At 63.9% G+C, this 115,343-nt stretch carries 105 protein-coding genes (1 of these 105 cut by a window edge); 30 read left to right on the plus strand and 75 right to left on the minus strand.

The genetic code is table 11. The features are described 5' to 3' along the window. Positions 1-234, plus strand: partial view of a DUF3043 domain-containing protein gene (locus tag AC20117_RS18845; RefSeq protein WP_074702331.1) — the final stretch only. 360 nt of this gene lie to the left of the window's left edge; 234 of the gene's 594 nt are visible here — the last part of the coding sequence; its start codon lies beyond the left edge, outside the window; it ends in the stop codon at positions 232-234. 70 nt (positions 235-304) lie between these two features. On the opposite strand, the gene AC20117_RS18850 is transcribed toward AC20117_RS18845, so the two are convergent. After that, positions 305-1,384 (minus strand): quinone-dependent dihydroorotate dehydrogenase, encoded by a 1,080-nt coding sequence (locus tag AC20117_RS18850; protein WP_074702329.1) that lies wholly within the window; start codon positions 1,382-1,384, stop codon positions 305-307. Between the two features lie 85 nt (positions 1,385-1,469). On the opposite strand from AC20117_RS18850, the gene AC20117_RS18855 reads away from it, so the two are divergent. After that, positions 1,470-2,537 (plus strand): alpha/beta hydrolase, encoded by a 1,068-nt coding sequence (locus AC20117_RS18855; protein WP_074702328.1) that lies wholly within the window; start codon positions 1,470-1,472, stop codon positions 2,535-2,537. On the opposite strand, the gene AC20117_RS18860 is transcribed toward AC20117_RS18855, so the two are convergent. The 3 genes from AC20117_RS18860 to leuA all read right to left on the minus strand — a co-directional run bounded on the left by AC20117_RS18860 (position 2,534) and on the right by leuA (position 5,936). After that, the gene (locus AC20117_RS18860; protein ID WP_236777372.1) at positions 2,534-3,337 is read right to left on the minus strand and encodes an isoprenyl transferase; all 804 of its coding nucleotides are present in this window, start codon (positions 3,335-3,337) and stop codon (positions 2,534-2,536) included. The two genes, AC20117_RS18855 and AC20117_RS18860, sit on opposite strands and share 4 nt — an antisense overlap. Further along, positions 3,334-4,086, minus strand: coding sequence for a DNA repair protein RecO (recO, locus tag AC20117_RS18865; protein ID WP_074702323.1), 753 nt, complete (start codon positions 4,084-4,086; stop codon positions 3,334-3,336). Before recO ends, AC20117_RS18860 begins: the two co-directional genes overlap by 4 nt. A gap of 95 nt (positions 4,087-4,181) precedes the next feature. After that, positions 4,182-5,936, minus strand: a complete 1,755-nt coding sequence (gene leuA / locus AC20117_RS18870; protein ID WP_074702321.1) for a 2-isopropylmalate synthase — start codon at positions 5,934-5,936, stop codon at positions 4,182-4,184. A 178-nt stretch (positions 5,937-6,114) separates the two neighbouring features. Here leuA and AC20117_RS18875 point away from each other — a divergent pair, with 178 nt between their 5' ends. Then, the gene (locus tag AC20117_RS18875; RefSeq protein WP_418202226.1) at positions 6,115-8,088 is read left to right on the plus strand and encodes a M13 family metallopeptidase; all 1,974 of its coding nucleotides are present in this window, start codon (positions 6,115-6,117) and stop codon (positions 8,086-8,088) included. 93 nt (positions 8,089-8,181) lie between these two features. On the opposite strand, the gene AC20117_RS18880 is transcribed toward AC20117_RS18875, so the two are convergent. The 5 genes from AC20117_RS18880 to AC20117_RS18900 all read right to left on the minus strand — a co-directional run bounded on the left by AC20117_RS18880 (position 8,182) and on the right by AC20117_RS18900 (position 13,682). Continuing rightward, positions 8,182-9,648: an LCP family protein gene (locus tag AC20117_RS18880; protein WP_236777373.1), complete on the minus strand. Its 1,467-nt coding sequence runs from the start codon at positions 9,646-9,648 to the stop codon at positions 8,182-8,184. 214 nt (positions 9,649-9,862) lie between these two features. After that, entirely contained in the window at positions 9,863-10,831 is a 969-nt protein-coding gene (gene era / locus AC20117_RS18885; RefSeq protein WP_074702315.1) for a GTPase Era, read from the minus strand. Continuing rightward, positions 10,828-12,147 carry a hemolysin family protein gene (locus AC20117_RS18890; RefSeq protein ID WP_083340010.1) on the minus strand — a complete coding sequence of 440 codons (1,320 nt, stop codon included), beginning with the start codon at positions 12,145-12,147 and terminating at the stop codon, positions 10,828-10,830. The genes era and AC20117_RS18890 overlap by 4 nt, the downstream gene beginning before the upstream one ends. A gap of 20 nt (positions 12,148-12,167) precedes the next feature. Continuing rightward, positions 12,168-12,641, minus strand: a complete 474-nt coding sequence (gene ybeY, locus AC20117_RS18895) for an rRNA maturation RNase YbeY (protein ID WP_074702311.1) — start codon at positions 12,639-12,641, stop codon at positions 12,168-12,170. Between the two features lie 3 nt (positions 12,642-12,644). Next, positions 12,645-13,682 carry a PhoH family protein gene (locus AC20117_RS18900; protein WP_074702309.1) on the minus strand — a complete coding sequence of 346 codons (1,038 nt, stop codon included), beginning with the start codon at positions 13,680-13,682 and terminating at the stop codon, positions 12,645-12,647. 371 nt (positions 13,683-14,053) lie between these two features. Between AC20117_RS18900 and AC20117_RS18905 the strand changes: the two genes are divergently transcribed. Next, positions 14,054-14,938: a Gmad2 immunoglobulin-like domain-containing protein gene (locus AC20117_RS18905; protein WP_074702307.1), complete on the plus strand. Its 885-nt coding sequence runs from the start codon at positions 14,054-14,056 to the stop codon at positions 14,936-14,938. Positions 14,939-14,953: 15 nt separating this feature from the next. Here AC20117_RS18905 and AC20117_RS18910 read toward each other — a convergent pair whose 3' ends face one another. The 3 genes from AC20117_RS18910 to hrcA all read right to left on the minus strand — a co-directional run bounded on the left by AC20117_RS18910 (position 14,954) and on the right by hrcA (position 17,946). Next, on the minus strand, positions 14,954-15,724 hold the full coding sequence (locus AC20117_RS18910) for a 16S rRNA (uracil(1498)-N(3))-methyltransferase (RefSeq protein ID WP_074702305.1): 771 nt from the start codon (positions 15,722-15,724) through the stop codon (positions 14,954-14,956). A gap of 2 nt (positions 15,725-15,726) precedes the next feature. After that, positions 15,727-16,854: a molecular chaperone DnaJ gene (dnaJ, locus tag AC20117_RS18915; protein WP_074702303.1), complete on the minus strand. Its 1,128-nt coding sequence runs from the start codon at positions 16,852-16,854 to the stop codon at positions 15,727-15,729. 78 nt (positions 16,855-16,932) lie between these two features. Beyond that, positions 16,933-17,946: a heat-inducible transcriptional repressor HrcA gene (gene hrcA, locus AC20117_RS18920; protein ID WP_074702301.1), complete on the minus strand. Its 1,014-nt coding sequence runs from the start codon at positions 17,944-17,946 to the stop codon at positions 16,933-16,935. A gap of 181 nt (positions 17,947-18,127) precedes the next feature. Here hrcA and AC20117_RS18925 point away from each other — a divergent pair, with 181 nt between their 5' ends. Both AC20117_RS18925 and AC20117_RS18930 read left to right on the plus strand, forming a co-directional pair. Then, entirely contained in the window at positions 18,128-18,970 is an 843-nt protein-coding gene (locus AC20117_RS18925) for a DUF3097 domain-containing protein (RefSeq protein ID WP_074702299.1), read from the plus strand. Positions 18,971-19,107: 137 nt separating this feature from the next. Next, positions 19,108-19,530 (plus strand): DUF4870 domain-containing protein, encoded by a 423-nt coding sequence (locus AC20117_RS18930; RefSeq protein WP_074702298.1) that lies wholly within the window; start codon positions 19,108-19,110, stop codon positions 19,528-19,530. A gap of 48 nt (positions 19,531-19,578) precedes the next feature. Here the strand turns inward: AC20117_RS18930 and hemW are convergent, their stop codons facing one another. After that, positions 19,579-20,808: a radical SAM family heme chaperone HemW gene (gene hemW, locus AC20117_RS18935; RefSeq protein ID WP_074702296.1), complete on the minus strand. Its 1,230-nt coding sequence runs from the start codon at positions 20,806-20,808 to the stop codon at positions 19,579-19,581. Between the two features lie 38 nt (positions 20,809-20,846). Next, positions 20,847-22,700 (minus strand): translation elongation factor 4, encoded by a 1,854-nt coding sequence (gene lepA / locus AC20117_RS18940; RefSeq protein WP_074702295.1) that lies wholly within the window; start codon positions 22,698-22,700, stop codon positions 20,847-20,849. Between the two features lie 328 nt (positions 22,701-23,028). On the opposite strand from lepA, the gene AC20117_RS24385 reads away from it, so the two are divergent. Both AC20117_RS24385 and rpsT read left to right on the plus strand, forming a co-directional pair. Further along, entirely contained in the window at positions 23,029-23,394 is a 366-nt protein-coding gene (locus AC20117_RS24385) for a type II toxin-antitoxin system PemK/MazF family toxin (RefSeq protein WP_418202227.1), read from the plus strand. Positions 23,395-23,580: 186 nt separating this feature from the next. Next, positions 23,581-23,841, plus strand: coding sequence for a 30S ribosomal protein S20 (gene rpsT / locus AC20117_RS18950; protein WP_074702292.1), 261 nt, complete (start codon positions 23,581-23,583; stop codon positions 23,839-23,841). A gap of 90 nt (positions 23,842-23,931) precedes the next feature. Here the strand turns inward: rpsT and holA are convergent, their stop codons facing one another. The 6 genes from holA to glpK form a co-directional block, all read right to left on the minus strand. Further along, the gene (gene holA / locus AC20117_RS18955; protein ID WP_074702290.1) at positions 23,932-24,939 is read right to left on the minus strand and encodes a DNA polymerase III subunit delta; all 1,008 of its coding nucleotides are present in this window, start codon (positions 24,937-24,939) and stop codon (positions 23,932-23,934) included. Between the two features lie 69 nt (positions 24,940-25,008). After that, positions 25,009-27,483, minus strand: a complete 2,475-nt coding sequence (locus tag AC20117_RS18960) for a ComEC/Rec2 family competence protein (RefSeq protein WP_158300487.1) — start codon at positions 27,481-27,483, stop codon at positions 25,009-25,011. A gap of 245 nt (positions 27,484-27,728) precedes the next feature. Beyond that, positions 27,729-28,514 carry a ComEA family DNA-binding protein gene (locus AC20117_RS18965; protein ID WP_074702287.1) on the minus strand — a complete coding sequence of 262 codons (786 nt, stop codon included), beginning with the start codon at positions 28,512-28,514 and terminating at the stop codon, positions 27,729-27,731. 86 nt (positions 28,515-28,600) lie between these two features. Next, positions 28,601-29,554 carry a DegV family protein gene (locus AC20117_RS18970; protein WP_074702286.1) on the minus strand — a complete coding sequence of 318 codons (954 nt, stop codon included), beginning with the start codon at positions 29,552-29,554 and terminating at the stop codon, positions 28,601-28,603. Positions 29,555-29,566: 12 nt separating this feature from the next. Further along, positions 29,567-32,008: a leucine--tRNA ligase gene (leuS, locus tag AC20117_RS18975; protein WP_236777611.1), complete on the minus strand. Its 2,442-nt coding sequence runs from the start codon at positions 32,006-32,008 to the stop codon at positions 29,567-29,569. 256 nt (positions 32,009-32,264) lie between these two features. Next, positions 32,265-33,779, minus strand: a complete 1,515-nt coding sequence (glpK, locus tag AC20117_RS18980; RefSeq protein ID WP_074702282.1) for a glycerol kinase GlpK — start codon at positions 33,777-33,779, stop codon at positions 32,265-32,267. Positions 33,780-33,945: 166 nt separating this feature from the next. Here glpK and AC20117_RS18985 point away from each other — a divergent pair, with 166 nt between their 5' ends. Genes AC20117_RS18985 through AC20117_RS18995 form a run of 3 tightly spaced genes read left to right on the plus strand, consistent with a single transcriptional unit; the run spans position 33,946 to position 36,749 of the window. After that, positions 33,946-34,785: an aldo/keto reductase gene (locus AC20117_RS18985; protein ID WP_074702280.1), complete on the plus strand. Its 840-nt coding sequence runs from the start codon at positions 33,946-33,948 to the stop codon at positions 34,783-34,785. A 3-nt stretch (positions 34,786-34,788) separates the two neighbouring features. Beyond that, a complete protein-coding gene (locus AC20117_RS18990) occupies positions 34,789-35,670 on the plus strand; it encodes an alpha/beta fold hydrolase (protein ID WP_074702279.1) in 882 nt (293 codons plus the stop codon). Beyond that, positions 35,667-36,749, plus strand: coding sequence for a glycosyltransferase family 4 protein (locus AC20117_RS18995; RefSeq protein ID WP_074702277.1), 1,083 nt, complete (start codon positions 35,667-35,669; stop codon positions 36,747-36,749). The genes AC20117_RS18990 and AC20117_RS18995 overlap by 4 nt, the downstream gene beginning before the upstream one ends. Here AC20117_RS18995 and AC20117_RS23400 read toward each other — a convergent pair. The 25 genes from AC20117_RS23400 to rpsD form a co-directional block, all read right to left on the minus strand. Further along, positions 36,746-38,872 carry a primosomal protein N' gene (locus AC20117_RS23400; protein WP_074702275.1) on the minus strand — a complete coding sequence of 709 codons (2,127 nt, stop codon included), beginning with the start codon at positions 38,870-38,872 and terminating at the stop codon, positions 36,746-36,748. The two genes, AC20117_RS18995 and AC20117_RS23400, sit on opposite strands and share 4 nt — an antisense overlap. A gap of 7 nt (positions 38,873-38,879) precedes the next feature. Next, positions 38,880-40,085, minus strand: a complete 1,206-nt coding sequence (metK, locus tag AC20117_RS19005; protein WP_139003468.1) for a methionine adenosyltransferase — start codon at positions 40,083-40,085, stop codon at positions 38,880-38,882. Between the two features lie 66 nt (positions 40,086-40,151). Next, positions 40,152-41,378 (minus strand): bifunctional phosphopantothenoylcysteine decarboxylase/phosphopantothenate--cysteine ligase CoaBC, encoded by a 1,227-nt coding sequence (coaBC, locus tag AC20117_RS19010; protein ID WP_074702271.1) that lies wholly within the window; start codon positions 41,376-41,378, stop codon positions 40,152-40,154. A gap of 36 nt (positions 41,379-41,414) precedes the next feature. Further along, the gene (rpoZ, locus tag AC20117_RS19015; protein WP_074702270.1) at positions 41,415-41,678 is read right to left on the minus strand and encodes a DNA-directed RNA polymerase subunit omega; all 264 of its coding nucleotides are present in this window, start codon (positions 41,676-41,678) and stop codon (positions 41,415-41,417) included. Positions 41,679-41,726: 48 nt separating this feature from the next. After that, positions 41,727-42,299 carry a guanylate kinase gene (gene gmk, locus AC20117_RS19020; RefSeq protein WP_074703408.1) on the minus strand — a complete coding sequence of 191 codons (573 nt, stop codon included), beginning with the start codon at positions 42,297-42,299 and terminating at the stop codon, positions 41,727-41,729. A 21-nt stretch (positions 42,300-42,320) separates the two neighbouring features. Continuing rightward, positions 42,321-42,638, minus strand: a complete 318-nt coding sequence (gene mihF, locus AC20117_RS19025; RefSeq protein ID WP_074702268.1) for an integration host factor, actinobacterial type — start codon at positions 42,636-42,638, stop codon at positions 42,321-42,323. Positions 42,639-42,758: 120 nt separating this feature from the next. Continuing rightward, the gene (pyrF, locus tag AC20117_RS19030) at positions 42,759-43,622 is read right to left on the minus strand and encodes an orotidine-5'-phosphate decarboxylase (RefSeq protein ID WP_074702266.1); all 864 of its coding nucleotides are present in this window, start codon (positions 43,620-43,622) and stop codon (positions 42,759-42,761) included. Beyond that, complete coding sequence (gene carB, locus AC20117_RS19035; RefSeq protein WP_074702265.1) at positions 43,615-46,914, minus strand: carbamoyl-phosphate synthase large subunit; 3,300 nt, start codon at positions 46,912-46,914, stop codon at positions 43,615-43,617. The genes pyrF and carB overlap by 8 nt, the downstream gene beginning before the upstream one ends. Next, on the minus strand, positions 46,914-48,176 hold the full coding sequence (gene carA / locus AC20117_RS19040; protein WP_074702263.1) for a glutamine-hydrolyzing carbamoyl-phosphate synthase small subunit: 1,263 nt from the start codon (positions 48,174-48,176) through the stop codon (positions 46,914-46,916). Before carA ends, carB begins: the two co-directional genes overlap by 1 nt. Positions 48,177-48,184: 8 nt before the next feature. Next, positions 48,185-48,691: a PH-like domain-containing protein gene (locus AC20117_RS19045; RefSeq protein WP_074702262.1), complete on the minus strand. Its 507-nt coding sequence runs from the start codon at positions 48,689-48,691 to the stop codon at positions 48,185-48,187. Positions 48,692-48,696: 5 nt separating this feature from the next. Then, on the minus strand, positions 48,697-50,031 hold the full coding sequence (locus AC20117_RS19050; protein ID WP_074702260.1) for a dihydroorotase: 1,335 nt from the start codon (positions 50,029-50,031) through the stop codon (positions 48,697-48,699). After that, the gene (locus AC20117_RS19055; protein ID WP_074702259.1) at positions 50,028-51,026 is read right to left on the minus strand and encodes an aspartate carbamoyltransferase catalytic subunit; all 999 of its coding nucleotides are present in this window, start codon (positions 51,024-51,026) and stop codon (positions 50,028-50,030) included. The genes AC20117_RS19050 and AC20117_RS19055 overlap by 4 nt, the downstream gene beginning before the upstream one ends. Continuing rightward, the gene (pyrR, locus tag AC20117_RS19060) at positions 51,023-51,616 is read right to left on the minus strand and encodes a bifunctional pyr operon transcriptional regulator/uracil phosphoribosyltransferase PyrR (protein ID WP_074702257.1); all 594 of its coding nucleotides are present in this window, start codon (positions 51,614-51,616) and stop codon (positions 51,023-51,025) included. Before pyrR ends, AC20117_RS19055 begins: the two co-directional genes overlap by 4 nt. Positions 51,617-51,782: 166 nt before the next feature. Next, positions 51,783-52,205 (minus strand): transcription antitermination factor NusB, encoded by a 423-nt coding sequence (nusB, locus tag AC20117_RS19065; RefSeq protein WP_074702256.1) that lies wholly within the window; start codon positions 52,203-52,205, stop codon positions 51,783-51,785. Further along, complete coding sequence (efp, locus tag AC20117_RS19070) at positions 52,205-52,768, minus strand: elongation factor P (RefSeq protein WP_074702254.1); 564 nt, start codon at positions 52,766-52,768, stop codon at positions 52,205-52,207. Before efp ends, nusB begins: the two co-directional genes overlap by 1 nt. Before the next feature lie 72 nt (positions 52,769-52,840). Further along, the gene (gene aroB, locus AC20117_RS19075; protein ID WP_074703406.1) at positions 52,841-53,929 is read right to left on the minus strand and encodes a 3-dehydroquinate synthase; all 1,089 of its coding nucleotides are present in this window, start codon (positions 53,927-53,929) and stop codon (positions 52,841-52,843) included. A gap of 8 nt (positions 53,930-53,937) precedes the next feature. Further along, entirely contained in the window at positions 53,938-54,462 is a 525-nt protein-coding gene (locus AC20117_RS19080; protein WP_236777374.1) for a shikimate kinase, read from the minus strand. Positions 54,463-54,479: 17 nt separating this feature from the next. Further along, entirely contained in the window at positions 54,480-55,679 is a 1,200-nt protein-coding gene (aroC, locus tag AC20117_RS19085) for a chorismate synthase (protein WP_074702253.1), read from the minus strand. Between the two features lie 32 nt (positions 55,680-55,711). Then, the gene (locus tag AC20117_RS19090; RefSeq protein ID WP_074702251.1) at positions 55,712-56,587 is read right to left on the minus strand and encodes a shikimate dehydrogenase; all 876 of its coding nucleotides are present in this window, start codon (positions 56,585-56,587) and stop codon (positions 55,712-55,714) included. 26 nt (positions 56,588-56,613) lie between these two features. Beyond that, positions 56,614-57,840 (minus strand): endolytic transglycosylase MltG, encoded by a 1,227-nt coding sequence (gene mltG, locus AC20117_RS19095; protein ID WP_074702250.1) that lies wholly within the window; start codon positions 57,838-57,840, stop codon positions 56,614-56,616. Beyond that, positions 57,837-58,412 carry a Holliday junction resolvase RuvX gene (gene ruvX, locus AC20117_RS19100; protein WP_074702248.1) on the minus strand — a complete coding sequence of 192 codons (576 nt, stop codon included), beginning with the start codon at positions 58,410-58,412 and terminating at the stop codon, positions 57,837-57,839. The genes mltG and ruvX overlap by 4 nt, the downstream gene beginning before the upstream one ends. A gap of 9 nt (positions 58,413-58,421) precedes the next feature. Next, entirely contained in the window at positions 58,422-61,103 is a 2,682-nt protein-coding gene (alaS, locus tag AC20117_RS19105; protein WP_074702247.1) for an alanine--tRNA ligase, read from the minus strand. Between the two features lie 74 nt (positions 61,104-61,177). After that, complete coding sequence (locus AC20117_RS19110) at positions 61,178-61,411, minus strand: hypothetical protein (RefSeq protein WP_170837969.1); 234 nt, start codon at positions 61,409-61,411, stop codon at positions 61,178-61,180. Between the two features lie 18 nt (positions 61,412-61,429). Then, the gene (locus AC20117_RS19115; protein WP_074702245.1) at positions 61,430-61,819 is read right to left on the minus strand and encodes a DUF948 domain-containing protein; all 390 of its coding nucleotides are present in this window, start codon (positions 61,817-61,819) and stop codon (positions 61,430-61,432) included. 224 nt (positions 61,820-62,043) lie between these two features. Continuing rightward, a complete protein-coding gene (gene rpsD / locus AC20117_RS19120) occupies positions 62,044-62,670 on the minus strand; it encodes a 30S ribosomal protein S4 (RefSeq protein WP_074703404.1) in 627 nt (208 codons plus the stop codon). A gap of 241 nt (positions 62,671-62,911) precedes the next feature. Between rpsD and dtd the strand changes: the two genes are divergently transcribed. Further along, positions 62,912-63,364: a D-aminoacyl-tRNA deacylase gene (gene dtd, locus AC20117_RS19125; RefSeq protein ID WP_074702243.1), complete on the plus strand. Its 453-nt coding sequence runs from the start codon at positions 62,912-62,914 to the stop codon at positions 63,362-63,364. A 30-nt stretch (positions 63,365-63,394) separates the two neighbouring features. On the opposite strand, the gene AC20117_RS19130 is transcribed toward dtd, so the two are convergent. Further along, positions 63,395-64,816, minus strand: a complete 1,422-nt coding sequence (locus AC20117_RS19130) for a replication-associated recombination protein A (RefSeq protein ID WP_074702241.1) — start codon at positions 64,814-64,816, stop codon at positions 63,395-63,397. 19 nt (positions 64,817-64,835) lie between these two features. Between AC20117_RS19130 and AC20117_RS19135 the strand changes: the two genes are divergently transcribed. Then, complete coding sequence (locus tag AC20117_RS19135; protein ID WP_074702239.1) at positions 64,836-65,513, plus strand: acVLRF1 family peptidyl-tRNA hydrolase; 678 nt, start codon at positions 64,836-64,838, stop codon at positions 65,511-65,513. 61 nt (positions 65,514-65,574) lie between these two features. Here AC20117_RS19135 and aspS read toward each other — a convergent pair whose 3' ends face one another. Further along, complete coding sequence (aspS, locus tag AC20117_RS19140) at positions 65,575-67,413, minus strand: aspartate--tRNA ligase (RefSeq protein WP_074702237.1); 1,839 nt, start codon at positions 67,411-67,413, stop codon at positions 65,575-65,577. 204 nt (positions 67,414-67,617) lie between these two features. On the opposite strand from aspS, the gene AC20117_RS19145 reads away from it, so the two are divergent. Then, positions 67,618-68,871 carry an APC family permease gene (locus AC20117_RS19145; RefSeq protein ID WP_257790774.1) on the plus strand — a complete coding sequence of 418 codons (1,254 nt, stop codon included), beginning with the start codon at positions 67,618-67,620 and terminating at the stop codon, positions 68,869-68,871. Positions 68,872-68,908: 37 nt separating this feature from the next. On the opposite strand, the gene hisS is transcribed toward AC20117_RS19145, so the two are convergent. Beyond that, complete coding sequence (hisS, locus tag AC20117_RS19150) at positions 68,909-70,252, minus strand: histidine--tRNA ligase (protein ID WP_074702233.1); 1,344 nt, start codon at positions 70,250-70,252, stop codon at positions 68,909-68,911. Positions 70,253-70,438: 186 nt separating this feature from the next. Between hisS and AC20117_RS19155 the strand changes: the two genes are divergently transcribed. The 3 genes from AC20117_RS19155 to AC20117_RS19165 all read left to right on the plus strand — a co-directional run bounded on the left by AC20117_RS19155 (position 70,439) and on the right by AC20117_RS19165 (position 73,529). Then, positions 70,439-71,245, plus strand: a complete 807-nt coding sequence (locus AC20117_RS19155) for a peptidylprolyl isomerase (protein WP_170837968.1) — start codon at positions 70,439-70,441, stop codon at positions 71,243-71,245. 68 nt (positions 71,246-71,313) lie between these two features. After that, on the plus strand, positions 71,314-72,753 hold the full coding sequence (locus AC20117_RS19160) for a DUF349 domain-containing protein (RefSeq protein ID WP_101632647.1): 1,440 nt from the start codon (positions 71,314-71,316) through the stop codon (positions 72,751-72,753). Between the two features lie 131 nt (positions 72,754-72,884). Continuing rightward, positions 72,885-73,529 (plus strand): type IV toxin-antitoxin system AbiEi family antitoxin, encoded by a 645-nt coding sequence (locus AC20117_RS19165; protein ID WP_083339854.1) that lies wholly within the window; start codon positions 72,885-72,887, stop codon positions 73,527-73,529. On the opposite strand, the gene AC20117_RS19170 is transcribed toward AC20117_RS19165, so the two are convergent. The 9 genes from AC20117_RS19170 to pdxT form a co-directional block, all read right to left on the minus strand. Then, positions 73,526-75,745, minus strand: coding sequence for a RelA/SpoT family protein (locus AC20117_RS19170; protein ID WP_101632648.1), 2,220 nt, complete (start codon positions 75,743-75,745; stop codon positions 73,526-73,528). The two genes, AC20117_RS19165 and AC20117_RS19170, sit on opposite strands and share 4 nt — an antisense overlap. Positions 75,746-76,073: 328 nt before the next feature. Continuing rightward, positions 76,074-77,081: a protein translocase subunit SecF gene (gene secF, locus AC20117_RS19175; protein ID WP_074702231.1), complete on the minus strand. Its 1,008-nt coding sequence runs from the start codon at positions 77,079-77,081 to the stop codon at positions 76,074-76,076. Beyond that, positions 77,081-78,814 carry a protein translocase subunit SecD gene (gene secD, locus AC20117_RS19180; RefSeq protein ID WP_074702229.1) on the minus strand — a complete coding sequence of 578 codons (1,734 nt, stop codon included), beginning with the start codon at positions 78,812-78,814 and terminating at the stop codon, positions 77,081-77,083. Before secD ends, secF begins: the two co-directional genes overlap by 1 nt. 108 nt (positions 78,815-78,922) lie before the next feature. Further along, complete coding sequence (gene yajC / locus AC20117_RS19185; protein ID WP_418202228.1) at positions 78,923-79,372, minus strand: preprotein translocase subunit YajC; 450 nt, start codon at positions 79,370-79,372, stop codon at positions 78,923-78,925. Between the two features lie 144 nt (positions 79,373-79,516). Next, positions 79,517-80,599 (minus strand): Holliday junction branch migration DNA helicase RuvB, encoded by a 1,083-nt coding sequence (gene ruvB, locus AC20117_RS19190; RefSeq protein ID WP_074702227.1) that lies wholly within the window; start codon positions 80,597-80,599, stop codon positions 79,517-79,519. Beyond that, positions 80,599-81,237, minus strand: coding sequence for a Holliday junction branch migration protein RuvA (ruvA, locus tag AC20117_RS19195; RefSeq protein WP_074703399.1), 639 nt, complete (start codon positions 81,235-81,237; stop codon positions 80,599-80,601). The genes ruvB and ruvA overlap by 1 nt, the downstream gene beginning before the upstream one ends. Positions 81,238-81,364: 127 nt before the next feature. Continuing rightward, complete coding sequence (ruvC, locus tag AC20117_RS19200) at positions 81,365-81,946, minus strand: crossover junction endodeoxyribonuclease RuvC (protein WP_074702225.1); 582 nt, start codon at positions 81,944-81,946, stop codon at positions 81,365-81,367. 7 nt (positions 81,947-81,953) lie between these two features. Beyond that, positions 81,954-82,715 carry a YebC/PmpR family DNA-binding transcriptional regulator gene (locus AC20117_RS19205; protein ID WP_074702223.1) on the minus strand — a complete coding sequence of 254 codons (762 nt, stop codon included), beginning with the start codon at positions 82,713-82,715 and terminating at the stop codon, positions 81,954-81,956. 2 nt (positions 82,716-82,717) lie between these two features. Further along, a complete protein-coding gene (pdxT, locus tag AC20117_RS19210) occupies positions 82,718-83,383 on the minus strand; it encodes a pyridoxal 5'-phosphate synthase glutaminase subunit PdxT (RefSeq protein WP_236777375.1) in 666 nt (221 codons plus the stop codon). Between the two features lie 145 nt (positions 83,384-83,528). On the opposite strand from pdxT, the gene AC20117_RS19215 reads away from it, so the two are divergent. Together AC20117_RS19215 and AC20117_RS19220 are read left to right on the plus strand one after the other, a co-directional pair. Then, positions 83,529-84,803 carry a Mur ligase family protein gene (locus AC20117_RS19215; protein WP_074702221.1) on the plus strand — a complete coding sequence of 425 codons (1,275 nt, stop codon included), beginning with the start codon at positions 83,529-83,531 and terminating at the stop codon, positions 84,801-84,803. Further along, positions 84,804-85,526: a type 1 glutamine amidotransferase gene (locus AC20117_RS19220; RefSeq protein ID WP_074702220.1), complete on the plus strand. Its 723-nt coding sequence runs from the start codon at positions 84,804-84,806 to the stop codon at positions 85,524-85,526. Positions 85,527-85,560: 34 nt separating this feature from the next. On the opposite strand, the gene AC20117_RS19225 is transcribed toward AC20117_RS19220, so the two are convergent. Then, positions 85,561-86,577, minus strand: coding sequence for a CapA family protein (locus AC20117_RS19225; protein WP_236777376.1), 1,017 nt, complete (start codon positions 86,575-86,577; stop codon positions 85,561-85,563). Positions 86,578-87,005: 428 nt separating this feature from the next. Here AC20117_RS19225 and AC20117_RS19230 point away from each other — a divergent pair, with 428 nt between their 5' ends. Next, positions 87,006-89,036, plus strand: coding sequence for a M3 family metallopeptidase (locus tag AC20117_RS19230; RefSeq protein WP_074702217.1), 2,031 nt, complete (start codon positions 87,006-87,008; stop codon positions 89,034-89,036). Positions 89,037-89,094: 58 nt separating this feature from the next. Further along, entirely contained in the window at positions 89,095-90,078 is a 984-nt protein-coding gene (locus AC20117_RS19235) for an acyl-CoA thioesterase (RefSeq protein WP_074702215.1), read from the plus strand. A 135-nt stretch (positions 90,079-90,213) separates the two neighbouring features. Here AC20117_RS19235 and pdxS read toward each other — a convergent pair whose 3' ends face one another. The 6 genes from pdxS to AC20117_RS19265 form a co-directional block, all read right to left on the minus strand. Continuing rightward, positions 90,214-91,062 carry a pyridoxal 5'-phosphate synthase lyase subunit PdxS gene (gene pdxS / locus AC20117_RS19240; RefSeq protein ID WP_205834774.1) on the minus strand — a complete coding sequence of 283 codons (849 nt, stop codon included), beginning with the start codon at positions 91,060-91,062 and terminating at the stop codon, positions 90,214-90,216. Between the two features lie 174 nt (positions 91,063-91,236). Beyond that, positions 91,237-91,848 carry a phosphatidylinositol phosphate synthase gene (gene pgsA, locus AC20117_RS19245; protein WP_074702212.1) on the minus strand — a complete coding sequence of 204 codons (612 nt, stop codon included), beginning with the start codon at positions 91,846-91,848 and terminating at the stop codon, positions 91,237-91,239. A gap of 8 nt (positions 91,849-91,856) precedes the next feature. Continuing rightward, positions 91,857-92,435 carry an HIT family protein gene (locus tag AC20117_RS19250; RefSeq protein WP_074702211.1) on the minus strand — a complete coding sequence of 193 codons (579 nt, stop codon included), beginning with the start codon at positions 92,433-92,435 and terminating at the stop codon, positions 91,857-91,859. Next, on the minus strand, positions 92,432-94,450 hold the full coding sequence (thrS, locus tag AC20117_RS19255) for a threonine--tRNA ligase (protein ID WP_074702209.1): 2,019 nt from the start codon (positions 94,448-94,450) through the stop codon (positions 92,432-92,434). Before thrS ends, AC20117_RS19250 begins: the two co-directional genes overlap by 4 nt. Positions 94,451-94,523: 73 nt before the next feature. Continuing rightward, positions 94,524-98,009, minus strand: coding sequence for a DNA polymerase III subunit alpha (locus AC20117_RS19260; protein WP_074702208.1), 3,486 nt, complete (start codon positions 98,007-98,009; stop codon positions 94,524-94,526). 42 nt (positions 98,010-98,051) lie between these two features. Continuing rightward, positions 98,052-98,366 (minus strand): DUF6504 family protein, encoded by a 315-nt coding sequence (locus AC20117_RS19265; protein ID WP_074702206.1) that lies wholly within the window; start codon positions 98,364-98,366, stop codon positions 98,052-98,054. 268 nt (positions 98,367-98,634) lie between these two features. On the opposite strand from AC20117_RS19265, the gene AC20117_RS19275 reads away from it, so the two are divergent. Further along, positions 98,635-100,818 carry an FG-GAP-like repeat-containing protein gene (locus AC20117_RS19275; RefSeq protein ID WP_083339852.1) on the plus strand — a complete coding sequence of 728 codons (2,184 nt, stop codon included), beginning with the start codon at positions 98,635-98,637 and terminating at the stop codon, positions 100,816-100,818. Positions 100,819-100,937: 119 nt separating this feature from the next. Further along, positions 100,938-101,381 carry a VOC family protein gene (locus AC20117_RS19280; RefSeq protein ID WP_074702202.1) on the plus strand — a complete coding sequence of 148 codons (444 nt, stop codon included), beginning with the start codon at positions 100,938-100,940 and terminating at the stop codon, positions 101,379-101,381. Here the strand turns inward: AC20117_RS19280 and AC20117_RS19285 are convergent. Continuing rightward, the gene (locus AC20117_RS19285) at positions 101,378-102,133 is read right to left on the minus strand and encodes an SOS response-associated peptidase (protein WP_074702200.1); all 756 of its coding nucleotides are present in this window, start codon (positions 102,131-102,133) and stop codon (positions 101,378-101,380) included. The two genes, AC20117_RS19280 and AC20117_RS19285, sit on opposite strands and share 4 nt — an antisense overlap. A 94-nt stretch (positions 102,134-102,227) precedes the next feature. Between AC20117_RS19285 and AC20117_RS19290 the strand changes: the two genes are divergently transcribed. The 3 genes from AC20117_RS19290 (at position 102,228) to AC20117_RS19300 (ending at position 104,446) form a co-directional block, all read left to right on the plus strand. After that, positions 102,228-102,485 carry a mycoredoxin gene (locus AC20117_RS19290; protein WP_074703397.1) on the plus strand — a complete coding sequence of 86 codons (258 nt, stop codon included), beginning with the start codon at positions 102,228-102,230 and terminating at the stop codon, positions 102,483-102,485. A 246-nt stretch (positions 102,486-102,731) separates the two neighbouring features. Beyond that, complete coding sequence (locus AC20117_RS19295) at positions 102,732-103,820, plus strand: S-(hydroxymethyl)mycothiol dehydrogenase (protein WP_074702199.1); 1,089 nt, start codon at positions 102,732-102,734, stop codon at positions 103,818-103,820. Continuing rightward, complete coding sequence (locus AC20117_RS19300; protein ID WP_101632649.1) at positions 103,817-104,446, plus strand: MBL fold metallo-hydrolase; 630 nt, start codon at positions 103,817-103,819, stop codon at positions 104,444-104,446. The genes AC20117_RS19295 and AC20117_RS19300 overlap by 4 nt, the downstream gene beginning before the upstream one ends. 75 nt (positions 104,447-104,521) lie before the next feature. Here the strand turns inward: AC20117_RS19300 and AC20117_RS19305 are convergent, their stop codons facing one another. The 3 genes from AC20117_RS19305 to AC20117_RS19315 form a co-directional block, all read right to left on the minus strand. Beyond that, positions 104,522-104,983 carry a DUF4262 domain-containing protein gene (locus AC20117_RS19305; RefSeq protein ID WP_074702197.1) on the minus strand — a complete coding sequence of 154 codons (462 nt, stop codon included), beginning with the start codon at positions 104,981-104,983 and terminating at the stop codon, positions 104,522-104,524. An 82-nt stretch (positions 104,984-105,065) separates the two neighbouring features. Further along, positions 105,066-105,845, minus strand: coding sequence for a lipoate--protein ligase family protein (locus AC20117_RS19310; protein WP_074703396.1), 780 nt, complete (start codon positions 105,843-105,845; stop codon positions 105,066-105,068). A gap of 46 nt (positions 105,846-105,891) precedes the next feature. Then, positions 105,892-106,176, minus strand: a complete 285-nt coding sequence (locus AC20117_RS19315) for a DUF427 domain-containing protein (RefSeq protein WP_074703395.1) — start codon at positions 106,174-106,176, stop codon at positions 105,892-105,894. A gap of 168 nt (positions 106,177-106,344) precedes the next feature. Here AC20117_RS19315 and AC20117_RS19320 point away from each other — a divergent pair, with 168 nt between their 5' ends. Beyond that, the gene (locus tag AC20117_RS19320) at positions 106,345-106,941 is read left to right on the plus strand and encodes a uridine kinase family protein (RefSeq protein ID WP_074702196.1); all 597 of its coding nucleotides are present in this window, start codon (positions 106,345-106,347) and stop codon (positions 106,939-106,941) included. Here AC20117_RS19320 and AC20117_RS19325 read toward each other — a convergent pair. The 3 genes from AC20117_RS19325 to AC20117_RS19335 form a co-directional block, all read right to left on the minus strand. Continuing rightward, the gene (locus tag AC20117_RS19325; protein WP_074702194.1) at positions 106,938-108,047 is read right to left on the minus strand and encodes a class I SAM-dependent methyltransferase; all 1,110 of its coding nucleotides are present in this window, start codon (positions 108,045-108,047) and stop codon (positions 106,938-106,940) included. The two genes, AC20117_RS19320 and AC20117_RS19325, sit on opposite strands and share 4 nt — an antisense overlap. Positions 108,048-108,064: 17 nt before the next feature. Then, entirely contained in the window at positions 108,065-108,460 is a 396-nt protein-coding gene (locus tag AC20117_RS23980) for a hypothetical protein (RefSeq protein WP_074702193.1), read from the minus strand. 146 nt (positions 108,461-108,606) lie between these two features. Further along, entirely contained in the window at positions 108,607-110,229 is a 1,623-nt protein-coding gene (locus AC20117_RS19335; protein ID WP_074702191.1) for a LuxR family transcriptional regulator, read from the minus strand. A gap of 106 nt (positions 110,230-110,335) precedes the next feature. Here AC20117_RS19335 and AC20117_RS19340 point away from each other — a divergent pair, with 106 nt between their 5' ends. Continuing rightward, complete coding sequence (locus AC20117_RS19340; protein WP_074702190.1) at positions 110,336-110,773, plus strand: VOC family protein; 438 nt, start codon at positions 110,336-110,338, stop codon at positions 110,771-110,773. Positions 110,774-110,867: 94 nt separating this feature from the next. Beyond that, positions 110,868-111,227 carry an iron chaperone gene (locus AC20117_RS19345; RefSeq protein WP_074702188.1) on the plus strand — a complete coding sequence of 120 codons (360 nt, stop codon included), beginning with the start codon at positions 110,868-110,870 and terminating at the stop codon, positions 111,225-111,227. Positions 111,228-111,272: 45 nt separating this feature from the next. Here the strand turns inward: AC20117_RS19345 and AC20117_RS19350 are convergent, their stop codons facing one another. The 3 genes from AC20117_RS19350 to AC20117_RS19360 all read right to left on the minus strand — a co-directional run bounded on the left by AC20117_RS19350 (position 111,273) and on the right by AC20117_RS19360 (position 113,934). Then, positions 111,273-112,454 (minus strand): epoxide hydrolase family protein, encoded by a 1,182-nt coding sequence (locus AC20117_RS19350; RefSeq protein ID WP_074702187.1) that lies wholly within the window; start codon positions 112,452-112,454, stop codon positions 111,273-111,275. A gap of 104 nt (positions 112,455-112,558) precedes the next feature. Continuing rightward, complete coding sequence (locus AC20117_RS19355) at positions 112,559-113,122, minus strand: dihydrofolate reductase family protein (protein WP_074702185.1); 564 nt, start codon at positions 113,120-113,122, stop codon at positions 112,559-112,561. Between the two features lie 209 nt (positions 113,123-113,331). Beyond that, a complete protein-coding gene (locus AC20117_RS19360) occupies positions 113,332-113,934 on the minus strand; it encodes a dihydrofolate reductase family protein (protein WP_074702184.1) in 603 nt (200 codons plus the stop codon). Positions 113,935-114,201: 267 nt separating this feature from the next. On the opposite strand from AC20117_RS19360, the gene AC20117_RS19365 reads away from it, so the two are divergent. Next, on the plus strand, positions 114,202-114,801 hold the full coding sequence (locus AC20117_RS19365) for a class I SAM-dependent methyltransferase (RefSeq protein WP_074702182.1): 600 nt from the start codon (positions 114,202-114,204) through the stop codon (positions 114,799-114,801). Positions 114,802-114,923: 122 nt separating this feature from the next. Here the strand turns inward: AC20117_RS19365 and AC20117_RS19370 are convergent, their stop codons facing one another. Further along, positions 114,924-115,340: a hypothetical protein gene (locus AC20117_RS19370; RefSeq protein WP_074702181.1), complete on the minus strand. Its 417-nt coding sequence runs from the start codon at positions 115,338-115,340 to the stop codon at positions 114,924-114,926. Positions 115,341-115,343 lie beyond the last annotated feature (3 nt).

Consider the following 115,343-nt stretch of genomic DNA (forward strand, 5'->3'; position numbering starts at 1 on the left):
AGCTTCATCCGCGACCTGAACGTCCAGGCGATCATTCTGGTCGGTTTCTGGATTCTGCTTGCCTGCGTGGCGATTGATGCCTTCATCCTGGGACGCCAGCTCAAGAAGCGGTTGGTCGCTAAGTTCGGAGAGTCGGAACGCGGCGCCGTTTGGTACGGCGTGATGCGCGGACTGCAGTTGCGCCGGATGCGTCTGCCCAAGCCGCAGGTCAAGCGCGGCCAGTACCCCTCCTAAGCAACCCCAGTTAAACCATCGGGGGCCGGATCATGACGATCCGGCCCCCGATGGTTTAACCGCTCCAAAGTCAGACAGCGGCCGCCTTACGGCTGCGTGCCAGGTCGCGGTTGATGCGGGCGGCCCAGAACGGACCTTCATAAAGAAACGCGGTGTAGCCCTGGACCAGGCTGGCGCCGGCGTCCAGCCGCTCCTGCACATCTTCTGCCGTTTCGACTCCGCCGACGGCTACTAGCGTCAGCGAATCCCCGACGGCCGTACGCAGCCGTCGCAGCACTTCCAGGGAACGCTGCTTGAGCGGAGCGCCGGAAAGGCCGCCGGCGCCACAGGAGGCGACCTTGTCGGCGTCGGATTTCAAGCCCTCGCGCGAAATCGTGGTATTGGTGGCAATAATGCCGTCCAGTTTCAGCTCGAGAGCCAGGCGCGCCACGTCATCGATGTCTTCGTCGCTAAGATCGGGAGCGATCTTGACCAGCAGCGGCACATGCCTGCGTGCCACGGAATCAGCGGTCTCCCCTACCGCCTTCAGCAGCGGCCGCAAAGTATCAACGCTCTGCAGCAGCCGCAGCCCCGGGGTGTTGGGCGAACTGACGTTGACCACCAGATAATCGGCGTTGGGCGCGAGCAGACGGGTGCTCTTCAGATAATCCTCCACCGCGTCATCGAGTTCCACCGTCTTGGTTTTGCCGATATTGACGCCGATCACAGGACGGCTGGCGCCCAGGCGGTGCTGCAGCGACCGCTGTGCCGCGGAAATGCGCGGTCCAACTGCCGCTGCGCCGTCGTTGTTGAAGCCCATGCGGTTGATCACGGCCCGGTCCTCAACCAGCCGGAAGAGCCTCGGGCGAGGGTTGCCCGGCTGGGCCGAGCCTGTGATGGTGCCGACTTCAACGCAGCCGAAGCCCAGGTCGAACAGCGCTTCGATGCCGTGGCCTTCCTTATCAAAGCCCGCGGCCAGGCCGAAGGGCGACGGGAACGACAGGCCCAACGCCTGGGTCCGCAGCGAAGCATCGGGCGCGGTCAGGCGCCGCAGCAGGGAGCCGCCACCGGCCTTGTGGGCCAGACGGATCAGCCGGAAGCCGATGGTGTGGGCACGCTCGGGATCCATCCAGGAAAAGGCGGCACGAAAGAACAGGGGGTACAGGCGCATGATCCTAGTTTTACGGTAATTGCCCCGGCAACCAAACCAGCCGGGTGAAAGGCTTAGCATGAGTGCAAGAAGTGGAAGGAGCCGCATGCCAACGGTCTGGACCGAGGACATTCTCGGCGCGGGTTTTGAATCGGCGACTTTGGAGGTGCCGGCCGCTGACGGCGGCAGCCGGCGCGCAACGCTTGTCCGGCACTTGCCCGAGGCATCGGGCATACAGCCCGGTCCGCAGGCCGTGCTTTACCTGCACGGTTGGAGCGACTACTTCTTCAATGCCGAACTCGCCGCTTTCTGGCACCGGCAAGGCATTTCCTTCTACGCGCTGGACGTCCACAACCACGGGCGCAATCTGCGCACCGCTGAGCAGGAGGAGAACGACGACGGCGCTCCCGCCCCCGAAGATGCGGATCCCGGCGCCAGGACCATCGGCGCGGGCGACCTGGCCGGCTATGCCAGCGACCTTGCCGACTACGACGACGAAATAGCAGCCGCCATGGATGCGGTGCGGGAGGACACCGCGTCCCGGCTGGACCGGGAGCCTGGCGTGGTGAAGACCATCCTGATGGGCCATTCCACCGGCGGCCTGGTGGCAGCGTTGTGGACGGACCGCAATCCGGGCGCCGTGCATGCCCTGGTACTGAACAGCCCCTGGCTGGAAATGCACCGGAGTTCACTGGTACGCCGGGCTGCCGCCACCGTCATCGATCCGATTTCACGGATCAGGCCGGAAGCCGAAATCAGGCTCCCGGCCCGCGGTTTCTACTGGCGCAGCATCAGCAGCGAGGCGGAGGGCGAATGGGATCTGGACCCGAAGATGCGTCCGCAGTATGCATTTCCCGTCCGGGCCGGTTGGCTTAGCGCCATCTGGCAGGGACAGGCCGCCGTGGACAAGGGCCTCAGCATTGGCGTGCCCATCCTCGTGCTGACATCTGCCCGGAGCGTTTACGGCCCCTTATGGCATGAGGAAATGAAGTCCGCAGATGCCGTCCTTGATGTCGAGACGATGGCCGCCAGCGCCGTCAAGCTCGGTTCGAGCGTGACAGTCGAGCGGATCGATTCGGCCCTGCACGACGTTTTCCTCTCCAAATCCGAGGTCCGGGCAGACGCGTACCGCCGGCTTGAACGGTGGATCAAAGCCTACGTGCTGGGCAGCTAGCGCGCCGTCTGTCCCGCGGGCTTCGCCGCGTCCACTGCGCCACCGTAGCGGCGGTCCCGGCGGGCATAAATCTCGACAGCCTCCCAAAGCGTCCTCCGGTCCACGTCCGGCCACAGGGTGTCCATAAAGACCATTTCGGCGTAAGCGGATTGCCAGAGCATGAAATTGGAGAACCGCTGCTCGCCGGAAGTGCGCAGGAACAGATCCACATCGGGCAGGTCCGGTTCGTCCAAGTACCGCCCGATAGTCTTCTCCGAGACCGACGACGCCTTCAGCCGGCCGGCAGCAACGTCGGCCGCAATGGCTTTGGCTGCATCGGCGATTTCGGCGCGGCCACCATAGTTCACACACATGTTCAACGTGCAGGTACTGTTGCCGATTGTCTGCTGTTCGGCCACCTCGAGTTCGTTGACGACGGACTGCCAGAGCCGCGGCCGCCGGCCGGACCAGCGGATGCGGACGCCCCACTCGTCGAGCTGGTCCCGCTGGCGGCGCAGCACGTCTTTACTGAACCCCATCAGGAAACGGACTTCGTCCGGGGAGCGCTTCCAGTTCTCCGTCGAAAAAGCATAGACGCTGACGTACTTCACACCGATCTCGATGGCGCCCGCCAAGACGTCGAGCAGTGCTGCTTCACCCGCCCGGTGGCCTTCCGTGCGGGGCAGTCCCCGTTGGTTCGCCCAGCGGCCGTTTCCATCCATCACGATCGCCACGTGTTCGGGTACGAATGTTGCCGGGACCGCCGGCGGCGTGGCGCCCGACGGGTGCGGATCGGGCCTGCGCGGGGTTTTGGGACTCACACTCTCTCCACGTGTTTGAGGGATTTCAGGGATCGTTCCAGGTGCCATTGCAAATAGGCGGCGACCAGCCCAGCCGCCTCGTTCCTGGCCCCGGTAACGGAGCTGTCTGCCGCTGGCCAGTCGGCGCTTAGCAAAGCGGCCAGCAACGTCATCGTAGCCGGGGCGGGCGACGCCGAACCCGGAGGCCGGCAGCCATGGCACACCGCACCGCCCAGCGGCGCCGAAAAGGCACTGTGCGGTCCTGGCTCTCCGCAACGCGCGCAGTCAGTAAAACTCGGAGCCCAACCAGCCGTGGCGAGGGCCCGCAGCAAGTAAGAATCCAGGATCAGTTCGGGTGCATGGACGTTGCGGCTGAGCGCCGACAACGCCCCGATGACGAGCGCATAGTGCGCGGAGGTGGACTCGCCGTCGATATCGGTCAATTTCTCGGCAGTCTCGCAGATAACGGCTGCCGAAGTGTACTTTCGATAGTCGGCGGCAATGTCCCGGCCGTACGGTCCCAGCATCTGGGCCTGCGTCACGATGTCGAGATTCCGTCCCTTCACCAATTGCAGGTCCGTCACCATGAAAGGCTCCAGCATCGCACCGAATTTGCTGCTCGTGCGGCGCACCCCCTTGGCAACCGCCCGGACCTGGCCATGACGTTTGGTGAGGAGGATAATGATGCGGTCTGCCTCGCCGAGCTTGTGCGTACGCAGGATCACGCCTTCGTCCCGATAGGTGCGGGAGGCAAAGGATCTGTTGGACACGTAGCTATTGTCCCACCGGCGGACCCGGCTCCGCACAACAGCGCGGAGCCGGGTCGGCCCGGCGAACCTGTTGCATCATTCTCGGCTGGCGCGTGTCAGCTTGCGACGGCGGGGGAAGTAGCCGCGGCGTCGCGCACAGCGCGGTTCACCGCCGAGATCACGGCCTTCAGCGAAGCCATCGTAGTATTCGTGTCGATACCGACGCCCCACAGCACGCGTTCCCCCACGGCACATTCCACATAGGCCGCGGCCCGTGCATTGCCGCCTTCGGAGAGCGCATGTTCGGTGTAGTCCAGGACCCGCACGTCCACACCGTCCTGGCCGAAGATGTCCAGCAGGGCCGCGATCGGGCCGTTTCCTTCCCCGCTGCGGCGATGCTGCACGCCGTCGATGACCATCGTCGCCGTCAGGTGCGTCGAGCCGTCCTCGGCCGTGTCCGTCTTGACCGACCCGAGCGAGTACCGGCCCCAGACGCGCTCCGGTGTCGGCAGGTATTCGTCGTTGAAGATCTCCCACAGCTGCGCCCCGCTCACTTCGCCGCCGACAGTATCGGTGCGCCGCTGGATGACGCCGGAGAATTCGATCTGGGCACGCCGGGGCAGGTCCAGGCTGTGTTCGTTCTTGAGGAGGTACGCCACTCCGCCCTTACCCGACTGGGAGTTGACGCGGATGACTGCCTCGTAGCTGCGGCCCAGGTCCTTCGGATCAACCGGCAGGTAGGGAACGGCCCAGGGGATCTCGTCAACCGTCTTTTCGACGGCAGCGGCATCCTTCTCCATGGCTTCGAAGCCCTTCTTGATGGCGTCCTGGTGGGAGCCGGAGAACGCCGTGAAGACGAGGTCGCCGCCGTAGGGCGAACGTTCGGGCACCGGCAACTGATTGCAGTACTCCACCGTGCGGCGGATCTCGTCGATATTCGAGAAGTCGATCATCGGGTCGATGCCCTGGCTGAACAGGTTCAGGCCGAGTGTCACCAGATCCACGTTGCCGGTCCGCTCTCCGTTGCCGAACAGGCAGCCTTCGATGCGATCCGCACCGGCCAGGTAACCCAGTTCGGCGGCGGCCACGCCCGTCCCCCGGTCATTGTGCGGGTGCAGCGAAAGAATGACGTTTTCGCGGTTGTTCAGGTTCCGGGACATCCATTCGATGGAATCGGCGTAAACGTTGGGGGTGGCCATTTCGACAGTGGCCGGCAGATTCAGGATGACATTGCGGTCCGGCGACATTTCGAAAACATCGGTGACGGCGTTGCAGATCCGTGCCGCGAACTCGAGCTCGGTGCCCGTGTAGGACTCCGGCGAGTACTCGTAGGTCACCTCGGTGCCCTTCAGGCCCTCTTCGTACTTCCGGCACAGCCGTGCGCCCTGCAAAGCAATATCGACGATGCCGTCCATGTCCTGGTTGAAGACCACGCGGCGCTGCAAGACGGAAGTGGAGTTGTAGAGGTGGACGATGGCGCGGTCTGCGCCTTCCAGGGACTGGTACGTCCGCTCGATCAGGTGTTCGCGGGACTGGGTCAGCACCTGGATGGTCACGTCGTCCGGGATCCGGTCGCCCTCGATCAACTGGCGGACAAAGTCGAAGTCGAGCTGGGAGGCGGAGGGGAATCCTACTTCGATTTCCTTGTAACCCATGCGCACCAGCAGGTCAAACATCTTGTGCTTGCGTTCGGGGCTCATCGGGTCGATCAGGGCCTGGTTGCCATCGCGCAGGTCCACGGCGCACCAACGCGGGGCGGTGGTGATCAGCTTGTCCGGCCAGGTGCGGTCCGGCAGTTCAACGGTGATCTGGTCCTGGAAGGGAACGTACTTATGGATGGGCATTCCGGAGGGCTTCTGTGCGTTACGCATGTTCGTTGGCCTTTTCTTCAGAGTTCTTTTTGAGATTTTGGCCGGGCAACACGAACTCCGCAGCGAGGGTTCGGCCTGTCAAACAGAAGTTCGCGTGGCCTCGCCGCGGCAGCTAAGAAGAAGCAGATCTGCGCGCACAATTTCACATTAGCACGGTGCGTAGGATGAAGGGGAAACCGTGTCAGCGGTCCGTTACGAAAGGAAGTTTGCCTTGGTCCACTCCGGCATTGCCCTGACCCACGTTGATCCCGCGGTCCGTCCGCAGGACGACCTATTCCGGCACGTTAACGGGAAATGGCTCTCGGAGACAGTCATCCGGGCGGACCGGCCATTGGAAGGTTCGTTCACCGCCCTGCGGGACGCCTCGGAAGCCGCCGTGCGCGAGATTGTGGAAGAGTCCGCGGCCAGCCCTGATCCGCAGTCACCGGCCGGCAAGATCGGCCTGCTCTATTCCGGATTTATGGATACCGACACCATTGAGTCGAAGAAGTTCGCGCCGGTCCAACCGCAACTCGACGCTATAGACGCCGTCTCGGACCGGGACGGGCTGCTGGCACTACTGCCGGAATTCACCCGCAACGGCGCCGCCTTCCCGCTGGCATTCTTCGTTAACAACGACGCCGGTGATCCCACCCGCTATCTCGTCTACCTCTATCAGTCGGGATTGGGGCTGCCGGACGAGGCCTACTACCGCGACGCGGATTTTGCCGACATCCGTACCGCTTACCACGCCTACGCCGTCCGTTTGCTGCAACTGGCCGGGTTCGATGCCGGCGAAGCGGACGAGGCGATCTCGCTTGAGCACAAGCTGGCGGCCGGGCACATGGACAAGGTCTCCTGCCGGGATCCGCAAAAGACATACAACCCTCGCACCGTAGGCGAGCTCTCCGAATCCCTGCCTTGGATCCGGCCGTGGCTTGCCGGCCTGGGCGCGGAGGGCAAGGACGTGAGCGAGGTCGTGGTCTGCCAGCCGGATTTCGTGAAGACCCTTGGCAGCCTGCTCGAAGATGAGCCCCTGGAAGTCTGGAAATCCTGGTTCCGGCTGCAGGCACTGACCGCGGCGGCACCCTACCTGCACGCGGAAGCGGTAGACACCCACTTCAGTTTCTACGGCAAGACGCTGAGCGGCATTCCGGAACTGAAGGAGCGCTGGAGGCGGGGTGTGGCGTTTGTGGAAGGCGCTCTAGGAGAAGCCATCGGCCGCGAATACGTGGACCGGCATTTCCCACCAGCGCACAAGCAGCGGATGGAAGAACTGGTCGGGAATCTGATCGAGGCGTACCAGCAAAGCATCACCTCGCTGTCCTGGCTCAGTGCCGAGACGATTGAGCGCGCCCTGGAGAAGCTTGCGGCCTTCCGGACGAAAATTGGCTACCCGACCAAATGGATCGACTACTCCGGATTCGCGGCCGGCAAGGACGTGTGGCAGAACGTGCTGGAGGCGAATGCCTTCGAAGTCCGCCGCAACCTGGCCAAACTGGAAGGCCCGATCGACGCGGAAGAGTGGCATATGACACCACAGACGGTCAATGCATACTACATGCCGACGATGAACGAGATCGTGTTCCCGGCGGCCATCCTCCAGCCGCCGTTCTTCGATGCGGATGCAGACATGGCGGCCAACTACGGGGCAATCGGCGCCGTCATCGGCCACGAAATCGGCCACGGGTTCGACGACATGGGTTCGCAGTACGACGGTACTGGCGCGCTGCGCAACTGGTGGACTGACGGTGACCGGAAAGCTTTTGAGCAGCTCACTTCCCGTCTGGTGGACCAGTTCTCGGTCCTGAGCCCCGAAGAAGCCCCCGGCAGTACCGTCAACGGCGAACTGACACTGGGCGAAAACATCGGTGATCTCGGTGGTCTGATCATTGCCTTCAAGGCGTACCGGCTGAGCCTTAACGGGGAGCCGACGCCCGAGATTGACGGTCTCTCCGGTGACCAGAGGTTCTTCTATTCGTGGGCTGAATGCTGGCGCCAGAAGATCAGGCCGGAAGAATCAGTACGGCGGTTGACCATCGATCCGCATTCACCGAACGAATTCCGTTGCAACCAGATCGTGCGCAACATGGTGGAGTTCCATGACGCCTTCTCGGTCAGCGAGGGCGACGGGCTATGGCTGGCTCCATCGGAGCGGGTACGGATCTGGTAACCCCTGTGTCTCGTTAAATGCTGTGGGACCTGCCTTCCGGCAGGTCCCACAGCATTTAATATGCGTTGGTGCAATAGCCGCTTGCACCTACATCTAGAAACCGCCGGAGCCCTGACAGGTAACCTGGTCGGCAGTCTGTCCGGTGAAGTTGCCGCTCACTCCCCCGGTCGGATCCAGTTTTTCACCGGTGGTGAAGTCCTTCCCGACAGAAACGGTGACGCCGTAACGGGTCTCGGACGACAGGACGTTGGCCTTGGGCACGTTCAGCTCCTCCGCCAGGGCACGCGCTACGTCCTCGAAGCCGGCTGAATAGAAGATCTGGGTGGCTGGGCTGGTGCTCTCGGCCCCTGCCACGGTCTCAGCCGGAGCGCTAAGCAGATATCCCAGCAACTGCAGCTGTTCAACGACCTCCTCGCTGCGGCCTTCGGCGCCGGATCCATTGAGGACCTGCACAGGCTGCACCGATGGGTCGAACGAGAGCGTCTCTTCCGGTTCAGGCTCGGCCGTCTCCGACGGCTCTTCGGTCTCCTCTGGCGCCTCGGTGGGCGAAGCGGAAGGCTCGGGCTTGGAACCAGCGGTTACGTCGCCGTCGTTCCTCAGAATTTCGAACAGCTTCTGGCCTTCTACTTCGTCCATGACCAGGCGGTTCGGATTCGGCTCATACAGCGACGTAGGCAGCGAGACGAAAGCGACTTTGCCCAGGTCGACATTCTTGAGGCGGTCTGCCAGGGCCAGCAGCTTGGTGATTTCGGTCAGGCCTTCGTCGACCGTGAGGTTCCTTGCCACGGCGTCGGCGATGTTGTAGAGCCGGGGTACGTTCGTAAGTGTGCCCTCGGACATGATCTTACGGGCCATCGAGGCCAGAAAGCTCTGCTGTGCGCGAATGCGGCCGCGGTCTCCGCCGTCTCCGAACGCGTGGCGCGTCCGCAGGAACGCCAGCGCTTGCTCGCCCTGCACGGAACTAACGCCGGCGGGCAGCACCAGGTTGGAATAGGTGTCGTTGATCGGCTCATTGACGCAAACTTCGACGCCGCCGATGACTTCGGAGAGCTCCTTGACGGCGTTGAAGTCCGCCATCATGAAATGGTCTATTTCCATCCCGGTCAGCTCATTGACGGCCGCCACCGTGCAGCCGGGGCCGCCATAGCTCAAGGCGGTGTTCAGCTGGGCGAACTCTTGTGCGGGATACACCTGCCCGGTTTGGGGATCTTCGCAGGTGGGAATGTCGGTCAGCAAGTCCCGCGGCAGGCTGACCACGGTCACCCGCTCCCGGTCCGCGGAAAGGTTCATCAGCATCATGACATCGGAGTTGCCTTTGCCGTCCGACGAGGGATCCTTGCCGTAGGCGCCGCCCGTATTGTCGCGGGAATCGGTGCCGAGAATGAGGATCTGGACCGGGTCGGTGCTCAGATCCACCGGCAGGCCGGTTGCACCGGTGCCCAGGTTCAGCGGTTCGGCGGTAAGGCTTGCGCGCAGGCCCATGACCTTGACAACGACGACGCCGATTCCTGCGATCAAAGCGCAGGCCAGAACCACCGCAACGATTTTCAGCCAACCCATGCGCTTGGAGGAGCGCAGATGCCGGGCGGTATCGCGCCGTGGCTGGGGCGCTTGCCCCCCACGCACAGGCTGGCCCGGAGCACCGCCTTCTTGGAACAGTGGATCATCACTGGAACTGCCGCGACGACCCACGGATGTTCCCCCTCACTACGATTAAGTCAATAGATTTCTACATATTTTACGGGCAGACGTGGTGGAAAGTTCCCTGCGACTGCTAGAAGCCGAGCCGTACCAGCTGTTTCGGGTCCCGTTGCCAGTCCTTGGCGATTTTCACATGAAGATCAAGGTATACCCGAGTACCCAGCAGTGCCTCGATGCCACGCCGTGCCTTGGTGCCGACATCCCGCAGCCGTGCGCCGCCCTTGCCGATGATGATGGCTTTCTGGCTTGAACGTTCGACGAAAAGATTGACCCGGACGTCCAGCAACGGATTGTCCTCACTGCGCCCCTCGCGCGGAACGATCTCTTCCACCACCACGGCCAAAGAGTGCGGCAGCTCGTCCCGCACGCCCTCCAAAGCGGCCTCGCGGATCAGCTCGGCGACCATGACGGCCTCCGGCTCATCAGTCAACTCACCGCTCGGATACAGCGGAGGGGACAGCGGCATGCGCGAAATCAGCACATCGGTAACCGTGCCGACCTGAAAACCATCGGCTGCCGAGACGGGAACGACATCGGCAAAACCATCCGGAAAGACCTCGGCCCCCAGCGCGGTGACGGCCAGCAGCTGCTCCGCCAACGCAGCCCGGTCCACCAGATCGGTCTTGGTGACCAGCGCGATGACCGGTTTGTTCGCCAGCGCGGCCAGCTGGTTGGCGATGAAGCGGTCCCCGGGACCGATTTTTTCATTTGCGGGGAGGCAGAAGCCAATCGCATCTACCTCGGAGAGCGTGTCGGCAACCAGATCATTCAGACGCTGTCCCAGGAGCGTCCGCGGTCGGTGCAGGCCCGGGGTATCCACCAGCACCAGCTGGGCATCCTCGCGGTGTACGATACCGCGGATGGTGTGCCGGGTTGTCTGCGGCTTGGCCGAGGTGATGGCCACTTTCTGTCCGACCAATGCGTTGGTCAATGTCGACTTGCCGGCGTTCGGCCGCCCCACGAGCGAGACAAAACCGGCACGGTAGTTCTCCGGCCAGCCTTCGGTCGCCATGGCAACTACTTTGCCTTTGTTTGGACTCATCGTTCTGTCTCCGATTCCGCACCTGCGGGTGCCTGGCTGGCGGCAGCGGCGCCGTTGTCGGCAGCCGCTGAATTCTCTTGGTCTGTGGGCGGTTGGAACCATACAAGGACATGCGAGACGCGGTTCCGCCTGCCCTCAAGCCTTTCGGCATACAGGTGGAGACCATCGATCTCCACCTGGCTGCCGACGATGGGGACCCGTCCCAGGGTTTTGGCCAGCAAACCGCCGACCGTGTCGACTTCCTCGTCGTCCAGATCCAGATCGAAGAGTTCGCCGACGTCGTCAATGCTGGTGCGTGCGCTGATCAAGTATCGCCCGTCCGGCTGCGGCTCGATTTCGGGACTCTCGGAATCATACTCGTCGACAATTTCGCCGACGATTTCCTCAATCAAGTCTTCCAAAGTGACCAGACCGGCAGTGCCCCCGTATTCGTCGATGACGATGGCCACATGGGTGGACTCACGCTGCAGCTCCTTGAGCAGGTCGCTGACCGCCTTGGACTCCGGCACATACCGCACATCACGGGAAGCCTCATCAACCATGGTCGACGTCGCCGAGCCGGGCCTCGAATGTAGCCGGGCGGCTACGTCCTTCAAATAGAGGATACCGCGCACTTGATCCGCATTCTCGCCGATGACCGGAATGCGTGAATAGCCCGAACGCAAGAACAAGGACATCGCCTGCTGCAGCGTCGAACCGGAATCGATAGTGAGCATGTCGGTGCGCGGCACCATCACTGCGCGGACCTTTGTATCGCCGAGATCGAAGACCGAGTGGATGAGTTCCGCTTCCGCGTCTTCGATCATTTCCGCTTCGCTGGCACGGTCCACAAGGTCGCGGAACTCCTCCTCCGAGAAGAAGGCGGCATCTGCCCGCGGGGCGTTCGGCGCGATTGCGCTGCCCAGGCGCACCAGCCAGCCGGGTACCGGTCCGAGAATCCCGCACAGAAAGCGTATGGCGGGAGCCGTTGCCTTAACAACGGCAGGAGCGTGGAGGCGGCCAAACTGGCGGGGCGAAACACCCACCAGCACGAATCCCACCGCCGCCATGGTCACTGTGGCGAGCAGCCCCGCCAGCCAGATGTTGTCCAGCAGGTCGTGGAAAACCAGGGCGACCGCTACGGCGCCCGCCATTTCAAACCAGACGCGCCAGAACCGCAGGGCGTGGATGTGGGCTACCGGCGCTTGGAGCACCATAGCCAACGTCCGTACGCGCCCGTTGGCCAGAAGCTGTTCGGCTTCCTGCCGCGGTAGATAGGTAAACGCTGCCTCAGCGGCCGTAAGTACTGCCGCGAAGAGCGTGAAGGCCAGCGCCATGCCGGCCAGGGAACCAATGATCAACGCGTGGTCTCCGTGGGCGCTTCCTTGCCTAGGAACGCAGCCAGCAGTTGGCGTTGGAGGGAGAACATTTCCTGCTCCTCCTCCGGCTCGGCGTGGTCGTAGCCGAGCAGGTGAAGAAGGCCATGCGTGGCCAGCAGCAGCATCTCGTCGCCAATACTGTGGCCGGCCTTTTTGGCCTGCTCATCCGCGACTTGTGGGCAGATGACTATGTCGCCAAGGACCCCGGCGGGACTGGGCTGCGCCGCCGTGCCCGGCCGTAGCTCGTCCATGGGAAAGGACAGCACATCCGTGGGCCCCGGTTCGTCCATCCACTCAATGTGGAGCCGCTCCATGGCGTCCGTGTCGACCAGGATGATGGAGAGTTCGGCTTCCGGGTGCACATAAAGGCTTTCGAGCACAAAGCGGCCGAGGCGGGCCAAGCCGGCTTCGTCGGCGTCGTACTCTGTTTCGTTGTTGACTTCGATTGCCACGTGCTAGCTCTCCTGTTCCGTCCGCCGCCGCCGGGCTGTCGAGGGCTTGCGGCGCTCGTCGTCCCAGCGGCCGTAGGCGGTGACGATGTCGCTGACCAGCCGGTGCCGAACCACATCCGAGGCCTCCAGCATGGAGAAATTGACGTCATCCACGCCCTGCAGGATCTCGCTGACGATCTTGAGTCCGGAGCTCGTGCCGCCCGGAAGGTCGATCTGCGTGACATCTCCTGTTACTACCATTTTCGAGCCGAAGCCGAGCCGGGTCAGGAACATCTTCATCTGTTCCGGTGTGGTGTTCTGCGCTTCGTCCAGAATGATGAACGCGTCATTGAGGGTCCGTCCGCGCATGTAGGCCAAAGGGGCGACCTCAATGGTGCCCGCTGCCATCAAACGTGGAATGGAATCCGGATCCATCATGTCGTGCAGGGCATCGTAGAGCGGACGCAGGTAGGGGTCGATCTTGTCACTGAGCGTGCCGGGCAGGAAGCCAAGCCGCTCCCCTGCTTCAACGGCCGGACGCGTCAGGATGATCCTGTTGACTTCCTTGTGCTGCAGGGCCTGGACCGCTTTGGCCATGGCCAGATACGTCTTGCCCGTTCCGGCCGGGCCGATGCCGAAGACAACCGTGTTGTTGTCGATGGCGTCCACGTAGTTCTTCTGATTCAGCGTCTTCGGGCGGATGGTCCTTCCACGCGAGGAAAGAATGTTCAGCGTCAGCACTTCGGCGGGCCTGGCAACTGATTGCTCGCTGAGCATGCGCAGCAGCTGCGCGACGACCTCCGGCGAAACGCGCGTGTCATTCGCGGCCAGCGTGCGGATCTCCTCCAGCAGGCGTTCCGTACGGTCGACGGCGGCAGGCGGACCGGAGATGGAGAGTTCGTTGCCGCGTACATGCAGATTCACGTCGCTGAACTCGGATTCTATGAGCCGGAGCACCTCATCCTGGGCTCCGAGTGCCTTGACCATATGTTCCGACGATTCAAAGTGGATGGAACGGTTACTGGATCCGAGCGGATCCACATCCAGACGTGTTTCCGACATAAAGCGGCCGGCAGGCCTTCCATCTCCCCTTAGCTAGTAGGACTGTTGTGTGGGATTGCTGTACATCTCAATGCTACGGCAACGGCCGGATGTCGTTCCCGAAATCCATGCATGACCGGTAGATATCGATCCTGTCTCAATCGTGCATCAGTCCGGTTGAGAGACGGGCCAACCGCGCGTTTGGATGCGGTCAGTATGCCAAGCTGGTTTTTCAGGTACCGACAGGTGCGCCATCAGACTTCCAATCGCGTTCGGGACGCAGCCATGAGTTGAGGAGGAATCCGGTCATTTCCACAGAGCAGCACCACCGGCCGCACCACGCAGCCCCGCGCCGATTCCGCGCGTGGCTGGCAGTGTTGACCCTTGGCTCCATGGTCATGATTGGTTGTACGCCTTCCGGAAACGGACCCAACGGCCAGACTTCCATGCCGGCCGGCAGCGGCCAGCCGACTATCCAGAGCAGTCCCCTGGTGACCAGCGCCCCGGTTGAAACATTGCAAAGTACCGCTCTGTCCCCGGTCTACTGGCTGGGCACGAATGCCGACACCGTGTTCCTCTACCGCGAGTTCCGCGAAGCGGAGGACCTCGGTGATCCGATCACTAGTGCCGTCAGCGCGCTCACCAAGCTGCAGCCGCTGGACCCGGACTATTTCAATCCCTGGCAGCCAGCGTCCAAGGTCGGTGCCTCCATCACCAATGGATCCGTCATTACGCTGGACATCTCCTCCGACGCCTTTAAGTCCGATGTGGACGCTGGAATTGCGGAACGAGCTGTGCAGCAGTTGGTCTACACTGCCACCGCGGCAGCTGCTAATGCGGGTTTGAGTACGGCGGAAAACCCGCTCGACGTCGTCATCCTGGTTGACGGACACTCCGGCTACAAGGCATTCGGCCATGTGGAGCTCGGCGAGCCGATGTCCCGCGACGCTAAACTCAGTGCACCGATCTGGGTCATAGATCCGCAGCACGGGGCTGCCACTGAAGGACGGGTGGAAGTCTATGGGCGCGGTGTTGCCTTTGAGTCCCAGTTGTCCTGGCGCATTTCGCGGCTGGAGTCGGCGGAAGACACCGGTGAAGGAAACATCGTCGAAGAGGGTACGGTGCAGGTTGACTCAGCTGCGGGTGAAACCGGTGAGTTCCGGTTCAGCCAGGATCTGGATCCTGGAACATACCGGGTTACGGTCTTCCACCAGGACATGAGCGGCCGAACCGAAGAGCCTCAGAATGCGGACAGCAAGGTTTTCACGGTCAGGTAGGCGGGCGGACCACGTTCAGTTCCAGCGGCCCAGCCGCTCGCTGAGCAGCGCGACGGCGGCCGGCCCGGCAGTTGAGGATCTGAGCACATGCGGGGCCAGGATCACCGGCACCGCCCCCGCCTCACGCATCTGCTCAACCTCGCGGGGACTCATGCCGCCCTCGGGCCCAACGATCATGAGAATGCCCTGCTCCAGGTCTGCTTCCGATTCCAACCCACTTCTTTGAACCGCTTCAGCCAGCGACAGCCGGGCCTCCTCATGGAGGATCAGCGCCAACCGGCTCTCGCCGATACGCGCACAGAGCGATTTCAAGTCGACCAGCGGCGCCACGTCAGGAACGGTGGCGCGGCGCGCTTGCTTCGCGGCGGACCTGACCGTCGATTCCCACTTCGCCATCCCCTTGGCAGCCTTGGCGTCGCGCCAGCGGACAATGCTCCGTTCGGCCTGCCAGGGAACTACCTCGTCCACGCCCAATTCCGTGGCAGCTTCGATCGCAAGTTCGTCACGGTCGCCCTTGGCCAACGCCTGGACGAGCGTCAACCGGAAGGGTGCCGGCGGCTCCGGGGCAACGGTCTCGACGGAGACGGTGAGGCTCTCCGTCCCCGTCGAGACGACTGTTCCGGAAAGCCGCATGCCCCGCCCGTCCACGACGTCCACGCTCTCGCCGGGGCTCAGGCGTTTAACGGCCACAGCATGCCTGGCTTCGGCACCGGTCAGGACAAATTCCTCACCGGATGCCACTGCCGCCAGCGCTCCAGGTTCGGTGAAGAATACTGGATTAGTCACTATTAGAGATTGCCGAGCTTGTCCCGCAGGCGGGCAAACACGCCGCTGCCGCTGCCTGCAAGCTTGCCCTCGGTGAACTGCTCGTCGCGCGATGCTGCGAGCTGGCGCAGCAGTTCCTCCTGCTCGGAATCGAGTCTGGTTGGCGTTTCCACGTGCACATGGACCTTCAGATCGCCGCGGCCGTAGCCCCGCAGATGCGTCACGCCAAGCCCCTTGAGGGTGATGACCTCGCCGGCCTGGGTACCGGGCTTGATGTTCAGCGACTGCGTCCCGTCGAACGTGTCCATGTCCACATCGGTACCGAGGGCCGCAGCCGTCATGGGTACCGCCATCGTCACATGAAGGTCGTCGCCCTCGCGGATGAAGTTCTTGTCCGGGGCAACACGAATCTCAACGTAGAGGTCGCCCTGGGGGCCGCCTGCCGTCCCTGATTCGCCCTGCCCGGCCAGCTGGATCCGGGTGCCTGTTCCGACACCCGCGGGAATTTTGATGGTCAGCGAACGGCGGCTGCGGATGCGGCCCTCGCCATTACATTCGTTGCACGGGTCGGGAATGACCGTGCCGAAGCCCTGGCAGCTTCCGCAGGGAGCGGCGGTCATAACCTGCCCCAGAATGGAGCGCACGGCACGCTGTACCTGGCCCGAACCGCCGCAGATGTCGCAGGTCCTCGGACTGGTGCCGGGACGGCAGCAGCTGCCGTCGCAGGTGGGGCAAACGACGGCGGTGTCCACTTCGATCTTCTTGTTGACGCCGAACACGGCATCCTTGAGATCGATGCGGACATTGATCAATGCGTCCTGGCCGCGGCGCGTGCGCGAAGGCGGTCCAGCCGTGCCCTGCCCACCGAAGAAGGTTTCGAAAATGTCCTGGAAGGCGAACCCAGCACCCGAATAGCCGCCGCCGAAGCCGCTGTCCGTGCCGTTCTCATTGCCTGTGGTGTCATATACCCGCCGCTTCTGCGGATCCGACAGCACCTCGTAGGCATGGCTGACCTGCTTGAACTGTTCCGCAGCCTCCGGCCCGGTGTTCACATCAGGATGGAGCTTGCGGGCCAGTTTCCGATAGGCCTTCTTGATTTCCTCAGCAGTGGCATCGCGGCTGACACCGAGTACGTCGTAGTGGTTGCTCACCTTGTATTACTTCTCTTCCTGGGAATCGGTTGCGGACAGCGGCTCCCGCTGCCCATGTGCTGCTGGTTGGCCGGCTGCCTATCCGGCAAGAATGCGTGACAAATAGCGGGCTACGGCCCGCACGGCGGCCATAGTCGTCGGATAATCCATCCGGGTTGGACCGAGGATGCCCAGCTTGGCGGAGGAACCCGGACCATAGCCGGTTGCGACCACGGATGTTTCCGCCAGCGAGCCGTACGGGTTCTCATGCCCAATGCGTACGGAAATTCCGCGGGCGTCCTGCTGCATCTCCGACAGCAGGCGAAGCAGGACCACCTGTTCCTCGAGTGCTTCGAGAATGGGGCCGATACTCAATGGGAAATCCATCGTGGAACGGGCCAGGTTTGCTGTACCCGCCATGAGGATACGCTCTTCCTGTGTGGCTGCAGCAAGACTTTCCAAGGCCGCTGAAAGCGGTGGCACAATAGCCTCCGTGCCCGGCCTGGCATCTTTCAGACCATTCCGGAGCAGCCCGCCCACCGAGTCCAGGGGGTGCCCGGCCAATTCGGAGAGATAGGCCGACCGGAGATCGGATAACTCTTCATCCGTTACGGGATCCGGCAGGGAAATGACACGCTGCTCAACTTTCCCGTTATCAGCAATCAGGACGACGAGGACCTGTTGCGGTGCGAGCAGGACAAACTCAATGTGCCTGGTGCAGGCCCGTCCCAACCGCGGATACTGGATCACTGCTACCTGATTGGTCAGCTGCGATAACAACCTCACGGTGCGGTCCATGACATCGTCCAGGTCGCCCGCGCTTTCGAGCAGCGCTTGAATGGCACGGCGCTCAGCGGACGAGAGCGGCTTCACATCCGAAATCCGGTCCACGAAGAGCCGATAGCCCTTGTCCGTGGGAATACGGCCGGCGCTAGTGTGCGGAGCGACGATCAGGCCTTCTTCTTCCAGAGCAGCCATATCGTTGCGGATAGTGGCCGAGGAAACGCCTAAATGGTGGCGATCAACGAGTGCTTTGGACCCCACCGGTTCACGTGAATGCACGTAATCTTCCACGATAGCGCGCAGCACCTCAAGCCGACGGCCTTCGCTCACTGGGCACCTCCTGATTTCGTACGGCTGCAGTAGACATGCCGGTTAGCACTCAACACGTCCAAGTGCTAAGTCTAATACCTTTGGCACGTTGTTAGCATTGTCAGGTTGCCATGCACCTATCGGCGGCTCCGCTGATCGACTGCAGCTACCCGAAAGCTGCATGACCGAAGGACTACAACCAATGAGCAGCTACGGCTGGGGACCACAGGATCTATCCGCTCCGAAGCCGCGTCAGCTTCGCAAAGTCGGGGCCGACCCGGGACTGGTACTGGAGGATGTCGAAAGCGGCTGGGTAGGCGCGGTAGTGCGCGTGGAGAAGTCCGGCGGAGTCCATCTCGTGTCGCTGGAGGACAGGCGGGGCAAGAAACGTTCCTTTCCCTTGGGCTTCGGCTTTCTGCTGGAGGGTGAACCCGTGGAGGTTGTTCCTGCCATGGCTGCGGCCGCCGTCGTACGTCCGCAGCGGACGGCGTCGGGGTCCGTCCGGGTAGAAGGACTTCGCGCGCAGGTTGCCAAGGCCAGCCGGATCTGGGTCGAAGGCAAGCACGATGCGGAGCTCGTCGAGAAGGTGTGGGGCCACGATCTTCGGGTCGAAGGGATAGTCGTCGAGCCGCTCCACGGTGTCGATGACCTAGCTTCGGCGGTAACCGCGTTCAATCCGGGGCCGCAGCGAAAGCTGGGCATTCTGGTAGACCATCTGCTGCCCGACACCAAGGAGTGGCGTATTGCCCAGGCCGCCATGGCAGTTCCGTCTGCGCGCAACAACGTGCTGATTGTCGGCCACCCGTACGTGGACGTGTGGCAGGCCATTAAGCCGGCCGTCATCGGACTGGAAAAATGGCCGGTGGTTCCGCGCGGAACCGATTGGAAAACCGGAATCCTCGACGGCCTTGGGTGGCCCAACAAAACCCAGATCGACATCGCGGACGGGTGGAAGCGCCTGCTTGGCAGCGTTAACACCTACGCGGACTTGGAACCGTCCCTGCTGGGACGCGTTGAAGAAGTCATCGATTTCCTCACGGCCTGAGGAATGCGCATGGCGGCAACCCCATTCTGCGCCGGAAGATTGACCCCAGTCCGCTGTTTACCGATCATTGCGGCTAATCTTAGTTTCGTAGGTAAATAGCCATTAGAACGACAACGAATTCTCCTGAGGTAGGTCCTGTGTCAGACAACCCCGCGCGCAAGAAGCAACCGGATCGTCAACCGGCTCCGCGGACGCAGTATGAAAGCGCCTCTTCCTCAGCCCTGCCGCTGACACCGTCCGAAGACCGTCAGTGGGCCACTCTGGCTCATTTCGGCGGCATCCTGGGCTGCTTCCCTTCGCTGGTCATCTACCTGATCTTCAAGGACCGCGGGCCCTTCACCGCCCAGGAGTCGAAGGAAGCGCTGAACTTCACGCTTCCGCCAACCATCGTCGCTGTTATTGCCAACATCCTGATTCTGGTGCCTGTGATCAGCGGCTTCTTTGCCGTCATTGCAGCGGCAATCTGGGTCTTCCTCACGGTGTTCTCCGTGATGGCGGGTATCGCAGTCAACCGCGGCCGTCCCTACCGCTACTCGTTGAATCTGCGCCTGCTCCACTAGGCCGGCAGGCGGAGGCGCACCGGATGGGGCTAATCCAACCTGGGTCTGTCAGTCTTCCAGCAGGCGGCGGACCACGGCGTCGGCCAGCAGCCTGCCCTGCAGGGTCAGCCGAACGGTGCCGGCGAAAGCTGCGGGTCCGTCCACCAGCCCGTCTGCGATTAGACCGGCTACCGCTTTCCGTCCATTTGGACCCAGTTCCTGTGTCCGCAGACCGTCGATGATGCGGGTCTGGAGCATCACATGTTCCAGTTGGCGGGTGGCTGCGTCAAGGGTTTCCCGTCCCGCCGCTGGCGAGACTCCCGTTGACAGACGTTGGCCGTAGGCAGCCGGATGCTTCACGTTCCACCAGCGGACCCCGCCCATGTGGGAGTGGGCCCCGGGGCCGGCACCCCACCAGTCGTCGCCACGCCAGTAAGAGAGATTGTGCCGGCATCGGTCGGCTTCGGTGCGGGCCCAGTTGCTGACCTCGTACCAACCGTAGCCTGCAGCCGCCAACCGCCCCTCGGCGAGTTCATATTTGGTGGCGTGATCGTCGTCGTCAATTCCGGGTACTTCGCCGCGGCGGATCTGGGCGGCAAGCTTGGTGCCCTCCTCCACAATCAGGGCATAGGCCGAAATATGATCCGGTCCGCAGGCGATGGCAGCGTCCAGGCTGGCTTCCCAGTCGGCAACCGACTCCCCCGGGGTGCCATAGATCAGGTCCAGGCTGACGTGCAGCCCGGCTTCGCGCGCCCAGCGGACCGCCTGCGGAACGCGTTCCGGATTGTGGGTACGGTCAAGCACCTTGAGTACGTGGGGCACTGCGGACTGCATCCCGAACGAAACCCGGGTGAATCCCGCCGCAGCAAGGATCTGCAGCGACTCCGGCGTGACGGAGTCCGGATTGGCCTCCGTGGTGACTTCGGCCTCCGGTGCCAGGCCCCACAATTCAGTCGCCCGGCCCAGAATGGCCGCCAAGTCCGACGCCGGCAGCAAAGTAGGAGTACCACCGCCGAAAAAGACCGTCGACAGCGGGCGCCGGGGCAGCCCGGATGCGGGCAGCACCTTGGCCGCCAGCTCGAGTTCGGCGTTGAGGGTACCGGCGTATTCATCCTGCGACGCACCTGAGCCGAGCTCCTTGGCAGTGTACGTATTGAAGTCGCAGTACCCGCAACGCACCGAGCAGAATGGAATGTGGACGTAGAGACAGAAGTCCCTGTCCTGTGCGCCGGCAGCGGCCTGTGGCGGCAGCAAGCCATCGGCCGGTGCCGGGTCTCCCAGCGGCAGGACGCTAGGCACAGGTGACCGCCGTCGTCGTTGTCTTGATCACTTCGGTTTTACTTCTTGCTCTTGTCTTTCGATTCGTCCGAAGACAGCGCTGCGATGAAGGCCTCCTGGGGAACTTCCACCCGGCCGACCATCTTCATGCGCTTCTTGCCTTCCTTCTGCTTCTCCAGCAGCTTGCGCTTACGGCTGATGTCGCCGCCGTAACACTTGGCCAGCACGTCCTTGCGGATGGCACGGATATTCTCTCGGGCGATGATGCGCGAGCCGATGGCTGCCTGGATGGGCACCTCGAACTGCTGGCGAGGGATGAGCTCGCGCAGCTTGCCCGTCATCATGACGCCGTAGCTGTAGGCCTTGTCCTTGTGCGTGATGGCGCTGAACGCGTCCACCTGTTCGCCCTGCAGCAGGATGTCCACCTTGACCAGATCCGCGACTTGTTCGCCGTCGGCCTTCCAATCGAGGGAGGCATAGCCGCGGGTCTTGGACTTGAGCAGGTCGAAGAAGTCGAAGACGATTTCGGCCAACGGCAGCCGGTAGCGAAGCTCCACCCGGTCTTCCGAGAGGTAATCCATGCCCTTCATATCGCCGCGTCGGCCCTGGCAAAGCTCCATGATGGCGCCAACAAACTCGTTGGGAGCCAAAATGGTGGCCGAAACCATCGGCTCCCGGACCTCGGAGACTTTACCGTCCGGATATTCGCTCGGGTTGGTGACCGTAATGACCTTCTTGTCTTCGAGGGTCACCTCATAAACCACGTTGGGCGCGGTGGAGATCAGGTCCAGATTGAAGTCGCGCTCCAGGCGCTCACGCGTGATTTCCAGGTGGAGCAGGCCGAGGAAGCCCACGCGGAAGCCGAAGCCGAGAGCGGCCGAGGTTTCCGGTTCGTAAATCAGCGCCGCATCGTTGAGCTTGAGCTTGTCCAGTGCGTCGCGGAGCACAGGATAATCTGCTCCGTCGATCGGGTAGAGTCCGGAGAAGACCATAGGTTTCGGATCCGCATAGCCGCCGAGGGATTCCGGGGCCGGGTTGTTCAGGGTGGTGACCGTGTCGCCGACCTTGGACTGGCGCACGTCCTTCACGCCGGTGATCAGGTAGCCGACTTCGCCAACGCCAAGACCCTTGGACGGTACCGGTTCCGGAGAGCTGACACCGATTTCCAGCAGTTCGTGGCTGGCTCTGGTGGACATCATCTGGATGCGTTCGCGGGGCTTGAGTTCCCCGTCGACCACGCGGACGTAGGTCACCACGCCGCGGTAGGTGTCATAGACCGAGTCGAAAATCATGGCACGGGCGGGGGCATCGGGATTGCCGACAGGTGCGGGGAGGTCGCGGACAATTTTGTCCAGCAGGGCCTCAACGCCCATACCGGTCTTACCGGAGACCTTCAGCACATCCTCGGGATCGCCGCCGATCAGGTTGGCCAGCTCCAGGGCATACTTCTCAGGCTGTGCCGCGGGCAGGTCGATTTTGTTCAGCACCGGGATGATGGTCAGATCGTTCTCCATCGCCAGATACAGGTTCGCCAGCGTCTGGGCTTCAATGCCCTGCGCCGCGTCGACGAGCAGAACAGCGCCCTCGCAGGCAGCCAGGGACCGAGACACCTCATAGGTGAAGTCCACGTGCCCCGGTGTGTCGATCATGTTCAGCGCGTAGGTCTTGCCGTCGACTTCCCATGGCAGACGGACGGCCTGGGACTTGATGGTGATGCCGCGTTCGCGCTCGATGTCCATCCGGTCCAGGTACTGGGCCTTCATGTCCCGCTGCTCAACTACGCCGGTTAACTGCAGCATCCGGTCCGCCAGGGTGGACTTCCCGTGGTCGATGTGGGCGATGATGCAGAAGTTCCTGATGATCGCCGGATCTGTGGCGGCAGGCACCGGTGCGGTGCGGGCCATGGGTGACACAGCGGTTTCCTAACTCTCTAACGGGGCTTCGATGATGGCTCTTCGATAGATACCAAGTTAACAGTCTCCCATGAGATAGGCCCTGTTTCTTCCCGGCAGGTACGGATTCGCCCGGTAGTTTTGGTGCATGGCTTTCAACGTGAACACTATTAGCCGACTGCTCCGCGGTGCCGCAAAAGTCGTCCGAGCGGTCAAGCGCACGTCAACATCCAGGCCACCGGCTGCAGGGCGAGGGCGGGCCCCTTACAGCTGGCCGGGCCGCACCACGCAATATGGCCACGGAGAACTGAGCGCCCCTTACCCCGGCGACTTCCGCGGCAGGGCTTCCGTGACCTACTCCCCCAGCCCAGACGGCGAACCAGATCCTGGCGAAATTGTCTGGACCTGGGTTCCTTACGAAGAGGACCACAGCAAGGGCAAAGACCGGCCGGTGCTGCTGATAGGCCGTAACGGCCACTGGCTGCTGGCATTGATGATGACCAGCAAGGACCGGAACAACGGAACAAGCAGCCATGAGGACTACGTAGATATAGGGGATGGATCCTGGGACGCCCGGGGACGGCCCAGCGAGGTAAAACTAGACCGCGTACTGCAGTTGGATCCGCGGGATATCCGGCGCGAGGGGGCTGTCCTGGGCGAACGCGAGTTCTCCCAGGTGGCGACAGCGTTGAGACGGACGCACGGTTGGAATTAGTGTTCGGCGCGCCGCCTCCGCCGGGGACGCAGCCCCGGACGCTTTTCTGCTAACATTTATAGCTGTGTGTCCGCGCAGGTCGACGGGCACCTCAGGCCGGCTGCCATTACGGTATCCCCACGCCGCTCAGTCAATGGCCGGTCTGACTGCCCTCACCGACCAGTCCGCAACAAAGAGAGTTTATACGTGGCTAATATCAAGTCCCAGAAGAAGCGCATCCTGACCAACGAGAAGGCCCGCCAGCGCAATATCGCTGTCCGGTCCGAGCTGAAGACTGCCATCCGCGCAGTCGGCAGCGCCATTGAGTCCTCCGACAAGGACGGTGCAACCGCTGCTCTGGCTACCGCCAGCCGCAAGCTGGACAAGGCAGTCAGCAAGGGCGTTATTCACAAGAACAACGCTGCTAACCGCAAGTCCGCTATCTCCAAGAAGGTCAACGCCCTCTAGGAAGCAGCTTCAAAGCTCACCGGCAATATAGCCGATGACATGAAGGCCCCCGCCGATTCGGCGGGGGCCTTCAGCATTAACGGTAGGCAGTCAGTGGCCAACGCTCGCTGCGATGACGGTAACGGCACGCTCGACGGCATATTCGGGATCCCGGGCTGCGCCCTTCACCTGGGCATCTGTTTCCGCAAGCATTTGAATGCAGGCAGCCAGCGCAGCCGAATCCCAATTCCTGGCGTCCTTACGTGCTTGGTCGAACTGCCACGGGGCCAAGCCGGCGTCTTTAGCGCTGACTGATGCTCCCTTTACTTTGGCGATCTGCCGGAGTTTCATAGCCAGGACAGCGACTATCGGCACCGGATCCACGCCCGTGGCCAATGCATGACGGAGCGTGGACAGGGCAACAGCCCCCCTGCCCGAGACGGCGGCATCAGCCACCTTGAACCCCGTGGCTTCCACCCGGCCACCGTAGTACTTTTCGACCGTCTCTTCCGTGACCGTACCCTGAACGTCCGAGATCAGTTGAGCGCACGCCGCCGCAAGATCCGGGAGGGACGCACCGACGGCCGAGACCAGGGCTTGACCGGCCGCCGGATCAAGTCCGCGCCGGGCGGCTTTGAACTCCCGCCGGACAAAGTCCAGTTTGTCGGAGTCCTTCTTCATCGCCTGGCAGTCGACCACCGGTGCCCCGCTGGCCTTGATAGCGTCCAGTAATTTCTTGCCCCGGACGCCGCCCGAATGGTGCAGCACCAGGGTCACGTCCTCCGCCGGCGCCTGCAGATATACCAAGGCGTCGGCCAGAAATTCGTCGTTCATCTGCGCAACTCCGTCCACTTCAACGAGCTTTGACTCGCCGAAGAGGCTGGGGCTGGCAATCATAGTCAATTGGCCGGACGCATAGGATGCGGCTTCCAGCGTGGTGAGTTCGACGTCCGGGTGTATTCCCCGGGTCAGCGAACGAATACGGTCTCTGGCCCGGTGTGCCAGATATTCTTCCGGCCCACTGATGAGTACGACCGGAGCCGGTTCAACTTCGCGCCAGGAAACAGTTCGGCCGGCAGTCTTGCTGCCTGCGGCCGGACGGGCCGGGGGTGGATTCACAGGTCAGGTCCTCCTAGTATCAGAGTCAACATTGTCACGGGCAGCCGATTTTCCCAAGCCGGAATCCGCTCATTCCGCCGGGCGCACGGCCAGGCTGCCGTCGGCGAGATCGACGACGATGGTACCGATTTGATCCGTCCGGAAAACGGGTATCCGGAGCCGCTCCAGCGCCGAGAGAATCTCGGGCGCAGGATGGCCATAGTCATTGTCACTGCCGACGGAAATGACCGCCGCTCTCGGCTGCACCTGGTCCAGGATCGCTGTCCCACCGTTTCGGGCGCCATGATGGCTGATCTTGAGGATGTCCACGCTGCCCGGCTCAAGAGCCAAGCCCCGGAGCAGATCTGCCGCAGCCTCCTCTTCCAGATCGCCGGTCAGCAGTATCCGCAGAACCCCGCCGTCGGCGCCAGGGACTGTGACCAGCATGACAATACTCGAATCATTCTCCGAAGCACCGCTCCGTGCAGCCGTCGGCCAGAGAATTTGCCACGAAGCGCTGCCCGTCCTGCCGGACTGCCCAGCCTCGCCAAGCTCAGAATCCAATCCGTGTTCGGCCAGTGTGTCCTCGACCAGGTCGGGCAACTCCTTCTTCGAACTTCCTACGATTACCCGGGCCACCTTACGTCCGTCCAGCACGCCGTCCAGGCCACCGTAATGGTCCAGGTGCATATGCGTGAGAACCAAAAGCCCGACGCTCTCCACTCCGAGCGAATCCAGACATGAATCCATGGCGCCTGGTTCAGGACCGGCATCAATGATCATGGCCTGTCCTGTACCTGTGCGGATCACCAGCCCGTCTCCTTGGCCGACGTTGCAGACCACAGCATCCCAGCGGTCCGGCAGCGGGGCCGCGCCCGTGCTGGAGACCAGCCAGCCCAACAACCCACCGACGACGGCGGCCGAGCAAAACGCAGCCCCCACCCGCTGTTTCCCGGTCCATCGCGCTACCGCAAGCCGCCTGGTTACCCTCCCCGGGCTGGCCTCCTGGTCCGTGTCTACACGGGTCCCGTGGTTTGCGGACGCAGGCAGTTCAGGGGTGTACCGCCGGTCGGAGCCACGGCCGTGGCCGGTCGCCTGCTCGACCCTGAACCACAGAGAGGAAATACCGTCCCGACCCTGCGCAGCCAGCCACAAAAGGGCGAGAAGACCGACGGCGGAAGCGGCGGCCAGGACCGCTCCGGCCGGTCCGCCAAGCCACGGAAGAGTGGCCAGTGGCAGTCCGGAGAAGGTCCGGGCGATCTGCGCGACCCAGAGGGTGAGAAAGCCGGTCGCGTGGACGAGCCAGCCGCCGGGTAGTGGCGCCCATGGGAGCAGCGCGAGGGAAACCATGCCGCCGATGGTGACGAAGGGAACCACCGGGGCCGCGAGGATGTTGGCCGGTATTGAGAACATGGCCAATTCCGGTTGGAGCTGGACAAGGACGGGTGTGCAGAACAGCTGGGCAGCCAGCGGAATCGCCATCGCATCGGCGAGCAGCTTCGGCATGAAGTATTGCAGCCATCGCGAGCATGTGCTGCCGAGCAGCACCAGCCCCAAGGTAGCCAGCACCGAGAGAATGAAACTGTATTCGCCGGCCAGCCATGGATTCGCCAGCAGGAGGACGATGACGGCCAGAGCGAGAAAGGACAGCGAGGCCCGACGCCGGCCAGACACCAGTGCAGCCACGCCTATCGCTCCCATGACGGCGGCTCGCAGGACGCTCGGCTCTGGTCGCACCAGCAGCACAAATCCGGCCAGCGCAACGATGCCCAGTGCTGAACTGAGCCAGCGGGGTGCTCTGCAGGCTGTCGCCAGCAGGTAGACGAATCCAAGCAGGTAACTGCAGTTTGCTCCACTGACCGCCATGAGATGCGTCAGGCCGGTACGGCGCATGGCCTCCTCCAAATCGTCGGTCTGCTGTTCTCTGTCGCCGAACACCATTCCTGGCAGCAGTCCGCGCGCATCCGGCGGCAGACTCCGGGTGTGTTCGACGAATAAGCTCCGGAGCGTGTTGACCGCCTCAGCAGCCGCCGGCGTCGATGTCACAGCGGGGGCCGTTGAGGCACTCAGCATGGCAGTTTCCGACGACCCTGGTTCCATCGGTGCCAGGGTTCCAGCGGCGTGCAAACGATCCCCGTAGCGGACTGTCTGCCATGTCTGGTTACCGATGACAAGCACCGGAGTTGCAGCCTCGAATTTCCGTCCCCCATGGGATGCCTCGGTGATTTCGGCGGTGACGAGATACCGTGGACCGGAGCCGAACATCGACGGCTTCGTCGAGCGCGAGGCGTCCGAGAGGGCCGTTAGTTCGGCTGTGACGTACGCTCCGGCCTCGATGGCGGGCCCAATCGGCCCGCTGACCCGTTCCGTTTGTTTGACGCCGATGACCAGTGCCAGCAACCCGGCAATGCATACCAGCAGGAACAGTGTGCCACTGACCGCCGGCAGAGACTTCCGCCGACGTCGGCGTAGCCCGGCCAGCAGGAGAACTGTCACCGTGCCCAAGCCCACGCCTGCGCAGGTCAAGGCCACGGCGGCCGGTAGCCGCAGCAAAATAAGCGACACCAGCCAGCAGGTTGCCGCCGCAGCGGCTAATCTTAGATCGAGCCGGACCGCGCTGGGGCCGTTTTCTCCAACTCCCGGTCGCAGTCCTTTAGCCGCGGCGGCACCACTTGCAGCCTCTCCCCGGAACAACCACGCTTTCAAGCTTCGTTTTCGTGTGGGGCCTGCGTCGCTGGTGGCCTCCTTGACCGTTTCGCCAGCCATTTCGCGTGCGGCCCGCGCATAGTGCTGCCAGGGCGGTGCCGGGCTCATACGGTGACCAAGTCCACGAGGCTTGCGAGCATGACTTCGCCGATGCCCGGCACTGCATCCAGGTCTTCGGGCCGGCCGAAGCTTCCATGCTGCTCGCGGAAGTCGATGATCCGTTGAGCCAGAACGGGCCCGACCCGGGGCAGCGTCTCAAGTTCTTCCAGCGAGGCGGTGTTGAGATTGATCTTGGCTGCGGGCTGGTCTTCTGCTCCAACGGCACCGCCCTCGGGACCCCCTGCGGTCCCGTTGCTGCCGGAGGCGGACTGGTGCTCGGGGGAGGAAACGAAGACCTGTTGACCATCCGTGAGCGGCGCAGCCAGGTTCAGGGATGCCAGTTCGGCGTCCTCGCTGGCACCTCCCGCGGCTTCCAGTGCTTCAAATACCCGCGCCGACGCCGGTAGGCGGACAATCCCCGGACGCCCGACGGCGCCAGCGACATGGACAATGATCTGCGCTGCGTTCCCTGGATCGGCCGCCGCCCCTGCAGAATCAGCTTCCTCGTTTGCCGCGGCCGAGGGCAATGGCTCGGCGGCCTGCTCCGCGCCCTGCCCTTCTCCACTCGGTCCGGCCACCGGTGCGGAACTCGTGACGGGTAGAGAGAGCAGTACATCGCTCTCTTCTCTGTGCGTATCTGCCGTCAGGAGCAGCACCAAAGCGTAGCCGAAGGCCAGGCCTGCAGCAATCAGCGCTGCGCCAAGTGCCACCCGCAGACGCGGGCGCCGGGCAGATATTTTGAGGCCGTGGCTGGCTTCTGTGGCGGCTGTTCCCCAGCGGTGGCGGCCCATGGGACTACGCTATGGAGGAAATCACCGGCCGGGCAGGACGCTCCTGCACCTTGTGGACAGGAGCGTCCCGGCCCACACTGTGGAGATCAGGACACCGGCTCGGGCATGGCGGGTCCTATGACGACGGCAAGGACACCCAGTCCGGCATGCGCGGCCAGCACCGACGGTACTGCGGTGACCAGGATTTCATCACCGACATGGGGACTGAGCTCTTCGGCCAGCGACCTGGCCTCTGCCTCATTGCCAAAATAATGGACAGCCAGTTGTGGTGAATACTCGAGTTCCTCGATTCGCCGGACCACCAGCTGCTGCATCCGGACCAGCGCCTTGGAAGCGGTCCGGATTTTTTCCACCTCCGCGATGGCACCGTCGCGGATGGTGAGAATGGGTTTGATGGCCAGCAGCGACCCGAAGAACCCGGCGGCCGGATTGATCCGCCCGCCCCGGCGCAGCTGGTCCAGACTGGGAACATAGAAGAGGACGTCGGCCGCTGCCGCCGCTTCCCGGGCCCGTTCCGCCACCGCGGATACCTCCGCACCGTCCTGCGCCGCCAGCACCGCGGCGACAACGGCAAAGCCCTCCGCCATCGCCACCGACCGGGTGTCGACGATCTCCACCGGGATATCGACCTCTGCCGCAGCCAGCGCCGCGGCTTCCACGGTACCGGACAGGGATCCCGAGAGGTGGATGGAGACAATAGCGTCGAAGCCCTGCCGCTGCAGTTCCTCGTAGGTCCGGGTGAAGAGGCCTGGCGACGGCCTGGAGGTCTTGACTTCCTTGCCTTCAGCCAGCCCGATGGTCAGCACGGCGGGGACATCGTCCACGCCCTCGCCATAGATCTGGCCGGAAATCATCACCGGCATCGGGACGATCCGCAGCCAGTCCGCGGTTTCCGGTTCGGCTGCCCACTCCACCGGCAGCGAGGCTGCCGAATCCGTCACGACGGCGACGCGGGGCCCTCCGGACGCCTCGTCCGGCTTGCGGCCAGCCTGGTGCAGCAGTTGCCGTGACCGCTGCACCAGCTCCTCAAGCCATGACATTGTCAGCCGTCCTTAGGCCGGGACGATATTGACCAGTTTGGGTGCCCGGACGATGACCGTGCGGACGCTGCGTCCGTCGAGCGTTTTGACCACCTGTTCCGATGCCAAGGCCTTGGCCTTGAGCTCCTCTTCGCTGATGTCAGGGGCAACTTCCAGCCGGTCCCGGACTTTGCCCTGGACCTGGACGACGGCGGTAACCGTGGCCTGGACCAGCAGCTGCTCGTCGACCGCCGGCCAGCTGGCTGCTGCAACCGAGGGCTCGTGCCCGAGCGCTGCCCAGAGGTCCTCTGCCGTGTACGGAGCGAAGAGGCTCAGCACAATGGCAACCGCTTCCGTAGCTTCCCGGACGGCGGGATCGGCGCCGCCGACACCGCTGTCGATCGCCTTGCGGGTGGCATTGACCAGCTCCATGAGGCGGGCGATGACCACATTGAACTTATGGTTGTCCAGCAGTTCGGCGGCGTCGGCGATGGTCCGGTGGGTCACCGAGCGCAGCGCGCGGTCGCCGTCGGCCGGATCGGCGCCGACGGGGGAAGTCACGTCCTGGCCCAACCGCCAAGCACGGGCCAGGAATTTAGCCGAACCCGACGGGGAAACGTCGGCCCAGTCGACGTCGTCCTCCGGCGGTGAGGCGAAAATCATGGTCAGGCGGATGGCGTCGACACCGAACTTATCGAGCTGTTCGCCGAGGTCCACACCGTTGCCCAGAGACTTGCTCATGGCCTTGCCGCCGTTGAGGACCTGGCCCTGGTTCAGCAGGGAGCTGAACGGCTCGTCAAAGTCCACCAGCCCGAGATCCTTGAGCACCTTGGTGAAGAACCGGCTGTACAGCAGGTGCAGGATGGCGTGCTCGACGCCGCCCACGTACTGTCCGACCGGCAGCCACTTGTTGACCGCTTCGACGTCGAAGGGCCCTTCGGTGTAGTCCGGCGACGCGAAGCGAAGGTAGTACCAGGAGGAATCCACGAAGGTATCCATGGTGTCCGTATCCCGGGTGGCGGCGCGTCCGCAGTTCGGGCAGTCAACATTGACCCAGTCCGCGGCGGCGGCCAGGGGCGATGTGCCCTTGGGTGAGAGTGCTTCGCCGCGCAGGTCTTCGGGCAGCCGCACCGGAAGCTGGTTGTCCGGAACCGGAACTTCGCCGCATTCGGCGCAGTGGATGATGGGGATGGGCGCGCCCCAGAAGCGCTGGCGGCTGAGCAGCCAATCGCGGAGCCGGTAGTTGACCGTCTTCTCGCCGGTGCCCGCCGCCTCGACAATGTCGATGGCCTTGGCAATGCCCTCTTCCTTGGACAGGCCGTTAAGCTCGCCCGAGTTGATCAGGCTGCCTTCGCCCGTGGTGGCGGTCCCGCTGACCGCGGGATCTTCCTCACCGGTGTCCAGAACCGCCCGCACGGGCAGGTCGAAGGTCTTGGCGAAGTCCAGGTCGCGCTGGTCATGTGCGGGAACAGCCATGATCGCACCGGTGCCGTAGTCCGCCAGCACGTAGTCGGCCGCCCAGACCGGCAGTTTCTCGCCGTTCAAGGGGTTGATGGCATAACGGCCGAGGAAGACGCCGGTCTTCTCCCGGTCGGTGGACTGGCGTTCGATATCGGAGAGAGCCTTGACCTTTTCGCGGTAGTCCATCAGCGCATCGTGCTGTTCGGGCGTGACAAGGTCCAGGGCCAGATGGGCATCCGCGGCAACGACGAAGAACGTCGCGCCGTGCAACGTGTCCGGGCGGGTCGTGAAGACGGTGACGTCCTTGGCATCCCGGCCGTCCGCGGGCTCGATCTTGAAGTTGACGTGGGCACCTTCGGACCGGCCGATCCAGTTGCGCTGCATGGCCAGCACACGCTCAGGCCAATGGCCCTTCAGCTCGTCCATGTCATCCAGCAGCCGGTCGGCGTACTCCGTGATCTTGAAGTACCACTGGTTCAGGCTCTTCTTGGTGACCGGCGTACCGCATCGTTCACAGGCACCGTTGACAACCTGTTCGTTGGCCAGCACCGTCAGGTCCTTCGGGCACCAGTTGACCGGCGAGTTCTTCCGGTAGGCCAATCCGCGCTCGTAGAACCGCAGGAACAGCCACTGCGTCCAGCGGTAGTAGTCCGCGTCGGAAGTGTGCAGCCGCCGGGACCAGTCGGCGCTGATGGCGTAGCGCTTGAAGGAGGCCGCCTGTGTCTCGATGTTGGCGTACGTCCATTCGGAGGGGTGCGCGTTGCGCTTGATAGCCGCATTTTCCGCCGGCAGGCCGAAGGAATCCCAGCCGATCGGGTGCAGGACGTCGTAGCCCTTCAGCCGCAGGTAGCGCGCGACGACGTCGCCCATGGCGAACGCCTCGGCGTGGCCCATGTGAAGGTCACCCGAGGGATAGGGGAACATATCCAGCACGTAACGGCGTTCCTTCGAGCCGTCGTCAACGGCCTTGAAGACGCCGAGCTCTTCCCAGACGGCAGGCCATTTGGCCTCCATGGCGGAAAAACTGTACTCGTTCGGTTCGGTACCAGACTGCGTACTCACGTTGACTTGTCCTCGTCCTCTTGGTTGCTACGGCGCACTCCCGGTGGTTGCCGCTTAGACACACAAAAGCCCCTCGACACGGGAGGGGCGGCCGCACGTTACGGAAGTGTTCCGTAGGTGCGGCTAGCTAAGCAGAAGTGCGGACATGGAATTACTTTACCGCAGATCAGCCGGAGGCTTCCCTTGGCACCGCCCGGCCGGATCAGGTTCAGCGCACGTCCTCATCCACCCAGTCAAAAGTGCGGGTTACCGCCTTCTTCCATAACCGCAGCTGCCGGTCCCGCTCGGAGGAGTCCAGCTGCGGTTTCCAGCGGCGGTCCTCGGCCCAGTTCGACCGCAGTTCGGCAAGGTCCTGCCAGAACCCTGTGGCCAGCCCGGCTGCGTAGGCCGCGCCCAATGCCGTGGTTTCGGCGACCTTGGGCCGGATGACCGGGACACCGAGAATGTCTGCCTGGAACTGCATCAACGCATCGTTGGCTACCATCCCGCCGTCGACCTTCAATTCCGCAAGCGGAACGGCCGCATCCGCGTTGACCGCTTCCAGTACCTCACGGGTCTGGAACGCGGTGGCCTCCAGGGCGGCCCTGGCGATGTGTGCCTTCGTGACGAACCGCGTCAGCCCCACCAGGGCCCCGCGCGCATCGGCACGCCAGTAGGGAGCAAAGAGACCGGAAAATGCCGGCACGAAGTACGCGCCGCCGCTGTCGGGTACGGAGGAGGCCAGCTCCTCAACTTCCGCGGCCGAACCGATGATGCCCAGGTTGTCCCGCAGCCACTGAACCAGGGACCCAGCAACAGCTATCGAGCCTTCAAGGGCGTAACACGGCGCGCCGTCGCCAATCTTGTAGGCCACTGTGGTCAGCAGGCCGTTTGCGGATTCGACGATATCGCTGCCGGTATTGACGATGACAAAACAGCCGGTGCCGTAAGTGTTCTTGGCATCCCCGGCGTCGAAAGCTGCCTGCCCGAAAGTCGCCGCCTGCTGGTCGCCAAGAATCCCCGCAACGGGGACGTGCCGCAGCAGCTGGGAGCCATGGACCGTTCCGTACACCTCGGCCGAAGACTTGATTTCCGGGAGCAGAGAAGCCGGCACACCGAACGCTTCGAGGATGGACTGGTCCCAGGCAAGCGTCTTCAAGTCCATGAACAGCGTCCGGGAGGCGTTCGTGACGTCCGTGACGTGGACTCCGCCGTCCGTTCCTCCCGTCAGGTTCCACAGCACCCAACTGTCGGTGGTGCCGAAAAGGAGGTCGCCGGCGTCGGCCTTGGTCCGGGCGCCCTCCACATTGTCCAGAATCCATTTCAGCTTCGTTCCGGCGAAGTACGGCGAAAGCGGCAGCCCGGTAGCTGCTTTGAACCGGTCGGCGCCGCCGTCAGCGGCCAAGGCGTCGCAGATGGGCTGGGTGCGCACATCCTGCCACACGATGGCGTTGTAAACCGGTTTGCCGGTGTTCCGGTCCCACACCACGGTCGTTTCGCGCTGGTTGGTGATGCCAACGGCGGCAATATTGTGGCGGGTCAGATTGGCACGGGCCAGCGCGTTGCCGATGACCTCGCGGACGTTGTCCCAGATTTCCACGGCATCATGTTCCACCCAGCCTGGCTGTGGAAAAATCTGCCGGTGTTCCTTCTGGCCGGTCGAAACCATTTGTCCGGCCCGGTCGAAAATGATGGCCCGTGAGGACGTGGTCCCCTGGTCGATCGCCAGAATGTAGTCGGACAAAGCGGGACCTCTTCCCTCGGACAGGACGCGGTGCCGGGAGGGCAGCACCGATTGGGCTCGAACCTAGCCCTGCTGCTGGTGGAGGTCAATTCCTACCAGGCCGATGCGTCTCTTTTACGGCCGTGGTTGGCCGCCGATGCCGGCATTGCTCGGTAGAGTCTTGTATATGGGAACGGCAGATAAAACGGCGCTGAACAACGGCGTCCTGATGGACCAGCTGGGCTTCGGCCTGTACAAAGTTCCGCCGCAGGACGCCGCCGGATTGTGCTATCAAGCATTGGAATCCGGCTACCGGCATTTCGACACTGCCGCCCTGTACGCCAATGAGGCCGGAGTCGGTGAGGCACTCCGCCGGTTCCTTGCCGAGGAACCGGAATTCAGCCGCGACGACATTTTCGTCACCAGCAAACTATGGAATGACAGCCACGGCTACGACGCGGCAATGCGTGCCTTCGACGCATCGCTGGCCATGCTTGGGCTCGACTACCTCGACCTGTATCTGATCCATTGGCCGCAGCCGGAACGGGCACTGTATGTGGAAACTTACCGCGCCCTGGAACGCCTCTACCATGAGGGACGTGTTCGGGCCATTGGCGTTTCCAACTTCCAACCGGCCCATCTTGAAGAATTGTTGAAAAACTGCGACGTGGTGCCGGCGGTCAATCAGATCGAATTGCATCCGTGGCTCCAGCAGGAGCAGCTGCGGGAGTTGCACGCTGCCCACGGAATCCGGACAGTCGCCTGGAGCCCGCTGGGGCGGGGGAAAGTGCTGTCGGACCCGGTGGTCGCGGAACTGGCTCAGGAGCTGGGCAGGACTCCGGCCCAGATAGTGCTGCGTTGGCACCTGCAGCTGGGCAATGTGGCCATCCCGAAGGCTAGCTCACAGCAGCGGATCCAGGAGAACTTCAGGGTATGGGACTTCTCGCTCGAGCCCGCAGCCATGCAGCGGCTCCGCGGACTCGAGCGGAACGGCCGCATCGGCTCCCACCCAGACAAGGTGAACTAGACCGTGCCTGCCACCAAAGACCGTGCCGTCCGCCGTGCCCTCGATCTCGACTCGGGCGAAGTAGCCTACTGGGAGTACCCGGCCCAGACCCCGAATGGTAAATCCGACATTCTGGTCGTGCACGGCTTCCGTGGCGACCACCATGGCCTGGAACTGGTCGCCCAGTCGCTCCCCGGGCAGCGGATCATCTCCCCCGATCTGCCCGGCTTCGGCGCCTCCGCACCATTCTCGGGGCGCCTGCACAGCGTGGAAAGCTACGCGCACTTCGTGGCGGACTTTGCAGCTGCGCTGGAGCTGGGGCCGGACACCGTCATTCTCGGCCATTCGTTCGGCTCGATTATTGTCAGCCATCTGCTGGCGGGGCAACCGGGTTCGTTCCGGGCAGCCGTGCTGATCAATCCGATCAGCGAACCGGCCCTCAAGGGCCCGAAGGCGGTGGCTTCACGGCTCGCGGAGTTCTACTATTTCCTCGCGGCGAAGCTGCCCGAAAAGCCAGGAATGCGCCTGCTTCAGCACCCGGTGATTGTCCGGGTTATGAGCATCATGATGGCCAAGACCAGGGACCGGCAGCTGCGCCGGTACATCCATGGACAGCACGATGCCTACTTCAGCGCCTTCGCCAACCGGGACGTGGTCCTCGAGGCGTTCCGGGCCTCCATTTCCCACGACGTCCTTGAGGTCGCGCCGCGGCTGGAGCTGCCGGTGCTCCTGATCGCCGGCCGGAAGGACGATCTGGGCTCCGTGGACAGCCAGCAGCAGCTGGCGGCGCAGCTGCCGGACAGCCACTTGGAAATGATCGACGGCGTGGGCCACCTCATCCACTACGAGGCGCCTGATGTTGCGGCCGCCATGATCAGCGAGTTCCTCGAGGGGCTGGAGCGGTGAAGCTTGTCATCGACGCCCGTTATACCCGCACCGACCAGCTGGACGGCATCAGCCGCTACGGCTCCAATCTGATCTCGGCTGCCTCCAAACTGACCGAGGTGCTGATGCTCATCAACGACGAACGGCAGCTGCAGTTCCTGCCCGCCGATGTCCCGTGGGTCAAGATCAACAGTCCCCTCTCCCCTGCCGAGCTCCTCGTGGCGCGCCGGATTAATAAACTGGGCGCCGACGTCGTTTTTTGTCCCATGCAGACCATGGGCAGCTTCGGCAGGCGCTACGGCCTGATTCTGACCATCCACGACCTGATCTATTACCGGCACCCCAGGCCGCCGGGATTTTTGCCGCTGCCGGTCAGGCTGCTGTGGCGCGCTTACCACAAGGCCTACTGGCCGCAGCGCCTGCTGCTCAACCGCGCCGACGCCGTTGCGACCATCAGCCGGACCACCCGGTCGCTGCTGCAGCAGACCCGGCTCACCCGGCGCGATGTCCGGATCGTATCCAATGCCGCCCAGCCGCTGGGATCACCGCGGGATCCGTCGGCGGCCGTGGGCAAGGACCTGCTCTACATGGGTTCCTACATGCCCTACAAGAACGTGGAGACACTCATCGATGCGATGGCGCTGCTTCCCGGCTACCGGCTGCATCTGCTCAGCCCCATCCAAGGGCCGAGGCGCGAAGAGCTGGCGGGCCGTGCGGCGGATGCAGCACAGCTGGTGTTCCACAACGGGATTTCCGACGGCGATTACCTGCGCCTCCTGCACCAGGCCTCGGCGCTGGTCACGCTGTCCAGGGACGAAGGCTACGGGTTGCCGCTGATCGAGGCCATGGCCGCGGGGACACCCGTCATCGCCAGCGACATTCCCATCTTCCGGGAGGTCGCCGAAAACGTGGCGCTGCATGTGGATCCGGACGATCCTGAAGCCTTCGCCGCCGCCGTCCGGGAACTGGAGGATCCGGAACGGCGTCGTCGTGCATCGGCCGAGGGGGTGCTCCGCGCCGCGGAGTATGACTGGGACAGCTCGGCAGCGCAGCTGATCGCGGCGGCCGAAGAGGTGCTGGCCAGGCGCCGGGCCCGTTAGAGCAGATCCAGGCCGTCGCAGCGGACCTGGACTGGTTCCGCCAACCGCTTGGCGGAGACGGCCGCCTTTCTGGCCCGGAGGGCTCCGGTCACGGTATTCCCCTGCTGGTAGCTGAAGAACAACAGCAGACGGTGGTGTCCGGCCGGGGCACCGTAATTCTCCAGCTCTGTGGGTCCCACCGTACGGACGTCGCCGGGGAGTTCCAGCCCGGACATAAACGTCTCGATTCCGGCGGTCGAACCGGTAATGGCGGCGATCCTGAGCGCGGGAGGCAGCTGCAGTTCACGGCGCAACGCGAGCTCCCGTGAAGCGGCCCCGGCTGGGTCCCAACGCACCAGCTGCCCGACGACCGCGTCATGGTCGGCCGTGATCACCACTGTCCCGCCCTCCGCTGCCGGACGGACCAGCGATGCGGCCGTGAACCAGCGGCGCAGGGCATCTTCGGGAGCGCGCAGGGACTCACGGCTCAGCAGCGAGTTCCCGTCGAGCAGCAGAGCCGCCGCATATCCGCCGGCGACCGCCGGCTCCGCCCCGGGCGTCGCTACTACCACCGCTTTGCTGGCCTTGACCGTGGCCTTCACATGGTCACCCGCTGAAGAGATGACTGTGGCCCCGGGAAAGGCACGGCCAAGCTCCTCTGCTGTTCGCGAGGCCCCGATGACCAGTGCCCGCAGTCTGCCCGAACCGCAAACGCCACAGCGCCAGTGGGCGGCGAGCCGGCCGCACCACCGGCAGGTCAGCGCTGTTCCGTGACCGGCTTGTCCCAGCGGTCCCTGGCATTCCGTGCAGCGGGCCGGTGTGCGGCAGTCCTGGCAGGCCATGGCCGGCGAGAAGCCTGTACGCGCGACCTGCACCAGGACAGGCCCGTGTTCAAGTCCTTCCCTGGCTGCCCGCCACGCCGCCTGTGGAAGCCTGGCATGGCGGAGCAGCGGATCGCGTTCCTGCTGGAACGTATCGGCGGTGTTGACTACCCGGGGCGTGAGGGCACGCAACGCCGGCCGGTCAGCCTGCAGCGGCTGGGCCCAGCCGGTTTCAACAAGCCGCTGGCTCTCCGTGCTGCGGGCAATCCCGGCCAGCAAGGCGGCGCAGCCGGTTTGCTCCGCGCGCAGCAGCAGGACCTCGCGCGTGTGCTGGTAGGGGGCGCGTTGTTCGACGTACAGATCATCGCCGTCGTCCCAGATCGCAACCAGGCCCAGCTCACGGACGGGGGCGTAGGCTGCGGACCGGGTGCCGATCGCGACCTTGACGGTACCGTGCAGCAGCTTCAGGTAGTTCCGGTAGCGCGGGGTCGGACCGTCATCGGCGCTCAGCCGCACGAACGCCTCGGCGCCGATCGTCGCCTCGAGCGCCTCGCCCAGCAGGTCAAGATCCTTGGCATCGGGGACCACCACCAGTGCACCGCGTCCGCTGGTCAGCGTCGCCGCCACGGCCGCTGCCAGCTGGCGAGTCCATGATGCCGGCCCGTAGGACTTATGGCTCGAAAGTACCGCCCGGGGCGACTCTCCGGCGGCCAGATGGGCCAGAAACGCCGCAGCACTGCGGTAGCCGGCAAAGCATAACGCCGGGTCCGCAGCATCCGCTGGCGTACTGACGGCGCCGGCTTCCAGACCCGGCTCGTCCGCCTGCTCCTGCTCCTCCCCCGGCGGCGCCCCGGGCAGGAGCCGGCCCGCTGCCGCGAACTCCTTGTCTACTTTGGCCACCCGCGGTGGGATAGCAGCGCGGATGACGTCGCTGAGCGTGCCGGCGTACCGCCTGGCCAGCGCTCCCGCCAGCTCCAGCAGCTCCGGGGTCAGGACAGGCTGGGCGGAAACCACCTTCGCCAGCGGGCTGAGCCGGACGCCCTCGGCGGCTTCGGACTTGCGCCCGGTGATGTAGCCGCTGATCTCCTGCCCGCCGAAACGGGCTTTGATGCGTGCCCCCGGGACAGCCTCCGCGGCGGCCTCTTGCGGAACAAGATAGTCGAAGACGCGGTCCAGATGCGGCACCGCGGACTCGATCAGTACCTCGGCCACCGGGTTCTCGCCGGCCGGTACCGTCGCGCCGCGAGGTTTGGCAGGCGAGGCGAATCCCTGCAGCAGCGACAGCTGGACGGCCTCGTCCCGTGGGGTTGATCCGTCTGTCACGCTGGAATCAGGCGTTGAAGTAACTGCGCAGCGCCTCGGCCCGGTCCGTGCGTTCCCAGGTGAAGTCTTCCTGCTCGCGGCCGAAATGCCCGTGCGCCGCAGTCTGCAGGTAAATGGGACGCTTGAGCTGCAGGTCGTTGATGATGCCCAGCGGCCGCAGGTCGAAGACTTCCTGGACGGCGTCGGCGATGCGCAGCGGATCCACGGTCTCGGTGCCGAACGTCTCCACATAAATCCCGACCGGCCGTGCCATTCCAATGGCGTAGGCGATCTGGATTTCGGCCCGGCGGGCCAGGCCGGCAGCCACGACGTTCTTGGCCACCCAGCGCATGGCGTAGGCTGCCGAGCGGTCCACCTTGGACGGATCCTTGCCGCTGAACGCGCCGCCGCCATGGCGGGCCATTCCACCGTAGGTGTCCACAATGATCTTGCGTCCGGTCAGTCCGGCATCCCCCACCGGGCCGCCGATGACGAACTCTCCGCCCGGATTCAGAATATGGCGGACGTCGGAAACGTCCAGGTTCGAGTTCGCCAGCACCGGTTCAATGACGTACTTGGACAGGTCCGCCCGCAGGTGGTCGAGATCCACGCCGGCTTCGTGCTGGCTCGAGATAACCACGGTGTCAACGGAAACCGGCTTATCGCCGTCGTACCCTACGGTGACCTGCGTCTTGCCGTCAGGCCGCAGGTACGGCAGCGTGGCGTCCTTGCGGACTTCCGTCAGCTTCTCGGAAAGCCGGTGCGCCAACCAGATCGGTGCCGGCATGAACACCTCGGTCTCGTCGCTGGCATAGCCGAACATGATGCCCTGGTCGCCGGCGCCCTGGGCGTCATAGTCGTCCTGCTGCGTACCCTCGCGGCCTTCCAGTGAATTGAACACGCCGGACGCGATGTCCGTCGACTGTTGGCCGATGGACACGGAGACACCGCAGCGGGCGCCGTCGAAGCCCTTGTCGGAAGAGTTGTAGCCGATGTTCAGGATGGTCTCGCGGACGATCTGCGGGATCTCAACGTAGCCCTGGGTCGTCACTTCGCCGGCCACGTGGACCAACCCCGTTGTGGCGAGTGTCTCCACGGCGACACGCGAGTCCGGATCTTCGCGGAGCAGCGCATCGAGAATGGCGTCCGAGATCTGGTCGCAGATCTTGTCCGGGTGCCCTTCCGTGACGGACTCGGAGGTAAAAAGCCGCAGGGGGGAAGCAGAAGAAGTCACAGACATACCTTACTTGGTCTTAAGCCGCAGCTGCCGCGCCTGTCAACAGGCGCGGGGGCGGAATGGTCAGGAGACGAGCTCCGCGGCGACCCGTTCGATGATGGTCCGAGCCACGGTGTCCTTGCTGCCGGTCGCCACCTGCGGGTCAGCGCCGGAATTATCAAGAATGCTGATGGCGGTCTGGTCCTGGCCGAACACCAGATCCCGGCCCACCTGGTTCAGCACCAGCAGGTCGCAGCCCTTGCGGGCCAGCTTCTGGCGTGCATAGCCCAACACGTCGCTGCTGCTGTCCCCGGTTTCAGCGGCAAAGCCGACGATCAGTGCCGGACCCGTTCCGCTGTCGCGCCGGACCTGCACAATTTCCTGCAGGATGTCCGGGTTGCGCACCAGGGTGATGACCGGATCCGCGGCGTCGTCGCGCTTCTTGATCTTGGTTTCGGCTGCCTCCGCGGGACGGAAGTCAGCAACGGCGGCAGCCATAATAACGACGTCGGCACGCGCCGACGCTTCAAGCGTCGCCGTCCGCAACTGCAGGGCAGTCTCCACCCGCGTAGTCTTGACGCCCTCAGGCGGGGCAACATCCATGTGGGCAGCGACAAGCTCGACCTCGGCGCCGGCAGCTGCCGCGGCCCGTGCCAACGCTACGCCTTGCTTTCCCGACGAGCGGTTGCCCAGGAAGCGTACCGGATCCAGCGGTTCGCGGGTTCCGCCGGAGGTGATGACCACACGCTTGCCCAGCAGCATGGTGGTGCCTGCGGCCGGCCGGCTTTCGTCGAGCTGCGCAAGGGCGAAGTCGAAGATTTCCTCCGGCTCCGGCAACCGGCCCGGTCCGGTGTCCTTGCCGGTCAGCCTGCCGACGGCCGGATCCATGACGAGGGTTCCGCGGCCGCGCAAGGTGGCGATATTTGTCTGCGTTGCCGGATGCTGCCACATTTCGGTGTGCATGGCCGGCACGAAAACTACCGGTCCCCGGGCCATCAGCAGCGTATTGGTGAGCAGGTCATCGGCAAGGCCAGCGGCGGCACGGGCAAGAACGTCCGCGGTGGCAGGAGCCACCACCACCAGGTCAGCATCCTGGCCCAGCCGCACATGGTTCACGGTGTCCACCGCGTCGAAGACGGTGGTAGACACCGGCTGGCCGGAGAGTGCTTCCCAGGTCGCGCGTCCGACGAACTTCTCGGCGGCCTCGGTCGGAACCACGGTGACCTGGTGTCCGGCTTCCTTAAACAGCCGGAGCAGGGATGCGGACTTGTAGGCGGCGATCCCGCCGCCTACGCCTAAAATGATCCGCATTCCTGCTCCGTTACCGTGTTAAGTTGTTGGCTGTTGCTACTCTGCAGCCGGTTCGATCGGCTTGGAAACCAGCAGGCCCTCGTTGATCTCGCGCAGGGCGATGGACAGCGGCTTCTCGTTCAGCTTGGTGTCCACCAGCGGGCCAACATACTCGAACAGGCCCTCATGCAGCTGCGAGTAGTAAGCGTTGATCTGGCGGGCGCGCTTTGCGCCGTAGATCACCAGGGCATACTTCGAGTCCGTCGTCTCCAGCAGGGAGTCGATCGGCGGATTAATGATGCCTTCGAGGTTAGTCGACACTTATTCTCCAAAAATTCTGTAGGTATCTGCTTCGCTGACGGTCACGGTCTAACGTGGGTTCGGCACAAGCCCCATCAGCGAAACAAGCTCTTCTGCCGCCCGCCGGACATCGTCATTTACGACGGTGTGGTCAAATTCGGATTCGGCAGCAAGTTCCAGTTTAGCGGTTTCCAGCCGCTGCTGCTGTTCCTCCGGCGTTTCTGTGCCGCGGCCCACCAGACGGCGGACCATTTCGTCCCAGCTGGGCGGCGCCAGGAAGACGAAATTCGCCTCGGGCATGCTGTCCTTCACCTGGCGGGCGCCCTGCAAGTCAATCTCCAGGAGGACCGATTTCCCCTCCGCCATCGCCTGCTCCACGGTATGCCGGATGGTTCCGTAGCGGTTGCGCCCGTGGACCACAGCCCATTCGAGCATGGCGCCATCGGCCACCAGCCGGTCGAACTCCTCGGCGGATACGAAATAATAGTGGACCCCGTCTACCTCGCCGGGGCGCGGTGCCCGCGTGGTTGCGGATACCGACAGCCAGACCTGCGGGTAATGGTCGCGGATGAAGGTGGAGACGGTTCCCTTGCCGACGGCGGTGGGACCGGCCAGGACGGTGAGGCGGGGTTTATCAGACATGCTTTCCATCTGTTGCAGGATCTATTGTGATTCCAGAAGTTCGATCAGGGCCTTGCGCTGGTGCACGCCCAGACCCCGGACCCGCCGGGTGGGGGCGATTCCGATGCTTTCCATTATGGCCGCGGCGCGGACCTTGCCGATGCCCGGCAGCGCCTCGAGCAATTCGACAACCCGAAGCCTGCCGATCGATTCAACGTTCTTCGCCGTATCGATGACCTCGGCCACGCTGACCCGGCCGTCTTTGAGCCTGGCCTTGATCTCGGCACGCTCGGCTCTGGCCGCGGTGGCCTTGTTTCGGGCTGCAGTGCGTTCAGTGTCCGACAGCGGTTTCAGGCTCACAGGCTTCTCCACATCGTATCGCTGGCCGCAGCCGCGGCTAGGAAGTAATCAGCTTGCACTGAACCTATCCGCTAGCGCCCGGGAAAATCAATCCTCCCCGGAGCCCGATCCCTGTAGAGCTCAGTCCGCCAGCATTTCCAGCGTGCTCTCGACCGCCGAACGCAGGCCCTGCGGGTCCGGTCCGGCCCTGAGGATTTCCCGGCTCGAAGTCGCCAGCACATTGCCGTAGGCCCGGCCGAAGGTGCGGCGCAGGTCCGCGCCGGTGGCACCCTGGGCACCGAGACCGGGCGCCAGGACCGGTCCGTTGAGCGCGGCCAGATCCAGGCCCAGCTGCGCAGGCGCGTCGGCAACCGTGGCACCCACTACGAGGCCGACGGACCCCAGCGTGCCGTCGCGGTCCGCGGCCGCATTGTCAGCTGACGCGGCCTCCACAATCCGGCGGGCAACGGAATCCGCGCCGCCGGCATGCTGGACGCTGGCACCTTCGGGATTCGACGTCAGGGCCAGCACGAACACGCCGCGCCCCGTCCCGGCAGCCAGATCAAGGGCCGGCCGCAACGACTCGTAGCCCAGGTACGGGCTCAGCGTCACGGCGTCCGCGGCAAGCGGCGAGCCGTCCGCAAGCCAAGCGTGGGCGTACGCGGCCATGGTCGAGCCGATATCGCCGCGTTTAGCGTCGGCAATAGTCAGCACCTCGGCCGCCGCTGCGGCGGCGAGAAGCTTCTCAAGGGCCGCAAGGCCGCGCGAACCGTGGCGCTCGAAGAGCGCCACCTGCGGCTTGAGCGCGGCAACGCCCTCCCCCACCGCCTCCAGCACGGTGAGGGAAAAGCGTTCCAGCCCATCGGCGTCGTCGTTCAATCCCCAGGATTCCAGCAAGGCCGGATGCGGATCGATGCCCACGCACAGCTGTCCGTGTTTCTGCATGGCGGACCGCAGCCGCGTCCCGAAGGACGCGGCAGATCCGGCAGCGGCGGCGTCAGGCATCGACGGCGGCCTTCAGCTTCAGGGCGTGCTCCTGCAGGCTGGTGACGTCCCACTCGTACTGGCGCATGGCTTCGATGGCCTGGATCGCCGCGCCGAATTCGGACACGGTGGTGATGACCGGGGTGCCTACGGAGGTTGCGGCGGCGCGGATCTCGTAGCCGTCGCCGCGTGCCTGTCCGCCCGAGGGGGTGTTCAGGATCAGGCCGATGGCACCTTCGGTAATCAGATCCACAATGGTGCCTTCGCCGTCGGGGCCGCGGCCTTCGGCGACCTTGCGCACGGTGGTGGACTGGATGCCGTTGCGCCGCAGCACTTCGGCGGTACCTCCCGTGGAGAGGATTTCGAAGCCCAGATCTACCAGCAGCTTCACCGGCATGATGATGGAACGCTTGTCCCGGTTGGCCACGGAAACGAACACCTTGCCGGACGTGGGCAGGGCACTGTTGGCGGCGGCCTGGGACTTGGCGAAGGCAGTGTCGAAGTACTTGTCGATACCCATCACTTCGCCCGTGGAACGCATTTCCGGGCCGAGCAGCGAGTCCACAACCGTGCCCTCGGGAGTGCGGAAGCGGTTGAAGGGCAGCACGGCTTCCTTCACGGCCACCGGTGCATCCAGCGGCAGGGTGGAGCCGTCCCCCGTCTCCGGCAGCATCTTGTAAGCGGTGCGCAGCTGGTGGATAGTCACGCCGGTGCCGATCAGCGCGGCGGCCTTGGCCAGCTGGACGCCGGTGGCCTTGGACACGAACGGCACGGTGCGGGAGGCACGCGGATTTGCCTCGATGACATACAGCACGTCCGAGGCGAGGGCGAACTGGATGTTGATCAGGCCGCGCACGCCGACACCCTGGGCGATCGCGAAGGTAGCCTCGCGGACCCGTTCGATAACGGAGGTGCCGAGCGTGATCGGCGGCAGCACGCAGGCCGAGTCGCCGGAGTGGATGCCGGCTTCCTCGATGTGCTCCATGATTCCGCCCAGGTACATGTCCTTGCCGTCGTACAGCGCGTCGACGTCGATCTCAATGGCGTCTTCGAGGAAACGGTCTACCAGGACCGGGTGGTCCGGGGTAATTTCCGTGGCGTTGGCGATGTAGCGCGAGAGGTTGGGCTCGTCGTAGACAATCTCCATGCCGCGGCCGCCCAATACGTAGGACGGGCGGACCAGCACCGGATAGCCGATTTCGTCGGCGATCTTCTTGGCTTCCTCGAAGGAGACTGCGGTCCCGTTCTTCGGGGCTACCAGACCGGCCGCGTCGAGCACCCGCTGGAAGGCACCGCGGTGCTCGGCCAGGTCGATCGCTTCGGGCGACGTGCCCAGGATGGGGATGCCCGCATCGGCCAGCGCCTGCGCCAGCTTGAGCGGCGTCTGGCCGCCGAGCTGGACGAAGACGCCCATTACACCGCCGGTGCGCTCTTCGGCCGCAATGACCTCCAGCACGTCTTCGAGCGTCAGCGGCTCGAAGTAGAGACGGTTGGAGATGTCGTAGTCCGTGGAGACCGTTTCCGGGTTGCAGTTGATCATGACCGTCTCGTAGCCGGCGTTGCGCAGAGCCATGGTCGCATGCACGCAGCTGTAGTCGAACTCGATGCCCTGGCCGATCCGGTTCGGGCCCGAGCCGAGGATGATCACGGACGGCTTGGCGTGCAGCTCGACCTCGTCCTCCTCGTCGTAGGAGGAGTAGTGGTACGGCGTGTAGGCGGCAAATTCCGCTGCGCAGGTGTCCACGGTCTTGAACACCGGGCGGATGCCCAGGGCGTGCCGCACGCCGCGCACTACCGCCTCGGCGGTGTTGGTCAGCTTGCCGATCTGCTCGTCCGAGAAGCCGTGCCGCTTGGCGAGGCGCAGGATCTCCTCGGTCAGGGCCGGCGCGTTGCGGATCTCGGCGGCGATCTCGTTGATCAGCTGCAGCTGGTCCAGGAACCACGGGTCGATGCCGGTGGCTTCGTACAGCTGTTCCACGGTGGCGCCGCCCAGCAGGGCGCGCTGGACCTGCGACAGCCGCTCGGTCGTGCCGGTTTTGGCCTTTTCCAGCAGTTCCGGAACCTCGAAGTCATTGACCGGATCGAAGGTCAGCTGCGCGTCCTTCTGCTCCAGGGAACGCAGAGCCTTCTGCAGCGCTTCGGTGAAGTTCCGGCCCAACGCCATGGCCTCGCCGACGGACTTCATGGTGGTGGTCAGCGTCGGATCGGCCGCGGGGAACTTCTCGAAGGCAAAACGCGGGACCTTGACCACAACGTAGTCCAGCGTCGGCTCGAACGAAGCCGGCGTCTTCTGGGTGATGTCGTTGGGAATTTCGTCCAGCGTGTAGCCCAGGGAGAGCTTGGTGGCGATCTTGGCGATCGCGAAGCCGGTTGCCTTCGACGCCAGCGCCGAGGAGCGCGAAACGCGCGGGTTCATCTCGATAACGACGACGCGGCCGGTATCCGGCTCGATCGCGAACTGGATGTTGCAGCCGCCGGTATCGACGCCGACCTCGCGGATCACGGCAATCGAGATGTCGCGCAGCCGCTGGTATTCGCGGTCCGTCAGAGTCAACGCGGGGGCCACGGTGATGGAGTCCCCGGTGTGCACGCCGACCGGATCGAAGTTCTCGATGGAGCAGACGACAACCACGTTGTCGTTCTTGTCCCGCATCATCTCGAGCTCGTATTCCTTCCAGCCCAGGATGCTCTCTTCGAGCAGGACCTCGCTGGTGGGGCTGTACTGGATGCCGGCACCGGCAATGCGGCGCAGGTCCTCCGCGTTGTAGGCCATGCCGGAACCGAGACCACCCATGGTGAAGGACGGCCGGACCACCATCGGATAGCCCAGCTCATCGGCTGCCTTGAAGGCTTCGTCCATGGAGTGCACGATGATGGACTTGGCTGACTCGGCGCCGCAGCGTTCGACGACGCCCTTGAACTTTTCGCGGTCCTCGCCGAGTTCGATGGCTTCGATGTTGGCACCGATGAGTTCGACGTTGTACTTGTCCAGGACGCCGTTCTTGTCCAGCGCGATGGCCGTGTTCAGCGCGGTCTGGCCGCCCAGGGTCGGCAGCACGGCATCCGGGCGCTCCTTGGCGATGATCTTCTCCACAACCTCGGGAGTGATCGGCTCGACGTAGGTGGCGTCGGCGAACTCGGGGTCCGTCATGATCGTGGCCGGGTTGGAGTTCACCAGGATGACCCGCAGGCCTTCCTCCTTGAGTACCCGCAGGGCCTGCGTGCCGGAGTAGTCGAATTCGGCGGCCTGTCCGATGACAATGGGGCCGGAGCCGATAACCAGGACGCTTTTGAGGTCTGTTCTCTTAGGCATTAGTTTTCTTCCTTGGCGTCGCTGGCGACGGCGACAGTCGTATCGGTGTCTGCAATGGTTGCTTTGGAGACGTCGGCAGCATCCGTAGTGCCGGGATTCTTCTTTTCGTCCGCCATCAGATCAATGAAGCGGTCGAAGAGGTAGGCCGAGTCGTGCGGGCCGGCCGCGGCTTCGGGGTGGTACTGGACCGAGAAGGCAGGGATGTCCAGGCAGGCCAGGCCCTCGACGACGTCGTCGTTCAGGCTGACGTGGCTGACCTCGACCCGGCCGAAACGCTCTTCCGGCGCCCGGGTGACCCCATCGGTGGGAGCGTCGACGGCGAAACCGTGGTTCTGGGAGGTGATCTCCACTTTTCCGGTGCGGCGGTCCATTACCGGCTGGTTGATGCCGCGGTGGCCGTAGCGCAGTTTGTAGGTGCCGAAGCCCAGGGCCCGGCCCAGTATCTGGTTGCCGAAGCAGATGCCGAAAAACGGCATACGGGCGTCCAGGACATCCCGCAGCATGCCCACCTGGGTGTCAGCGGTGGCAGGGTCGCCGGGGCCATTGGACATGAACACGCCGTCGGGATCCACTGCCTGGATGTCTGCCAAGGTCGCGGTGGCGGGCAGCACGTGGACCCGGACGCCGCGTTCGGCGAAACGCTGCGGAGTCATGGATTTGATGCCCAGGTCCAGTGCGGCGATGCTGAAGCGCGGTTCGCCCTCCCAGCCGTGGTCTGCCGGCTCAACCACATAGGCAGCGTCGATGCTGACCTCCTCGGCCAGCCGGGCACCTTCCATCGGAGCCTGTCCGTTGACCTCGGCCAGCAGTTCCGGCATGGGCCGGGCGGCTTCCTGGCCGGAGAAGATTCCGGCCTTCATGGCGCCGCGTTCGCGCAGGTGCCGCGTGATGGCCCGGGTGTCGACGCCCTGGATGCCGACGATGCCCTGTTCGATCAGTTCCTCGTCCAGACTGCGCTCGGAGCGCCAGTTGGACGGCCTGCGGGCGGCGTCGCGGACAATGTAGCCGGCAACCCAGATCCTGCGGGACTCCGCGTCCTCGCGGTTGACGCCGGTGTTCCCGATGTGCGGAGCGGTCTGCACCACCAGCTGGCGGGCGTAGGACGGGTCCGTGATGGTTTCCTGGTAACCGGTCATGCCGGTGGCGAAAACCGCCTCTCCCAACGCTGTACCCTGGGCACCGTAGCTGCGTCCACGGAAGGTGCGGCCGTCTTCAAGAACCAGCAGAGCTGCATTCGAGGAAGTTGTTTGATGATCTGTCACTGTAGTTCCTAGTCTTCGTCAGGTGCAGCAGTAGGTAGGTAAGAGTTCAGGTGGGCCAGGAGCGGCTTTTTCTCCTCGGCGTGGCGGTTGCGGAACGCGGTGTCCACGTCCTTGCCGCCCAGGTTCCAGGTGATCACGGCCAGTCCGTCTTTCTCCACGAACTTCCCGATCATCCCGCTTTCGGACCGTACGGCCCTGATGCTTCCGGCCGGAATGTAGACATCCGTGGCACCGCGTCGTTCGAACAGCAGTCCGTGGTCGTAGAGGCGCAGCAGGGCGCCGGAGCGGATTCCCAGGCCATGGACCGCGAGGCGGTCCAGCCAGTCCCCCGCCGTCGTGGTCACGACGTACTGCCCGTCATACGCCGCGCAAGGATTATCGACGTCGTCCGGAATTTCGGGCAGCGGGGCGATGTCCTGCTGCCGCTTGAGCCTGCTGCGCCAGCCAACAAAAACCAGCGCCAGCAGGACGATGATCAGGCTCAGTGTGAGGAGCCCGGGGCCAAGGTATTCCACTGACGCTACTCCCCCTCTGCGGTCCGCGGGGTGTTGAGGCTCCCGTCCAGAACGGTGGGGTGGCCCTGGTAAAAGGTCGCCACCACGCGGCCCGGCAGCTCCCGGCCGGCGAACGGCGAGTTGCGTCCCATGGTCGCCATCTTGTTCGGCTCAACCGTCCAGCGTGCCGCCGGGTCGATCAGCGTGATGTTGGCTGCAGAGCCGGCTTCCAGCGGCTGGCCCTGGTCCTGCAGCCGGCCGATCCGTGCCGGCACCAGGGAGGTAATCCGGGCGAAGTCGTCCCAGCCGATCAGGCCCGACTCGATCATGGTGTGCTGGACCACGGACAGCGCGGTCTCAAGACCGGTCATGCCCATCGCGGCCTGCGCCCACTCGCATTCCTTGGCCTCGCTGGGATGCGGGGCGTGGTCGGTGCCGATGATGTCGATGGTCCCGTCGGCCAGTCCCGCCCGCAAGGCCTGCACGTCTTCATCGGTGCGCAGCGGCGGGTTCACCTTGTAGACCGGGTCGTAGCTGCGGACCAGTTCGTCCGTGAGCCACAGGTGGTGCGGGGTGACCTCGGCCGTAACCTTGATGCCGCGCTGCTTCGCCCAACGGATGATCTCGACGGAACCGGCGGTGGAGACGTGGCAGACGTGCAGCCGGGAGTCCACGTGCTGGGCCAGGAGCACATCGCGGGCAATGATGCTTTCCTCGGCGACGGCGGGCCAGCCGGTCATGCCGAGCACGGCAGAGACATCGCCCTCGTTCATCTGGGCCCCGTCCGTCAGCCGGGGTTCCTGGGCGTGCTGGGCGATAACGCCGTCGAACGCCTTGACGTATTCCAGCGCCCGGCGCATCAGTACCGGATCGTGGACACAGATGCCGTCGTCGGAGAAGACCCGGACGCGGGCGCGCGAATCGGCCATCGCCCCGAGTTCGGCCAGCCGTTCACCGGCCAGTCCGATGGTCACGGCTCCGACCGGACGGACATCTGTCCAGCCGGCCTTGCGGCCCAGGGTGTAGACCTGCTCGACGACGCCGGCAGTGTCCGCTACGGGCGAGCTGTTCGCCATCGCGTGGACGGCGGTGAAACCACCAAGGGCCGCGGCGCGACTGCCGGTCTCCACGGTCTCGGCGTCCTCACGTCCGGGTTCGCGCAGGTGGGTGTGCAGGTCCACCATGCCCGGCACAGCCACGAGGCCTTCGGCGTCGATCACGGTGGCACCGGCGGCGCTGAGCCCGGTGCCGGTTTCGGTGATGACCCCGTTGCGGATCAGCAGGTCGGTCGCGGCTCCGCTGCCGATTGCGGCTCCCTTGACCAGAAAGGCCGTAGCTTCATGTGGTGCTGTAGCGGTCATCGCTGGGCCTCCTGGATAGTTGCGGGTGCGGTGTGGGTCTCGCCGGAGAGGAGCAGATAGAGGGTGGCCATGCGTACTGAGACGCCGTTGCGAACCTGCTGCAGGACCGTGGAGCGGGGCGAGTCCGCTGCGGCTGCGGATATTTCCAGTCCGCGGTTCATCGGACCCGGGTGCATGATGATCGTGCCCTTGAGTCCGTGGGAATCCAGCGCTTTGAGCCGGCTGTCGTCGAATCCCCAGCGCCGCGAGTATTCCCGGGTGGACGGGAAGAACGCGGCGTTCATGCGTTCGCCCTGAAGCCGCAGCATCATGACGGCGTCCGGGCCGGTTGCCAGGGTCTCGTCCAGGTCGTAGCTGACGGTGCAGGGCCACTTCGCGACGCCTACTGGAAGCAACGTGGGCGGAGCGACCATCGTGACATCGGCCCCCAGGGTGCGCAGCAGCCAGAGGTTGGACCGCGCCACCCGGGAGTGCAGCACATCGCCGACGATGGCCACCTTCATGCCGGACAAATCCGTGCCGAGGGAGGCCGTTCCGTTGATGCGCGCCCAGTTGCGGCGCATAGTGAACGCGTCCAGCAGCGCCTGGGTGGGATGTTCGTGCGTGCCGTCGCCCGCGTTGACCACGGCAGAGTCGATCCAGCCCGATGCCGCCAGCCTTGCCGGTGCGCCGGAGGCCCAGTGCCGGATAACGACGGCGTCGGCCCCCATCGCTTCGAGCGTCTGCGCGGTGTCCTTGAGCGACTCGCCCTTGGACACGGAGGAGCCCTTGGCGGCGAAGTTGATCACGTCCGCCGACAGCCGTTTGGCGGCCGCCTCGAAGGAGATCCGCGTACGCGTCGAGTCCTCGAAGAAGAGGTTGACTACGGTACGGCCGCGCAGGACGGGAAGTTTCTTGACCTCGCGGTCGGACACGGCGGCCATTTCTTCGGCGGTATCCAGAATCCGTACGGCGTCGTCCTTGCCGAGGTCTTCGGTCGAGAGCAAATGCCTCATGCGGTGCGGTCCTCGATCACTACTTCGTTGACAGGCCGGCCGTCCACGGTGTCCGTCTCGGCCAGATGCACCCGCACCTTTTCGGCCGAAGACGTCGGCAGGTTTTTACCCACGTGGTCCGCGCGGATGGGCAGTTCGCGGTGGCCGCGGTCCACCAGGACCGCGAGGCGGACGATGCGAGGGCGGCCCAGGTCGACGAGCGCGTCGAGGGCGGCGCGGATGGTCCGGCCCGAATAGAGCACATCGTCGACGAGCACCACGACTTTATCGTCGATGCCGGTAGCGGGAAGCTGGGTGGGCAGCGGAGCCCTGGTCGGCTGGCGCTTGAGATCATCACGGAACATTGTGACGTCCAGCTGGCCGGCAATGTCCTCGGCTTTCACACCGGGATCGGTGGCCGCAATCTTGGCGGCAAGGCGTCGGGCCAGCGGATAACCGCGGCGCGGAATGCCCAGCAGAACAAGATCCTTGGATCCCTTGTTCGCCTCGAGAATCTCATGGGCTATACGAGTGAGGGCGCGGTCGATGTCCGCTTCGGCAAGAACTACACGGGCTGCTTGCGGCGATGGCGCCGCGGCTGACGTGCTCATATTGTTGCCTCCTCCTTCCCCGCCTCACAGGACGGATTTAAAGGCTGGTTGCGTAGTCAAAACTATCACAGGGCCGGGGGCGGACAGCCCAAAAACACCCGAAGGTGGCCCCCATCACGGGGACCACCTTCGAAGCTGGATCAGGACTGCCGGCAGCTGCCGCCGATCACGCCAGCAGGGTCGGCTTCAGTTGCTGCAGCCGACCGAGAAGACCGTTAACGAACGACGGCGATTCATCCGTTGAGAGCGTCTTGGCCAGTTCGACTGCCTCGCTGACTGCCACCCCGTCCGGAATATCATCGTTGTACAGCAGCTCCCAGGCGCCCACCCGCAGGATAATGCGGTCCACGCTGGGCATCCGTTCCAGCGCCCAGCCTTGGGAGTAGGTGGTCAGGAACTCGTCGATCTGGCCCTGCATGGCTACGACACCCTCCACGATGTCCACCGTGTAAGGGTTGATGACCTGATCCGTTTTTTCGCGGCGGTCGCGAAGCGCGTCGAACGCCGAAACGGAGCGCTGCTCCGCTTCAAACAGAACATCGACGGCGCGGCGGCGGGCTTTGCCACGTGCGGAAGTGGGTGCACTCACTAGTCGTTAACACGTCCCAGGTAATCGCCGCTGCGGGTATCGACCTTGACCCGGGTGCCGGTTTCCAAGAACAGCGGAACCTGGATCTGGTAACCGGTTTCGACTGTCGCCGGCTTGGTGCCGCCGGTGGAGCGGTCGCCCTGCAGGCCCGGCTCGGTGTAGGTGATTTCCATGGTCACGGAGGCCGGCAATTCGATGTACAGCGGCGTGCCGTCGTGCATCGCAATGTTGACCTTGATGTTTTCCAGCAGGAAGTTCTCGTCATCGCCGACAACGGGGCCCGGCACGGTGACCTGGTCATAATCCTGCACGTCCATGAAGACGAAGTCGTCGCCGTCCTTGTACAGGTAGGTGTAGTCGCGGCGGTCAACCGTAGCGGTCTCGATCTTCAGGCCTGCGTTGAAGGTCTTGTCCTGGATCTTGCCGCTGACAACATTCTTGATCTTGGTGCGAACGAAGGCGCCGCCCTTGCCCGGCTTGACGTGCTGGAACTCGATGACGTTCCACAGCTGGCCGTCCAGCTTCAGCACGGTGCCGTTCTTAATGTCGTTGGTTGTCGCCACAGTTTCTCTTTCGTCGATTCAACTTGTGTGTGGAAAGTTCATCGGTAATTCTACCTGCTGAGCGCAGACCAACTATTCGGCGATCTCCTGGTACGCGGCGAAGAGCAGCGAAGTGTCGGGAACATCGAGGATTGCCGGCTTTTCCAGAGCGTCCAGGACAACGAACCGCAGCAGGTCTCCGCGGGCCTTCTTGTCCCGCTTCATTCCGTCCAGCAGCGCCGCCCAGCGGTCACGGCGGTAAGTGACCGGCAGCTCCAGGGACTGGAGGATCCGCTTGTGCCGGTCCGCTGTTTCATCGTCCAGGCGGCCTACCATCCGCGAGAGCTCGGCGGCGAACGTCAGCCCAACAGAAACCGCTGCCCCGTGACGCCAACTGTAGCGCTCTGCGAGTTCGATGGCATGGCCCAGGGTGTGGCCGTAATTGAGGAACTCCCGGCGGCCGGCTTCCTTCAGGTCACTGGAGACTATCTCCGCCTTGACAGCGATTGAGCGCTCCACCAGCTCCCGCACCACAGCCGATTCGGGGTCTGCGACGGCCTCCGGCGCTGCCTCGATGAGGTCAAGAATGGCGGCGTCAGCGATGAAACCACATTTGACCACTTCCGCCATGCCGGTGAGCAGCTCGTTCTTGGGCAGGGTAGCCAAGGCGTCCAGGTCAGCGAGCACTGCCGCCGGCGGATGGAACGCGCCGACCAAGTTCTTGCCTTCGGACGTGTTGATGCCGGTCTTCCCGCCGACCGCGGCGTCAACCATGCCAAGCAGGCTCGTGGGGATGTGGACCACCCTCACGCCACGCAGCCAGGTAGCGGCAACAAATCCGCCCACGTCGGTGACCGCGCCGCCGCCCACCGTGACGATGGCGTCGGAGCGGGTGAAATCGTTCTGCCCCAGCACCTGCCAGCAGAAGGAAGCGACCTGAATGTGCTTGCCCTCTTCGGCGTCGGGAATTTCCGCGGTCAACGCGGTGAATCCGGCCGCGTCCAGATCCTGGCGCACCGCATCGCCGGTGGCACGAAGCGCGCGCGGATGGATGACCAGCACCCGGCGCACACGCTCGCCCAGAATGCCGGGCAGCCGATCCAGCAGGCCATTGCCCACAACGACGTCGTAGTTTTCGTTCGGGGAGCTGCCGGTGACCTTAATAACCTTTGGCTCGCTGATCGGGTTCGTCAACTGTTTTGCCTTTCGTTGAGCAGTGTGGAAAGTTCTTCGACCAGCTCTGCTTGTGATTTGTTCCGCGTGGTCAGGACCAGGTCCGCCAGCTTCAGATACGTTGGCCGGCGGCGTTCGGCCATCTCGGTCCAACGGGCCGCGGCGTCCCCCGCCAGCAGCGGGCGGCCGGTGTCCCGGCGGATCCGCGGAAGCACTGTCTCCAGGTCGGCATCCAGAAACACCACACGGCAGTTGGCCAGCAACTGCTGGGTGCCGGTGTCGAGTATCGCTCCCCCGCCCAGCGAAATCACGCAGGGATCGCCCGCAGCGGTGAGCAGCGCAGCAACTTCACGCGCCTCGATTTCACGGAAGCCGCGTTCACCTTGGGCACTGAAGATCGAAGGAATGCTGCCGTGTTTGGCCACGATTTTCTTGTCGCTGTCGACAAACTGAAGACCATGACGGGCTGCAAACAACTGGCCCACCGTGGATTTGCCTGATGCCATCGGGCCGATCAGCACCAGATGGCGGTCTAACGCCATAGCCATGGAGTCGGGCACTAGCTGCCGATCGAATCCAGCGATTCCGGAATAGCCTCAATGAAGCTGCGCATGTTACGTGCCGTCTCTGCTACCGAATCGCCGCCGAACTTCTCCGTAACCGCCTGCGCAAGCACCAATGCGACCATGGCCTCGGCGACTACGCCTGCTGCCGGAACGGCGCATACGTCGGACCGCTGGTGATGGGCCTTGGCGTCTTCTCCGGTGCTGACATCGATGGTCTTCAGGGCGCGGGGGACGGTGGCAATGGGTTTCATGGCAGCGCGCACACGGAGTGTATCGCCGATGCTCATGCCGCCCTCGATACCGCCGGCGCGGTTGGTCGAACGCACGATGGTGCCGCTGGAGTCGCGGACGATCTCGTCATGGGCAGCCGAACCCCGGCGGCCGGCGGTCTGGAAGCCGTCACCGACTTCAACGCCCTTGATCGCCTGAATGCCCATCAGCGCCGCGGCGAGCCGGGCGTCGAGGCGGCGGTCCCAATGCACATAGCTGCCCAGCCCCGGCGGCAGGCCGTAGGCCAGGACCTCGACAACCCCACCCAGGGTCTCGCCCTCCTTGTGGGCGGCGTCAACCTCCTGGACCATGGCCAGCGAAGTCTCGGCGTCGAAGCAGCGCAGCGGATCTTCGTCCAGCGCAATCACATCGGAGGGAAGCGGTACCGGACTTTCCTCGGGAACGGCAACCCGTGCAATCGACACCGTGTGGCTGACCAGCTCGATGCCCAGGGCCTTCAGGAAATTGGCGGCCACGGTGCCAAGGGCTACCCGGGCAGCGGTCTCGCGGGCGCTGGCGCGTTCCAGGACAGGACGGGCTTCATCGAACCCGTATTTCTGCATGCCGGTGAAATCCGCGTGGCCGGGACGCGGACGCGTCAGCGGCGCGTTGCGGGCCAGTTCGGCCAGCTCCACGGGGTCAACCGGATCCGCAGACATGATCTTTTCCCACTTGGGCCACTCGGTGTTGCCCACCTGGATGGCCACCGGGCCGCCCTGGGTACGTCCATGCCGGACGCCACCGGTGATGGTGACGGCGTCTTGCTCAAACTTCATGCGTGCGCCGCGGCCGTAGCCGAGCCGGCGTCGAGCCAGGGCCGCCTGGATGTCGGAGCTCTTGAGCTCCACTCCGGCAGGGACGCCTTCAATAATTCCAACCAGGGCCGGACCATGGGATTCACCGGCAGTTAACCAACGCAGCATGGAAACAATACTGCCATGACCACGGCACCGCTTTAACGCCGGGGCGCGCCCACAGCGTCACACATCACATTTATGACTTGCTCCGGTTCGGCCAGCTCCATACCCGTGAACAGGCGTACCTGCTCGACAGCCTGGTAGATCAGCATCTCCAACCCGGGCACGATTGCGCCTCCACGCTCATTCCAGACAGAGGCGATCCGGCTGGGCCACGGATCGTAAGTGACGTCCAGCAGCACCTGGGAGTCCAGCCGTGCTCCCGAGGCATCCAGCGCTTCCGCGATGGGATCGGCTGCGTTCGGGGGCAAGGTGGAAACCACCACTCGCGCCGAAGCCAACTCGGCCACCACGTCATCCCAGCTCGCCACCCGGCACTCCAACCCTGCGTTGCGTGCCACGGCCAGGATCGGACCGGCCTTATTCGGGTCGCGCAGGCAGACGCTCAGGCTGTTCACCTGGAGTCCCGCAAGGGCGGCAGCCGCGGCCGCGGCGGTGCCGCCACCGCCGAGGATGACCGCGTGGCCGCCCGGGGTAGCGCCGGCATGGCGCAGCGCCTCAATGATGCCGCCCACGTCGGTGTTCTGCCCGACCAACCGAACGGTTCCGTCCGGCTGCCGACGCACCACCACGGTATTGAGAACACCCAGGGAGCGGACGAGTTCGCTTGTCTCGTCCATCAGCGGCACCATGGCTGCCTTGAGCGGCATCGTGACGGACAGCCCGGCCCAGCAGCTGCTCTCCCGCACAGCTGCCATGAATCCCGGCAGCTGCGCCGGGGTCAGGTCGATGGCCTCATAGGCACAGTCGAAGCCAAGCAGCCGGTACGCGGCCCCGTGCAACAGCGGGGACCGCGAATGACTGATCGGATGGCCCAGGACCGCGGCCCTCCGGGCAGCCGCCGGCTCAGCCACGGCGGATGACCGCGGGTCGGAATTTCTTAGCTGCAACGACCTTCCTCCTGCTCGCTGCACCAGTTCAGATATTCCTTGGTGTAGGCGTTGTGCTCGGCCAGCGTCTCGGAGAACTTGGTCTCCCCGGTATCCAGATTCACCGTTACCCAGTAGTAGTAGGGCACGTCATCCGGATTGGCCGCGGCATCGATGGCCGGGCCGCCTGGAGAGTTGATCGGCCCCACAGGCAGGCCCTTATGGGCGTAGGTGTTGTACGGGTTGGACTTGTCCGCCTTTTCTTCAGGCGTGATGTCATAGCCCTTGCGACCCAGCCCATAGGTAACCGTGGCGTCCGACTGGATCAGACCGTTCGTCTCCGTGTTGTCCGGCTGCAGCCGGTTCTCGATGGAACCGGCAACCGCGCCGTAATCGGCCTCGCCTGCCTCGGCCTCGATAATGCTGGCAACGGTCAGCACACGGAACTGTTGGTCGACGTCGGTAATTCCATCCGCTTCCAGACGCTCGATCGTATTCCCGATCATTTCGCGCAGGATTTCCTCTGCGGTGATATCCAGCGGGAACCGGTATTCAGCCGGGAAGAGATAGCCCTCCAGGTTCCGTGCCTGCTCGGGCAGGCCCAGTGCCTGCGGATCCTCGGCCAGTTTGGCGAATTCGGCAACAGGGATCCCCGTCCCCTCCGACAGTGCCTTGAACACTTCTTCCTGCCGCCAGGTCCGGTTGATGGCTGCGTAATGCACGCCCTCGTTGCTTTCCTCGAGCAAGACAGACGCCGCTGCCGCAGCCGGCATGCGGTACTTCAGTGGGTATTGTCCCGGCTGGATCTCCCGGCCCTCGGCCTGGTTCGAAACCTCATCGACGAACGTATCGGTGGAGGCAATAATGTCCTGCTCCACCAGAGAGGCGGCGATGGCAAGAGGACCGGCGCCCTGTTCAACCGTGAACGTGACCTGGCCTTCACCGGGACCTTCATAGTCCTTCAGCTCGTTCATGCCCAGCAGGTTCTGCAGGAACAAGACGACGCCGATCAAGCCTGCTGCGAAGACGCCGAAGACCACCAGCATGATGATGTTGCGCCTGCGCCGACGCTGCCGCTTGATCTTGTTGCGGCGGCTGCGCTTGATTACCGGCGTCTCGTCGTAGAAGACGTCACGATCATTGTCATGCTCATGGGCCAGGTGATCGGCCTCATCGGCCAACTCGTCAACGGGCTGTTGTTCCGGATACGGAGGATGCTCCGGATAAGTATTGCTCACCGTCTGCTCTCACCATCGCTGTCATGTACGTGTGGAATTTTCGTCTCCTCTTCCAATGCCGCCGCTCCCCTGCGGACTGAATCCGGAACGGCCACAGGACTCCCCACGTCCCGTCCAAGAGCGCGTTGCATGTCCAGCGCCTGCTGGAGTATTTCGACTGCTGCAACCTGATCAACAACTTTACGATGTTCACGGCTGCTCATGCCAGCGCTGTGAAGAGTACGATGCGCCGATACTGTAGTCAAACGTTCGTCGATCAGATTCACTGGAACCGCGAGGCCGGCATCGGCCAGTGCCTGTGCCAGCAGGTCCGCGTACTCCCGCGCCATCCTCGTGGAGGCAGATTCTCCACCCTTCATGGTACGGGGGAGGCCGACAAAGACCTGCACTGCGGAACGCTCCGTGGCCTCCCTGACCAGCACGCGGATGTCGCTGTTCTTCTTGGCATCACGCTTCAAAGTGCGGATCGGCGTCGCCAGGATGCCGCCCGGATCGGAGCCGGCCAGACCGACCCGGGCCAGCCCGACATCGACCCCGAGTTTTGTTCCGGCTGGCGCCGCTGCATTGGACACTTGCGGTCCTTAGCCCCGGTTAGCCACGGCATTGACGACGGCGGTGATCGCCTCATCAATTTTCGTCACGTCCGTGCCGCCGCCCTGGGCGACATCGTCCTTGCCACCGCCGCCGCCGCCGAGCACGCCGGCAGCCGTCTTGACCAGCGCACCGGCCTTGACGCCCGCGGCACGGGCTGCTTCGTTGGTCGCCACGAGAATCAGCGGGCGTCCATTGGCCACTCCCGTCATGGCGACGGCAGCCGGGTCAGAACCGAGCCGTGCGCGCAGGTCCAGAGCGAGGGACCGCAAGTCATCCGCTCCGCCAAGCTCCCCGGCATTGTGCGCCAGCAGACGCACGCCGGCGATATCCTTGGCCTTTTCCACCAAGGAGGCAGCCGAGGCAGCCAACTGTTCCTTGCGCAGCCGGTCCAGTTCCTTCTCGGCAGCCTTGAGCTTGGCCAGTGTGGCAGCGATACGGTCCGGCAGTTGCGGACCCGGCACCTTGAGCATTTCCGAAAGTTCGGTGACCAGGGCGCGTTCTGCAGCCAGGTGGCGGAAGGCCTCCATGCCCACGAAGGCCTCCACACGGCGGTTGCCGGAGCCCACCGACTGCTCGCCGAGCAGCGTCAGGCTGCCGATCTCCGCGGTGGCGTCCACATGGGTGCCGCCGCACAGCTCACGCGACCACGCGCCGTCGATCTCCACGACGCGGACCTTGTCCCCGTAGGCTTCGCCGAACAGTGCGGTTGCGCCGAGCGCCTTGGCATCGGCCAGGCTCATGACCTTCGTCTCAACCTGGTAATTGTTACGGATGGCCAGGTTGGAGACTTCCTCGATTTCCGATTTGGCCGCGGCACTGATGCCTTCGCCCCAGGAGAAGTCGAAGCGCAGGTAGCCTGCCTTGTTGAAGGAGCCTCGCTGCAGCGCCTCCGGGCCGAGGATCTGGTGCAGGGCGGCGTGGACGATGTGCGTGCCGGTGTGGGCCTGCTCGCCTGCCTGCCTGCGCTGCTGGTCCACCGCGGCCAGCACCTTCGCATCCGCGGGGATCTCGCCCTCGCGGACAATGGCCTTGTGGACGCTGAGTCCTTTGACCGGGCGCTGGACATCGAGGACCTCAACCACAAAACCGTCGCCGGTGATGAGTCCGACGTCGGCGGCCTGGCCGCCCGCTTCGGCGTAGAACGGCGTCTCGTTCAGGACCAGTTCGATTTCCTCGCCCTGGCCGGCGAAGCCGACGGTGGCTCCGCCGCTGACGATGCCGCGCACAACGGACTCGGTGGCCAACTCTTCGTAGCCGGTGAACACCGTCTCGCCGGCGGCCAGCATCTCGTTGAAGACACGGACATCTGCATGGCCGAGCTTCTTGCCCCGGGCGTCGGCCTGGGCACGCTCGCGCTGCTCGGTCATCAGGCTGCGGAAGCCTGCCTCGTCGACCTTCAGCCCGGCTTCCTCGGCCATTTCGAGCGTCAGATCGATCGGGAATCCGTAGGTGTCGTGCAGGCTGAAAGCGTCTTCGCCCGAGAGCGGCTTGCCGGCGGCCTTCGACTCCTTGACTGCTTCTTCCAGGCGTGCTGTGCCGGAGGCGATGGTACGCAGGAAGGCCTTCTCCTCGGCGTAGGCGATGCGGCTGATCCGCTCGAAGTCGGTGTCGACAACGGGGTACGTCCCCTTCATCGCGTCCCGGGACACCGGCAGCAGCTCCGGCAGGCAGGCCTGTTCGACGCCCAGCAGGCGCATGGCGCGGACGGCGCGGCGGATCAGGCGGCGCAGCACGTAGCCGCGGCCCTCGTTGGAGGGGGTCACGCCGTCGGAAATCAGCATCAGGGCCGAACGGATATGGTCGGCCACCACGCGGAGCCGCACGTCGTCGGTGTGATGCGGGTCCTCGTCGGTCTCGGCGCTGGTGTATTCCTTGCCCGAGAGCTCGGCGGCCTTGTCCAGGACGGGACGGACCTGGTCCGTCTCGTACATGTTCTCCACGCCCTGGAGGATCATCGCGAGGCGTTCCATGCCCAGGCCGGTGTCGATGTTCTTCTTGGGCAGCTCGCCGAGGATCTCGAAGTCTTCCTTGCCGATGCCTTCGCCGCGCTGGTACTGCATGAAGACCAGGTTCCAGATCTCGATGTAGCGCGTCTCGTCTGCAATGGGGCCGCCCTCGATCCCGTATTCGGGGCCGCGGTCGTAGAAGATTTCAGAGCAGGGGCCGGCGGGGCCTGGCTGGCCGGTGGACCAGTAGTTGTCCTTCTTGCCGGACTTCTGGATCCGCTCGACCGGCACGCCGATCTTGTCGCGCCAGATCTGCAGCGCCTCGTCATCCTCCTGGTACACGGTGATCCAGAGCCGCTCAGCGGGCAGGCCGTAACCGCCGTCCTCCACGGGGGAGGTCAGCAGTTCCCAGGCCATCGTGATGGCGCCTTCCTTGAAGTAGTCGCCGAAGGAAAAGTTGCCGCACATCTGGAAGAACGTACCGTGCCGGACCGTCTTGCCGACCTCTTCGATATCGGCGGTGCGGATGCACTTCTGCACGCTCGTGGCGCGGTTGAACGGCGGCGTTTCCCGGGCAGTCAGGTACGGAATGAACGGCACCATGCCCGCGACGGTGAACAGCAGCGAGGGGTCCGGCGATACCAGCGACGCCGACGGCACCACGGTATGTCCCTTTTTCTCGAAGAAGTCGAGCCAGCGGCGAACGATCTCATGGGACTTCATGGTGCCTAAATACCCTTCCGGTGAAACAAAAATACGGCGCCGGTTCCCGAATGCGGGAACGCGCCTAGGAAAATCTAGCGGTTGTTGACGTGATCTGCGGAATCGATCCCCAAGGCGGCGCGCAGATCCGCTTCACGTTCGGTCATGCCAGTGCGGAATGTGTGGGTGAAATCCGCAACACTGTCCGCCAGGGACGCGACCGCGCGGTTCAGCCCCTCCGGACCGAAGGTCTGCTTGGTCGCGGAGATCTTGCGGACCGCCAGGACGCCGATGGCGATTCCGGCGCCCATCCAAATAAGCCGTTTCATCTGTTTCCTCCCTCAGCCTTAGCGGCTGCGACGGCCTTTGCCCTCGGTAGTTCTGCCGGACTGGCCGCGCGAGTTGAATGCGGTGCGGACGCCGTAGGAGAAGGCTGCCACCTTGATCAGCGGCGAGCCGATCGTCGCGGCGAGAAGCGAGGACAGCGCGGAGACATTGGCCGAGGCGTCCGAAACGTTGGACGAGATGCCGTCCACCTTCCGCAGCTGCTCGTTGGTGGTGGTCACCGTGGTGGTCACTTCATCGATCAGCGGCGTGGTGCCGTCGCTGATCGAGCGGATGGCTACCCGAAGTTCGTCAAAGACTTTCCCCAGCTTCCATACCGGTATGGCCAGCAGGGCCACCAGCACCGCGAAAACGCCCGCAGCGATGAGACCGGCGATATCTCCACCTGACATGGGAGGGAACTCCTTTGTTTGGCATATGTCCAAACCCGCCCGCGGGCGGATCCGGCTAACGACGACGGCGCCTGGCACTCGTTGCTTTCGGCGCACCTGTAAGTACATTACCTACTGAACAGCCCGCGGCGCGTGCCACGGGCTGTTCAGTGAGGTTTCCGCCCAAGAGCGGTATGCAGTTTTACGCTGCCCAACTTCCAGGGAGGATTAGCTCCCGGAAAGGTTTAGCGTGCGTAGTATTCAACCACCAGCTGCTCTTCGCAGGTTACGGGAACCTCGGAACGCTTGGGGCGGCGGACCAGGCGGGCCTGGAGCTTCTCCAACGTAACGTCAAGGTAGGCCGGAACGTTCGGCAGAACGTCGCGGTGTGCGCCGGCTGCTGCAACCTGGAACGGCGGCATCTTCTCGGAGCGCTCGTGGACGTGCACCAGCTGGCCTTCGGAAACGCGGAAGGACGGACGGTCCACGCGCTTGCCGTCAACCATGATGTGGCGGTGCACAACCAGCTGGCGGGCCTGGGCGATGGTGCGGGCGAAGCCTGCACGCAGGACCAGGGCGTCAAGACGCATTTCCAGCAGCTCGATCAGGTTTTCACCGGTCAGACCGGCGGTGTTGCGGGCCTCTTCGAAGACACGGGTCATCTGTGCTTCGCGGATGCCGTACTGGGCACGCAGACGCTGCTTTTCACGCAGACGTACGGCGTAGTCGCTGTCCTGCTTGCGACGGGCACGGCCGTGCTGGCCGGGACCGTACGGACGGCGCTCCATGTACTTTTCGGCCTTGGGGGTCAGGGCAATACCAAGGGCACGCGAAATGCGGACCTTGCGGCGGGCTCGTGTGTTGTTAGCCACGATGTCCTTCCAATTCATGCGGTGAGGTGATGTTGCTGGCCTCCGTGTGTGGAGAGCGTTGGTCAACCGCTGCCTTCAGCTACAGTCCGGCTTGCTCCCATGCACGCGTGCACCCCCGCGAACACACGGATTTCCACTAAGAAACCGTGCACGTACAGGAGTGGATTGCGGCACCGAAGAGTCGGCTTGCCAGTCAGCGCACAATTCTAGCACCTATCCGGGTTCGGATTAGAGTTATCGGATGCGAGCCATTCTTCAACGGGTCAGCCGGGCCAGCGTCAGCGTGGACGGACAGGTAGTCGGAGCCATCGACGGTCCCGGCCTGCTGGTGCTCGCCGGCGCCACCCACACCGACACTCCCGCCGACGCCGGGGTGCTGGCCGAGAAGATGTGGCGGCTTCGGATTCTCGACGGCGAAAAATCCTGTGCCGACGTCAACGCGCCGCTGTTGGTGGTCAGCCAGTTCACGTTGTACGCCGACACCCGCCGGGGCCGCCGGCCATCCTGGTCGGCTGCGGCGCCCGGGGACGTCAGCGAGCCGCTGCTTGAGAGCCTGGTCGAGCAGTTGCGCGGACTCGGCGCCACGGTGGAAACGGGAATCTTTGGCGCGATGATGGAAGTGTCGCTGGTCAACGACGGACCCTTCACCATCAGCCTGGACACCGCGGACTTTGCCAAGCCGCGCCGCGGCTGAACTGCGTACGGAAGCCGGCATCCGGCGTCGTTATTCGCCGCGGATGATTTTGCGCAGCCGTTCCAACCGTGCCGAAATCTCACGTTCGACGCCGTTGCCGGTGGGCTCGTAGTAATTCCGGCCGACCAGATCGTCCGGCGGATACTGCTGCTTGGCAATGCCGTGCGGGGCATCGTGTGAATAGATGTAGCCCTTGCCGTGGCCCAACTGCTGCGCGCCGCGGTAGTGCGCGTCCCGTAGGTGGGCCGGAACGCCCTGCCCGCGGCCGGCGCGGACATCGGCGACGGCGGCGTTGATCGCATCGTGCGCGGCGTTGGATTTCGGCGCGGTGGCGATGTGGACCACGGCCTGTGCCAGCACCAGCCGGGCTTCGGGCATGCCGATCAGCTGCACCGCCTGCGCGGCCGCCACTGCAGTCTGCAGCGCCGACGGATCCGCCATCCCCACGTCCTCGGAGGCGGAGATCACGATCCGGCGGGCGACAAACCGCGGGTCCTCCCCCGCCTCAAGCATGCGCGCCATGTAGTGCAGCGCGGCGTCCACATCTGAGCCGCGCATCGACTTGATGAAGGCGCTGGCAATGTCATAGTGCTGGTCGCCGGCACGGTCATAGCGCAGCGCAGCGCGGTCCATGGCCCGCTCCGCGTGCGAGAGTTCCACGCGGACGGGGCCTTCCTCGCCGGGGTTTTCCGCCTCGCCCCAGGCCACGCCGGCAGCCGCCTCCAGTGCCGTCAGGCCGCGGCGCGCGTCTCCGGCGGCCAGCCTGACCAGGTGTTCCAGCGCCTCATCGGTGACCTCTACCCGGCCTGCCAGGCCGCGCTCGTCCGTTACGGCCCGCTGGAGCAACCCCTCGATGTCCTCGGTGGTCAGCGGCTTGAGCGTCAGCAGCAGCGACCGGGACAGCAGCGGCGAGACAACGGAGAAGGACGGATTTTCAGTGGTGGCGGCAACCAGCACCACCCAGCGGTTCTCGACCCCGGGCAGCAGCGCGTCCTGCTGGGCCTTGTTGAAGCGGTGGATCTCGTCCAGGAACAGCACGGTGGTGGTCCGGTGCAGGTCCCGGGCCGTCAGCGCCTCATCCATCACCCGGCGCACATCCTTGACACCGGCGGTGATGGCGGAAAGTTCGACGAATTTCCGGCCGGGCCCCCTGGCAATGACATGCGCCAGCGTGGTCTTGCCGGTACCCGGAGGCCCCCAGAGCATCAGCGACGAAGGGCCCGCAGGGCCGGTTGCCTGTCCGCCGGCGGCCAGCAGCCGCAGCGGCGAGCCCGGCTGGAGCAGATGTTGCTGGCCCACCACCTCGTCCACGGTCCGGGGACGCATCCGCACCGCAAGCGGGCTGCGGGGCCGCTCGATGCTGCCGGCACCCCGTCCGGAACTGCCGCCGGGACCGGCTTCTTCGTCCCGATCGTCTTCCGTGTCGCTGCCGGCACTGAACAAATCACTCACACTGCCTAGGCTATCGCTTATGGCACGGACCAAGACCATCTACCTGCCGCCCGGCCGCCTCCGGGCCTGGGCGGACAGATTTGCCGCGGAACACGGCGACCCGCTCTGTGAGGTCAACAGTCCCAAGCCGGGTTCCGGCGTCGTTCTTTCGTGTCCTGACGGCTTTGCTGTCCGGCTCCGCCTGCCGTGGGAGCAGCTGACCCCGGCGCTGGCCGTGGACGCGTGGCCCGAGCAACTTGCCGCCGCTGCGGCGAGTATCGGAACCTGCGGGCTGATCCTGCTGCGGCGCGGCGGCTACAGCGTCGGCACGTCCGTGCAGGGTCAGCTGACCTGGTCCAAATCCGGCACCCGGTACGTACAATCGCGCACTGCCGCCGGAGGCTGGTCGCAGCAGCGTTACGCGCGCAGGCGCTCCAATCAGGCAGACGCGCTGGTGCTGACCGCGGCCGAGTACGCGGCCGGCCACTTGCCCGCAGCGAAACCGTCGTGCCTGGCCACCGGGGGCGACAAGGACATGCTCCGCCAACTGCTGGCCGATGCCCGGCTGGCCGGTCTCGCGGCGCTGCCAGCGGCGCATCTCGAACTGAATGCCGACCCGCGGCAGCGGCAGCTCGCCGAGGTCGCACGGGAGTTGGCGGGCATCAAGGCCGTGATCACGTGGCCGACTCCGGGCCACAACAGCGAAACAGCCGGTTAACGGACTGCGCCGCCCGGACTGACCCCTCGGGGCCGGCCGGACGGCGCAGTCGTTACGCAGGTCAGCTTTGGACGCTGTCCTTTTCAGACTGCTTGGCAGCTTCCTTCTGCCCGTCCTTCTGGCCGTCCTTGGAGGCGTCCTTCGGCTTGGGCTTGAAGTCGATGCCGGCTTCCTTGCGCTGCTGCGGGGTGATCGGCGCGGGCGCATCGGTCAACGGGTCGTGGCCGCCGCCGGTCTTCGGGAAGGCGATGACGTCGCGGATGGAATCCGAGCCGGTGAGCAGCTGGACAACCCGGTCCCAGCCGAAGGCGATGCCGCCGTGCGGGGGCGCGCCGTACTTGAAGCCCTCAAGCAGGAAGCCGAACTTGCTCTGGGCCTGCTCCTGATCGATCCCCATCACGGCCAGGACGCGCTCCTGCACGTCCCGCTGGTGGATACGGATGGAACCGCCGCCGAGTTCGTTGCCGTTGCAGACAATGTCGTAGGCGTAGGACAAGGCGTTTGCCGGGTCCTCATCGAACGTGTCCATGAACTCGGGCTTCGGCGAGGTGAAGGCGTGGTGCACCGCGGTCCAGGCACCGGCGCCGACGGCCACGTCGCCCGATTCGACTGCTGCGGCGGCGGGTTCGAACAGCGGCGCGTCCACGATCCACACGAAGGCCCAGTCGCCGTCGTTAATCAATCCGGTGCGGTGGCCGATCTCCACGCGGGCTGCACCCAGCAGCGCACGCGCCGAGGACTTGTCGCCAGCGGCGAAGAAGACACAGTCGCCGGGCTTGGCACCCACGGCATCCGCGAGGCCGGCGCGTTCGGTGTCGGTGAGGTTCTTGGCCACCGGACCGCTCAGCGTGCCGTCTTCCTGGATCAGGACGTAGGCCAGACCCTTGGCGCCTCGCTGCTTGGCCCATTCCTGCCACGCGTCCAGCGTCCGGCGCGCCTGGGAGGCGCCGCCGGGCATGACCACGGCGCCGACGTACGGGGCCTGGAACACGCGGAACGTGGTGTCCTTGAAGAACTCCGTCAGCTCGGTCAGCTCCAGGCCGAACCGCAGGTCAGGCTTGTCGGAACCGTATTTCGCCATCGCGTCGGCGTAGGTCATGCGGCGGATCGGGGTGGGAATCTCGACGTCGATCAGCTGCCACAGCGCCTTCACGATGCTCTCGCCCAGCGCGATGATGTCATCCTGCTCGACGAAGCTGGCCTCGATGTCCAGCTGGGTGAATTCCGGCTGGCGGTCGGCGCGGAAGTCTTCGTCCCGGTAGCAGCGGGCAATCTGGTAGTACTTTTCGAACCCGCCCACCTGCAGCAGCTGCTTGAACAACTGCGGCGACTGCGGCAGGGCGTACCAGGAGCCCGGATCCAGGCGCGCCGGCACCAGGAAGTCACGGGCGCCTTCCGGGGTGGAACGGGTCAGCGTCGGGGTCTCGATCTCCACGAAACCGTCCTGGTGCAGCAGCTCGCGCGCCACCCGGTTGGCCTCCGAGCGCAGCCGCATGGCGGCGGCGGGGCCGGGACGGCGCAGGTCCAGGTAACGGTGCTTCAGGCGTGCTTCCTCGCCGACCTCGACGTGCTCGTCGATCTGGAACGGCAGCGGATCCGAAGTACTGAGTACGACGACGGAATCGGCTATGACTTCGATCTCACCGGTAGCAAGGGCCGGGTTTTCGTTACCCTCGGGCCGCTTCTCGACCGTGCCCTTGATCTGCAGCACGTATTCGTTGCGCAGGGCGTGGAAGACGTCCTCTTCGCGCACCACAACCTGGGCAATGCCGGAGGCATCACGCAGATCCAGGAATGCCACGCCGCCGTGATCACGCCGGCGGGCCACCCAGCCGGCGAGGGTTACGGTCTGTCCAATGTGCTCAGCCCTCAGCGAGCCGAGGTCATGTGTGCGCAGCACAGCATTCCTTTCAGTAAAACTTCACCGGCGCTATCGCGGAGGCTTCCGCCCCGGGCCGGCTGTGATGTGACTAGAGTGTTCTTTAATTGGGTCTTGAACGAGTTTACCGTTGATCGGGCTTGGGTCCCGACACCGGACCCGCGGCCGCAGGATCGACCCGGAGCGCCGATGCCTGGCGGAATCAGGAACAGACGGAGGCAAACTTTGAGCAGCGAATCAGCCCTCGAACGCAGGCTGGGCGGTGTTGACGCCACAACGGTGGGCATCGGTTCCATGGTGGGCGCTGGGGTGTTTGTGGTCTTCTCCCCCGCGGCCGCGATAGCCGGCAACTGGCTGCCGCTCGCGCTGGCGATCGCCGGTGTTGTTGCTTACTGCAACGCGATGGCCTCGGCCCAGCTGGCCGTGGTCCATCCCACCAGCGGAGGAACCTACATCTACGGGCGCCGCCAGCTCGGCGAATGGCCGGGTTTCCTCGCCGGCTGGGGCTTCATCACCGGGAAGGTAGCCTCCTGTGCCGCCATGGCGCTGGCCTTCGGCCTTTACGCCGCCCCGGAATTTGCGACGGCGGCCGCGGTAGCCGCCGTCGTACTGCTCACCGGCGTGAACCTGCTGGGGATCACCCGCACGGCCTGGGCCACGCGCTGGATCGTGTCCATTGTGGTGGCCATTCTGGTCTTTGTGATCGTGGTGGCCTTCGACGCCGAGCCCATCGGCCAGAACATGCCGGTTGACGGTGCTTCGCCGTACGGGATCCTGCAGGCCGCGGGACTGTTTTTCTTTGCCTTCGCCGGTTATGCGCGCATTGCCACCATGGGCGAGGAGATCCGCGACCCGAAGAAGCTGATCCCGCGCGCCATCCTCGCGGCCCTGGTGATCACGCTGGCCCTCTACGCGGTGCTGGGCCTGGCGCTGCTGGACTTCATGGGTGCGGGCTTGCTGGCCGCCACACCCGCCCCGTTGCTGGCGGTAGGCGAAGCAGTCGGCGGCGGCGTGGGCACCACCGCCGTAACGATTGCGGCAACGCTGGCCTGTCTGGGCGCACTGCTCGCGCTGATTGCCGGCGTCAGCCGCACCATGTTCGCCATGGCCAGGGAGGGGGATCTGCCGCGCGCCTTTGCCTCGGTCTGGGAGCGCTTCAAGGTTCCCTACCTCGCTGATTTGGCCGTCGCCGTCGTCGTTATTTTCCTGCTGCTCACCCAGGATGTCCTGGCCGTGGTGGGCTTCTCCAGCTTCGGCGTGCTGATCTATTACGCGGTCACAAACGCGGCAGCACTGACCCTCACGGAGCGGCCGTGGCAGGCGCCCAAGGCCCTGAACTGGCTGGGACTGGCCGGCTGCCTGGTCCTGGCGTTCACCCTGCCGCTGTCCTCGGTGCTGACCATGACGGCGGTGCTGGCTGTGGGGCTGCTGGGCCGCGCCGTGCTCAAACCCGGCAGGCGGCGCAGGCCCCACGCCTAGCCGGCAGGCCCACGCCTCGCCGGCGGGCCCGCAGCCGCTACGGGGCGGAAGTGATCTGCGGGATCAGGTCCTCTGCCGGCGGCGTCCAGGTCTTGGGATCGGCCGCAACCTGTTCGCCGGAGCGGATGTCTTTGACCTCGTGGTTGAGGTTGCCGTCTTCGTCGGTGCTGAACCAGACAAAGGGGATTCCCCGGCGGTCCGCGTACTTGATCTGCTTGCCGAATTTCTCGGCCTTGGCCGCAACTTCCACACTGATGCCGCGTCCGCGCAACTGCGCCGCAATATCCTGCGCCTGCGACCAGCTGCCGTCGTCGGCCAGCGTGACCAGCACGGCGGTGGGCACGTGCCGGGAGGCCGAGGCGAACTCCTGGCTCAGGATCCGCATCACCAGCCGGGTCACGCCGATGGACAGGCCCACGCCGGGGAACTTGCGGTTTCCCTTGGCGGCAAGGGCATCGTACCGGCCGCCGGAGCAGATCGAGCCGAGCTGTTCGTGTCCGACCAGGACCGTTTCGTAGACGGTTCCGGTGTAGTAATCGAGCCCTCGGGCGATGCTCAGGTCCGCCAGGACGCGTCCCGGTGCGCGGTGCGAAGCTTCGCCGATGACCTGTTCGAGCTCGGCCAGGCCCTCGTCCAGCAGGTCGTTGCTCACGCCGAGGGCACGCACCTCCTGCGCGAAGGAGGTGTCCTCGCTGCGGATGGAGGCCAGCTTCAGCGCGGCCTCGGCCTGCTCCGCGGTGGCGCCGAGCTCTTGCTGCAGCAGCTCGGCGACCTTCTGGGGGCCGACCTTCTCAAGCTTGTCGATGCTGCGCAGGACACCGGCGGTATCCTCCAGCCCGATCCCCCGGTAGAAGCCCTCCGCCAGCTTGCGGTTGTTCACCCGCAGCTTGAATTCCGGAATGGGCAGCGCGCCCAGGGCTTCCACGATGACCAGAGCCAGTTCCACGTCGTAACGGAACGGCAGCTCACCGTCACCCACGACGTCGATATCGGCCTGGGTAAATTCGCGCGCGCGGCCCTCCTGCGGGCGTTCCCCGCGCCAGACTTTCTGGATCTGGTAACGGCGGAACGGGAAGGCGAGGTGTCCGGCGTTCTCGACGACGTACCGGGCAAACGGCACGGTCAGGTCGAAGTGGAGCGCCAGCTTGTCCTCCGCCTTGGCGCCCTCTTCGTCCGCCTGGAGCCGGTGCAGACCGTAGACCTCTTTGTCGATGTCGCCCTTGCGCAGCAGCTGCTCCACCGTCTCCACCGCACGGGTTTCAATGGAGGAGAACCCGTGCAGCTCAAAGGTCCGCCGCAGGCTGTCCAGCACATGCTGCTCCACGAGCCTCTCCTGCGGAAGCCATTCCGGGAAACCTGACAGGGAGGCCTTACGTGCCATGCGGGGATATCTCCTAAATTGTGGGTCGAAAGACTCATGGGGGCTGACTACTCAGGATAACGGGCCCTTTGGCCCGCGAATGCCTAAACTGGCTGCCGGACCATTTTAAGGGCAGGCAGCAGTCCCGGCCCAAAGAACTGACCATCCCATCCGCCGAGGTGGGACCTGAGGGGAAGGAAGGGCCCGGTGGCCGCCAAGAGTCAGGACCGCGAAACAAAGCGTCGCATTGCGCAGATGGAGGCCAAACGCGCCCTGCGCGCAGATCAAATCAAGCGGCGCAAGCGCGACAACGTTATCGGCGGCGTGGTGATCGCCGTCCTGGTCATCCTGGGTGTCCTGCTCCAGCTGACGGTATTCGGCACGAACCCCACGGCGCGCGAGGTTGACCAGGTACGCGAGGGTATCGAAGAGCCGATACCCGGCGACTCCGCCTCCCCTGATCCCGCCGGCGCACAAACGAACCCGGCCCATATCCCTTCCGCGGACCTGGCGCGCGGCCAGGTGCTCACCGGCACTCTGTCCACCAGTGCCGGCGACATCGACGTGGAGCTCGACGGCGAGGCTGCGCCGCAGGCCGTTTCGGTGTTCAAGTCCCTGGCCGGCGAGGGCTTTTTCGCAGGCAAGACGTGCCACCGCCTCACTACTGCCGCTTCCATGGGCGTGCTCCAGTGCGGCTCTGTGGACGGCCAAGGCGGCGGCGACCCGGAGTTCCAGTGGGGTCCGGTCGAAAATTCGCCGGAATCCGGCCTGTATCCTGCCGGTACCATTGCCGTCGCCCGCGGCCAGAGCACATTCAGCAACGGCAGCCAGTTCTTCATTGCCTACAAAGACAGCACGATTCCGCAAGATACCGGTGGCTACACGATTATGGGTAAGGTAACCACAGGCCTCGACGTGATCCAGGAGATTGCCGACGGCGGCGTCAAAGAAGCCGGGAGCCAGGACGGACAACCTAAAATACCAGTAACGATTGATGCGTTTACTCTAGATTGATCTAGTGAAGTACCTGGTGCGCGCACCTGCGGTGGGTGCACCGAACAACGAGTGAAAGAGTTTTAGCGGTGACAGACAGTCAGAAATCCGACGAAACAGTTGACGGCACGGCCTCCGAAACGCCCAAGCCGCCGACCCCGGCCAGCATGAAACCGTCCGCACGGCCACGCCCGACGCCGGCAGCAATGGCACCGAAGCACGCTGCGGCCTCCACCGTACAGACCGTTGTCGCCGCTCCGCCGGTGCACAGCACACCGCTTTCCGAAGCTGCCAAATGGGGCCGCGTTGCCGAGGACGGGCACGTTTTCCTGATTCTCGACGGCGAAGAACACCCCGTCGGGCAGTATCCGGACGCCCCGGCCGACGAGGCGCTGGCCTACTTTGTGCGCAAATATGACGACGCCGCCGCGCAGGCAGCGCTCCTGGAGCAGCGGGTGGAGGCAAAGGCGCCTTCCACCGACATGCACAAGACCCTTGAGCACCTGCGGGCACAGGTCGCGGAGCGCCACATGGTCGGGGACATTCCGGCTCTGGAGGCACGGCTCGACAGCCTCGATACCGCGATCGCAGCGCTGCAGCGCAGTGAAAAGGACGCGCAGGAAGCGCAGCGCTCCGCCGAACTGGCTGCACGTGAGGCCATCGTTGCCGAAGCGGAGTCAATCGCAGGCAAGGACCCTGCCACGGTGCAGTGGAAGACCAGCAGTGCACGGATGAATGAGCTGTTCGAAAGCTGGAAGAGCGCGCAGAAGAACGGCATCCGGCTGGGCCGCGGCACCGAGGATGCGTTGTGGAAACGCTTCCGGTCCGCACGCACCGTCTTTGACCGCCACCGCCGTGCCTACTTCAGCCAACTGGACAACGACAATGCTGCGGCCAAGGCGGCCAAGGAAGCATTGATCGCGCGTGCCGAGGAGCTCTCGAACTCCACCGACTGGGGCCCGACCGCCGGCGAGTACCGCCATCTGATGGACGAATGGAAGGCTTCCAAGCGTGCCAGCCGCAAGGACGACGACGCGCTCTGGGCTCGTTTCCGTGCCGCCCAGGACAAATTCTTTGCCGCACGCCAAGCAGCCAACCAAGCCATCGATCAGGAGTATGCCGCCAATCTGGTGGTCAAGGAAGCTCTCGTAGCCGAGGCCCAGGCACTGCTCCCGATTACCGATCTCGGCGCCGCCAAAAAGGCTCTCCAGTCCATCAGGGACCGCTGGGAAGAAGCCGGCAAGGTCCCGCGCGGGGACATGCAGCGGATCGACGGAGGCCTGCGCAAGGTCGAAGACGCTGTCAAGGCAGCCGAAGACGATCAGTGGCGGCGCAGCAACCCGGAGACCAAGGCGCGCACCAACAGTGCGTTGAACCAGCTGGAGACGGCCATTGCCGGACTCGAAGAGGACCTGTCCAAGGCTGAACGCCAAGGCGATGAGCGGAAGATCGCCGCCGCCCGCGAGGCTCTCGAGGCCCGTCGGCAGTGGCTGGATACCTTGCAGAAATCGGCACAGGACTTCTCCTGAACAATCCAGCCGAATAACTGACCGGGCCGCATAAAGCACCCGATCTACACATCGTCTGAGGGCGGATCCGCTTTTCCACAGAGAGGTTCCGCCCTCTCTCGTTGGTCGGCAGGCTTTGACAAGCTGGCATCATGACCACGGGAGAGCACCGGCAGCAGCCATCGACTACCATTCCCGCCCCCGTCCCCCAGGCAGGCGGCCTGCACTATGCCGGGCGACCGTTCAGCCTGGCCGAGCTACAGGCCATGGCAATCGATGGCCTGGTGGTCAACGTTTACGGTCCTGCCTACGTCAGCACCGGCGAACCCGTAACCTCCGTCCACCGTGCGTTGGCTGCACATGCCGCCCTGCCGCAGCCCATCCGGCACAAGGTGGTGCTCGGGAGGCTGACGGCAGCTTGGGTCTATGGCTGCTCGCCGCCGGGCAATAAGATCACCGTCCTGCTCGACCACCGCTACCGGGCCACCTCACAGGGGAGGCACCGAAGCATCCATCTGCACGAAGTGGCGCTGGGGCCGCTGGACACGTTAAATATCTCGGGCGTCCAGATCACTTCTCCCCTGAGGACGGCGCTGGACATCGCGGTCTATGCCCGCGACGAAGACGCGGTCCGGATCCTGCTCGCCTTGTCCTCCGACCCCAGGCTGAAGTGCCCCCTGGGCTACATCCGGCAGGCCCTGCAGATCCGCGAGAGGATGCCGGGCAAGAACGTGGCCCTCCGGCGTCTGGCAGCTGCACTGGACTTGCGCAAGCAGCAAGCCAGAGGAACCGCTTAGATACGGCGCCGGGCGTCCGTCGTGCGGTACACGTCGAACACTCCGTCGATACGGCGGACCGCGCTGAGGACATGGCTCAGATACTTCGGATCCCCCATCTCGAAAGAGAACCGCGAGATCGCCAGACGGTCGCTGGAGGTGTGTACCGTGGCGGAGAGGATGTTTACGTGGTTCTCGGCCAGCACGCGCGTCACATCGGAGAGCAGGCTCTTGCGGTCCAGCGCCTCGACCTGGATCTCGACGAGGAAAACGCTGGACTTGGTCGGCGCCCACTCAACTTCCACGATCCGCCCGGGCTGGTCCCTCAGGTCGGAAACGTTCCGGCAGTCGGAGCGGTGGACGGACACGCCGGATCCCCGCGTCACAAACCCGATAATCGGATCCGGCGGCACCGGCGTACAGCAGCGCGCCAGCTTCACCCAGACATCGCCCACGCCGACCACGGTCACACCGGAGTCCGAGGTTTTCGGGCGTTTGGGGGCGGTGGAGATCGGAGCTTCCATCTCTTCGGCCGCCTCTGTGCCGCCAAGCAACGCCACCAGGTGTTCGATGACGTTCTGGGCAGAAGAATGGCCGTCCCCGACCGCAGCGTAGAGCGCGGCGATGTCCTGATGGTGCATTTCCTGCGCCACAGCCATCAGGGCGTCATGCGTCATCATCTTCTGCAGCGGCAGGTTCTGCTTCCGCATGGCCTTGGTGAGCTGGTCCTTGCCCTTTTCGATCGCCTCTTCGCGGCGTTCCTTGGTGAACCACTGCCTGATCTTGTTGCGGGCCCGAGGACTCTTGACGAAGCCCTGCCAGTCCTGGCTCGGCCCCGCCCCTTCGGCCTTCGAGGTGAAGATTTCAACCCAGTCGCCATGGTTGAGCTCGCTGTTCAACGGGACAAGCTTCCCGTTGACACGTGCACCGATGGTGCGGTGGCCTACTTCGGTATGGACCGCGTAGGCGAAGTCCACCGGCGTTGATCCCGCCGGCAACGCCATGACCTCGCCCTTGGGCGTGAAGACAAACACCTCGCGGGCGTTGATTTCGAAGCGCAGCGAATCGAGGAACTCTGCCGGATCGGAGGTTTCCTGTTGCCAGTCCACCAGGCTCCGAAGCCAGCCCATGTCGCCGCCGTCGGCCGCTGTGCCGGAGTTTTTCGCCGCGTCCTTATATTTCCAGTGCGCGGCCACGCCATATTCGGCCCGGCGGTGCATCTCGTAGGTCCGGATCTGGATCTCCACCGGCTTGCCGCCCGGACCGATCACTGTGGTGTGCAGCGACTGGTACATATTGAACTTCGGCATGGCGATGTAGTCTTTGAACCGCCCGGGCAGCGGGTTCCACCGCGCATGAAGCGCGCCGAGCGTGGCGTAACAATCGCGCACGCTGTCCACCAGGACACGGATCCCCATCAGGTCGTGGATGTCGTCGAAATCCTTACCTCGAACGATCATCTTCTGGTAGATGGAGTAGTAGTGCTTCGGGCGCCCGGTGATCGTCGCCTTGATCTTCACCGCACGCAGATCGTCGCCGATCTTGGTTCGGAGCATGGTCAGGTACTTCTCGCGCTCCGGCGTGCGCTCCCCCACCATGCGCACGATCTCCTCGTACACCTTGGGGTGCAGCGCCGCGAAGGACAGGTCCTCGAGCTCCCATTTGATGGTGTTCATGCCCAGCCGGTGCGCCAGCGGGGCGAAAATTTCCAGCGTCTCGCGGGCCTTCTTGGCAGAGGACTCCGGCGACACGAAACGCCAGGTCCGGGCATTGTGCAGACGGTCCGCAAGCTTGATGACCAGGACGCGGATGTCCTTGGCCATTGCCACAACCATTTTCCGCACGGTCTCCGACTGCGCGGCGTCGCCGAACTGGACTTTGTCCAGTTTGGTCACGCCGTCGACCAGCATGGCGACCTCGGCTCCGAACTCTGCACGTAGCTGGTCAAGGGTGTATTCGGTATCCTCGACCGTGTCATGCAGCAGTGCGGCGGCAAGGGTCGTCCCGGTCATGCCCAGTTCGGCCAGGATGGTGGCGACGGCTACCGGGTGCGTGATGTAGGGGTCGCCGCTCTTGCGCTTCTGGCCCCGATGGCTGCGCTCGGCAACTACGAACGCCCGGTGGATCAGGTCGAAGTCCTCGCGCGGGTTGTTTGCCCGCACCGTGCGCAGCAATGGTTCGAGGATCGGCGAGTAGCCGGCGGAGCCGCGTCCGGTCAGCCGTGCCAACCGGGACATGGTGCGTTCGCGCCGTCCCGGGAACGAATTCCGGACCGGTGCCTGGTCCGGAACGGCCTGTTGTGGCGAGGGCACAACAACAGGACCGGGCCCCGGCTTTACCGCCGAATTGGGACCCTGGTCCGTAGGCCTGCCGTTCTCTGCCAATCCTGCCCCGCTTTCCTGCCGGCAACGAGGGAGGAGTGCTCCAGCCCGCGTTGTACCTGACAACAGATACATCATCCGATCGTTCTAGTCTATGCCCCACAAGACACGGCTTTCACACGTATGCAGAGCAGAAAGGCCGGTTGCCACCGATGAGTGGCAACCGGCCTTTATCAAGGGCCTGCTATACGGTAACCTCGTCGCTTTCCGACGACTCATGACGCCGGCGGGCTTCAACCCGCTTGGCCTGCTTCACCAAGGCCGGCTCCTTCGCGCGCAGCCACGCATACATCGGGGCCGCAATGAAGACCGTTGTCACGGTGCCGATGATGATGCCGATAAAGAGGGACAGAGACAGGTCCCGGAGCGTGCCCGCACCGAGCAGCATCGCCCCGATAAAGAGAATCGACGCGACCGGCAGGACGCCCACTACGGACGTATTGATCGACCTGACCAAAGTCTGGTTGACGGCAAGGTTGACCTCCTCCGAGAACGTCCGTTTGGTGGACTTGTCAATGTTCTCGGTATTCTCCCGGACCTTGTCGAAGACCACCACCGTGTCATACAGCGAGTAACTCAGGACCGTCAGGAAGCCGATGATGGCCGACGGAGTCACTTCGAAGTCGCTCAGAGAATAGAGGCCGGCAGTCACGATCAGGACCACCGTCATACCGGACAAGGCGGCTACGGACATCTTCCAAGTACGGAAGTATATAGCCATCATCACCGCTGCCAGGGCGACAAATACCACCAGTCCCCAGATTGCCTGACGGGTCACGTCCTGACCCCACGTGGGTCCTACGAAGGTTGACGTCACCTGGTCCGGTTCTACCTCGTACGCCTCGATCAAGGCGTCGCGGACGGCCAGTGTCTGGTCATCGGAGAGCTGTTCCGTCTGGATCCGCATCGTGTTGGGCGCAATGTTCGTTACCTGCGGTACCAGTCCCGGCTCAACCGAGGTGACGGCCTCTTCGCCCCGGGAGATATCGGTGTTTTCCGTTGCCGAGACCGTAAATTCGGAACCGCCCCGGAAGTCGATGCCGAGGTTGAAACCGCCCTTGACGACCGGCACGATGATTGAAATCAGGATAGCTACCGCCGCGATCAGGAACCACAGCTTGTACTTCTGCACAAAGGGGTAGGAGCGCTTGCCGGTGTATAGGTCATTACCGAATGTTGCCAAGCTGGGCATTAGTTGCTCTCCTTATCCGAGCCACGTCCCGGGACAGAAGCCGAGCGTTCCTTCTCAGCTGCGGCCCTCCGTTCGGCAATCGTCTGGCGTCTGCTCGCTTCTGCCGCGGCTTTGGCATTCTTCGTCCGGACCTTCGGCTGGGCCTCGCCCGGCTGGCGGATCCTGCCGGCACCGCGGTACAGCGGAACGGCTCCCAGCAGCTTCGGATCCAGCCCGGAGAACCTGTGGCCTTCACCGAAGAATTTCGTACGCGCCAGCAGCTGCATGACCGGGTGCGTGAAGAGGTAAACGACCGCGAGGTCGGCTAGTGCTGTCAGGCCCAAGGTGAATGCGAAACCGCGGACGTTGCCGACGGCGACGAAGTAGAGCACGACGGCGGCAAGCAGGTTGACCGCCTTCGAAGCCAGCACGGTCCGTTGTGCCCGCTTCCAGCCATTGTCGACGGCGGACACCAGGCCGCGTCCGTCGCGAAGCTCATCGCGGATACGTTCGAAGTAGACGATGAATGAGTCTGCCGTCTGGCCAATGGCAACAATCAGACCCGCAACACCTGCGAGGGAAAGCCGGTAGTTCTCGGTCCACCCAAGCAACGCAATCGCCAGATAAGTCAAGAACCCTGCCACAACCAGTGAGGCGATGGTGACAAACCCGAGCATGCGGTACTGGAACAGCGAGTAGACGGCAACCAGGGCCAGACCAATCAAGCCGGCGATGATGCCCATGCGCAGCTGTTCGTCACCCAGGGTTGCGGAAATCTGCATTTCGCTCTGGATCTCGAAGCTGATCGGCAGGGCACCGTACTTGAGTTGCTCGGACAGCGCGCGGGCGGACTCTTCCGTGAAGTTACCCGTAATCTGCGGTTTGCCATCGGGAATCACAGCATTGGTTGTCGGAGCCGAAATGACGGTGCCATCGAGGACAATGGCGAACTGGTTCTGTACACCGGTCATTCCGAAGAGGCGTTCGGTAACCTTCTTGAAGGTCTGCGTGCCCTCTTCATTGAATTCGATGTTGACGGCCCACTGGTTCAGCGACTGACCCTGAGTACCGCGGACCTGCCCAAAGCTGGCGGTCGCGATATTGGTACCGGGTACCTCGACCGGGCCGAGAATGTACTTCATCCCGGTATCAGGCTCACACGCCACCATGGGCTGATCCGCCGGCGCACGCTCTTCGGTAGCAGCAGCAACGGCCGCCGGATCCGTGCAGTCCAAGGCCTCGAACTTCTGATACAGCTCCGGCGTAATCCAGTTCAGATCGCTGGCGTCCGTCGGCTCAGCCGTTGGCTCCGGCAGTTCCTCTTCCGGTGTGCGGCTTTCTTCCGGAACTGCTGCTCCTTGGCTTCCGGCGAGGACGGGCCGGAACTCCATCGCGGCGGAGGCCTGGATGAGCTCCCTGGTCTTTGCATCGGGGACACCGGGCAGGCTGACTACAACGTTGCGGCCCGACTGGGTGCTGATTTCGGCCTCGGCGACGCCGGAGCCGTCGACACGCTGGCGGATAATTTCCACGGCTTGTGTCAGTTGCTCGGCAGAAATTTGATCACCGCCGCCTTGGACCTGCGGAGCCAGAATCATCTGCGTTCCGCCCTCAAGGTCCAGCGCCAGCTTCGGCGCCCAGGTGGCTTGGCTGGACATGACCCCGCCGGCGAGAGCGGCGGTGAGGACGGCAAATAGGACACCTAGCCAGACCAAGGTCCGTTTGGCTGCGGTGGTGTGACCGGATCGTGCCATTGATGATCTTTCTCTCATCAGCTTTGGCCGGCGGTGCTAGTGCACCTGTGTGACAACCAGGCAGGGCTCTGCCCTACCCGGTGCCGCGTCGACAAAGCCGTTATCGGCCTACTTGTTGTCTTTGTTGTTTTCTTCGTTGAGACGGTTCAACGGGTCCTCCGCCGGCTCCGAAGCGGGAGCGGTGCCGCTGTTCTCGCCCGTCAACGCCGAGGCATCGTCCGGTACAGCAGGACTTTCGGTGTCGACTACTTCGTTGACAGCCTGCGTATGGACGGTGGCCGTATTGCCCGGCGACAGCTCAATGACAACCTTGTTCTCGTCGCGGTCCACGGAGACAACGGTGCCGTACAGACCGAACGCGGTCATAACCTGGGCGCCCGGATGCATTTTTTCCTGCAGCGCTTCAGCCTTTTCCCGCATCTGGGCCTGGGCCTTCTTCTGCTTGCGGAACATCATGAAGATGAGCAGGCCGAAGATCACGAACAACGCGATGGTCATGAAATCGATGCCACCGCCCTGCGGCTGCGCGTTGCTGGCGGTCAAGACGTTTTCGAACACAGAGTTGTTCCGTTCCTTGTTCTGGGTTGAGCCCGAGGTGGCCGGGCCCAGCGGTCTACGCCGGCATCACCGCGGCCTGAACGGCCCCAGGATGTGCCCGGCATCTCCACTATTCTACGCGTCGTGGCAAACCGGCGCGCATCTTCAGTTGTCGGAGAAATCTGTTTCGTCTTCGGCCAGTACGGTAAACAGGTCAGCACCCGTCCGGACCGCCGATTCCGGCATCTCGATCCCCAGATGAGCCCAGGCGGCCGCAGTGGCTACGCGCCCTCTCGGAGTGCGGCCCAGCAGCCCTTCACGGACCAGATACGGTTCCGCCACCGTTTCAACGGTCTCGGTCTCCTCCCCCACGGCGATCGCCAACGTGGACAGCCCAACAGGTCCGCCCCCAAATTTGGTGATCAACGCGCTGAGCACCGAGCGGTCGAGACGGTCCAGCCCGCGGGCATCCACTTCATACATGTCCAGCGCCGCGGCCGCCGTCCGGGCATCGATTTCCTCCACGCCGTGGACCAGCGCCCAGTCCCGGACGCGGCGCAACAACCTGTTGGCAATACGCGGCGTTCCACGGGAGCGACCGGCAATTTCCGCGAAACCGGCAGAATTGATCTTCAGATCGAGCAGCATGGCAGAGCGGCGAAGCACCAGTTCGAGCTCCTGGGTTGAATAGAACTCCAGATGCCCGGTAAATCCGAAGCGGTCGCGCAGCGGCCCGGGCAGCAGGCCCGCCCTCGTGGTAGCGCCGACCAAAGTGAAGGGCGGCAGGTCCAGCGGAATCGCCGTCGCCCCAGCTCCCTTGCCGACTATGATGTCCACCCGGAAATCCTCCATGGCCATATAGAGCATTTCTTCGGCGGGACGGGACATGCGGTGGATTTCGTCCAGAAACAGAATCTCACCCTCTGTCAGCGAAGACAGAATGGCAGCCAGGTCGCCGGCATGCTGGATGGCTGGTCCCGAGCTGATGCGCAGCGGCGCATTCATCTCGGCCGCAATAATCATGGCCAACGTGGTTTTTCCGAGACCGGGCGGGCCCGAGAGCAGAACGTGGTCCGCAGTCCGCTCCCGGATCCGGGAAGCTTCGAGCACCAGGGAGAGCTGCTGGCGAACCCGGGCCTGGCCCACAAAATCGGAGAGGTTCTTCGGGCGCAGCGCGGATTCAATGGCCCGCTCCTCCGCTTCCCCCGCCGCCGAAACCAGGGATTCGCGGTCTGCGTCGGAAGCCATTATCTGGCCCCCGCGGCAGTCCGCCGCGCACTGCCGCTGCGCGCACCGTCCTGGCCCAGGCTGCGCAGCGTCAGCCGGAGCATGTTCGCCACATCACCCGCTGCCGCCGCTTCCGGATGCTCTGCGGCGGTGTTGTCCAGGGCCGCTCCGGCGTCCTTTTCGGTCCAGCCGAGGCCCTTGAGCGCTTCAAGTACCTGGTCTTCCCAGGCCTGCGCGGCGGGAGCGGAAGCCTCGCCAAGGGGCACGAGTTTGCCGGCAAGTTCAAGCACCATCCTGCTGGCAAGCTTTGGACCGATGCCGGGAACCTTGCTGAACGTTTTGGTGTCCCCTTCGGCAGCGGCAATCCGCAGGATTTCAGGACTGTGGACCGACAGAGCAGCCAGTCCCAGCCGGGGACCGACACCGCTGACGGAAATAAGTGTCTCGAAAACTTCCCGCTGGGAGGCGTCCTCGAAGGCATAAAGCGTCATGGAATCTTCGCGCACGATCATCGTCGTGGACAGTTCCGCCTCGCGGCCGATGTGCAGGGTTGCCAGGGTCTGCGGGGTGGCCTGGACCAGCATCCCGAACCCATTGACATCAACGACGGCGGAATTCAGGCCAACATAGCTGACGATTCCCCGCAACGAACTAATCATGTACCCGCTCCAAAACAGCTTCCAGGGGAAATCGGAGCCACTTGCCGGCATCCGTTCTTCCGAACATACGTACGAACAGCCTACGACGACGAGCCGCTGATCGCAGCACCGCCACGCCTCGTGGTGGTCAGCGGACCTTGCGGCGCGCCTTCGCCTCAGCCTCTGCCCACAATCGCTGGGCGGCAGTCTGCCCGGAGCCGGACTGGCCCCTCGAGCCAGCCACCGGAGCCGTGCTTCCACGCCACGCATGAGTAATGGCCAGAGCCAGGGCATCGGCGGCATCGGCCGGCGTCGGCGGCCTGTCCAGCCGCAAAATCCTCGTGACCATTTTCGTCACGGCGGTCTTGTCCGCCTGGCCATTCCCGGTTACCGCGGCCTTCACCTCCGTAGGAGTGTGCAGTGCGACGGTGATTCCGCGACGGGCAGCTGCGGCAATAACGACGCCGGAGGCCTGGGCCGTGCCCATCACGGTACTGACATTGAGCTGGCTGAATACACGCTCGACGGCGAGTACGTCAGGCGAGTACCTGTCGAGCCACTCATCGATCGAGTTGGAAATGGCGAGGAGCCTCTGCTCAAGGGCGGTGTCCGCCCGCGTGCCTACCACCGTGACGCCGACCAGGGTCGCCCGTCGATTGGGCTCAATGTCCACCACGCCGAAACCGCACCTGGTCAGGCCCGGGTCTACTCCCAGCACCCGCAACGTCACAGCAGCACTACGCGTCTTCGGATTCCAGCGTTGCCATGACCTCTTCGGAGATGTCGGCGTTTGAATAGACGTTCTGCACGTCGTCGAGGTCCTCGAGAGCATCCACAAGCTTCATGAATTTGCGCGCCGCGTCCGCTTCCAGCTCGACCTCCATTGAAGGCACAAACTCGACCTCGTCGGTCTCGTATTCGATGCCGGCTTCCTCCAGACCGGCGACCACTGCACGCAGGTCGGTCGGATCGGAATGGATTTCGAAGTTGTCGCCGGACTCCTTGACCTCTTCGGCGCCTGCGTCCAGCACCGCCATCAGGACGTCGTCCTCGGTCAGATCGTTCTTGGGCAGAGCGACAACACCCTTGCGTGCGAACATGTACGCCACCGATCCCGGATCGGCGATGGTTCCGCCGTTGCGAGTGATGGCCAGGCGCACCTCCGAGGCGGCGCGGTTCTTGTTGTCGGTCAGGCACTCAATGAGCACTGCCGATCCCTGCGGACCCCGCGCTTCGTAGATGATTTCGGTGTAGTCGACTACTTCGCCGGTCAGGCCTGCTCCGCGCTTGATGGCGCGGTCAATGTTGTCGTTCGGCACGGACGTCTTCTTGGCCTTCTGCACGGCCAGTTCCAAGCCGGGGTTTCCAGCCATATCGGCTCCGCCAGCGCGGGCGGCAACTTCAATGTTCTTGATCAGCTTCGCGAAAGACTTCGCACGGCGGGCGTCGATGACCGCTTTCTTATGCTTAGTGGTCGCCCATTTAGAGTGTCCCGACATGCTTACGCTTCTCCTCTAACGATTCGGATAAAAAGTTCGTGGATGCGGCGCTCCCCCGTAACCTCCGGGTGGAAGGATGTCGCCAGCAAATGCCGCGAACGCACTGCGACAATTCTAGCCGTCCCGTGCAATGTATCCGTATGGGAGGCTTCCTGCGGCTCAACCTGGGCCAGGATCTCCACGCCTTCCCCCACTCGTTCCACCCACGGCGCGCGAATGAATACGGCATGGACCGGCGCGGGCTCGGCGCCGGGCCCGGTCGCGCTGAATTCGAGTCCGCTGAAGCGCAGATCCGTTTCAAAAGACTCGCGCTGGCGGCCGAAGGCGTTCCGGCGCACCGTAATATCGAGCCCGCCCAGGGTTTGCTGGGGATTGCCCTTTAGATCAGTGGAGGGATCGGCAATCTCATCGGCAAGCATGATCATTCCTGCGCACGATCCGTATACCGGCATGCCGTCGGCAATCCGCTTCTGCAAGGGGACGGCGAGTTCGAAGATGCGCGTGAGTTTGTCGATGGTCGTGGATTCACCGCCGGGAATCACCAGACCATCCACCGCATCGAGTTCGGCCGGGCGGCGGACCGGGACCGCGGAGGCGCCGCTGTGTTCCAGAGCCGCGATGTGTTCGCGGACATCTCCCTGCAGGGCAAGTACACCAATGTTGACCAACGGCTGATTCCTCGGGTTTCTCATCAGGGGCCGGAACTTGAGCGGCCGCTGCAAAAACAGTAACGCCAACCCTTGGTCCAGCGCTAAATAGGCCGGCGCACAATCGTCCCCGAAAGGTCATAGGCCTCTTGTATAGTTTCTACTCATGCGACACCTCCTTGCGACCCTTGCCGGAAAGGCCGTTAAGACGGTGGCGAAACTGCGCGGAGGTGGTTCCGCCCTCCCCGGCCTGGTCGCGGAGAAGATCGATCCGAACTTCCTGCCGCGCACTCTGGGCAACCTGCCCCAGGGCGTCGTCGTCATCAGCGGCACCAACGGCAAGACCACCACTACCAAAATGGTGGTGGAACTGCTGCAGGGCCAGGGGTTGAAAGTCTTCACCAACCGGACCGGCAGCAATTTCACCCGCGGCGTGGTCGCAGCCGTGCTGGGCGAAGCCACCATCGGCGGCAAGCTCGGCGCAGACGTTGCCGTGCTGGAGCTCGACGAGGCCCATGCGGTGCACTTCGTCAAACTCGTCGCACCGCGCTACTGCCTGCTGCTCAATGTCATGCGCGACCAGCTGGACAGGTTCGGCGAGATCGAGACCACGGCAGGGTTCCTGCGGCAGATCGCGGCGGCCACCACCGAGGCCGTGGCGCTCAACCGGGAAGATCCGCGCATTGCCGCCCTGGCCGAATCCGTTACCGCGGAGCGGGTCCATTACTTTGGCTTGGCCCCGCAGCTGCGTGCCATGTTCCCCAATGACGATGACATGCGTTCGGGCGGCACCAGCGATATCTCCGACCTGCCCGCGGCCGACGTCGTCCTCTCCGCCTGCGAGGGTGCCTCGGCTACTTTTACGGTTGGCAGCCGCGATATTGACGCCGAGCTGAAGCTCACGGGCGTGTACAACATCTACAACGCCGCCGCCGCCTTGGCGCTGGCCCGGACCGTGGTCGGCGCGGACGTGGATGAAGAAGCCCTGCTGGACTCGCTGGAGGCCGTCACTCCTGCCTTCGGCCGCGGCGAGAGCCTCACCGTCAATGGCAAGCCGCTGGACCTGGTGCTGGTGAAGAATCCGGCTGGATTCCGTCTAGCCCTGCGCTCGTTCCCGCCTGAAGGCTTCAGCACCATGATCGCGATCAATGACAATTATGCGGACGGGCGGGACATGTCCTGGCTGTGGGACGTGGATTTCGATTCGCTTGCCTCAGCCGGCGTTGCGGAAGTCAGCGGAGTGCGTGCCAACGACATGGCGCTGCGGCTGTTCTACGAGGACGTCCCGGTACGGCACGTGGACACGGATCTTTCGGCATCGCTGCACCGGTTCATCGCACTGGAACCGGAGGCGCCCAAACGTATTTACTGCACTTACACCGCCATGCTCGCGCTGCGCCGGGAGCTGGGGAAGCTGACCGAAGTGGAGGTGGTTTCCTAAATGGATGCCCCCGTGATTGACCTGCTCCAGCTGTATCCGCGCGACATGAATATCTACGGAGACTGGGGAAATGTCCTGGTCCTGCGCAAGCGCCTGCAGTTGCGGGGCTACGACGTCCGCCTGCACGAGTACAACCCGGGCGACACGTTTCCGGACCAAGTGGACCTGATTGTCGGCGGCGGCGGCCAGGATTCGGGCCAGAACAAGATCCAGGCCGATCTGCTCCAGCTCGGCGGGCGGTTGCGCGAACTCGCGGACGACGGCGTGCCCATGCTCGCCATTTGCGGGCTGTACCAGCTGTTCGGAAACTTCTTCAAGACCCACACCGGCGAGGTCATCAAGGGCATCGGCCTACTCGATGTGGACACCGTCGGCGGGCCCAAGCGGTTGATCGGCAACACCGTCCTGGAGAGCGAAGAGTTCGGCACGGTCATTGGCTATGAAAACCATAGCGGCCAGACCTACCTCAAGGGCGGGACCCAGCCGCTGGGCACGGTCACCAAGGGGGAAGGCAACAACGGCCACGACTCCACCGAGGGCGCACGCTACCGCAACGTGGTTGCCAGCTACCTGCACGGTTCGCTGCTGCCCAAGAACCCCGCGGTGGCGGATTTCCTGGTCCGCCACGCCGCACTGCGCCGCCATGGCAGCTTCGATGATGCGCCGCTGCAGATCCCGTTCGAGGAACAGGCCCGCCAAGACGCCGCAGCGCGCCCGCGCTGAGCCGCACCGGTACCCGTTAGACAGCTGCCCCGCATTACCTGCCGCTGAGCAGCCACTCCTGGGCGCCGTCCTCCGCTGCGCCCATCGACTCCACGGTGTCCTTGGTCCGTTCCCGGCTTGCGGCATCGGCCTCCGGTGAAACGCACGCCGGGCCCTCTTCCAGGGCATCCGCTGCGACCGGACACCAGCGGTGCTCCGGGCCATCAAAGGTAACCGGCAGCCAGGCGAGCCGGGAAACGTCCCAGGGGCCGCCGTCGTCGTTCTGGCTGAACCGGGCGCGCACCATGAGCCCCTCGGTGTTGAGGATGTTCGGCGTGGCATGGGCCGCGATGGCATTGCCCAGCCCGTAGACAATCCAGGTGTCCTTGTACTTCTCGATGGGCTGTACCGAGTGGCTGTGGTGCCCGTAGATCAGCGAGAACTCGCCGCTGTCCGCCAGCTCGTGCGCCACGTCCTGCTGCTGCGCGTTCGCGTAGTTAGTGTACTCATCCCCCGCGTGGACGGCGCCCAGGACGATGTCCGCGCCTTCCTCCCGGGCCTGCCTGGCTTTGGCGATCATGGCGTCCGCATCCAGCACGTCCACCTGCCACGGCTCGTCCGGCACCAGCCCGTTAAGCGCGTACGTTGCCTCGATGATTGCGACGCGGGCGGCAGGCGTATCCATGATCAGCACCTCCTCGGCATCGGTGCGGGTGCGGTAGGACCCGGTATGTTCAAGGCCTGCCTCGTCCAGCGCGTCCAGCGTCCGTTCCAGCCCCGCGGTGCCGCGGTCAATGGTGTGGTTGCTGGCCGTGGTGCAGGCGTCGTAGCCGAGCTCCGCGATGGCATTCAGGATCTGCGGGGGCGCGTTGAAGGACGGGTACGCCGCGTACGGGCCGCCGGTTTCGGCCACGGGGGTTTCCATATGGCAGAGGGCAAGATCGCTGGTGTCCACGTAAGGTTCCTGCGCCGACAGGATCGGGCCAAAGTCCAATGGTCCACGGCCCGTTTCCTCCGCATCCTCCGCCGCCTGGTGCCAGAGGGCTTCGTGCAGCAGCAAGTCCCCGGTCATGACCACTGAGGTGCAGCGGACACCGGGACATTCCGGTCCGGCTCCGGCCGTTGTGGACGGCGATACGGACGACGACGGCGGCACCTGACTGCCGCCGTCGCTAGCCTCTTGCGCCGGGTCGGCAGAGGCAGACGGAGCAGCTGCAGCAGAAGATGCCGTGTCAACTGCCGTTCCATTGCCTGGCCCTGTGCCCGTAGCACTGCAGCCGGCGAGCAGGGCTGCTGCGGCCAGGGGCAGCACCAACCGAGGCAGCCCCTTTCCGGCCCAGTCCACATCCGCCCATTGGCGCGGACGTGTTAGGTGAACTCTTGCGCCGCTTTCTGGCATGCCGCCAGTGTAAGCCGCGGCGGGGCCGGACCGCCGACGGCGCGTCTGTGCCGCCACTGGATGACCTCAGGAGAACCGGCGTTGCATGGCAAAGTAGTGCCATGGCAAACCCGTTCCTCGCTCCCAGCACGCTCCCCTACGAGCTGCCGGCCTTCGCCGACATCCGCGCAGAGGATTACCTGCCCGCGTTCGAGGCCGGATTCGCACAGCAGCTGACCGAAATCGAGAACATCGCCGCGAACCCGGAACCGGCGTCCTTTGCCAACACCATGGTTGCCTTCGAGCGGTCCGGCCGGACGCTGCAGCGCGTCGCGGCGGTCCTGCGCAACATCGCCTCCGCAGACGCGACCGAGGAGATCCGGCAACTGGAACAGACCGTGTCCCCGCGGCTCGCCAAGCACCAGGACAACATCTACCTGCATCCAGAGCTGTACCGGCGCATCATGGCGGTCGATGAAAGCGCCGAGGACCTCAACGGCGAGAATCTGCGCCTGGTGTCCGAGCTGCGCAAGCAGTTCCGCCAGGCCGGAGCCGGCCTCGAGCCCGCCGGGCAGAAGCGGCTGCGCGAGTTGAACGTGCGCTTGTCGGAACTGGCCACGGAGTATTCGCAGGAGCTCCTGGCCGCGGGGAACGCTGCCGCACTGCACGTGGCTGACCGCGCTCTTCTGGACGGGCTGCCCGAGGAGGACATCACCGCCGCGGCCGAGGCCGCCCGGGAAGCCGGATATGACTCTGGCTGGCTGCTCACGCTGGTTCTGCCGACCGCTCAGCCCGCCCTCGAAGTGCTTACGAACCGGGAGACCCGGCGTCGGCTCTTCCAGGCCTCGGTGGGCCGCGGCGAAGACGGAAACCGGACGGTATTCCTCGCGGCACGACTGGCCGAACTGCGTGCCGAGCGCGCCGCGCTGCTCGGCTACCGGAATCACGCCGAATACGTCCTCGATTCGCAAACGGCCCCTTCGCTTGAAGCAGTGCGTCAGCTGCTCGCGCAACTGGTGCCGGCGGCAGTGGCCAACGCGCGGACGGAGGCCGGTGTCCTGGCCGCCGCGGCGGGCCACGACATCGAACCCTGGGACTGGGCCTTCTACTCCGAGCAGGTGCGGCGTCGTGACTATGACGTCGACCTGGCGCAGCTGCGTCCATACTTCGAACTCGAAAGTGTGCTCCATGGCGGCGTCTTCCACGCGGCGGAACAACTGTACGGGCTGAGCTTCGAAGCACGTCCGGACCTGCGGGGCTACCACCCGGATATCCGGGTTTGGGAAGTCAGGAACGACGACGGCACGGGACTTGGTCTGTTCCTGGGTGACTACTATGCGCGGCCGACCAAAAATGGGGGTGCGTGGATGGATTCGTTTGTCGAACAGTCCGGCTTGCTCGGCCAGCAGGCGGTAGTTGTTAACAATCTGAACACCACCAAACCCGCCCCGGGCGAGCCGACCTTGCTCACCTTTGACCAGGTCGTGACGCTCTTCCACGAATTCGGCCATGCGCTGCATGGTTTGTTCTCCCAGGTCGGGTATCCGCGGTTCTCCGGAACCAGCGTGCCCCGCGACTTCGTCGAATACCCTTCCCAGGTCAATGAAATGTGGATGCTGTGGCCACAGATCGTGGAGGGCTATGTCCGTCACCATGTCACAGGTGCCGCCCTTCCGCCGCGGACGGTCGACAAGATCGATGCGGCGCGGCTCTGGGGCGAAGGCTTCGCCACCACCGAATATTTGGCGGCTACGCTGCTGGATCTGGCCTGGCATAGCCTGCCCGCAGGAACGCGCATCGATGATCCGCTCTCCTTCGAGAAGGATGCGCTCAAGGACGCCGGGCTCGATCTGGACCTCATTCCGCCGCGCTACCGCAGCGGCTACTTTAAACACGTCTTCGCGGGTGGCTATGCGGCCGGCTACTACTCCTATCTCTGGAGCGAAGTGCTGGACGCGGACACCGTGATGTGGTTCCGCGAAAACGGCGGACTGAACAGGGAGAACGGAGCTCGTTTCCGGACCCACTTGCTCTCCCGGGGCAACAGCACGGATCCGTTGAAGGCCTTCCGCGATTTCCGTGGCCGCGACGCCGAAATCGGGCCGCTGCTCGCTCGCCGCGGACTCGACGGCAACGAGCGGGCCATCAGCTAGCGGAATCTTCGACGAATAGTGCGATGCTGATTTTACGACCAACAAGGAGATACGACCCATGCCTGAACCGGCCACCGCGAAGAATTCCATCACCCTTCGGTTCCTCGCTGCTCCCACGGATGTCGGTTACAGCGGGACGGTCGACGCCGGAACTGTCCTTGAGTGGATCGACAAGGCTGCCTACGCCTGTGCCGTGGGCTGGAGCAAGTCCTATTGTGTGACGGCCTATGTGGGCAACATCCACTTTGCCGATCCTGTTCTCGTCGGAGACATGGTCGAGGTTGAATCCACGATCATCTACACCGGGCGCAGCAGCATGCACATCCAGGCCACCGTTAGCTCCGGGGATCCCAAGGGCGGCGGCGCCACGATGCGCAGTCGGTGCCTGGTGATCTTCGTAGCGGTGGGCAAGGACGGCAAATCCATTCCAGTAGAGCCCTGGATTCCCCGGACCGAGGAAGAAAAGGAACAGGAGCAGCTGGCCATCAAGCGCCTGGACATTCGCGCCGACATCGAGAAGGCGATGTCCCGGCAGGTGTACACCGATGCAGGAACAGCTCCCCGTACCGTGCTGCGCTTCCTGGCCGCCCCTTCCGATGTGAACTGGGGCGGGAAGGTTCATGGCGGGACCGTGATGAAGTGGATCGACGAGGCCGCCTATGTTTGCGCGTCGCGGTATTGCGGCAAGGACGTTGTCGCTGTCTTTTCCGGCGGCGTGCGGTTCTACCGTCCCTTGCTGATCGGCAATGTGGTCGAAGTCGAGGCCCGGCTGGTTTACACCGGCAACAAGGGAATGCACGTCTCGGTACATGTGCGCTCGGGGGACCCGAAAACCGGCGAACTTGAGTTGACCACCTATTGCCTGACGGTCATGGTGGCACGCGACGAGACGGGCACTGCCGTACCGATCCCGCCGTGGCATCCGGTTTCCAATGAGGACCGCGAACTGGAACAGCACGTCCGGGAGATCATCCGTATCCGCAGCCGAATCCCCGGCAACCGGCTTCCAAGCCATTTGCGGGGCAGCGCGAACGCCGACTGACGCCGGACGGAACGGTCGTCTGCCCGATGGAACGAGGCTTCGGCCCCAACCCGCCACGGGTGTTAACGCAGGAAGTCCGGAACCGTTGCTTGCAGCGGTTCCGGACTTCCGGCGTCGTTAGTTGTTCCTGATTTCCTACCAGCCGCGCTCGGCGAGGCGGTGCGGTTCAGGAATTTCGTCTACGTTGATGCCGACCATGGCTTCGCCCAGTCCGCGGGAGACCTTGGCGATCATGTCCGGGTCGTCGTAGAACGTGGTGGCCTTGACGATGGCAGCGGCGCGCTCGGCCGGGTTGCCGGACTTGAAGATACCGGAACCGACGAACACGCCGTCAGCCCCGAGCTGCATCATCATGGCCGCATCCGACGGAGTGGCGATACCACCTGCGGTGAAGAGCACCACGGGAAGCTTGCCGGTCGAAGCGATTTCCTTGACCAGTTCGTACGGGGCCTGCAGTTCCTTGGCCGCGACGTACAGCTCGTCTTCCGGCAGGGCGGCGAGCTTGGCGATCTGCGCGCGGATCTGGCGCATGTGCCCGGTGGCGTTGGAGACATCGCCGGTACCGGCTTCACCCTTGGAGCGGATCATGGCCGCGCCTTCGTTGATGCGGCGCAGGGCCTCGCCCAGGTTGGTGGCACCGCAGACGAACGGAACGGTGAAGTTCCACTTGTCGATGTGGTTGGTGTAGTCGGCCGGGGTCAGGACCTCGGACTCGTCAATGTAGTCCACGCCGAGGGACTGCAGGACCTGGGCCTCGACGAAGTGGCCGATGCGCGCCTTGGCCATCACCGGAATGGAAACGGCTTCGATGATGCCGTCGATCATGTCCGGATCGCTCATGCGGGACACGCCGCCCTGGGCACGGATGTCGGCGGGAACCCGCTCGAGAGCCATCACGGCGACCGCGCCGGCGTCTTCGGCGATGCGGGCCTGCTCGGGGGTTACGACGTCCATGATGACGCCGCCCTTCAACATTTCAGCCATACCGCGCTTAACCCGGCTGCTGCCCGTTACCGGTGCGTGAGTTGAAGTTTCGTTACTGCTGGACACTAAAAGCCCCTAGGAGTTGGTGGGAAGGAGTACATTTCATGATACGCCGTGCCGTGGTGTTTCAGCTCACCTGTGACAGCATGCGGCACGGGCTAAGTCAGGGCCGCTTCATGCTTCGACTTGCGTCTGCCGGTAGACGGCCAGAATGCGCTGGATAACGGTGACCAGGCTGGCGGCGGCCAGCAGGACCAACACCACGAGCAGTACTACCGGCGGCAGTCCGAGCCCGGTGAAGCCGGTGAAGACCAGCACCGCGACGAGCCGCTCGGAGCGCTCTGCTATTCCGACGTCGGCCCTGCAGCCGAGGGATTCGGCTTTCGCCCGCGCGTAGGAAACCAGCATGCCCAGAACCAGACAGATCAGTGCGGCCACGGCGATGGGAACGCTGGCTCCGCCCGTGAAGAACCATATGGTGACTCCGGCGAACACCGCGGCGTCCGCCAGACGATCCAAGGTCGAATCCAGGAAGCTCCCCCAACTGCTGCTGCGGTTGAGCATCCGGGCCATCAGCCCGTCCACCATGTCCGAGAAAACGAACGCGGTAATAAAGAGCGTGCCCCAGAACAATTCGCCCATGGGGTAGAAGACCAAGGCACCAATGGACACGCCAAGAGTGCCGATGATGGTCACCGCATCGGGGGAAACACCGAGTTTGATCAGCAGCCGCGCCAAAGGGGCAAACAGCTTCCCGAAGAAACCGCGCGCGTACTTATTGAGCATTCGTGCCGCTACCCGGCCGGCCAGGCTTGCGCCACCTGTTGACGGACTTCGTCCAGGGTCTGCGTGATGGCCTTCGTCTGTGCGATGATCGGCAGGAAATTCCCGTCCCCGCCCCAGCGCGGCACAACGTGCTGATGCAGGTGTGCGGCCACGCCTGCTCCCCCGGTCACGCCCTGGTTCATGCCCAGGTTGAAACCGGTTGGATTGGCCACCTTGCGCAGCACGCGCATGGCAGTCTGGGTCAGCTCGGCGAACTCGGCTGTTTCTTCCACGGTGATGTCGGTGTAGTCCGGAACGTGGCGGTACGGGCAGATCAGCAAGTGGCCGGGGTTGTACGGGAAAAGGTTCAGCACAACGTAGTTGAACTTGCCCCGGTACACGATCAAGGATTCTTCATCGGAACGTCCCGGCGCCACGCAGAAGGGGCACTCGTCCTTGCCCTTGAACTGGTCCTGTCCGCCTTTGACGTAGGCCATGCGGTGCGGAGTCCAGAGGCGCTGGAAGGCGTCCGGAACCCCGGCCAGCTCGAACTCGTCGGTCATCTGGCCTTCAGGCTGCTGGTGAGGCACACCCGCCGAATCCGTCATAGCTGGTGATCCCGGTTACGGACGGCTTCAACAATCCTGGCCACGGCGCCGTCGACGGGTACGCCGTTGTCCTGGCTGCCGTCGCGGAAACGGAAGGACACTGCGCCGGCTTCGGCGTCTTCACCGCCGGCGATGAGGACAAACGGGATCTTGTCCTTGCTGGCGGTCCGGATCTTCTTCGGGAACCGGTCCGAACCGAAATCTGCTTCCGCCCGAATACCAGCGGCCTTGAGCTTGGCGATGACCTCGCCCATGTAGTCGTTGAAGGCCTCCGCCACGGGGATACCGACAACCTGCACCGGTGCGAGCCAGGCCGGGAAGGCACCGGCATAGTGCTCGATGAGCACGCCCATGAAGCGTTCGACCGAGCCGAACAGGGCACGGTGGATCATGACGGGGCGCTGGCGGGAACCGTCGGCTGCCTGGTACTCAAGTTCGAAGCGCTCGGGCAGGTTGAAGTCCAGCTGGATGGTGGACATCTGCCAGGTACGGCCGATCGCGTCGCGGGCCTGCACAGAGATCTTCGGGCCGTAGAACGCAGCTCCGCCCGGATCCGGAACCAGCTCCAGACCGGAGGCTTCGGCGACTTCGGCCAGCGTACGGGTAGCTTCATCCCAGACTTCGTCTGCACCGACGTACTTCTCGGGATCCTTGGTGGAGAGTTCCAGATAGAAATCGTCCAGCCCGTAGTCCTTGAGCAGCGCCAGCACAAAGTTCAGGGTATTGGTCAGTTCGTCCTTCATCTGCTCGCGGGTGCAGTAGATGTGGGCGTCATCCTGGGTCATGCCGCGGACCCGGGTCAGCCCATGCACCACACCCGATTTCTCATAGCGGTAGACGGAACCGAATTCGAACATCCGCAGCGGCAGCTCGCGGTAAGAACGTCCGCGTGAGCGGAAGATCAGGTTGTGCATCGGGCAGTTCATCGGCTTCAGGTAATAGTCCTGGCCGGGTTTGACCACTTCATTGGTTTCGGGGTCGCGGGTCTCGTCCACGTGGATGGGCGGGAACATGCCGTCGCGGTACCAGTCCAGGTGGCCGGAGACTTCGTACAGGTGCCCCTTGGTGATATGCGGGGTGTAGACGAAGTCGTAGCCGGCTTCGGTGTGCCGCTGGCGTGAATAGTCTTCCATCGCCTTGCGGACAATGCCGCCCTTCGGATGGAACACCGGCAGCCCTGAACCGAGTTCATCGGGGAAGGAGAACAAGTCAAGCTCCGAACCCAGCTTGCGGTGGTCCCGGCGCTCGGCCTCCGCGAGGCGCTCCTGGTAGGCCTTCAGCGCCTCCTTGGTGGGCCAGGCGGTGCCGTAGATGCGCTGCAACTGCTTGTTCTTCTCGTTGCCCAGCCAATAGGCGGCCGCCGAGCGGGTCAGCGCGAAGGCGTTCGAGATGAGCTTGGTGTTGGGAAGGTGCGGGCCACGGCAGAGGTCGCACCAGATGGTGTCGCCGGTCTTGCGGTCCACATTGTCGTAGATGGTGATCTCGCCGGCACCGACCTCGACGTTCACGCCCTCGCCGGCTTCATCGGCTTCGGCTGACTTGTCCAGCAGGATCAGCTTATAAGGTTCATCAGCCATGGCAGCCCGGGCTTCGTCCTCCGTGACCACCCGGCGGGCAAACTTCTGGTTCTGGTTGACGATCTTGAGCATCATCTTCTCAAGGGTCTTCAGATCATCAGGAGTGAAAGGTTCCTCGACGTCGAAATCAAAGTAAAAGCCGTCGGTGATGTACGGGCCGATGCCGAGCTTGGCGTCCGGGCGGAGCTGCTGCACGGCCTGTGCCATCACATGGGCAGTGGAGTGGCGCAGGACGTTCAGCCCGTCGGGGGAATCGATGGTTACGGATTCGATCTTGGCGTCTTCGGACAGCGGCTGGTCCAGGTCTTTGAGCACCCCGTCCACGCGCATTACGACGACGTCGCGGCGCTCGAAGAATAACTCCGCCCCGGTAATGCCCGTGTTCACTTGTTTCTCTTCGCCGTCGACGATGAGAGTCATGTTTTGGGGCGCTGACACGAAGGTCTCCTTATGTTTCGATTTAGGCCTGTACCGCGCCACCATACTTTGGGTGCCACGAGCCTCTTTGATGTTATCCGCTGATATTGAGCCCGACCAACATGGCACGGTCCGGGAGTTGCAGGTGCGGCTGCTCGTGGGCAGACACCGGTGTTTCCGCCGGACGGACGAGGGGCAGCGTCTCCGGACGGGAAAGATCCCAGGCATCGGTGGCTTGCAGACTCATACCCCGCGGTCCCGTCCTCCTCGTCAGTCCTTGGATTAACAGCAGCCTGGTGCCGAACAGCAAGGGCCCGGCCTTGTCCTGCGCTTCATGGAAGAAAGTGCAGTCCACACAACCCGTGCCGTCATCCACACTGATGAACACCACACGGCGGCCTCCGCGCATGGGTGGGGTTTGGGTGGCGACCCGGATTCCTGCCACCAGGACCTGGGTTCCGTTGCGCAGGGAAAGCAGGTCCTTGGCTGCGGTTACCTTCAGTTCTTTCAGCAGCGGCGCGTAGCTGTCCATCAGATGCGCGCTGACGTCCACGGCCAGCAGGTCCAGTTCGGTGCGGACCTTTTCCAGCATCGTCGGTTCCGGCAGGCATGTTTTGAGGTTGCTCAATTCCAGATCGCCCAGCGGGAATGAGAGCTGGCCGTCGATGGGTTCGTAGCGGCGCGGAACCGGGCGGACCGGAGGCTTATCCAGGTGATGGACGAGATCCGCGCGGGTGGAGGTCCCCTTGCGTCCGGCCAGGTGGTTGAGCTCGTCGAAGGCTCCCAGTTTGGCCAACCGTTTCAATGTAGGTCTGCTGACCTTGGCCCGCGCCCGCAAATCGGCCAAGGAATCATAGGGCTGCCCGGCCACAATGCGTTTCAGCTCTGCAGCTGATAATCCGTAGATCCCGGCAAGGCTCAAGCGGATTCCGAGTTTTTCCGGCTCACCGTTGGCAGCAGGCATGCGCTCAACCCTGTACATATCTGCGCTGCGGTTGATATCCAACGGCAGAATGGGGATTCCCATCCGGCGGGCTTCAGCCACCAGCAATCTACGTGGGTACATTCCCGGGTCATGCTCCCAAAGGCCGGCTAGGAAGGCTTCGGGATGGTGCGCCTTCAGCCAGGCCGACTGGTACGTGGGCACGGCAAAAGCAGCCCCGTGAGCTTTGCAGAACCCAAAACTGCCGAAGGCTTTCAGCGTGCTCCAGATCTTGTCAATGGTGTCCATAGAGTATCCGCGCTCCATGGCTTGGCGGCGGAAATATTCCTCCACTGTCGGTTCCGCCCCCTCGTCCCCCAGCAAGCGGCGGAACTCGTCTGCCCTGGCCAGGCCGCAGCCGGTAAAAACATCGAAGGTCCGCAAAACCTGCTCGTGAAAAACCGTGACGCCATGGGTTTCTTTAAGCACAGTTTCCAGATCAGCATGCGGGTAGTTTTCCGGGGCCCATCCATGGCGTTGTTCCAGGAAGGGGCGGACCATGTCCGATTTCATTGGGCCGGGCCGGAAGAGGGAGATATCTATGATCAAGTCGTTAAAATTGCGGGGGGCCATTTTGCCCACCAGTTCCCGCTGGCCCGGGGATTCGATCTGGAAACATCCCAGGGTATGGGTGCTGCGGATCAGTTCAAAGGTTTCTTCATCATCGAGCGGAACTGCTTCCAAATTGATCCGGCCGTCCTCGGCGATATAGCCAGGGCCATTGCCGCCGGCGTCAACCGGATGGTTTCCGGCAGCGGTAACTGCGGCCTTTCCCGAATGGATGCGGACAATCTCGTTCACGGCATAGGCCATGGAACTTTGCATCCGGACGCCGAGCACATCGAGTTTGAGCATGCCCATCGGGTCCATGTCGTGTTTGTCGAACTGGCTCATCGGCAGGCCGAGTCCGCTGGGCTGGACCGGTGTCCGGTCCAGCAGGGATTCATCCCCCAGAATCACACCACAGGGATGCATGGAAATGTGCCGCGGCAGCCTATCCAGCCGCTCCGTCACATCCACCAGCAAATCCAGCTGTTTGTTCTGCTCTACCTGTGCGGAAAAATCACGAAGTTCGGGCTTCTCTTCCATTGCTTCCCGGAATTTCCGGGCCGAGAAACGCCAAAGCTGTTTGGCGATGCCGGAGATGTCCTCCTCTTCCATCCCCAAAGCAAGGCCGGCATCGCGGACGGCTCCGCGAGCGCGGTAGCCGTTCTGCATGCTCATCAAAGTCACCCGCCGGTCCCCGAACCGTTCGAAGATCTGCCGATAGACGTTATGGCGTTCGGCGCTTTCCACGTCAATGTCGATATCCGGCAGGGTTGAACGGTCGCGGGAGAGGAACCGTTCAAAAATCAGCCCATGCGCCAACGGGTTGACATGGCTGATGTAGAGCAAATAGTTCACCAGGCTCGATGCTCCGGATCCCCGGGCCGATGCCCTGACCCCCATATCGGTGATGATCTTTGATACCTCGGCCACGGTCAGGAAATACGAGGCGAAACCAAGTCTGGTGATAATACCCAGTTCATGGGCCAGGCGGTCCCGCAGCTCATGTTCGGCTTTGCCGCTGATGCCGGGGAACCTGGCGGTAATCCCTGTTTCGCAACGTTGGATAAGTTCTGTCACCGGGTCCTGGCCGATCCCGATTACCGATGCCTCCGGCACCACCGGGTTCTTGTAACCCATGTCCTGGTACGGATCCATCCGACAGCGATCTGCAACTGTTTCAGTCATCGCCAGCAGTTCCCCGGCGCCGGCACGGCCCGTACCTGCCTCCTGCGCGGTTTCATACGCCAGGACCTGCATCTGGGCAGAGCTTTTGAGCCAGCCTTGGCCGTTGGGCTGCAGATCCGGCAGCTTTGCGAGCGCGGTTAAAGCACGGACGGAGTCCAGTACGTCTGCAGTAGCGGCGTCATCCACTTGACGGTATCTCGCCGCGTTTGTAAGCACTGCCGGCAAGTCCAAGTCAGCGGCCAGCTTCAACATTCTGACGGCATGGGCCGTACTGAGATTGTCGCCGGGCGGACTGAGGTGGTTGACCACTTCCAGCACCAGGGAACCGGCTGGCATGATGCTGCGCCAACGACCCGCCAGCCGGCGGGCCTCCGCATAACGGCGGTGCCGCAATGCCTGTCCAACATCAGAATACGGGCCCAGCAGCACCGTGAGCACAGCTGGGGAACCTGCATCAGATGACTCCGGGGAACCTGTGGCGCGGTGTGCTATCTGCACTATGCCCACACCCGGCTCCCTGCCCTTGGCCCCGCGGCCGGAGGCTGTACCTTCATGCGCATCCGAGATCAACCGGCACAAGGCGTGATAGCCCCTGCCGTTGTTATGGCCGTGGGCCAAGACAACTACCCGGCCAGTGCTTTGCCCCTGGGAACCATGGAGGGCGAGGTCTACCCCCACAATCGGATCAATCCCGGCGGCCAGACAGGCTTTGACATGTTTGACCGTTCCGTACAGTCCATCCCGGTCAGTGCATGCCAAGGCATCCGCACCGTCGTCGGCCGCCGCCGCCACCAGTTCATCCGGCCAGGACACGCCATAGTGGGCGCTGAAGGCCGATGAAACATGCAAGTGGGTAAAGCTCATGATCATCCAATGAACAAGTAAGAGAGACGGGGCAGGAACGTATTAAGCGCTCAGGCGCTGCAGTGCCTCATGGACCCTGATCAGCCGCCAGCGTCCGGTATCTGCCTGATGGGAAAGATCAAGCGTGCGCAGTTCGGAGCGGCTGTTCAGCCGTGCCTGGACCCGCCAGATTTCATGGTCCACCAGTCCCGCTCCCCTGCCGCGTTCCGCCCGGAGCTCTTCGGCCCACCATTTTCGCCGCTCATACCAACGCACCGGTTCCGCTGCGATGTGCCAGGTCCGGTTCTGCCATCGCAATCTGATCGGCTGGCCGGCAGGAGAACAAACAACTTCTACTGATTCGCTGAAAACACCCATGTTCCAGTCACCTTTCTTCTGGAAATACGGGCCAAACACTTCGATGCATGCTCCTGCCGACACGCCCGTCGAAATGGTTGACCTCTTCATTCTATTCGAATACGTATTCGATTCAAAGGCGAGCTTACAAACCACCACCGACAAAATGTGCGGGCACCCCAAGATTTATCCAATAACCGAAGTCCACAGTTGTTCCAGCGCATCCCGCGCTATCAGCAACATCTAGAAGTAATGGTGTCCGAGGGGGACACCTCACAAGGAGCCCAGCATGTCACTCGCACCCAGGGCAGAGTTACAACCCAGCCCGACCCGGAAACGTATTGTCACTTCCCTGACGGCTGCCGCCATGCTGGCGGCTGCCTTCACCCCGCTTGCCGCGATACCGGCGCACGCCGAACTCGCGGGAAGGGGCGAGGTGGACCCGCAGCACGGGTACCCCACCTGGTACTCCGACGGAACCGTCAAACTCAAGTACTGCTATACGGCGGAAGACGGTTGCGTCTCCACTCCGCCGAACTCCGGTCCCGCTTCCTACCCGGACAACTTCCCCGACGAAGCCTTCTGGTTCCACGCGGAGGCGAGCGGCGGAAACCTCGGCCTGTACGAAGCTGCCCTCGAGGGCGCGCACGCCAATGAGGTAGTCGTTGACGGGGACCAAATGGGCTTTGCCCGGCTCCGGTTCCGCCTCGAAAACCTCGTTATCGGCGCGCAATACACCATTACCCACCCCTACGGCGTCCACACCTTTGAAGCGGTTGATGAGGACGGCGTAGGCATCATCGAACAAACCATCGATGAAGGTTGCGACCCTGAAGCCGGCGGTCCATGCAACTGGGATTCCGTCGGTGCCGCCTTCCTCGGCGATTACCAGCTAGGCACTACCGCGACCTTCCTCCGCCAGATCAATGCACCCGCAGGGCGGCTCGGAGATCCCGCCATTCCCGCCCCCGTTACAGGCGCACCGTCCGGCAACAACTTCGTGCAGGTGACCGGGCCTAACGCCGGAGGCCCGGGGGTAAACACCCTCACGGTTGACACCTTCGGCATCCAAGGCGTCATTTCCGAGGAAGTCGACGGGGCACCCAGCACGCCGGATCTGGCATCCGCCAGTGACAGCGGGCGGTCCGCCACGGACAACACCACTAATGTCGCCACACCGACGTTTGCCGGCAGCCTCCCTGCCAATACCAGCGGCACAGTGGATCTGATTGTCGACGACGCGGCCACACCTGCTGTTTCCGCTGCCAGCACAGGCAGCAGCTACAGCCTCGCGCTGACCACCCCGTTGAGCGACGGCGTCCACCGGATCCGGGCACGTATCGCCAACCCGGCGTTCGCCACGGATCCGGCAGCACCGGAGTTCCTGACGTCGACCCCGGTGACCATCACGGTAGACACCGTTGCTCCGACGGCCACCATTTCCGCACCGGTGCCGTCCAATCCCTCCGCAGATACGACGCCGTCGTTCAACTTCGGCAGCAACGAGACCAACAGCTCCTACGATTGCCGACTGCTGCCATCCAACGATGTCTGGGAGGCAAACTGCGCTTCGGGCAAGACGTACGACGCCCAGGTGAACGGGGTGTACACGTTCAACGTCCGCGCCGTTGATATGGCCGGTAACGTCGGGACGCCAGCCGCTCATGGCTGGGGAATCGGCACCACGGCAGGCCCCATGGGAACCGGCATCCAGAAGGACATGAACGGCGACACGAACCCGGACTACATCGGCCGCACCAGCGATGGCAAGCTCTGGTTCTACCCGGGCACGAATAATGGCCGTCTCAATCCGCGCGTCAATATTGGCAACAGCGGATGGAACGCCATGACCTCGCTGCTGATGCCAGGTGACTTCAATGGCGACACCAGGTCGGACCTGATTGCCAGCGACACCTCCGGCAGGCTGTGGCTGTACGCAGGCGCAGGCGACGGCCGGCTTTCGGGCCGCACTCTGATCGGTGCAAGTGGCTGGAACTCGATGTCGGAGCTCGTCGTTCCGGGCGACTTCAATGGCGACACCGCTCCTGATCTGCTCGCTCGTGACAGCGCCGGCAAGTTGTGGCTCTACCCGAACAACGGCAGCGGCGGCTTCAATACCAAGTCTGTGGCCGGTGCCAGCGGCTGGAACGCCATGACCGAACTCGCCGGCGTCGGAACCTTCGATGCAGGCACCACGAACGACATGATCGCACGGGACAGCAACGGCCGGCTCTACCTGTACAAGGGCAACGGAACCGGTGGCTTCAGTGCACGGGCCATGATCGGTTCAAGCGGCTGGAACTCCATGACCTCGCTGGTTGGACCGGGCGCGTTCGATACGGGCGCCAACAATGATGTGATCGCCCGTCACACGGACGGCCGGCTCTGGCTCTACCCGGGCAACGGCAGCGGCCTGGGCTCCCGTATCCAGATTGGGCATGGGTTCAACATCTTCACCATGATCGCCCAGTAATTCAGGGACAGGAGTAACCCAAGGACAGGAGCCCGGCCGGGTTCCGAGCACCGCAGAAGCGGTTGCCGGATCCGGCCGGGCTCCTTGCCGTCCGCCTCACGCCCGGAGACTATTGAGGCATGAGACCACATGTCACCGCCCTGACCCTCGGAGTGCGGGACGTTGCCGCTTCCCGCCGCTTCTATATTGACGGCCTGGGCTGGGAACCGTTGTTCGAGCAAGAAGGCGAAATCTTCTTCGTCCAGATTGCCCACGGCCAGATGCTGGGGCTCTGGAACGTGGAAAGCATGCGCGGCGAATACGGCGACGTTGGCCATAACGACGACGGGCCGGCCATCCCGGTCTCGCTGGGCCAGAACGTCGCTAGCCGTGACGACGTGGATGATGTCATCGCGCAGGCGCTCGCCGCCGGCGCCACCCTTGTTTCGGCGGCACGTAACCAGCCGTGGGGCGGTTACAGCGGCTGCTTCGCCGATCCTGACGGCTACCGCTGGGACATCGTCTACAACCCGGGATTCAGGATCGACGACGACGGCGCCGTCCACTTGGGTGCCGCAGGCTAACCATCCAGCAGCGAGGGTTGCGGGACGATCAGTTCGGGCGAATTGTTACGGACGTTGCCCACAGCGGAACCTACCGGTTCCAGCGTCCAGTCAGTGGCGGCGTCGTACGCCCTGTTCCGGAGCATATCCAGCAGGTGCGTCCCGTCCCTGACAGTGGGATCCAGCCACGCAGCCATGGTGTCCGTGTCCATCGGAATCGGGTACCTGTCATGCAGCCGCGACAGCTCCCGCAGGACCGGCGAGCCGCTGTCTGCCGATGGCGACGGCGCTGTCAGCACGGTCGTGGAGAGCAGCCATGCGTCTTCGGCGTCCCGGGCCTTGGACGGATCCTTCCACCAGCCGTACAGTCCGGCGAAGAAGATCGGCGCGTTATCCCGGCGGTGCACGAAATAGGGCTGCTTGGTCTTGGCACCGAACTTCTTCCACTCGTAGTAGCCATCCACCGGGACCGCGCAGCGGCGGGTATGGACGGAATCCTGGAAGGTCGGTTTATCCGCGGCGGATTCAATCCTGGCGTTGAAGGAACGTGAGCCGACGGAGATCTCCTTAGCCCAGCGCGGCACCAGGCCCCAGCGAGCGATATGCAGCTGACGGCGGACGACGCCGTCGATCAGCCGCTCCAAGACGATAGGCACGTCGTCCGTGGGCGCCACATTGTAGGACTCCTTGAGGCCGAAGTCCCCCGGAACTTCGGCGCCGCATTCCATCATCAGGTCACCGACGGCCCTTGCCATGACGTATCGTCCGCACATCTCTCCAGTCTGCCATCGTGCGCACAGGCGGCGGGAATGTTTGCGGCCCCGCCGCCGTTTGTACCTTTAAATGCAGTTCTGCGAAGGAGTCACCTTGGAATACACCCCGGAAGCCGGCACCATCACCATGTTCTCCACATCCTGGTGCGGCTACTGCCGCCGGCTGAAGACACAGCTGGATGCGAAGGGCATCGGCTACACGGAGATCAACATCGAGAACGTGCCGGGCACCGCGGAGCTGGTGGAACAGATCAACGAGGGCAACCAGACGGTGCCGACCGTGCTCTTCCCCGATGGCAGCAGTGCAACCAACCCCTCACTCGCCGAAGTACAGGAACGCCTCGCGGCCTGATCCGGCAGAACTTTCCGCAGACCGCGCCGGAGCGCAGATGACGCTCCGGCGCGGTTTGTTACTTAACGGCTGGGGTGCGGCGAAGACCGCATTCCGATTGGTCATGGGCGTGGAAGGTAGACAGCGGCCGCAGTTTCCATAACAATCGTTTTGGTAATTGTGATCGGCCCTACATGGCTGCCTAAGATGATGGTGATACGGCCGACCGGCCGACCTGATGACTCCGCGGAAAGGAACGACCCAGGCATGGTTCATAAAGTTCGGGCAGTAATTGCCAAAGAAAAGAATGCCCCGGTATCCATCGAAACCATTCTGGTACCGGATCCGGGTCCGGGGGAAGCGCTGGTGGACATCCTCACCTGCGGCGTCTGCCATACGGATCTGCACTACAAGCAGGGCGGCATCAACGATGATTTCCCGTTCCTGCTGGGACACGAGGCCACGGGTGTAATCAGCGCTGTTGGCCCCGATGTGACCGATCTTGTCCCGGGTGATCGCGTTATCCTCAACTGGCGCGCAGTGTGCGGCGAATGCCGGGCGTGCAAGCGCGGGGAGGCGCAGTACTGCTTCAACACCCACAACGCCACCCAGAAGATGACCCTTGAGGACGGCACCGAACTGTCCCCCGCCCTGGGCATCGGTGCCTTCGCCGAGAAGACGCTGGTCGCCGCGGGCCAGTGCACCAAGGTGGACGACGACGTCGACCCCGCCGCCGTGGGCCTGCTCGGCTGTGGCGTCATGGCCGGCATCGGCGCGGCAATCAACACCGGTGAGGTCAAGCGCGGCGAGTCCGTGGCCGTGATCGGCTGCGGCGGCGTGGGCATTGCGGCCATCGCCGGCGCCAAGCTGGCCGGCGCGACGACCATCATCGCCGTCGACATCGACGACAACAAAGTGGAGCTGGCCAAGTCCCTGGGCGCTACGCATGGTGTCAACTCGAAGGAGCAGGATCCGGTCGAGGCGATCCAGGCCCTCACCGGAGGCAACGGCGCCGACGTCGTTATTGAAGCTGTTGGCCGCCCGGAGACCTACAAGCAGGCGTTCTACGCCCGCGACCTGGCCGGCCGCGTGGTCCTGGTCGGCGTTCCCACGCCGGACATGAAGATCGAACTGCCGCTGCTCGACGTCTTCGGCCGCGGCGGCTCGCTGAAGTCCTCCTGGTACGGCGACTGCCTGCCCAGCCGCGACTTCCCGATGCTGGTCAGCCACTACAAGCAGGGCAACCTGGACCTCGATGCTTTCGTCACCGAGCGCATCGGCCTGGACCAGATCGAGGAAGCCTTCGAGAAGATGCACGAGGGCAAGGTGCTGCGTTCGGTGGTCGAGGTCGCATGAGCGTGAAGATCGAAAACCTTGTCACCTCCGGGACCTTTTCGCTGGATGGCGGCACCTGGGACGTAGACAACAATGTGTGGATCGTCGGCAATGCCGAAGAAGCCATCATCATTGATCCGGCGCACAACCCGGAAGCCGTGGCCCAGGCCGTGGAGGGCCGGACGGTCAAAGCCATCCTGCTGACCCACGGCCACGACGACCACATCCGTGCCGTCGGCGAAGTGCGGGACCTGGTGAAGGCACCGGTCTACCTGCATGCAGCCGACCGCATGCTGTGGGACGCCATCTTCCCGGACTCCGCACCGGACCATGAGATCAAGGACGGCGATACCTTCCAGGTAGCCGGGGCGGAACTGCGAGCGCTGCACACTCCGGGCCACTCCCCCGGATCCGTCTGCTTCCATCTGGAGTCGGAGAACGTACTGTTCAGCGGCGACACCATGTTCAACGGCGGCCCCGGCGCAACCGGACGAAGCTACTCCAGCTTCGAGACCATCATCGATTCCATCAAGTCGCGTCTGCTGACGCTGCCGGCGGAGACGAAGGTGAACACCGGACACGGCGATTCAACCAGCATCGGCGCCGAGGCACCGCAGCTGGACGAGTGGATCGCCCGCGGCCACTGACAACTGCGGGGAAAGCTGCCCGGGGTACTTGCGAGGAAAACTCGCGGGTGCTCCGGGTTTGCTGTTCCCTGCCGGCTATAGCCCGGGCGGTGTCCCGTACAGCGGCTGGGTAAGAGTGTCCGGAACCTCCTGCTCCCAAGGCAAGCAGCCGTCGTCGTCCGCCCAGACGGCCTGAAGCGCAGTTGCCCGCGGGCCGTACAACGAGACGGCAGTCAGCACCACACCTTCGGGCCGCTCCACCGGCGCCAGATAGACATCGCGGGCCTGAAGCGGCAGGACTATGCCCGCCATCAGTGTGTGCCCATGGCCACGCACCATCTGCACGAGTTCGTTGATCAGCGCTACGGTGTCATCCTGGCAGCGGCCGGTGACCAGAATCTCGGGGTGCGGCAGCTCGGTCAGGCCGACCGTGTAGCCAAACGCCGGCTCCGTCGCTGTACCGGAGACCATGACAAGCTGCCAGCCGTACCGGGCTACCGTGCGGACAGTCTTTTCCAGCGCCTCGTCCTGCGTCATTCCGTTGCAGATGTCGCACATTTTGCCTCCTGTTGAAGTGTCCTGTGCGACCAGTCTGGCTGCTGCGGCCCGGCGGCAATACCCACTATTTGCCGTTTGTGGATTACGGAGCGGACCCGGGAACCTCGGCCACGGATGCAAGCTCGGCGAACGGTATTTCCCGCGTCTGCGCATAGGTACCGAACGCACCGAGCAGCGCCTGCTCGACCTGGTCCACATCCAGTCCCGGCACCAGGTCCTCCGCCGCACCGGCAGTGCGCGGATCCCAGTCCAGGCCGAGCGCATCGTAGCTTTGGATGAGCACTTCGCGCAGCGGGGCGGAATTTTCAACAACGACGACGGAGGAAAACAGCCAGGCTCCCGAAACAACCCGCTGCGCAGTTCCCACCAGCTTGATCTGGACCGTGGCGTCCTCCGGATGTTCGCCGTGGATGCTGAACTCCCCGGGGCAGTACTCCCCCGTAATTTCTCCGACCCGCGCGATCAGGCCCGCATCCCGCAGTCCCTCGGCCAGGAGTTCACCAAACTGGGAGAACCTGCTTTTGGCCCCGACAATCGCATCGCGTTCGGGCTCCACATGGTCCAGTACCAGGCATCCCTGATGGTAGGCGGCAGCACGTCCGCCGGCCTTACGGACCAGCGGCTCAAAACCCAGGGCACGGCAGCGCGCGGCGGCTTCTTCGAACCCGGGCAGGTGCGCATCCCGCTGGCCGAAAGCAACGGTCGGCACGGGACGGTACAGCCGCAGGGCAGGCCCCAGCCGGCCCCTCTTGGCGGCATCCAGCATGCTCAACCCGTACAGCAGGTCTTCCCTCGCACCGAAGGAAGATTCCTGCCGCGTCCAGTCCAGCCGCCAAGCGGCATCAGGCGCAGGCCCGGTCACAGGCGCAGGTGCAGGCGCCGCTGCCACCTGAGGTTCTCCGGCCAGTTCAGTCGCCAACGGTGACTCCGTTCCAGAACGCAACGTGGCCACGGATGTTTCCGGCGTCGTGACTTGGATTTGGGTAGTACCAGGCGGCGTCAGCATTGCGCTCCCCCGCGACCTGAAGGCTGTAGTAGTGCGCCGTGCCTTTCCAGACGCATTCGGTAGTCCGGTCGCTGGGGAGCAGGAACTCGTCGTTCACGCTTCCGCGGGGAAAGTAGTGGTTGCCCTCTACCATGACCGTCTCGCCGGATTCGGCAATGACGGCTCCGTTCCAGGTCGCCTTGACCATGTCCACTCCTGCTTTCCTTCGGGCCGGGCGCGGCGCTCTCCGGCGCCCCAGACACACTATCCAACAGTAGCGGTGCTTCGGATCATTCCGCCGCTCCAAGAACTCCCCTGATGCCGCGGATTTGGCAAGTATCGGATCTGCAGGGCTCACGCACGCAATAATGGGCCTGTGCCTTCTCCCCACCTCCCGCTCGTCCTGCTCGGCGGCGCCTCCGGCTCCGGCAAGTCCTACCTCGCCGCGCGCTTCGGCCGCCCGCATGTGGAGCTGGACAGCTTCTACCGGGAGATCAGCGAGCACACCCCGCAGTCGCCGCTGCCCCTGACTGCGTACGAGGAGATCGATTGGGACCATCCGGACACCTGGAACAGCGAAGCCGCCGCCCGCGCGATGCTGGAACTGCTGCAGACCGGCCGCACGCAGGTGCCCAAGTACTCCATTGCCACCTCCAGCTACACCGGCCACCGCTCCCTCCGGCTGGCCGAGGGCCCCGTGATCGCCGAAGGGATCTTCGCCGACGCCGTGCTGGCCCCGCTGCTGGGCCTCGGCGTCTCTGTGGAGCCCATCTTCATCCAGGTCTCCCCCATTACGACGGCGGTGCGCCGCCTCGTGCGCGACCTGCGTGAGCACCGCAAGCCCGTTCCTTTCCTGCTCAAGCGCGGCTGGGCGCTCTTCCGGGCCGAACGGCGCGTCCGGCAACGCTATCTTGACGCGGGCTTCCGGCCCGTACCCAAGCGGCAGGTGAAACGGCAGCTGGCCTCGCGCTAAGTCCGGGCGACGAAGTAGGTGTTGAACGGATCCGATTCGACGTCCTTGGCTTCAACGGTGCCAAAGCCGGCCTCGTCTAGCATGGACAGCGCAAGCTGCTGGCCCCAGGCGGTACCCAGCCCGTCGCCGTCGAGCCCCAGCGATACGCTCATGCAGTGGAACGTCGAGATGGCATAGAGGTAGCTGGCCCACGGCATGTCGATATTCTCCTCCACCTTGCTGGATGCCTTGATATCCACCATGAGGAAGACTCCGTCCGGGCGCAGGGTGCGGCGGATGTTGTGCAGCACTGTGCCGGGATGGGCCTGGTCGTGGATGGCATCGAATGCTGTCACGACGTCGAAGGACGCCTCGACGTCGAGCTTGGCGACATCGAGCACCTCAAAGGCCGCATTGGCCAAACCAAGCTGTTCGGCCTCGCTCCGCGCGCGCTGGATAGCTTCCTCCGAGAAGTCATAGCCGGTGAAGCGGCTGGCGGGGAAAGCCTGCGCCATCAGGTTGACCGCATGTCCGGCGCCGCAGCCGACATCGGCAAGGTCAAGACCGGCCCGCAACCTTTCCGGCAGTCCAGGAACCAGCGGCAGGATCACATCCAGCAGAGCCGCATCGTTCACCGCGGCACTGGTCTCCGCCATGTTTTGATGAAACTGCGGGTAGTCCTCGTACGACAGCCCTCCGCCGGTCCGGAACCGCTGGATAGTCTTCTGTTCCACCTCTCCCATCATCGAGATGTGCTGCATCAGGATAGCCATATTGTCCGGACCCGCCGCGCTGGTCAGCACGGCCGCATGTTCGCGCGGCAGCCGGTACGTCTTGGTCGCCGGGTCATGGGTGACAACGCGCGCAGTGGTCATGCCACCCAGCCATTCGCGAACATAGCGTTCGTTGAGGCCTGCCGCATCAGCAATCTGCTCGCTGGTAGCGGCCGGCATCCCCGCCATGGTCTCGAACAGCCCCGTCTGGTGGCCGACGCTCGTCAGCACCGCGATCGCAGCATCGTTGAGGATGCCTACGAAACGTCCGACAAACGCCTGGATTGCTTCAGCGTCAGGTTCCTGATCAGCAGAAGCCTGCAGTGATGTGCCTTGACTTTGATCAATTGTCATTGTTCTTTCTCCTGCTACTACGGACTGGTGCTGCCCACTTGAGGTGACTGTTGGAATTTGGCTGAGGGCCCGTCCTCGGGCGAATCCTGCATCGTGCCCGCCGCTGCATGCGACGAACCATGGGGCGAACCCTGCGAGCGTTTCCTGCCCAGCGCTTCGTGCCGTAGGTACATCGCCAGCATGAATCCGGTCGTGACCAGGTAGAAAGCGTGCAAGGCCCAGATGGGGCCCGCCGGCAGGCTGTAGACATAAACGGAATGGACGAGGTTGCCCATGTTGCTCAGCAAGAGGTTGCCCAAACTGTAGGAGGCCAGGTCCCTGGTCTGCACAGCTTTCACGATCATGGGCATGACGCTGCCGGCAAAGATGATGGTGGAAACGCCGCCGGCCAGAACCATCAGGTCGATTTCCATGACTGATTCTCCTTTGACGTCGTTCGAATAGTTCACTATCAACGCTACGAAGCGGACGAGAGCTGCGCGTCGGGCGAATTACCCATCTTGTTCCCGGGTGCACTGGTGCAGGTCATGCAGACAGTGTCGTTGGTTCGCGCCGTTGCTTACCGGCGCGAAGGCAACCCATGTTCGTGTGCCCATGCCGCGGCAGCCGTCCGCGTGGACACGCCGATCTTGGCGAAGATATTGGCCAGATGGCGGCCGACCGTCTTCTGGCTGATGAACAAAGCATCCGCCGCATCCTTGTTGCTGGCCCCGGCGGCGATGAAAGAAAGCACATCGGCCTCCCGTTCCGTTAACCCGCCGGGCAAGCGCCGGCCATCAAGCCGCTGGACATCCGGCAGCGCGCCAAGTTCCCGGTAGATGGCCAGTGCTGTAGCCGTGTCCGCGGCAGCAGTGCCGGTTTCTCCCAGCCCGCGGTGGGCCCGCCCCAGCAGCTCGTAGACTCTGGCCGTTTCGTACCGCGCGTGCAATCCGCGGTACTCATGGGCGGCGCTCTGCAGCACCGGCAGAGCCTCTTCGTGCCGCGACTGCGCGATCAGCACGGCGGCCCTGGCTTGGCCGGCCCAGGCGCGGAAACCCGCGGTAGCGAACACGGCCGCAGTTTCTTCCAGTTGCCCGCACAACCGCTCTGCTTCCTCCTGCAGCCCGAGAGCGAGGGCGATTTCGACGGCGGATTCCAGCAGCCTGGCGCAGGCCAGCTGGTCACGACCCGCCAAGGCGGCACAAAGACCGGCCCACGCAGCGTCCTGCTTTCCGACAGCTTGCTGGAGAAGGGACTCGCCGGGCTGCGGCTCACAGCCCAGCTGTTGTGCCCGCTCGTAGGCTGCACGGGCACCGCTTAGGTCACCGCGAAGGCGACGGATCTCGCCCAGCTGGTAGTAGGCCTCCCCCGCTACCCAGTTGTTCCGGCCCACAAGCTCCGACCCGGTCCGTTCGATAGCCTCTTCGGCAGCATCCCACCCGCCTTCCGCGCTCTGCAGCTGAAGCCGGTGGATGCGGCAGATGCCGGAGTAAATCGCCTCGCCGTGGAATTGCTCGCACCACTGCTCAGTCGCTTGGGTCCAGGCCCGCATCCGGGACAAGTCCGCCAGCGCATGGCAGGCGTGGATTACGGTGCAGTAAATATCTCCGGCCCATTCCGGCGGCAGCTGGCCTGCCAGCACCGGCAACATTGCTTCGTCCAGTTGGGCAAAGCCGGCGGCCGTACTGCCACTGCGCACGTCCGCCAGTCCTGCGAGTACCAGGCCGAACGATGTCAGGGCTGGAGCCCGTAGGCGGCGCCCCATCTCCTGGAGCGTCGCCGCCGCATCCCGCGCCGGCTGGAGGTTCCCGAAGTCCAACGCCACGGTCGCATCCAAGTAGACAAGGTAGCCGTGCTCCACGCCTTCGGGCAGTTGCGACAGGATTCTTCTGGCCCGGTTGACCCAGCCGGAGGCTATGACCAGGTCGCCCCTGATGAACCACAGCAAAGCGAGGTTCAAGGCCTTCCTGGCGGCACCCAAGTCATCGCCGTCGTCGTTAAACCGGTGGTAAACCTCTTCGGAAATCTCCAACGATTCCCGTACCTGTCCTACCCACCACGCAGAACTGCCCAGCAGGCTCAGGTCCTCGGTCGGCAGCTCCGAGAATGTCCTGGCCTGCGCGAAATTCCGGTGAGCGGCGTACCAGTCCCCGCGGGCGTACGCCGTCCGCGCCATGGACAGTAACTCCTCGAACTCGTCCATCCGGGCCTCCACCTCAACGGTAGTCCCGTCAACGCCCGCCGGTCGAGCCGTTAAGCGCTGGATCCGCCACTGGAGCTAATCGCTTCCTCTTGGTAGCTTTCAACGCATGGCCATCAAAATTGAGAATGTGGGTATCGCTGTTCGCGACATCGAAGCAGCAATCGCGTTTTTCACCGATCTCGGTCTTGCACTCATCGGCCGTGACACAGTCAGCGGCGAGTGGACCGACACTGCCGTTGGACTCGATGGAAACCACGCCAAGATCGCGATGTTACAGACGCCGGACGGTCATGGTCGACTCGAGCTCTTCGAATACATCCATCCCGAAGCAATCGAGTTGCACCCGACCCGTCCCAACGACATCGGTATGCACCGTGTGGCCTTCTCGGTCGACAACATCGATGAGGCCCTCGAGATAGCGGCAAAGCACGGATGCCATCCGCTACGCGGTGTGGCGACCTATGAGGACGTCTACAAACTCACCTACCTCCGCGGCCCCAGCGGAATCCTCGTGATGCTCGCCGAGGAACTAAAGAAAGGCTGACACCCGTATCGGCCCAATTGCATATGCTCGGACTTGTACCATCGCTCAAGATGCGGCACTAGCCCCACATAACGTCGGCGAAGAGGGAGACACCATGACATCGAGTTCGATCATCGAGTACATCGACGGGTACGACGGTGAGGTACGGGATCGGCTGCTGACCGTGTACGAACTGATCCGGTCGGCCGTGCCCGATGAAGCAGTGGAATCAATCAGTTGGCGTATGCCGACCTTCAAACTCGGCACCGAGCCGTTGTTCTTCTTCACCGGCGCAAAACGCCACATCGGGTTCTATCCGACTCCGGACGCGATCGCGCATTTCTCAACAGAGCTGGCCGCATATGGAACCACCGAGCACGCTATCCAGTTGCGCCATGATGCCCCGCTGCCGACCGAGCTCATCCGCGAGATAATCGCTTGGCGGCTACAGCAGCTGCCGTCAGACAGGGTTTGAGTCAGTCACCTCGGCGCACCGCACCGGGGCGCTGCTGAGCCGCGTTCACCGGTTAGCGGCCAGCACCGCCGCGAGACCCTCTTGCAGATCCTTGACGAAATACTCGGGAACCTCCAGCGACGGGAAGTGTCCACCGATTTCGGGCGAGTTCCATCGGACGATCTGTTGGTACCGCTCCTGTGCCCAGGCGCGCGGACACTTCTCGATGTCGCGCGGATAAATGCTGATTGCTGAGGGGACGTCGACCCGAAGCTCGGGATCCAGCGCGTTGATACCGCCGTGACTTTCGTAGTAGATGCGGGCCGCCGACGCGCCGGTCCGTGTCAGCCAATACAAGGTAACGTCGTCAAGAATCCTGTCGATGGAAATCGACTCGAACGGGCTGTCCTCGGTATCCGTCCAGTCAGCGAACTTGTCAAGAATCCAGGCAAGGAGCCCGACCGGCGAATCAACGAGCGAGTAGCCGACGGTCTGTGGACGGGTCGCCTGCTGCTTCGCGTACGCCGCGCGGTGGTCCCAGAAATCGCGGGTTTCCTCGGTCCACCTGCGCTCGGCCGCCGTCAGCCCGTCCGTTGCCAACCCGGGCGGTGCCTGAGCCAACGTGGTATGGATGCCGAGGACATGCTCCTGGAACCTGCCGCCGAGAACCGCGGTGATCACACCTCCCCAGTCGCCACCGTGGGCGGCGAACTTGCCGTAGCCGAGCCGTCCCATCAGTTCCACCCATGCGGCGGCGATCCTTCCGGTCCCCCACCCGGTGGTGGCCGGCTTGTCGCTGTAGCCAAAGCCCGGCAACGACGGAACGACGACGTGGAACGCCGGCGCCTCTGGATCTTTCGGATCCGCCAGCTCGTCTACGACATCAACGAACTCAGCAATGCTGCCCGGCCAGCCGTGCGTCAGGATTAGAGGAGTAGCATCTGCGCGCGCGGATCGGCGGTGCAGGAAGTGGATTCCCAGATCACTAATGACCGTGCGGAACTGGCCGATGCGGTTAAGGCGCTCTTCGAACGACCGCCAGTTGTAGCCGGTGCGCCAGTAGTTCACGACATCGACCAGATCGGCGAGAGGAACACCCTGCTCCCACCGTCGAGGGTCGGGCGCGGCGCGATAGACCGTCTCGGCCTCCGGCAGCCGCGCCGCGGCCAATCGTCTGTGCAGATCATCAAGATCGGCGTCACTTGCATGGGCTTCAAATGCTTGCACGTCGCCGGTTAGACGAGACATGAGTCCTCCTGGCGGTCGCGGAGCCTGCTAAGACATGACACAAACAAGCCTAAGTGTGACTGCGGGATCTGGTGATCTACGAGTCCCGGCTGGAGTCGGCGCGCTCAGCGCCTCGTCTCGTACCTGGTTAGGACCACGCCGCCGGGAAACGTCCGTGTCTCCACCAAGTTCAGATTCACCCAGCTATCCAGCGCGGTGAAGAACGGCGTGCCGCCGCCCACCAGGACCGGATGGGTCACGATTGTGTACTCGTCGATCAGCCCGGCCCGCATGGCCGCTCCGGCGAACGTTGCGCCACCAACCCTCATCGGCTCGCCGTCGTCAGCCTTGAGCCGGGTGATCTCCGCGACCGCGTCGCCGGTGACCAGGCGCGTGTTCCAGTCGACCTTCTCCATCGACGAGGAGAACACTACCTTCGGTGTGTCCCGCCAGTTCCGCGCGAACTCGATCTCGGCCGGGGTGGCATTGGGCTGCTGGTCGCCGGTTGGCCAGTAGGAACTCATGGTCTCCCACAGCTTGCGTCCATACAGCAACAGGCCGATCGCCCGCTCCTCGTCGAGCCACCACTGGAACAGTTCGTCGCTTGGATCGCTCCAGCCGATGTCGTCGCCGGCGGCAGAGATGTAGCCGTCCAAAGTCAGGTTCATGCCGTAGATTAGCTTCCGCACAGTGCCAGCCTTCCGTCAGTCGGTCTCCACTGTATAAAACGGGTGTGGCGCGGGAAACCTCGTCGGTGCGCTATCTGCACTTGCAGGTAGTCCTCGTGCCCGGGGCGCAGCGTGGCGAACATTTGAATCCTTCGTTTTCCGAGTTAGTACCACCGGCAGGCGGCAGGTGCGGCGGAATGGACGATTTGCAATGCTGGTCGCGGAGCAGCTCATTCGGCCATGCTCCCCGTCACCGGAGGTCCCTCGAGGCGCCGGTAGCGCATCAGCAGCACACCCGCCGGGTACGGTTTCGGCGGCTCGACCAGCTCGAAGCGGGTAGCTGCCGTGCCTTCCGGGAACAGCTTCTTTCCCTTCCCGAGCACGACCGGGCACACCCACAGGTTCACCCGGTCGACCAGTCCTTCGCGGAACAGAGTCTGCAGCAGATTGCCACTGCCCCAGGTATGGATCTGCCGATGGCGCTCGCGCAGTTCGGGTACTTGGGTTGCGGCGTCGGAAATCTGGGTGCTGGTGTCCCAGGACAGCTCCGGCCTGCCGCGGGAGGCGACGTACTTGGGCACTCGGCCGAAGGCTTGGCCGATCTCGTCGGTCTTGCCCGGCCAGTAGCTGCGGAAGATATCGTACGTCGTGCGGCCCAGCAGCAGGGCATCAGCTTCCTGAACATCCGCGTCCACCTGTTCGCCGGACTCCCGATCCCAAAATGGGCGTTCCCATCCGGCGTACTCGAAATCCCCGTCCTGGACGGTGGGGCCACCATTAGCCTGGATCACTCCGTCCATCGTGACGTTCATATTGACGTGCAGCTCACCCATGTCGCTATCTCCTCACTATTCTCATAGCGTCCTTTCGGTTCACCTTCGCGGCCAGGATCCGACACATGACTCGCGCCCACGGCCCGGGCGCTGTTGCGGCCGTGACAAATCGCTCTTGCTTATTCACGGTACGTCGGCTCTGCACCTCTGTATAGAGAAATCAAATCGTTAGAGAGCTGCCTCGACCGGGGTCCCCGCCAGGAAACTGCCCATTGGAGGATCCGCCGACGGACACGTAGGCCTTTTCCTCCTACTACTCTCTTAAGCATGGCTGATGAACTTGTCCGAGCCGCATACAGTACACGTGCTGCCGAATACACGAGCCTTCTCGGTTCCGTTGAGGACATGCACGAGCTGGACCGGGAACGCATCGAACGTTGGGCCCAAGGCATTGATGGGCAAGTAATCGACATCGGTTGCGGCCCCGGCCATTGGACGAATTTTCTACACCAGCGCGGCGTGAAAGTGCACGGTATCGATCTGGTTCCCGAGTTCATCGACAGTGCGCGGGAACGCTTCCCTGGCGTGCCATTTCAGGTCGCCTCGTTCAGAGATCTCGACGTGCCAGCTGGATCGCTGCACGGAGTGCTCGCGTGGTATTCCTTGATCCACGTTCGCCCAAACGAGATGCCTGCAGTTCTCTCCAAGATCGCTGGCGCACTCGCGCCCGGAGGGCGCCTTCTTATCGGATTCTTTCAGGGTGGTTCCGCCGAGCCTTTTGAGCATGCAATCACAACGGCGCACTATTGGCCGGTAGAGCAGATGCGACAGATGCTCAGCGAAACAGGATTTAACGTGTTGAACGTAGAGGCACGTCAGGACTCGGGTAAACGGCCGCACGCGGCCATCGTCGCCACCATGCAATAAGGGGATCGGCGAACGAGACGGCAGTCTTGCTGCCGACTGCTTCCGGCTTCGGACCGGGGTCCGTTCATCAGATCGGGACTGCTGGTCAGCTCGTCCGCGGCGACATGACGCAAGGCCGTACGCTACGGGTAGGGCACCACATAATGGTGCCGGCCGAGGCGCCATTCAAGGCCGTCCACCTCGATCCTAACGATCGGTGCCGTGCCCGGGCGGAACAGCCGCCGCCGCCGTTCGACACGAGCTTTGCCTTGAAGGTAGGCGCGCATGACGAGGCAAAGCCTTCGAAGCTCGCTTTCCTTCTCCTGCTCCACGTCGTCGTAGTCGAAGACGGTGGCTTGGACGTTCAGTTCGGGGATGAAGGCATCCATCCACTCGTAGCTGGCGCGAATGATTGCTGTATGGTCCGGGTTGAGCTGGCTGCTCACATGGACGCCGTGGAGCCAGGAATCATCGCTGGAGCCAGCATCTGTCACGGTGAAATTCTCGTCGTACACCTCAGCGACGACCCGGTGAAGCATGGCCTTGATGTCGATGGTCACGAT

The sequence above is a fragment of the Arthrobacter crystallopoietes genome (genome assembly GCF_002849715.1).
Classification (GTDB): Bacteria; Actinomycetota; Actinomycetes; order Actinomycetales; family Micrococcaceae; genus Crystallibacter; species Crystallibacter crystallopoietes.

Coding starts and splice junctions, on each gene's coding strand:
- secD (WP_074702229.1), bottom strand. CDS start 78,814: ATGGCACGATCCGGTCACACCACCGCAGCCAAACGGACCTTGGTCTGG.
- gmk (WP_074703408.1), bottom strand. CDS start 42,299: ATGTCTGATAAACCCCGCCTCACCGTCCTGGCCGGTCCCACCGCCGTC.
- AC20117_RS19285 (WP_074702200.1), bottom strand. CDS start 102,133: ATGTGCGGACGATACGTCATGGCAAGGGCCGTCGGTGACCTGATGATG.
- AC20117_RS18985 (WP_074702280.1), top strand. CDS start 33,946: ATGGGAACGGCAGATAAAACGGCGCTGAACAACGGCGTCCTGATGGAC.
- ruvB (WP_074702227.1), bottom strand. CDS start 80,599: ATGGCTTCCGACGCAGACCGCGAATCCCTGGTTTCGGCGGCGGGGGAA.
- AC20117_RS18855 (WP_074702328.1), top strand. CDS start 1,470: ATGCCAACGGTCTGGACCGAGGACATTCTCGGCGCGGGTTTTGAATCG.
- AC20117_RS19295 (WP_074702199.1), top strand. CDS start 102,732: ATGGTTCATAAAGTTCGGGCAGTAATTGCCAAAGAAAAGAATGCCCCG.
- AC20117_RS19215 (WP_074702221.1), top strand. CDS start 83,529: ATGCGACACCTCCTTGCGACCCTTGCCGGAAAGGCCGTTAAGACGGTG.
- AC20117_RS19315 (WP_074703395.1), bottom strand. CDS start 106,176: ATGGTCAAGGCGACCTGGAACGGAGCCGTCATTGCCGAATCCGGCGAG.
- AC20117_RS18880 (WP_236777373.1), bottom strand. CDS start 9,648: ATGGGTTGGCTGAAAATCGTTGCGGTGGTTCTGGCCTGCGCTTTGATC.
- aroC (WP_074702253.1), bottom strand. CDS start 55,679: ATGCTGCGTTGGTTAACTGCCGGTGAATCCCATGGTCCGGCCCTGGTT.
- era (WP_074702315.1), bottom strand. CDS start 10,831: ATGAGTCCAAACAAAGGCAAAGTAGTTGCCATGGCGACCGAAGGCTGG.
- dtd (WP_074702243.1), top strand. CDS start 62,912: ATGCGAGCCATTCTTCAACGGGTCAGCCGGGCCAGCGTCAGCGTGGAC.
- AC20117_RS19205 (WP_074702223.1), bottom strand. CDS start 82,715: ATGTCGGGACACTCTAAATGGGCGACCACTAAGCATAAGAAAGCGGTC.
- AC20117_RS19220 (WP_074702220.1), top strand. CDS start 84,804: ATGGATGCCCCCGTGATTGACCTGCTCCAGCTGTATCCGCGCGACATG.
- coaBC (WP_074702271.1), bottom strand. CDS start 41,378: ATGCGGATCATTTTAGGCGTAGGCGGCGGGATCGCCGCCTACAAGTCC.
- AC20117_RS19080 (WP_236777374.1), bottom strand. CDS start 54,462: ATGGCGTTAGACCGCCATCTGGTGCTGATCGGCCCGATGGCATCAGGC.
- AC20117_RS19235 (WP_074702215.1), top strand. CDS start 89,095: ATGCCTGAACCGGCCACCGCGAAGAATTCCATCACCCTTCGGTTCCTC.
- AC20117_RS19340 (WP_074702190.1), top strand. CDS start 110,336: ATGGCCATCAAAATTGAGAATGTGGGTATCGCTGTTCGCGACATCGAA.
- AC20117_RS19300 (WP_101632649.1), top strand. CDS start 103,817: ATGAGCGTGAAGATCGAAAACCTTGTCACCTCCGGGACCTTTTCGCTG.
- pyrF (WP_074702266.1), bottom strand. CDS start 43,622: ATGCCTGACGCCGCCGCTGCCGGATCTGCCGCGTCCTTCGGGACGCGG.
- AC20117_RS19055 (WP_074702259.1), bottom strand. CDS start 51,026: ATGAGGCATTTGCTCTCGACCGAAGACCTCGGCAAGGACGACGCCGTA.
- AC20117_RS19275 (WP_083339852.1), top strand. CDS start 98,635: ATGTCACTCGCACCCAGGGCAGAGTTACAACCCAGCCCGACCCGGAAA.
- AC20117_RS18965 (WP_074702287.1), bottom strand. CDS start 28,514: ATGGGCCGCCACCGCTGGGGAACAGCCGCCACAGAAGCCAGCCACGGC.
- AC20117_RS19135 (WP_074702239.1), top strand. CDS start 64,836: ATGGCACGGACCAAGACCATCTACCTGCCGCCCGGCCGCCTCCGGGCC.
- pdxS (WP_205834774.1), bottom strand. CDS start 91,062: ATGGCTGAAATGTTGAAGGGCGGCGTCATCATGGACGTCGTAACCCCC.
- AC20117_RS19335 (WP_074702191.1), bottom strand. CDS start 110,229: ATGGACGAGTTCGAGGAGTTACTGTCCATGGCGCGGACGGCGTACGCC.
- AC20117_RS18850 (WP_074702329.1), bottom strand. CDS start 1,384: ATGCGCCTGTACCCCCTGTTCTTTCGTGCCGCCTTTTCCTGGATGGAT.
- hisS (WP_074702233.1), bottom strand. CDS start 70,252: ATGGCACGTAAGGCCTCCCTGTCAGGTTTCCCGGAATGGCTTCCGCAG.
- AC20117_RS23980 (WP_074702193.1), bottom strand. CDS start 108,460: ATGGAAATCGACCTGATGGTTCTGGCCGGCGGCGTTTCCACCATCATC.
- AC20117_RS19225 (WP_236777376.1), bottom strand. CDS start 86,577: ATGACCGGGGACTTGCTGCTGCACGAAGCCCTCTGGCACCAGGCGGCG.
- AC20117_RS19170 (WP_101632648.1), bottom strand. CDS start 75,745: ATGTCCCGGTTGGCACGGCTGACCGGACGCGGCTCCGCCGGCTACTCG.
- AC20117_RS19365 (WP_074702182.1), top strand. CDS start 114,202: ATGGCTGATGAACTTGTCCGAGCCGCATACAGTACACGTGCTGCCGAA.
- pgsA (WP_074702212.1), bottom strand. CDS start 91,848: ATGCTCAATAAGTACGCGCGCGGTTTCTTCGGGAAGCTGTTTGCCCCT.
- leuS (WP_236777611.1), bottom strand. CDS start 32,008: ATGGAGGCCAAATGGCCTGCCGTCTGGGAAGAGCTCGGCGTCTTCAAG.
- AC20117_RS18900 (WP_074702309.1), bottom strand. CDS start 13,682: ATGTCGGAAACACGTCTGGATGTGGATCCGCTCGGATCCAGTAACCGT.
- secF (WP_074702231.1), bottom strand. CDS start 77,081: ATGCCCAGCTTGGCAACATTCGGTAATGACCTATACACCGGCAAGCGC.
- AC20117_RS19325 (WP_074702194.1), bottom strand. CDS start 108,047: ATGACAATTGATCAAAGTCAAGGCACATCACTGCAGGCTTCTGCTGAT.
- AC20117_RS18905 (WP_074702307.1), top strand. CDS start 14,054: ATGGTCATGATTGGTTGTACGCCTTCCGGAAACGGACCCAACGGCCAG.
- AC20117_RS19305 (WP_074702197.1), bottom strand. CDS start 104,983: ATGTGCGACATCTGCAACGGAATGACGCAGGACGAGGCGCTGGAAAAG.
- leuA (WP_074702321.1), bottom strand. CDS start 5,936: ATGCGTAACGCACAGAAGCCCTCCGGAATGCCCATCCATAAGTACGTT.
- AC20117_RS19230 (WP_074702217.1), top strand. CDS start 87,006: ATGGCAAACCCGTTCCTCGCTCCCAGCACGCTCCCCTACGAGCTGCCG.
- AC20117_RS18970 (WP_074702286.1), bottom strand. CDS start 29,554: ATGTCATGGCTTGAGGAGCTGGTGCAGCGGTCACGGCAACTGCTGCAC.
- AC20117_RS19110 (WP_170837969.1), bottom strand. CDS start 61,411: ATGAAACGGCTTATTTGGATGGGCGCCGGAATCGCCATCGGCGTCCTG.
- AC20117_RS19050 (WP_074702260.1), bottom strand. CDS start 50,031: ATGACCGCTACAGCACCACATGAAGCTACGGCCTTTCTGGTCAAGGGA.
- AC20117_RS19260 (WP_074702208.1), bottom strand. CDS start 98,009: ATGAGCTTTACCCACTTGCATGTTTCATCGGCCTTCAGCGCCCACTAT.
- AC20117_RS19115 (WP_074702245.1), bottom strand. CDS start 61,819: ATGTCAGGTGGAGATATCGCCGGTCTCATCGCTGCGGGCGTTTTCGCG.
- ruvA (WP_074703399.1), bottom strand. CDS start 81,237: ATGATTAGTTCGTTGCGGGGAATCGTCAGCTATGTTGGCCTGAATTCC.
- carB (WP_074702265.1), bottom strand. CDS start 46,914: ATGCCTAAGAGAACAGACCTCAAAAGCGTCCTGGTTATCGGCTCCGGC.
- pyrR (WP_074702257.1), bottom strand. CDS start 51,616: ATGAGCACGTCAGCCGCGGCGCCATCGCCGCAAGCAGCCCGTGTAGTT.
- AC20117_RS19250 (WP_074702211.1), bottom strand. CDS start 92,435: ATGACGGATTCGGCGGGTGTGCCTCACCAGCAGCCTGAAGGCCAGATG.
- AC20117_RS19345 (WP_074702188.1), top strand. CDS start 110,868: ATGACATCGAGTTCGATCATCGAGTACATCGACGGGTACGACGGTGAG.
- AC20117_RS19280 (WP_074702202.1), top strand. CDS start 100,938: ATGAGACCACATGTCACCGCCCTGACCCTCGGAGTGCGGGACGTTGCC.
- AC20117_RS19360 (WP_074702184.1), bottom strand. CDS start 113,934: ATGGGTGAGCTGCACGTCAATATGAACGTCACGATGGACGGAGTGATC.
- AC20117_RS19350 (WP_074702187.1), bottom strand. CDS start 112,454: ATGTCTCGTCTAACCGGCGACGTGCAAGCATTTGAAGCCCATGCAAGT.
- AC20117_RS18925 (WP_074702299.1), top strand. CDS start 18,128: ATGAGCAGCTACGGCTGGGGACCACAGGATCTATCCGCTCCGAAGCCG.
- AC20117_RS19165 (WP_083339854.1), top strand. CDS start 72,885: ATGACCACGGGAGAGCACCGGCAGCAGCCATCGACTACCATTCCCGCC.
- AC20117_RS18890 (WP_083340010.1), bottom strand. CDS start 12,147: ATGGCGCTGGCCTTCACGCTCTTCGCGGCAGTACTTACGGCCGCTGAG.
- alaS (WP_074702247.1), bottom strand. CDS start 61,103: ATGAAGTCCCATGAGATCGTTCGCCGCTGGCTCGACTTCTTCGAGAAA.
- AC20117_RS19265 (WP_074702206.1), bottom strand. CDS start 98,366: ATGGGTGTTTTCAGCGAATCAGTAGAAGTTGTTTGTTCTCCTGCCGGC.